Source organism: Corynebacterium kozikiae, assembly GCF_024580965.1.
Classification (GTDB): Bacteria; Actinomycetota; Actinomycetes; order Mycobacteriales; family Mycobacteriaceae; genus Corynebacterium; species Corynebacterium kozikiae.
The window spans coordinates 114,380-226,714 of the sequence record NZ_JANIKJ010000002.1 but is presented as its reverse complement, the minus strand read 5'-3'; the positions used below and the strand labels follow the sequence as shown (position 1 = coordinate 226,714).

Genomic DNA, 112,335 nt, shown 5'->3' with positions numbered 1-112,335 from the left:
CGAAGTGCTCTTGGAGGGCATGCGCTACCAAAAGCTCGGACTCATGATCGCCCGCGGCGACCTCGCAGTGGAGCTGGGTTTCCGCCGCATGGCAGAAGTGCCCCGGTTCATCTCCGCGGCGGCAGAAGCCGCACACGTGCCCACGATCCTGGCAACCCAGGTCCTGGAGACGATGGCGAAAACAGGCCAGCCCTCCCGCGCAGAAATTACCGACGCTACCTATGCGCTGCGTGCCGAATGCGTGATGCTCAACAAAGGGCCCTTCATCGGCGAGGCCATCAAGGTGCTCAGCTACCTCAACACCAAACTGGGGAACTCGCAACGCAAAAACCGGATCCTGCTGCGCAAGATCCGGAGCTGGGCACCCCCTCATGAACAAAATTAGTGGGATTGCTCTTTCGCCGTTTGGTAGAGCGAACGCCCCATCACAAAGGAGCCGATGGCAAGCACCACGAGCAGTGCGGTGATGGTGAGGAACACCCGCAGCAGGTTCCACCAGGTGAAGGTGCCTGCGCCGATGTCGTTGATCAGGCTGGCCACGAGGATCATCGGCAGCGCGATGCTCGTGGTCAGGCCCAACAGGTTGGCGCGGGTGAGTGCGTCTGGTGCGCGCACGATGCCAATGAGCGTGAGCACCATCAGTGCCGCCGCGAGCAACACCATGAGGCTAGCTACGATGCTGAAAACAGTGGACATTTAGCGCCTCCCCTTAGAGATGATTCGGGCCAAGCTCATGGTGGGCAGCACGCCGCCCACCAGGCCAGCGAGCAGGGCAACCTCGTAGTTAATCTGTGAGTCGTTGAGCATGCACCACACAACATAGAAGCCGATCATGGGGTAGAAGGTGAGGTCCGCTACCACGGCGCGGGTGAACTGGTCTTGCTCTTTGAGAATCATGACGATGGTGCCCAAAATGGTGGCGGCGATCAGCCCGAGCGCCACGTACAGCACGATTTCAAACATTTACCTCGCCTCCTTCTTTGGGTGTTGCTGCACATTTGTTGATGAGGGGGCGGGGGCTGGATCCTCCACGAACCACTGCTTCGGATGCGCCTTCCCGCGCACTGAGGGTGCGAGGGTTTCCTCCATCTTGGCGATGTCTTGGAACAGCCCCTCATGGTCTTTGCCGAACACCGCGTGGACTAACAGCATGCCGTCTTTGAGGCCCAGGGATAGGGTTGCTGGGGTGACGGTGATGGAGGCCGCGAGGGCGGTGACCAGGAAGTTTGTTTCCACCCGCAGTGGGTAGTGCAGGATGACGGGGTGGGAGTCTTTGGATCCGGTGAGCGTGGCTTTTGCTACAGCCCAACCAGCGAGCCCCACTTGGTAGGTGAGCCACACAAAGTAGCGCAGTACGTGAATGATCACCATGGTTTAGTGGCCTCCTTCTACGGCGCCGGCTGAGGGGTTGTGCAGAACTGCCTCCTGGTAGGAGTTGCCATCCACCAGGCCTTCTGCTGCGGTGCGAACGGTGTCCAGCAGGGGCCCGGCGAGGATGAACATTGCAAAGCTCATGAGGACCATTACTGCGCCGGGGGCGATGCGCCACCAGGGCACCCGCATGCTGCTCGGGATGCGTTGGGGGTTCATTCCCGGACCCCAGAATACTTCGCGCCACAGGCGCATCATTGCCAGGAAGGCGCCGAAGCTGGCGAGCACCACAACGGTGATCACGAGCCACGCCTGCCAGGTGCCGGCCTGGGCGATGCCCAGGACCACGAACACCTTGCCCCACATGCCGGAGAATGGCGGGAAGCCCACCACGGAGAATGCGCCTGCGGCGAAGATGGCGGCCACCCAGCGGTCACGCTTGGCGATCCCGGAGAGTTTGGAAAGGAGGTCAGTCCCGTAGGTTTCCTCGATCGCGCCGGTGGTGAGGATCAGTGCCCCCAGGGTGATCATGTGGTGCAGCATGTAGAGGATTCCCGCGGCCAGAGCTGCCACCTCGTTGCCGCTGCTAAAGGCCAGCATTACCAGGATGAATGGCATGCCTCCCACCATTTGGTAGGCCAGTACGCGGCGCATGGAGTTTTCCCCAAGTCCCGCGAACGCACCTACGATCATCGTGACCAAAGAAATGGTGATGATGAGCCAGGACCAGCGTGGGTCGAGGTCAAAGACCACCGCATAAATGCGGAAGATCATGTAAATGGCAACCTTGGTGTGCAGTCCGGAGAACAGGGCCATCACGCTTGCAGAGGTGGAGGGGTAGGTGCGTGGCAGCCAGGTGTGCACGGGGAACAGGCCGGCTTTCACTGCGAGCGCCACCAGCACGATGCCCAGAGCGATCTGCGTGGGGCGGCCACCCGTAACGCCAGCGCCCGTCAGTGCGCCGAGGTTCACCGCGCCGAAGGTTCCGTAGAGCACGGCTACGCCGATGAGGAGCAGTGTCGACGTCGCCAGGTTCACAAGCACAAACGTCCTGCCTGCGGAAAGACGCGCCCAGGTGCCGGTCATTGCGAGCAGGCCGTAGCTCGGCAGGAGCATGACCTCGATGAACACGAAGAAGTTGAAGAGGTCGCCGGTGAGGAGGGCACCCATCACGCCGGTCAGCAGCATGAGGGAGAGCGCGGAGTAGAAGCGTGCCCGCGTTTCCCCGGCCACAATGGCAAACCAGTTGGCGCAGAACGCCACGATGGAAGTGGCCACAATCATGACCGCGGAGAAGGCATCCGCCACAAAGGGGATTGCCACCGCTCCCTCATACAGGCCCACCGCATGGGCGATGGTGCCGTGGGTGGCAACGTGTTGGAACAGGAACACGCCAGCGATCGCGGTGCCAATGGGGGTGAGCAATGCCAGGGCGTCGCGCACACTGCGCCACGGCACCATCGCGGCGATGGCAACAACGGTCAGCGGGACGCCGACGAACAAGGGAAGCATCACGTCCATTACTTTGCCTCCTCTTGTTCAGAATCTTGGTGGTCGCGTTCCGCGGAAAGCTCCGCGTTGGTGGTGGAACGCCCCAGGGTTTGCAGCGGCGAGTCTTCGTCGGCCACCTCTTCCGCCACGGTGTCATCACTTCGGCCTAGACCAGACAGCGTGAGCATGTATGTGGTGGTAGCCATTGCGATCACGATTGCCGTGAGCACAAACGCCTGCGGGAGTGGGTCTGCGGCCGCGCTGAGGTCGGTGATGCTGGGGAATGGATCCCCGCGCCAGGCCGGCACACCGGCGGCCAAGATGATGAGGTTGGCGGCATGGCTGATGAGCGTCATGCCGATCACGATGCGCAGCATGCCGCGCTGCAGCACCAAATACACGCCGCTGCCTGCAAGTAGTGCGATTGTCAGTGCCAGAATCATGAGTTCTGTGCCTCCTCTGTTGCCGCGGCAGTGCCTTGGGCCGCTGGCGCCTTGGCTGCGTCGGCAGTATGCGGTGCGCGCAGCGGCAGGTCATCGGTGTCGGTGTCAGCGGGCGCGGATTCCTGCTTGACCGGCTTCGGGGAGGGCAGTGGGGAGTCCTCGCGGGTGAAGGTGAGGTCGGCGTAATCCATGCCGGGGCGCAGGTAGGAGCCCAGGGTATTGATCGCCATGCTCAGCATGCCCAGCACCGCGAGGTAGACGCCGATGTCGAAGATCATCGACGTTGTCCAGTGCGAACCCGCGAAGCTGCCGTGGATCGCGTAGAGGAAGGACCCCTTGAGCAAACCGATGAAGCCCGCGGCAACCGCGAAGAGGATACCCACACCGGTGAGGTAAATCGGGGTGGTGATGGTGAAAATGCGCTGGTCGCGGCCATGGGAAAGATAGCTCAGCATGAGAGCGCCGCCGGCGATCAGAGCGGCGATGAAGCCACCACCCGGCTGGTTGTGCCCCCTCATGAACACCAGGAAACTCAAAATGCCCAGGATTGGGATGAGGAAACGCAGCAGCTCCCGCATCGGGATGGCATTGAGCTGGGACTTTCCAAATGGCTTGGGGTGCGTGCCCTCCGCGAATGGGTAGCGCGGCATGGAGGTGACCACTGCGGCGATCACCACGGCCGCCATACCCAGCACCGAAAGCTCGCCCAGGGTATCGAAGGCGCGGAACTCCACCAGGATGGTGTTCACCACGTTGTCACCGCTAGTGATCCCCGGCGCCTCCTGCAGGTACCACAGTGCGAGGTCGGGGCGTTCCCGGCGGCCCAACACAAAGTAGACCAGCGCGAACGTGAGCACGCCGACGCCCGCAGCCAAGACCGCAGCAATCCGCTTGCGGTACGCGGCGGTGTGGTGGAAGAACTCCGGCTGCTGGCGAATCACCATCATCATGATCACCACAACCAGCGCCTCCACCATGAACTGCGTGAGCGCCACGTCCGGGGCACCCAGCATGAGCACCTGCAGCGTCACACCCACGCCCACCACGCCGATAAGCACCGTGGCACTCAGACGGCGGTTGGTGCGCACGAGGGCATGCAAAGCAATAGCGACGATGGCAAGAGGCAGCAGGTCCGCAATGCGGTCCGTGCCCGGCACCCGCGGCGCAAGCTCTGCGCCTGTGAGGCGCCCCTGGGCGATCACAGCCACCGCAAAGGTGATGAGCAGCGCAAACATGGCCGCCAGGTGGCGCGTTGGGCTCAGCGAATCCGCCAGCTTGCCAAAGCGCTTGCCCATACGGGTGAGCGCGGAGACCAGTGCGTGCAGGGCCGCGTTGCCGGAACCGGGGAACATGGTGGCGTCGGTAGTCCTTGCCCAAATCTGGGTGCGGATGAAGATACCCGCCACGCCGAAGGCCAGCACGATCGCGGAAATAATCAGCGGCGTATTAATACCGTGCCACAGGGCGAGGTGCAGGTGGGGGTCCTCGGTGATGGTTGCCACGGCATGGGAGATGGGGGAGTCGAGCGTGCCGAGGAAAAATACCAGAGGCAGGGAGAATAGCCCCGGCAGGGCCGCGGGCAACCATAGGGAGATGGGGGCTTCTTTGACGTCGGACATGTCGCGATCGCCATCGATGAAGCCGTCGAATACGATGCGCGCGGAATAGGTGAAGGTGCACAGTGCGCCGATTGTTGCCGCGATGAGCAGCACAACAACGCCGACGTTTCCGAGTGGCGCCTGCGTGAATGCCTCCAGCATGCCCTCCTTGGAAACAAAGCCCATCAGCGGCGGTACTGAAGCCATGGATGCCGCGGCAATCACCACGGAGCTGAAGGTGAACGGCAACTGCCGCCACGAGGAACCCAGGCGCGCGGAATCGCGCGTACCCGTTTGGTGATCCACCACGCCGATCAGCATGAACAGCGAAGACTTGAACAAAGCGTGGGCCAGAGTGTGCACCAGGGCCGCGGCCAAGGCGAAAGGTGTGCCCACGCCGATGGTTGCCACGATCCAACCCAGGTGGGAGACGGTGGAGTAGGCCGTGAGCTTCTTCAAGTCCGTCTTCTGGATAGCGAACACGCTGGCCATCACGGCGGTACTCATACCCACAACGATGAGCAGAATGTTCCACACGGCAACGCTGTGGAAAATGGTGCTAAACCGCAGCAGCAGGTAGATGCCCGCCTTCACCACGGCCGCCGCGTGCAGGAATGCAGACACCGGCGTGGCCGCGGCCATTGCCTCCGGCAACCAGAAGTGGAAGGGGAACTGTGCGGACTTGGTAAACGCACTCAGCGCTACCAGCACCGCCACCACCGCCGTCAGAGTGGGGCGCTGTTCCCATACGGGGGATGCGAGGATCTCACTGATTTGCAGTGAACCCGTCTGGCTCGCCGCCAGCATCAGCGCCACCAGCAGCGTGAGTCCGCCGATGAAGGTGAGGATCAGCGTGCGCTGCGAGCCTTGCTCTCCACCCTTGCCGCCGGAGCGAGCGATCAGCATGAAAGACGCCAGGCTCACCAACTCCCAGGCCACGAAGAGCGTAATTACGTCATTGGCCAGCACCAGCAACAGAATCGAGGCGGTGAAGGCCGTCATGAGCGTGTAAAAGCTCGTTGCCCCCTTGCGCTTGGGCAGGTATGCCGCAGAATAGATGAATACAATTGCGCCGATCACCAGTGCCAGCAACGCAAAGAACATGGCGAGCGGATCTGCGTTGAGGCTCAGCTCGGCGTGCGCGCCGGGGCCGAGGAAGTCACGCACCCACACTGTGCTGTATGTGGTGTAGGAGCTGTAGGAATCATCGGACAACGCGCTGGAGCCTGAGCTGGCTTGTTGCTGGAGGCGGAGCAAAAGCGCGGCTGCTGCCAGCAGGATGGCTGCTAACGGCCAACCCGCCTTCCTCCCAAGAAGCCGCACTGCTACCGGGGCGACGGCAACGGCGAGTGCCACCAGCGCCAGGACGGTTAGTAGTGTCACGGTTATTTCACACCCATCGTGATCGGGACAAATAGTTCTGAAATCGGGCTATCAAACTTTCACAACTTTACCAGTAGTCACATTTCTCCTGCATCGACGCGGTGTTTTTGCGGTGTGCCGCAACCCCCTTGAGCAGCCAAGGCGCTAGGTTGAAACGCATGAGCTCAACCCCACGTCGCGTCTTAGCCGCAATCCTTTTGGCCGCCCCACTGGCTGTGGGCACAGCGTTGCACCCCAGCATCGCGAGCACCTGGCATTCTGCGGAGGAGGTCACGGGCGCGCCGTCGGCAAGCATCGATCCCGCGATGTTCAATGAGATTCGCCAGGCTACGGGCGAAGCGGTGGGGCAGGCGGCCATGCTGAAATCCGGCATCGACCGCGTAGCTACCGGCACCGAAGGCATCACTGAGGAGGCGCAGAGGCTTATCGACGGGGCCAAGGCCGCACAGGAAGGGTCCGCAGCGCTGGCTGAGGGGATGAAGGAACTGCAGGCCGGGACCGGGCAGTTGGGCGACGGCGCAACCGAGATTGCTAACGGCATTGAGGCGGCGCTGAGCCAGCTCGACGGGATTGAGAAGGTGCGCGTGGACATCCTCGGGGCGATCACCGAGGTGGAAAACCAGCTCCGCACCAGCCCAGATCCACGCTCGGCGCAGATGCTCCAAGAGCTCGCAGGATTCCGCGGCCAAGTGGAGGGCTTTGCCATTGACCCCGCAACAACCGAGAACCTCCAACGGCTGCGCCAAGGTTCGCGCGACCTGGCCAACCAACTCGACGTGCCAGGCTACGGCTACCACGATGGCATCTACTCGGCCACCAAGGGAGCTGAGGAACTGGCCGCTGGCCTGCAAGAATTGGGCAGCGGTGTAGACCAGGCTGTGGGCGGGGTCACCCAGTTGGAGAACGGGGCTGCGCAGTTGGCCAAGATGGCCGAGCAAAACCAATCCAACATCACCGACGTAGCCAAACTCATCCCCGCCGCCGAGGTAGGCACCCCCGAGGCAGAGGAAGCAGGTGTGCTGAGCTCTCTGCCACCGATGTACGCCTTCCTCCTGGCGGCTGCGGCGCTGGCTGCGGCCTTGGGCTTGGGCCGCTCGCGGCACACCGCCGTGGTGGCCGTGGGAGCTGTGGCGCTGGTGGCGCTGGTGGGCGTGCTGACCGCAACGCTCGGCGTAGGTGTGAGCGCCACGGCTGCCATTGGCGCTGCGTTGGTGGCGCTGGGTGTTGTGGTGGCCTCCGCGGCGAGCGCTGCACTGCTGGTGCGCGTATTTGGGCAGGTCACGGGCTCAGTCTTGGCCATCGCCGGGGCGGCGCTGCAAGTGGGCGTTGTGGGTTGGGTGTGGAGCCGCGCAGTGGCCGGCACCGCGAGCACCGCCCAAGAAGTGGTGGCGCACCTCATGCCGCTGCAATATCCGACGGCCGCCCTCAGCGCACTCGGCAACGGTGTGAGCGGACAGGCGCTGTGGCTGGGTGTGGCGGTGACCGCAGCGCTGGCACTGATCAGTGCAGGGGCGTTGGGGGCCGCGCGGCGCGGGGAGTGATGTTTGGGGTGCCTGATGGTGGCGTCGGAATTGCTCTCGAGACCCGGCCGGCGCCCCATACCACCGTTCGAGCTTAGGGTTGGAGAAGTGATGGAAGCACAACTAGAAATCACAAGTTTTGGCCATGCTGCAGTGGGGCTGCGCCTCGGCGGAGTTGCTGTGATTGTGGATCCCGGCGAGTTTTCTCAGTTTCCTGCCCTTGATAGCTTTGACGCCGTCTTAGTTACCCATGACCACTTTGACCATGTGGATCTCGATGCTTTGGGCAAGGCGCAGCAGAAGAAACCTAAGCTTCGGGCGTTTTCTCCCGTGGCTTTAGAAGGGGTGAACGCTGAGCTCGTGGCAGATGGAGACGTACTTACTGTGGGGGATTTGCAGGTCAACGTGGTGGGTGCGGAGCAGGCGATTGCGAGTATTTACGATCCACCGATTCCCAACGTGGGATACCTTTTCGCGGGGAAGGCCCTGCACCCAGGCGATGCCTACCAAGAGCTCCAAGATGTGGACACCTTGTTCTTGCCCATGGATGGCCCATGGGTGAAACGCGCCGACCAAGAACGCCACCTCAGCCAGTTCCCGCCCAAGCGGATCGTTCCAATCCACGACGTACTCTTCACTACCACAGGCAGGGATTTTGCCCGCCACACCGCAGAGGAAATGGCCGCCCGCGTTGGCGCTGATTGCCTAGTGCTCCATGAGGGGCAGTGGGTTGGGTTGGATTGAGTGGGGGTTGTTGGCCTGGGTGGGCTGGGTGTGCTGGCTGGGCCGCTTCGCGTTGGTCGATAGCCCAAAGTCGATAGGACGCCGCGTTGGTCGATAGGACGGCGTCTACCTCGCAGAAGGCGACCGCGAATGGTTCGACGGCTCAGCACTCATCGCCGACTGGCCCTGGAGCCGCAACGTCTACATCGTCAGCAACCAGAAGCTCGCAGAAGCCGCGAAGAAGTAGTCCGCGTCTGTAGAAGAGGCTGCACGGTCAGGGACGCTCAACGAATCAGGTCAGCTCACGCTTCGATTGCTTCAGCTGGAAACACCACGACGGAGCCGTCACGGCCCCGCTCGATCTCGATTAGCACGTCAGCATGGCTCCCAACCGAGTCGAGACCGTTGCTGAGGCCCCTGAGTCTATACGCGGCAGTGAGCAACTTGTCGACGTCTGATGGCGCATAGTGCACCTTCTTCAGCAGACCGCTCGGACGCTTGAGCTCGAGCGAGGACAGACGTAGCAACACGCCATTGATGCTCGATTCGAGATCATTCAGTCGCTGCTCGTCGCTGCGCAGCTCGCTCAGGAACGACTTGAACGGGTTGCCTGTACCGTCGAGCTGCGCGTGCTCTACCGCCTGCAGCACCAGGACACGACGCTTCAGGGCGATGGCCAGCCTCGCGGTCTCCAGGTGCGCGCTGAAGGCACCGTTCTCATCCGTGATACCGGGGAATGCTTCCGTCAGAGCAGTCAGCTCCACCGGCCCTTCCGGGAGTTCAGTGAGTGCGTCCTGCCATTTCTTGAGCCTGGTACGCACAGCCGCAATCGCGGTGCTGATCTCGTGTGACGCGGAGTCCAGCCCGAGCGACTGCCCGATCTTGCCCTGGTCGAGCAGGACTGAGGTGGCCTTGTCGATCGCATCCCGGCAGCCGTCGAGCCGGTTGCGTTCCTGCTCCAGCTTGTCGTCGTGCAGTTGCTCGAGCAGATCGGTGATCCGCTCGATAGCTTTCTGACGTTGTTGGTCGGCGTAGGCGCTCGAACCGACGGCGACAGCCATCAGGACGAGCGGCGCTGCGACGGTCAACGCTCCAGCTCCCGCGAGGCCAACTCCCGCAGTCGCCGCAGCGCCGGTGGTCGCGCCCGCACCAGACACAGGGACAAATGTTGCCTTGGAGACAATCCCCGTCGAGTCGCGGAGCGCGCTGTAAACACCGCCCGAGACGGCCTTGGATGCCATCGGCTTCACGAGGCCCTTGCTCACCTGAGAGGCGACCTTCGCGGGCACCACCATTCGGTAGAGCACTTCTCCCGAAGTAGCCACGTCAACCTTGGCTGGGGCCGATCGTGCCGTCTGCGTGACGAGCTGCGAGAGCTGCTGGGCAAGCGGGCTGCTCGCATGCAGCGCGATTCCGCCAGCCGAATCACGGCGTCGCTCGATCGGGTGCATCTCCAGCGTCGCGATAGGTGCCTGCGCGAACGTCGCGAGCGCAGTGCGCAGGTCTGCGAGCCGCTCGGGAGTCATGTCGGCATCGCCAACGAGGTCAGGAACCGCCTCGGCCTCGGTGGCGAGTGTCCACACGGGCACGAGTGCGTTCTTGTCAGCCAAATCTCTCTCCTTCCGGCACGAGTCCCGCACCTCGGGCAGCGCGCATCTCTCTTGGTAGCAATTCTACTCGGCGGCACCGACACGCGATCCAATGAAGACGGCGGTACCCGCCGAGCGAGAGCGCATAACTCTCAAGCTCGGTCGGATGCCGCCACAAGCGCGCGGTGCTCAGTCAGTCGACCGAGGGCAGGGAGTCCATGAGCATATGCATGCGGCGAGGAAGCTCCAGAGCGGATATCACTCTCATGTTGACCGCGTCCGTCCAGCGTTCGCGGAAGACCACCGCCCATGCTGCGGCTGAGAAGTAGTCCTCATGCCGGGTCACGCTGATGCACCAGCTCAGGTCGCCATGTGCGAGCCGACGCCGTCTTGCCGTCCTTGTTGCCGAGGACGGCGTTGATGGCGTTGCGCTTCGTCTCTGCGTCGCGCTCGATCTCAGCTCGCACCTACTCAGCGCGCTTGAGCACGGCAGGGTCGGACTTGGACTGTTCAACCCAGTGCTCCAGCGCGATCCGAGTCTCCTCGGTCACGCTGCGCTCGTTGAGCAGGGCAAGGACTTCGAGCTGGGCTCGGGTGTCCTCGCTGGTGCGCACCGACAGCACCTTGTAGGCGGCGCTGCCGTATCCCGCAGGAGCGGGTGTCTGCTCGCTCATAGCGAGTACCTTCTTCATGCGTGCGGCCCGCGATCCAGGATGGATCACGATGGGAGGCCGCAAAACACGAACGAGGCGGAGGGCTGATTATGACGGAAGGAAATGCAGAGTCAATGGTCCGTTCGGGACGTTGTGAAAACTACGGCAGAGAATCGCAGATCGTTATCGTCAACGATCTGTGCCGCCTCACCTCGGCCGCACACACGCCGACGAAAACGAAGAGGGCCTCCCGCATTCCTGCGGAAGACCCTGCTTCGGTGCCGTACCGACTTACTCAGTCCAAAGGTTTGAATAAGCCTGTATTGGTCGGGATAACAGGATTTGAACCTGCGACCCCCTCGTCCCGAACGAGGTGCGCTACCAAGCTGCGCCATATCCCGCGGCAAGAGGTGAACGCTCAGCGCTCATCTGCTGCGTGTTTGAAGTTACTCCTGCAGGCACTGCACAACAAATCAGCACAACAAATCACCACAACAACCCCTCCAAACTCACTCCACTTCCACAATCCGCAGCAATGTGGCAGAAGGCCGGTTGAAAAGCCGGAAGGGCACAAAACGGGAGGACCCCAGGCCGTTGCTCACGTGCATCCACATCGGGCCAAAACGGTGCAGGCCGTTGGCGCGTTCGCGGTCGATACCGCAGTTCGTCACAATGGCGCGCCCGCCGGGCAGGCACAATTGGCCACCGTGGGTGTGCCCGGACAAAGAAAGCTGGTATCCGTCCTCGGCAAAGGCACTAAGCACCCGTGGCTCGGGGGAGTGCACCAGAGCAAGGCTTAGGTCAGCGTCGGGGTTGGGAGCGCCGGCGACCTCGGAGTAGTCATCCAGGTTGTGGTGGGGGTCGTCCACGCCAGTGGCAGCGATGCGCACCGGGCCCACCTGAAACTCGTGGCGCGCCTGATTGGCGTCGCGCCAACCGTGCTCCACAAACACCGCTCGCATCCCCTTCCACGGCAGTTCCACGGTGCTCGGAGTGCGCTTTTTGCCCATGAGGTACACAAAGGGGTTCACCATCTTTGGGGCAAAGTAATCATTGGTGCCAAACACAAACAGGCCCGGCTTGCGCAGCAATGGCTCGAGCGCACGGATCACGCCTGGCACGCCTTTGGGGTCGGAGAGGTTGTCGCCGGTGTTCACCACCAGGTCGGGGTTGAGCTGCGCAAGCCCGCGTACCCAGTCCTGCTTGCGAGTCTGGCCGGCCACCATATGGAGGTCAGATACGTGCAGGATGCGGAATTCCTTGTTCCCGCGCAGCGTGCCTTTTGCCAGCAGCGGTACGGTGAGCTCTTTCAGCTCAAACTGGGTGGTTTCGCGCCATGCCCGGGCGAGGATTCCTGCACCCAGAGCGGTGGCGGCGGCACTGGTGATGGCGAGAGTTTTGGGGAACGTAGACACCAACTCAGTGTAACGCCCCATGAGTAGGATGAAGCCCATGAGCCAATTGAAAGAAACCATCCGTGAAGATCTGAACACCTCCATGAAGGCGCGCGACAAAGTCCGCACCGGCACCCTACGCATGCTGCTCGCCGCCATCACCATGGAGGAAACTGCAGGTCAAAAGCATGAGGTTTCCGACGAAGACGTGTTGAAAGTCATCGCCAGGGAAATTAAGAAGCGCCGCGAGTCAGCCGAGGTCTACACTTCCGCCGGCCGTGAGGAACTGGCAGCCAACGAACTCGAAGAGGCAGCGGTCCTTGAGGCCTACCAGCCTGCGCAGCTTGACGACGCCGAACTGGCAGAGCTGGTCGCGGCCGCCGTTGCGGAGGTTGGGGCTTCCTCCATGCAGCAAATGGGCCAAGTGATGGGCGTGGCTACGAAGAAAGCCGCCGGCCGAGCAGACGGCAAGCGGCTTTCCGCAGCGGTTCGCACCGCGCTGAGTTCATAAGGGGAACTAGAAACCAAAGAGCTCCTGGAGCTGCTGGGTGAGATTATCCAGCTCATCCTGGGTGAACTCCGGTTCGTCTGGTTGCACCGTGAGGGTTGGGCGCGGGGAGGTGCCGTCGGAAAGGTACAGCGTGATGGTTGCGCCTTCCTGCAGCGGGGTGGGTACTGCCGCGCGCATCACGGTGCCGCGCGTGCTGCCGTCGCCGGTTTGGTATTGGGTGCTCACCCGATAGCCTGCGGCGGTGAGTTGGCGGCGGGCGTCCTCCTCAGTGCGGCCCTCGAGGTCCCGCGCAAGCTGGGCAGATGCGCCTTGGGCGAAGCTTTCGTTCATGCTTGGCAGCGTGCCGGAAGCCGCGCCCGCGGTGTTGCCTGCGGCCATGAACCAGGTGCGTGCCGGCTCGCCGCCACCGAACAGGGTGCCGGAGGAGCACTGCACCACGGGGCTGGTGCAAAGCGGGGAGATGGTGGTGCCGTCGTTGTAGATGTAGGTCGCGGCGGCGAAGTTGCTATTGAAGCCCAGGAATGCGGCAGATTGGTTGGACTCCGTGGTGCCCGTCTTGGCCGCGACTTGAGCCTGCCAACCTGCGGCGCTGGCGGCGTCGGCAGCGGTGCCTCGCGTGGCGTCCTGGCCCATGCCGTTTGCTAGGGCGCGGGCGATCTCGGCGTCAATTGCCTGCTCACAGGCGGGGGTTTCCAGGTAAACCTGGTTGCCATCGGCGTCCGTGACCTCGCGGATGGGGCTCGGCTCGCACCAGCGGCCCTCCGAGGCCAAGGTGGCGGCAACGTTGGAAAGCTCCAAGGCATTCACGGCGGTGGGGCCGAGCGTGTAGGAGCCGAGGTTGTGCTCCTTGACGTAGTCGGCCACGGAGGCCTGGCCGTCAAAGCTGCCGGCGTCGGTGTAACTGCGCAGGCCGAGGGCCACGGAGATGTCCACCACGCGTTCCACGCCCACTTCCTCCAGCAGCTTCACAAAGGAAGTGTTGGGGGATTGGGCAAGGTTGTCGCGCAGAGACATGCTTGAGGCGTAGCTGCCGGAGTTTTCCACGCAGTAGGAGCCTGCTGGGCAGTTGTCGGCGCCGCCCTCACCCATGCCGCGCGCCTCGTAGCGCCTGGGGACGTCGATCATCGTGTCCAAACCATAGCCGGCCTCAAGTGCTGCCGCCGCCGTGAAAATCTTGAACACCGAGCCTGCGCCGTTGCCCACCAGCGAGGACGGCTGCGGCAGCATGGTCTCACCATTTTCCAAGTCCAGGCCATAATTCCTGGAGCTTGCCATGGCGCGGATCGCGCGGGAGTCCTCGCCGGGTTCGATGATGTTCATCACCTCGGCCACACCCTGGGTCTGTGGGCTGACGTACGTTTGCAGCGCATTCACTGCCGCTTCCTGGACGGCCGGCTCCAAGGTGGTGCGGATTGTGTAGGCGCCGGAGGTGAGGGTGTCCTGGGAGATGCCCTTCTCATCGAGGTACTGCAGCACATAATCGCAGAAGAATCCGGCGGAGCCCGCAACAATGCAGCCGTTTGGCATGCCCTGGGGTTCCTCAAGCACGCCGAGCGGCTCAAGCTGCAGCGCCTCAAGATCGGCGGGCTGAATGCTGCCGACGTCCGCCATCGCCGCAAGCACCGTATTCCGCCGCTGTAGCGTGGCATCGGGGTTGGTGTACGGGTTGAGCGCGGAGGTGGATTGCACGATGCCCGCGAGCATGGCTGCCTGCGGCACGCTCAGCTCTGCGGCCGAGATACCGAAGTAGGTGCGTGCTGCCGCCTCAATGCCAAAGGCCCCGTTGCCGTAAGGGATGAGGTTGAGGTAGCGGGTAAGGATCTCATCCTTACTCAGCGTGGCGTCAATTTCCGAGGCCATGCGCATTTCCCGCAGCTTGCGTGGAATGGACGTTTCAATGGCCGCGGCCTGCTCGTCCTCGGTCTTGCTGGTGACAAACAGCAGATAGTTCTTCACATACTGCTGGTCAATGGTGGATGCGCCCTGGGCGATGCCGCCGGCAAAAATGTTGCTCGCCATCGCGCGGAGATTGCCTTGGATGTCCACACCGTTGTGCTCGTAGAAGCGGCGGTCCTCAATGGCAACGATCGCATCCTTCATGGGCTGGGCGATCTGATCGGAAGGCACCTCGAAGCGGCGCTGGGCGTAGATCCAGGCGATCGGTTCATCGTTGGCGTCCAGGATGGTGGTCACCCCCGGCGCTTGGCCTTGGGTGATGTCTTCCAGATTGGACTGCATCGTGGCATTGGTGCGGTCTACCACTACGGCGCCCACGGCGGCGATGGGGGTAAGCGCAATGGCGCTTGCCAAGCCAGCCGCAAGGGTTGCGCCCACGATGTTTCTCAATGCTTTCCAGGTTTGCACGCAGTCCACCCTAATGAATGCGCCAGCGTGCGGGAAGTCCCGCGGCTGGAAAAGGGTGCTTTTCTTGTGCCGTGGCGCGTGGAGTTGCGAAGGGTGGCGCTCAGCCACTCCCGCTGCGATCCCTATACAACCCCTATACAACCCCTATACAGCCCCCAGTGTGGGGGAGGGGGAAATTCCCCCTGTTTTGTGACCCATTCGACTTTCCTTAACAAGTGTGAATAGACTTACAAGGGTCAGTTTGGCTATCGGCAAGGAGTTTGGACATTATGACCGCATCCCTCATGACCAGCGCAAACCGCTACTCCTACGGTTCTTCAACTGCATCCTCAAGTGTATCTGCTGCAAACGCGGGAGCCACTGGCCTGATCGATCGCGAGGACTGGGTCATGCTCGCCGCTTGCCGCCACGGCGACCCTGACGCCCTTTTTGTTCGCGGTGCCGCGCAGCGTCGGGCCGCGGAAATTTGCAGCCAGTGCCCGGTCCTCATGAACTGCCGCGCAGACGCTCTGGATAACCGCGTGGAATTCGGCGTGTGGGGCGGGCTCACCGAGCGCCAGCGGCGCGCGATCCTGCGCAAGAACCCCCACGTGGAAAGCTGGGCGGATTACTTCGCCCAGGGTGGCGACCCCGTAATGTAGTTCCATTCAGTAGTTCCATTCAGTGGAGCTGCTCAATCCTCCCTCAACGTGGGTATGGTTGTTTCCATGAAGAAATGGGAATACGCCACTGTGCCACTGCTCACGCACGCAACCAAGCAAATTTTGGACACCTGGGGTGAAGACGGCTGGGAGCTCGTCTCTGTAGTTCCTGGGCCAAACCCAGAAAACGTGGTTGCCTACATGAAGCGCGAGGTTGCCTAACATGTCTGTGAGTGACCAGCTGAAAGCCGCCGGGATTACCCTTCCCGCCGTAGCTGCCCCCGTTGCCGCATACGTTCCGGCGGTGCAGGCCGGCAACCAGGTGTGGACTTCCGGCCAGCTTCCCTTCGTTGATGGTGCCCTGCCCAAGACCGGCAAGGTGGGCGCGGAAGTGACCGCCGCTGAGGCCGAGGAATACGCGCGGATCGCCGTGCTCAACGCCCTCGCAGCCGTGGATGCGCTGGTGGGTATTGATAATGTCACCCGCGTGCTCAAAGTGGTGGGTTTTGTTGCCTCCGCCGAGGGCTTCACTGGCCAGCCCGCCGTGATCAACGGCGCTTCCAACACCATCGCAGAGATCTTCGGGGAACAGGGCGCGCACGCCCGCAGCGCCGTGGGTGTAGCGGAGCTGCCGCTGGGCTCCCCGGTTGAGGTGGAAATTGTGGTTGAGGTTTCCTAGTCTCCCGCAGCCTCCCGCAGCCTCCCGCACACGCCCGTTCCGACGCTGCCAAGGTGGGGTCTTGGGGGCGTCGGTACGCGCCTTGCGGAAACTTCTAGTGCGGATTCAATGGAAAAGCTAAGCTAGTGTGCATGGAGCATCCTGCTTACAGTCAACTACGCCCTGTGACGCCCTCCGCAGCAGTGGTGCTGTGCCCCAATCCCGGCTACAGCTCCCTTGAGGGAACGAACTCGTGGGTTATCCGCGGCCCCGAGGATCCGAACAGCATTGTGATCGACCCCGGCCCCTACGACGAGGGCCATCTCAACGTCCTGAACTCCAAAGCGGAGCAAGTGGCGCTGGTGCTGCTGACCCACCGCCACCACGACCACGCCGACGGCGCCCAACGCTTCCACCAGCTCACCGGCGCGCCCGTGCGTGCGATGGATCCTTCGTACTGCTACGGCGGCGAGGCCCTGCAACCTGGGGAAATCATCACCGTCCCGGGTGTGACCCCGCAGATCGAGGTGGTGGCCACGCCAGGGCACACTGGCGACAGCGTATGCTTCTTCATTTGGTCAGGTGTGGCGGGCGAATCCACTCTTGAGGGCATCGCTACTGGTGACACCATCGCCGGGCGTCACACCACCATGATCTCCGAAACCGACGGTGACCTGGGCGCATACCTGGACACCTTGGAACTTCTGGAACGCCGTGGCAAAGGCGTGAAGCTGCTGCCAGGCCACGGTCCTGATGGTGACGACGTTGCGAGTTATGCGCAGTGGTACGCCGAACGCCGCCGCCAACGCCTCGAGCAGATCGTGGCCGCCCGGGAGAAGCTGGGCAAAGATGTGGGCATTAAGACCCTCATCGACGAGATTTACGACGACGTAGACCCAGTCCTGCGTGGGGCGGCGGAGCAGTCCACCCGGGTGGCGCTGCGCTACCTGGAGCAGCAGGAAAGCTAGCTCGTTCAGCAGGCTGGAGGAACACCAAACCCCCTTTTCGGGCCCCTCATGAACAAGGGCCCGAAAAGGGAGTTTTGTTTGTGGTTTAGCGGGCGCGCTTTGCCAGGTGCTCGGTGTCCACGATGAGCACGGACTTGCCTTCAAGGCGGATCCAGCCGCGGTGGGCAAAGGTGGCCAGGGCCTTGTTTACGGTCTCCCTGGATGCGCCCACGAGCTGGGCGATTTCTTCCTGGGTGAGGTCGTGGTTCACGCGCAGCGCGCCGCCCTCTTGGGAGCCAAAGCGGTTGGCGAGCTGCAGGAGGGTCTTTGCTACGCGGCCTGGGACGTCTGTGAAGATGAGGTCTGCCAGGGAGGCGTTGGTGCGGCGCAGGCGGCGGGCCAGCACGCGCAGCAGCTGCTCGGAGATCTCCGGGTGCTCCTCGATCCACTTGTGCAGCATCTCGGAGTTCATGGTTGCTGCGTGGACCTCGGTGACGCACACTGCGGAGGAGGTGCGTGGACCTGGGTCGAAGATAGACAGCTCGCCGAACATGTCCGAAGGGCCCATCACGGTGAGGAGGTTTTCACGGCCGTCGAGTGAGTGACGTGCCAGCTTCACCTTGCCGGAAGTGATGATGTAGAGGCGGTCTCCTGGCTCACCCTCTTCAAAGATCGTTGCGCCGCGGGGGAACCGAACCGTTTCCAGCTCTTGGATCAGGTTGTTCACCGCTACCGGATCGACACCCTGAAAGATGCCTGCGCGGGACAGGATTTCATGCACGCCATCCACTGAGATGTACTCCCTCTAGTAATCACAACGAAGGCATACTGCAGAACTGAAAAAACGCCTCGTTGAAGCTTTTTGAAGACTAAGTGTTACTGCCGTGCGCGGCGCCTCTCGAGGGGGTGCCGCGTCGTACTCCCCACACCTTACTATGTGAAACATCACTTTGGCACATTATTTGTGAAGTTTTCTAGAAAAACCGGACATATCCGGTATTTTTGATAATTTTTGCCAACGCGGCCGAAGGGTTCTAAATATGCTGCTTAAGCGTCATTTTTGGGGGTTGTTGGCAGTGGCTCGGAAATGCCCGTTTGGTTGGTTTCATCTGGGGTATGCAGGATTGCCCGCTCCAGGCGATCCATCCACAGCAGGAACAGGGCCAGGAATACGGGGGTGGCAATGACCAAAAACACACTCATGAGCATTGAGCTTAGCGCGGAGAGCGGCAATGAGAGGTGGAGAGGTGCTGAAAGGGTTGGAGGGGCCGAAAGGGTGGGAGGGTTGAGGTCACCCGCCCGGATCCCGCCCGGACCGCTCCCGCTGCCGGTCCCGCCCGGTCAAGCCCCGTTCAAGCCCGGTCAAGTCCGGTGCCCACGCAGACCCCAACGCAGACCGCCACGGAGTCTCGGGGGCACTGTCCAGCCTTTTCACAGGTGGAATAGCTAAGGTGGTGGGCATGCTTTCAAGGCAGGAAACTCCGCTGGCACGCAAGCGCCGGGCCCGAAAGATCAACCGCATCTTGGCTCAGGCGCACCCAGACGCGCATTGCGAACTTGATTTCCGCAACCCCCTTGAGTTGCTGGTAGCCACCGTATTGTCCGCCCAGTGCACGGACGTTCGCGTCAACCAGGTCACCCCGGCCTTGTTCGCCAGCTATCCAGACGCCGCAGCCTATGCCCAGGCGGCTACCAACCCCGCGGAGCTGGAGGAAATCATCCGGCCAACGGGGTTCTACCGCGCCAAAGCCAACCACCTCATTGGGATGGGGCAGATGTTGATTGCGGAGTACGGTGGCGAGGTACCCAAGGCCCTGGAAGACCTGGTGCGCCTGCCCGGTGTGGGCCGCAAAACGGCCCATGTGGTGCGCGGCAATGCCTTTGGCATTCCGGGGCTCACGGTGGATACCCACTTCGGGCGACTCATGCGCAGGCTCGGGCTCACGGACCTGGAAGACCCAGTGAAGGTGGAACACGCCATCGGTGAGCTCATTGAACGCAAAGAGTGGACTATGTTTTCCCACCGCGTAATTTTCCACGGGCGCCGGGTGTGTCACTCCCGCAAGCCGGCCTGTGGCGCGTGTGTGCTGGCGAGCCTGTGCCCGTCGGCAAGCATTGGTGCCCAGGGCAGCGAGGCCGCGGCGCTGGTGAAAGGTGAGAACCGGGAGTGGTTGCTGGAAATGGCAGGAGTAGATGATGTTGCGTAACACAGTGATTGCCTCCGTGGTGGGCTTCGTGGCGATTCTCGCGGTGCTGCTCACGCTTACCTTGCGCCCCGAGGCCGAGCAGCAGCCGGTGATGCAAGCGGAATCGGGGCAAAGCGCGGCGGAGGATGTGGAAGGCGCGCCGGTGCTCACGCAGCGCCCCGACTGCCCCGCGCCGCAAATGGAAGGCATCGAGCTGCCCTGCCTGGGTGGGGAGATTGTGGATGGCGAACAAACCCCGGCGGCGCAGGCCACGGTGGTGAACCTGTGGGCGTGGTGGTGCGAGCCGTGCCGCACCGAGCTGCCGCTGTTTGACCAGCTTGCGCTGGAGCACCCCGAGTACGCGATCGTGGGCGTGCACGCGGACAAGGCCGCCACCAACGGAGCCGCGCTGCTCGAGGAACTGGGCGTGGGAATGGCCAGCTACCAGGACGATTCCAACCTCTTTGCCGGCACGCTCGGCTTGCCCCAGGTGGTGCCGATCACCGTGGTCTTTGCCCCTGACGGCACCCTCAAGGGCTACCTGCCGAAGTCGTTCACTTCCTATCAGGAGCTTGAGGACGCCCTGGCCGAGATGGTGAACACATGACCGCCCGCCATGACTCCCCGGGCGCGAACATCGAACTCTTACCCCAGCGCGCCCCCGTATGGATGCACAAACTCCTCATGAGCACGCATTCCGGCGCCGTGGACCGCGCCGTGGGCTTCAACTTGCGCCGCCCTCATGAACCAATGAAAGACAGGCAGGCGGCGGTGCTGGTGCTGCTCTCCGGCACGGAAACCAGTGCGGAGCTGCCTAACGACGCCGCCGTCTTGCTCACGCACCGTTCACCCACCATGCGTTCACATTCGGGGCAGATCGCGTTTCCCGGCGGCCGTATGGATGCAACAGACGCAAATGTGGTGGACTGCGCCCTACGGGAGGCCTGGGAGGAAACTGGGCTAGACCGGATGACGGTCACCCCGGTTGCCCAACTAAGCGAGGTCCACATCCGCGCCACCGGCTACCCCGTGACTCCCGTGCTGGCGCACTGGCACAGCATTTCACCCACGGGTGTGGTCTCTCCCGAGGAGGCTGATGAGGTGATCAACGTGCCAATGGCCACCCTCATCGACCCCGCCAACCGCTTCATGGTCCGCCTCGGCCAGTGGTACGGCCCGGCCTTCCATGTGAACGGCTACGTGGTGTGGGGGTTCACAGGAGGAATCCTTGATGCGTTGATTGAGCAGGCGGGGTGGGAACAACCCTGGGATAAGCAGACGCATTACGATTTGGCGGAGTCGTTGGAGCGCTCACGCAACAACGAAAAGAAACTCTGAAGGGAAACCACCAACAGTGCAGCCCGGTGTTGTAGTAGACCTCATCATTGCCTTCATAGTGCTCGCAGCCATGTGGGCGGGATGGCGCCAAGGCGCCATCGCGTCGGTATTCTCTGCGATCGGCGTGGTGGCGGGACTGCTGAGCGGCGCGGTGCTGGCCCCCGTCGTGATGACCTTCACCGACTCCGTGGCGCTGCGCTTCCTGCTCGCACTCGGCACGGTGATTCTGCTGGTTGGCGTGGGCAACCTGGTGGGCGGGCTGCTCGGCTCGGCGCTGCGCGACGTGGTGGTGTGGCGCAAGTTGCGCTTTGTGGATGCCTCCCTGGGTTCGGTGTTTCAGGCCGCGACCGCCTTGGTGGTGGTGTGGCTCGTCTCAATCCCGCTGGCCACGGGCCTGAGCGGAGTGCCGGCGCAGGGAATTGCGCAGTCAAAGGTCCTGGGATTTGTGGACCGCAACACTCCGCAGGCGCTGGGCACGCTGCCTTCGAAAATTTCCGCCATGCTCTCCGAATCCGGGCTGCCGCCGCTGGTCTCCCCGTTTGAGGGATCCAGCCGATTTGAGGTGGAAGCCCCGGATATTCAGGTGGAGGACGTGGCGCTGGTGGAGCGGCTGCGGCCGTCGGTAGTGCATGTGATGGGCGAGTCCCAGGTGTGCTCGCGCCGCCTCATGGGCTCCGGCTTTGTGGTGGATGATACGCATGTGGTGACCAATGCCCACGTTGTGGCCGGCACGAACTCCGTTGCCCTGGACACCACGCTGGGCATCTTCCAGGCGCAGGTGGTGTACTACAACCCCGAGCTGGACATCGCCGTGCTGCAATCCGAGCCCACAGGCCTACCCGCCCTGCAGTGGGCGCAAGATCCGGCGGTGAGCGGCGAGGACGCCATCGTGATGGGCTTCCCCGAATCCGGGCCCTTTGAAGCCGCACCGGCGAGGATCGCGGACCGCCTCACCATTTCCGGACCGAACATCTACGCCTCGGGGCGCGTGGAACGCGAGGCCTACACCGTGCGAGGCACCATCCGCCAGGGCAACTCCGGCGGTCCAATGGTGAATGCCAACGGCGAAGTCATCGGCGTGGTGTTTGGCGCGGCAGTGGACAACACGGACATCGGCTACGCGCTGACGGCCCGTGAGGTGCTGGCCAACATCGGCAACGTTTCCACGCTCACCAGCCCGGTGGGGACCATGGAGTGCGTGAACAACTAGCGGCCCGCTAGCTCCGCTCGGCGCTGGTTACGGCGCCGAGGATCGCCTCTGCGAAGCGTTCGGGTGCTTCCAGGTGGGGGCGCTGCTTGGCGTCGGGAATGCTGAACGTGTGCAGGGTGGTGGCGCGCTTTCGGGCGATCTTTGCCTCCAGACGCGCCCTGGAAGTGTTCACTAGCACGTGCGCTGGCACGTCCACGCTGCGCTGAATCCACCCAATCGGCGGCAGATTCACCTGGTAACGCATGGTTTTGGCGATCCCTGGGAAGGTGGAGCCGATTGCCTGTGCTTTGGTCCGCAGGCGTACTTCCTCGTTGAATGCTTCGCTGCCCTGGTACTTCACGCCGGTGTTGAGGCGCAGCTCGCGGGCGATCTTGTTCGCTGGCCGCACCCAATACAGCTTGCGCAACCCCTGCGGCAGGCGCATCGGGGTGGTGAAGGAGAGCAACCCCACATAGCGCCAGGGTGCCCGCAGGATCGCGGCGCGCATATCCGCGGGGTGGATCGCTCCCGCGGTGATCAGCGAAGCGACGTGCCCAGGGTGGCTCGTTGCCAGGGCCCAGGCAATCGCGGCGCCGGAGCCAACACCAACGACGTGCGCACGATCATGGCCCAACGTGCGGATCGCGCCCGCGATGTCGCCGGTGGCGTTGTGCAGGTCGTAACCCGCTGGCGGCTTATCGGACATGCCGTAGCCGCGGCAGTCCAACGCCGCCACATGGAGCCCTGAGGTAGCAAGTTTGTCCATGAGGGGGCGGTAGTTGAACCAGCCGCCCAGGGCGTCATGGAGCAATACCACCAGCGGCCCCGTTTGCTCGCCCATCGTGGCGGCATGGAGCCGGATGCCGCGGGTGTGCAGCATTTGGTGGCGCCAGGGGCCGTCAAAGGCCACGACTTTCGGCGAAAGTGGTGCCAAGGTGCTCTCCTCATGGACAAAAGGGGACAAAAATGCAGTGCCCGGGGGTTCTCGGGCACTGCCTGATGTGCGGTGGGCTATTGACGCCAGGTGTTGGCGCTGTGCTAGCTATACATGCCGCGGTTGCCGGACTCCAGCTTCTGCTGCGCCTGGCCTGGGACCAGGTTCTTGAGTTCGTTGACGGACTGGATGGTCTTCTTCGGTGCGCCGATCTTCTTGACCTTCTTCAGACCGATGAGCGCGAGGATAGCAGCCAGGCCGATCATCACGAGGAACACGATCAGGTAGGCGGCCCAGGAGGCCAGCCAGATCTTGAGGACCTCGGCGATCATGAAGAAGAAGAAGAACGAGCTGTAGAGGGCAATGACGCCAGCTACACCGAAGAGGCCGCCGCCGATGGCACCCTTCTTGGCTTCCTGGGCGAGTTCTGCCTTGGCCAGCTCTACCTCTGCTCGGAAGAGGGAGGACATTTGGGAGGTGGCGTCGCTCACCAAGGAACCGATGGAGCCGTTGTTGCCTGCGTCCACGTCTCGAAGTGGGATGGCGTTCACCTTTGCCTGGAAGGTTTCAGCACCTTCGGTGTAAAGGCCGTTCTCGTTGCTCACGGCGTGGTCCTCCAAAAGTTGTTGTGATGGTAGCTGCTCCGCCGGGCCAGCATTTTGTGGCTGCGGGAGCTGCCGCCTTGAAAAGATTTTTTCGCAATCACAGTCAATCGTGCCACGAAACGCTAAACCGGTGTCAATTCGAGGCTAAAAAAGTTGCCAATTTGTGAAAAACTTCCCGCCGCACCCCCACGCTCATTCCCTCACCCAATGGTTTGGATGAAGATGGAACCCATGATTGCCAACCTTGCGCAGCACCCCACCGTAGCCGCCCCTCTGGCCGAGGCCACCGCCGCCATCAACGCCGTTCACCGCCGCCCGGTGAACCTCCGCAAGGTGAACATCACTTCCTCCACGGCGGCTCTGCGCGCGGCCACTCTTTCCGCGCAACTGGAAGGCCTGGGTGAACAGGAGTCGCTCAGCGCGTACAGTCTTTGCGGCCCCAATCTCATCGACGCCACCACGCGCACCCTCGTCCGCGCTCCCTTGCAGGTGATCGCGCGTATCGACGCCCTGGCAGGCGGTAGCGGGCAACCCGAGTCCGGGAAGGGCGCGGCCCGGCTGCAATCACTGGCCCGGCTCATCGTGGATGGTGCCCGCAACCAGGAAACCCCCGCGGGCGTGCTCGCTGCGGTTGTTCATGAGGAGATTTACACCTCGGGGGCTTTCGGGCCTCGCACCGGCACCATCGCCAGGGTGACCTCCCGCCTTGTTGCTGTTGCCTGCGGCTTTGACCCGCGAGGATTGTGTGTGCCGGAGGTGCGCTGGCGGCGTCGGCACGCGGAGTACCGCACGCCCGCGGCGCTGGAGGAGAAAGTAGCGCAGTTCCTGCTTGCCTATGTTGCCGGAGCGCAGGAGGCGGAGGGAATTGCCAGGGAAGTGCAGGGTGCTTAAGCGCGCTTGGTGAACCACACCGCGCCGAATGCCAGCGCAGCCACGAGGCCTGCGGAAATGCTGAGCTCGCGTTTTGTGGGGATAGGGAAGAGCGGCACAGGGTTTTTGAACGTCTGAATCTCCCAGCCGCGCTCAGTGGCGATTTTACGCAGGGCGCGATCCGGGTTCACCGCGACCGGCTTACCCACGGCCTCAAGCATTGGCAGGTCCGTGGCGGAATCGGTGTAGGCGAAGCATTGTTGCAGGTCATAGTGTTGGGTTTGGGCGAGCTCCGCAATCGCCTGCGCCTTGAGTGGCCCCTTGCAGAAGAAGGGCAGCTGGCCGGTGAACTTGCCATCTACCACCTCCAGTTCGGTGGCTACCACGCGATCCACCCCGAGCTCGGTGGCGATCGGCTCCACGAGCTGGCGGGCAGAGGCGGAAATGATTACGACGTCGTGGCCCTGGCGCTGGTGCTCGGTAATGAGGTCGCGGGCCTCGGCGTAAATCGCGGGGGTCAGGGCGGTGTGCATGGCCTCCGCAGCAATCTCGCGTACCTTGGCTTCCTCCCAACCCGCGACCATCTGCGCAAGCTGCTCCTTTGTGGCCTCCATCTGCTGCTCATTGTGGCCCGTGAGCATGTAACTGGCCTTGGTTACCGACATATGCAGCGCTTCCGCGGGTGTGATCAGCCCAAGGTGAAGGAACTGCTTGCCAAACGCAAGAGCCGACGACGTAGCGATTACCGTCTTGTCCAGATCAAAGAACGCGGCCACGCGGGTTTGCTGCGCGGCGGCAGTTGCTGGGGTATCCGTGGTTGGCGCGGCTTGCGTGGTTCGTTCCGTGTTGCGGGGCGTCACCTGCTCGAGTGTAGCGATTTTCGCTGCGTAAGTGGCAGTTTGGCAGGGAGTTTGAAGGTGCTGTGAGGAGGTGTTGCACGTCTTTGTTGGCTGTGTCATAATCGTCTGTGCAAGGCCCCGATATACAGTGTGGCCTGCCCCGGCTCGCCCCCCCTGTAGCCGGGTTGGCGGTTCGCGCACACCCCCCCGAGCGCGAACCGCCCTTTTATGTCTTGTGGGTTTCCTAGCACGAGGTGTGTTTGCGTGGCGTGTGGCGCAGCCTTCGAGCTTTGCAACTGGGAAAGTTTCCACAACCCAGCCGCTGTAACCCCACGTTTTCCACAGCCTTCAAGATGGCCCCTTTTCGCGCATGTGAAACCCCGGCACACTGCGGGCTATGGATACACCAGTTCTTGTTGCAATTACAGACCCGATTATTTACCCAGAGGCAATGCACGCCGTTGCCGCGACCGGTCGCGTGGCGGTGGATACCACTGACCCGCGGGAGATTACAGTGCAGGCTGCGCGCTGTGGCGTGGTGCTCTGCGATGCCACTACCGCGCCGCATGTTGCTACGTTGGCGCTGCGCCAGCGCAGGTTCTTGCTCCTCGGCACTTCAGAACCTTCGGGAGGGGAGATTTCAGCAGGGGAGCGCGGCGGCTGGAAGCTCGCCATGGATCTTCATGCTGAACAGGTATTTTCCATGCCTGCCGACGTTCCCAAGCTGTTGGAGGCGCTCGCTGAACAGCACACAGATTCTCATGCGCCGCCCGAAGAGAGTGGGCAGCGGCGCCGGTTGCGAGTGCGGGTGATCGCGGTACTTGGTGGCGTCGGTGGCGCTGGGACCAGCGTGTTTGCTGCGAGTGTTGCTCGTCACCTCGCCGGCGGAGGTGGGGGCTGCGTGCTCCTCGACGCTGCAACGGCCTCCGGGGGTCTTGACCTGCTGTTTGGCTTGGAGGACGCGCCGGGGCTTCGCTGGAATGACCTCAGCTCTTCCGGCGGGGTGCTACGCGGCAGGGAGGTGCTGGATTCGCTTATCGACGCCGGCCAGGGGCTTCGCCTCCTTTCCCAGGCGCGGTCCGCGGGGGAGGGGGTGACCGGGGAGAAGGTGCGTGCCGCCATTGATTCGCTGCGTGCGCAGGCGGGGATCAGTGACATCGTGGTGGACGCCGGTGTGCTGGGGCAGCAGCCGCAGGGCGTGTTGGACGCGGTGGATGCCGTTGTGCTGGTGGTTCCTGCCGAGGTGCGGGCGGTGGCGGCCGCCGCAGAGCATGTGCACCAGATCCATTCCCGCAGCCTACCCCTGGTGCCGGTGGTGCGGGTGCGCGGGTGGGCGTCGGTACGCGCGGAGGAGATGGAGCCCTTCCTCGGTGCGGTGCCTGTGGCGCAGTTCGGAAACGTGTTTGGGCTGGCCAAACGCCTGGAGACGGTGGGGCTGGGGCAGCGCCTGCCCAGGGAGCTTTCGCGGGCGGCCAAGCAGGTGGTGGAGGCGGAGGTGCTGCGATGAACCGGGAGCAGGTGTTGGCGCAGGTCCAGCAGCATTTGGCGAGCCATCCGGAGGTCACGGGGGCTGCGCAGATTGCGGAGGTGATTCGCCAAACCGCGGGAGTGGTGAGTGATAAAGATGTGTTTGACCTGTTGCGCCAGTTGCGCCATGAGACGGTGGGCCTGGGGCCGCTGGAACCGCTGTTGCAGCGCAGGGGAATCACGGACATCGTGGTCAACGGCCCAAACAGCGTGTGGATCGACTGCGGCAACGGCATGGAGGCCGCGGGTGTGCGCTTCAGCGACGACGAAGAGGTGCGCAGACTCGCCACCCGCCTCATATTGGCGTGCGGTGGCAGGCTCGACAGCGCTCAAAGCTTTGCCGACGCCCGCCTCCAGCACACAGCCACCACAGCCATTCGTGTCCACGCGATGCTCAGCCCACCCTCGGACACCGGCACCCTTCTCTCCCTGCGCGTGCTGCGCCAGGCCCACATCAGCCTCGGAGAACTCGCCGAAAAAGGTACGTTCACCAGGGACATTGCCGACGCGCTGCGTGCCCTCGTCCACGCCAAACGCTCCTTTTTGGTGGTCGGCGGCACCGGTTCTGGGAAAACCACGCTGCTCAACGCCCTGCTCGGGGAAGTCCACCCCGGCGAGCGGATCATCACGATCGAAGACACCGCCGAGCTTCTGCCCAAGCACCCCCACCACGTTGCGCTGCTCACAAGGGCGGCTAACACCGAAGGACGCGGCCAGATCACCATGCAGGAGCTGCTGAAACAGGCTCTGCGCATGCGCCCGGACCGAATCATTCTGGGTGAAATCCGCGGCGCCGAGGTGGTGGACCTCCTCGCCGCGCTCAACACTGGCCATGAGGGCTGCGCCGGAACCATCCACGCCAACGCCGCGGAGGAGGTCCCCGCCCGCCTTGAGGCATTGGCTGCTCTCGGTGGGGTGCCAGCCGTGGCGCTCGGGGCGCAAATCGCGGCTGCCGCGCCGATGGTGCTCTCTATGCAGAAAACGGCCTCGGGCAGGGTGTTGCAGCAGATCAGCGTGGTGGAACACAACCCGGTTCGGGTGCGCACCCTGTGGCAGCGCAGCAAAGGCTGGATGGAGGAGGCGCCATGGTAAGCAACCCTTCGGCGGTGCTCGCCTGCCTCGTGTGCCTTGTCCTCGCCCTGGCTCTGCCTTCACCACGGTTGCTGCGGCGCGTGCAACACCCTGGCAGCGGCAGCGGCAGCGGCAATGCCCATTCCAAGCGCCTGCCAACAACGCGCCTGCTGTGGGCCGTAAGCACGCTGGGGCTTGTGGGGATGTGGGCGTTGGGGGCGTCGGTCATCCTCATTGCCTTGGTGATGATCGCTGCAACGCTGTGGCGCATTGCCTCGGGAATCGCGGTGAAGCGGCGCTCCAAACAGCGAAAACGCTATCTTTCGCAAGTGCTGGGGCTCGTGGTGGGCGAGCTGCGCGCCGGCATCCCCATGGATCACGCACTCGAACACGCGCTGGAGGAACTCAGCCCCGTTCAGGCGCGCGCCGCACCTATTCCGCAGCAACTGCACGCCACCGTCCGCGCGATGCGGCTCGGGGCGCAAGGGGAAAAGCACCTTCTGGCCGTTGCCCATGAGGAGCTGGTGTTTATGGCGCAGTGCTGGAATGTAGCAGCGCGCCACGGCGTTGCGTTGGCGCCGCTGATCCACCAGGTGCAACTGCGCCTCGACGCCGAGCTCAGCCACCATTCAGAGACCAACGCCAACCTTCAGGGGCCGCAGGCCACCGCTGTGCTGCTGAGCCTATTGCCGCTGCTTGGGATCGGTTTGGGGGCATCGATGGGCGCCAATTCGGTGGCCCTGTTTAGTACCACGGCGGTCGGGGCGGTGCTTCTGCTCGTGGGAACTGGCCTGCTCTGCGCGGGAGCGCTGTGGGCGCACCGGATTTTGCAGGGGGTGGCGGCATGATACTCGTGATCGCCGCGATGCTGGTTGCCTGCGCGTTGTGGCTCACCCCGCCGCGGCGGCTGCGCCATGCCCACGCCCCAGCGGGACCTCCGCCCGAGCAGGCAAGCGCCCTGGAAACCGCCAATGACCTGGACCTGCTCACCGCGTGCCTGCAGGCTGGGCTGAGTCCAGCCGCGGCGGTGCACACCGTAGCCAATTGCAGCCACAACCCCAGATGGGCACAGGTAGCAACGCTGATGCACATGGGTGCGCCCGCCCACCGCGCCTGGCAGCCCCTTGAAGCCGACGCCCACTGCCGCGAACTTGTGGCACTCGCACGCGCCTCCGGCCGCACCGGTGCTGGCATGCAGGAAGGCTGCGCCCGGCTGGCAGAAGATCTCCGCCGCCAAGCAAGCCACCTGGCAACTGCAAAAGCCCAGCGCGCCGGGGTCCTCATGGCCCTGCCGCTCAGCCTGTGCTTCCTGCCCGCCTTCTTCCTGCTGGGGCTGATCCCAGTAATTGTTGACCTCGGCATGGAACTTCTAGGGGGTCTCAACCTGTCTAAGTAACTAGGGGCAAAACCGCCCTTGGACACACACCAAATACAAAAGGAGAACACCATGAACACCTTTAACACCACGAACTACCAGCAACAACGACCCGCGCTGCTTGCCGATGAACGCGGCATGACCAGCGTGGAGTACGCCCTCGGGGCGCTCGCCGCCACCGCACTCGCCGGGGCGCTGTACTTTGTTGCCCAATCCCAGGCCGTGCGCGACGCCATCGAGCAAGTAGTCACCGGCGCACTCAGCAACGTCCCAGGCTAAGCACATGCGCAACGACGCCGGCATGGTCACCCTCGAATCCGCCCTCGCTGCGGCGGCGCTGCTGCTGTTTACCTCCGCGCTGATCGGGGTCCTCTCCACCTTCGGGTCCCTCATCCTGGCGGTGGACCTCGCTGGCGCCGCCGCCAGATCCCACGCCATCGGGGTGGCATACACCCCACCACGGGGCAGCGTGGACATAGAGGAAAGCAGCACCCACGTCACCGCCACCGCCCACGTTCCCGCACCATTTGGGGAGATGCGCGCCCAGGCGGTCTACCCCAAGGAAACCTCATGACCCCTCATGAGCACACCGACGATGCCCGCGGCAACATGACCATCTTCGCCGCGGGCATCGCCTGTGCCCTCACCGCAATCCTGCTAGCCGCAGTAGGTGCCGCCAGCCTGGTACTCCAACAGCACAAGGCGCAGGTTGCGGCAGACATGGCCGCGATCGCCGGCGCCACCTCCCTCATGAACACCACCGACGCCGACGCCGACGCCTGCGCCACAGCCAGCACCACCGCCCACGCCAACAACGCCGAGCTCACGAGCTGCACCATCTATGCCCTCGACGTCCAAGTCAGCGTCCGCGTTGGCCTGCGCACCGCCCAGGCCAACGCCGGCCCTCATGAGCAAGGGTCGTAGCCGCCGAGCATGGTGCACAGCGCACCCAGCAGTTTGATCGCACCTGCCTTGTCAAGCGGGTTGTTTCCGTTGCCGCATTTTGGCGACTGCACGCAGCTCGGGCACCCCGCCTCGCACGCACAAGAGCGCACGGCTTCAAAGGTGGCTTGGATCCATTCGTCGAATCGTTCATAGCCACAGTCGGCAAAGCCGGCGCCACCTGGGGTGCCGTCGTACACGAACACCGTCGGTAAGCCTGTGTCAGCATGCAGCGCAGTGGACACCCCGCCGATGTCCCAGCGATCGCATGTGGCGATCAGCGGCAACATACCGATCGCCGCGTGTTCCGCCGCATGCAGCGCCCCAGGGACATCCGTGATCCCCAACTCCTGAAGTACCAACGGGTCCACCGTGTAGGCCACCGCCCTGGTCACCAACGCCTGAGCCGGCAGATCCAGCGGCACCATCCCGATGGTCTCCCCGGCGATCGACTTCATCACATAACCCGTCACCTGCGTAGTCACCTCCACCTCCAGATTGGAAACCCACAGGCCAGGGGAGGGATTCACCACCTTCTGCTCATCGTGCGGCACATCCACAATCCGGATGTCCGTGGTGGAACGCGAATACGTGTTGTACTCAGGGGCCTCCGGGTGCACCAACGCAACCCCCTCATGGAGATCCAGCTCATCCACCACGAACTGCTCACCCATATGCAGGTACACCGCGCCGGGGTGGAGCTGGCTGAGCGCCAAGGATTCATCAGTCGTGCCAAGCAGGCGCCCGTCGGTGGCGTCCACAATGGCCACTGAGTTTCCCGTGCCGCGCAACTGCACCTGAGTGTGCGGCGGGGCGACGCCCGGGGGTTGGACGGCGAACCAGCCGCCGGGGCGCCTGCGCAACCTCCCCTCATGAGCAAGCTCATGAGGGAGGGTGGGGCCTGCGAGGGCGTAGATCTCGGCGTCGGAAAGCGGCGCCTCCACCGCCGCGCACAGCACGTGGCCGCGCACGATGTGTGGGTTGTGGGGGTTGAAGACGGTGCGCTCGAGGGGTTTGTCGAGGAGCGCTTCGGGGTGGTGGATGAGGTAGGTGTCCATGGGTTCGTCGCGGGCCACGAGGGTGACCAGGCTTCCTTGGCCGCGCCGACCTGCGCGCCCAGCCTGCTGCCAGAAGCTGGCCACGGTCCCGGGGAAGCCGGCGGTGACCACCGCATCCAGGCCGCCGACGTCGATGCCCAATTCCAGCGCGTTTGTTGAGGCCACGCCCAACAAATCGCCGTTGTCCAGGGCCTGTTCGAGTGCCCGGCGGTGCTCCGCGAGGTATCCCGCGCGGTAGGCTGCCACCCGGGCCGCGTCGGCAGGCCTTCCCATGCTGGAGAGCTCTTCTGCACAGCGCAGCGCCGTGATTTCCGCTTGCCTGCGAGAACGGACGAACGCGAGGGTGCGTGCGCCTTCGGCGATGAGGGTGGCCATGATGCTGGCGGTTTCGGTGCTGGCGGCGCGGCGGACGGGGGCGCCGCCTTCGTCGCTGATGCCTTCGATGAAGCCGGGTTCCCAGAGCATGATGGTGCGGGGGCCGCGGGGTGCGGTGTCGCGCTCGACTGCTTCCACGGGCGCGCCGATGAGGGTGGAGGCGTGGGCGGCGGGGTCGTTGCTGGTGGCGGAGGCGAGGATCACGGTGGGGTGGGCGCCGTAGCGGGCGCAAAGGCGGAGGAGGCGGCGCAGCACTAGGGAGACGCCGGCGCCGAACACTCCGCGGTAGGAGTGGGCTTCGTCGATGATGATGAAGTGCAGATTGCGCAGCATGCGGCCCCATTTTGCGTGGTTCGGCAAGATGGCTTGGTGCAGCATGTCGGGGTTGGTGACCACCAGCCGGGAGCGTTCGCGGATGGTGGGGCGGGCGTCGGTGGGGGTGTCGCCGTCGTAGGGGCTGGGGTGTACCTCATGGAGCCCCTCAATTTCACTGCACATTTGCAGCAGGGTGCCCAGTTGGTCATTGCCCAGCGCCTTCGTGGGCGTGAGGTACAGCGCCGTGGCCCGCGGCTCCTGCGCCAGCCGCGAAAGCACCGCGAGCTGGTACGCCAGGGACTTACCCGAAGAGGTCGCCGTAGCCAGCACCACATGCCGTCCCTCCCACGCTAACGACGCAGCCAGCGCCTGGTGCTCGTACAGCGCCGCGATGCCCCTCGCTGTAAGCCAGTGCTGGAGGCCGGGGTGTGTCCATGAGGGGAAAGGGGCGTACTCGGCGCGCTTCGCCGGCTGCGTAACCAGGTGGGTGCAGGTGGAGGTGTGCTGCGATTCCTGCACCGCGCGGGCCAATTCCTCCCCCGTATGAGGGCGCGCGGGGTGGGTCACATTTTCCTCCCAAAACTATTGTGAAAACTTGCGTGAACTGCGCCTACATTGCCAGGTGCGGTGAGGTGCTGAAAAAGATTTTGGCCGAAAATCGGAAGAATTTTGATTCTACGCTTCTGGTTTGCTGGGATTCGTGACACACTGGCTAATGGTCGCCAAGGAGCAACCAAGGAAATCCCGAGTGTGATCGCGCTACGAGCGCGGTGGAAGCAGGGGTTCCGGTAGTTGCTTCTTATTTTTTGCTTCAGGTGGCTGCGCTATTCACACAGTGCTGATGTACAAGGTGATTGGCGTGGTGATATGCAGGTCAGAAAGTTTGGCTCCCACGCAAGGACGCTTTGCAACTCCGCGGGCGTCACAATCCAAAATAAGGAAGTTTTCAAAATGGCACAGGGCACTGTGAAATGGTTCAACGCTGAAAAGGGCTTCGGCTTCATCGCTCCTGAGGACGGCTCCGCTGACGTCTTCGTCCACTACTCCGAGATCGAGGGCAACGGCTTCCGCACCCTGGAAGAGGACCAGAAGGTGGAGTTTGAGATCGGTGAGGGCGCAAAGGGCCCACAGGCGCAGTCTGTTCGCGCACTGTAAACAAAATCTGTAAGCAAATACAGTAACTTTTCCCCTCATGAGGGAACGCTTCAGCGTGATCGTTGAGGCGGCACACAAGAGCGCAGCCAAGCGTAATGCTTCCTAGCATTTTGCTTAGGGTGCGTTTTTGCATATTGCGAGCTGCTAGGTTAGAACGAGTAGCGTTAAGCACCGGTTAAGGAATTGAGGTTTTCACCTTTCATGGCTGAAACGAGCGGCATCAAGCACTTGGTCATCGTGGAGTCGGCGACCAAGGCCAAAAAAATCGCGCCGTACCTTGGCAAGGATTACATTGTTGAGGCTTCGGTGGGGCACATCCGTGACCTCCCCCGCGGCGCTGCCGACGTGCCAGCGAAGTACAAAAAGGAGCCCTGGGCACGCCTCGGCGTGAACACGGAGGACAACTTCACCCCGCTCTACGTAGTGAGTGCCGATAAGAAGAAGAAGGTTGCCGACCTCAAATCCAAACTCAAGGAAGTTGACGAACTTCTTCTTGCCACAGACCCCGACCGCGAGGGCGAGGCCATTGCCTGGCACCTGCTTGAGGTGCTCAAGCCCAAGGTGCCGGTGCGCCGCATGGTGTTCAACGAGATCACCAAACCCGCCATCCTGGCCGCCGCGGAAAACACCCGCGACCTGGACGAAAATCTGGTGGACGCGCAGGAAACCCGCCGTATCGTGGACCGCCTCTACGGCTACGAGGTCTCCCCGGTGCTGTGGAAGAAGGTCATGCCGCGCCTTTCCGCAGGACGCGTGCAATCCGTTGCCACCCGCGTGATCGTGGAACGCGAGCGTGAGCGCATGGCGTTCATCTCCGCGAGCTACTGGGACCTGGAGGCCACCTTCCACGCGGAGCAAGCCCAAGACGGCAACCCCTCCATCTTCACCGGGCGCCTGAGCTCGGTGGATGGCAAGCGGGTGGCCACAGGCCGCGACTTCAGTGACCGCGGCCAGCTCACCGGAGACGCCGTTGTGCTGGACGAACAGCGCGCCCACAAGCTCGCGGAAAACCTCAGCGGTGCCCCAATGGCGGTGGCGAGCGTAGAGGAAAAGCCCTACACCCGCCGTCCATACGCCCCATTCATGACCTCCACCCTGCAGCAGGAGGCTGGACGCAAGCTCCACTACACCTCCGAGCGCACCATGCGCATTGCGCAGCGACTGTACGAAAACGGCCACATCACCTACATGCGTACAGATTCCACCACCCTCTCTGAGCAGGGCCTCAAAGCAGCCCGCGAGCAGGCGGTGGCGCTGTACGGCAAGGAATATGTGGCTGACGCCCCACGCCGCTACGACCGCAAAGTGAAAAACTCCCAGGAAGCCCATGAGGCGATCCGTCCGGCGGGCGAGCGCTTTGCCACCCCCGGCGAGCTCGCCGGCCAACTGGACGCAGAGGAATTCAAACTCTACGAGCTGATCTGGCAGCGCACCGTAGCCTCCCAAATGGCCGACGCCCGCGGCACCAGCATGAAGGTGCTCATTGGGGGCAACGCTACCGACGGCACCGCCGTGGAATTCTCCGTCACCGGCCGCACCATCACCTTCCAGGGCTTCCTGCGTGCCTACGTGGAGTCCGTGGAGTCCACAGCAGAAAATGCCGACGGCCGCGCCGTTGCCGACAACGCCGAGAAGCGCCTGCCGCAGCTTGCCCAAGGAGACGCCCTCGCCGTCGATAAGCTTGTTGCCGAAGGCCACAGCACCAACCCCCCTGCCCGTTACACGGAAGCCTCCCTGGTTAAGAAGATGGAGGACCTGGGGATCGGCCGCCCGTCCACCTACGCCTCGATCATTAAGACCATCCAGGACCGCGGCTACGTGTACTCCCGCGGCAACGCGCTTGTGCCGAGCTGGGTGGCATTCGCCGTGGTTGGCCTCATGGAACAGAGCTTCGCCTCCCTGGTGGACTACGACTTCACCTCATCAATGGAAGATGAGCTCGACGAGATCGCCGCAGGTCACGAGCAGGGTTCCGCGTGGCTCAAGGGTTTCTACTTCGGCGATGCGAACGCTTCCGACGCCACCGCGGAGTCCATCGCCCGCCAAGGTGGCCTGAAGGCGTTGGTGGGGGACAACCTCGAGCAGATCGACGCCCGCAGCGTGAACAGCCTGCCCCTGTTCGACGACGCCGAAGGCCGCCCCATCTTCGTGCGCGTGGGCCGCTATGGGCCATACATCGAACGCCAGGTGGGCACCAAGGACGGCGAGCCGGAATACCAGCGCGCTAACCTCGCGGACTCCATCACCCCTGATGAGCTCAACCTCGAACTCGCCGAGAAACTCTTTGCCACCCCGCAATCCGGCCGTGAGCTAGGCATCAACCCCTCCAATGGGCGCGTGGTGGTGGCCAAGGAAGGCCGCTTTGGCCCCTACGTCACCGAACTCCTCGGCGAAGACGAGCGCGAGCGCGCCGCCGCAAAGGCCGAGGAAACCGTGGCCGCCGAACGCGCCGAGGAAGACGCCCAACGCGCCGCCGAAGGCAAACGCGCCAAGAACTGGGAAACCAAAACCGCCGCTGCCGCCAAAGAAAAGCGCATCAACCAAATCATCGAGGAAACCCTCAAGCCCGGAACCGCCTCCCTGTTTTCCACCATGGAGACCGCCACCATCACGCTTGACGACGCCCTCAAGCTCCTCTCCCTCCCGCGCGAAGTGGGGGTGGACCCGGCCGACGGCGAGCTCATCACCGCACAAAACGGCCGCTACGGCCCTTACCTCAAGAAGGGCAGCGACTCCCGCTCCCTGAGCAGCGAAGACCAAATCTTCACCGTGACCCTCGACGAGGCCCGCCGCATCTACGCCGAACCAAAGCGCCGCGGCCGCGCCGCCACGAGCCAATCGGTGATTAAGGAACTCGGCGACAACGACGTCTCCGGCAAACCCATGAGCGTCCGCGACGGCCGCTTTGGCCCCTACGTCACCGACGGCACCACCAATGCCTCACTCCGCCGAGGCGACGACCCAACCGCACTCACCGACGCCCGCGCCAACGAACTCCTCTCCGAGCGACGCGCCAAAGAAGCCGCCGACGGCGGCACGAAAACCAGCAAGAAGGCAAGCAAAAAGACCGCGAAGAAAGCCGGCAAAAAAGTCGCGAAGCGGCCGGCGCAGACAACCAAGCGGGTAGTCAAGGCTGGGGCCCGGAAAAAATAACCCCTCATGGACAAGTCCATGAGGGGGATTGGCGGCGGTTAGGCCTTCAGCGTTTTCACCCAGCGGTACAACCCCGCGATGATGGCAACGTAGGCCACCACGCCGAGGACCTCCGCGAAGCGTCCGAACTCAAACAGTGCGAGTGGGGATTCCTGCCCGCTTGCAGCGATGATGCCTGCGTTGAGCACGCCAAACAGGGATTCGCCCACGATCAGGCCGGTGGCCAGCAGGATGCCCATGCGCTTCGAGGTTTCCGGCTTGGCCTGCTTCTCTGCCCAGCGGTCGTAGAACATGCCCAGGAACGCGCCGAGCGGAATCATCAGCGTCAGTGAAACGGGCAGGTACATGCCCATGCCCACGGCCAGCGGCGGCAGGGCGAAGCGGGTGGTGCGGCGCAGCACCTCATCAACCACAATCACGCCCACGCCGATCAGCGCGCCGAGCCCAATCAAGGACCAATCCAACGAGTTGCCAAAAATACCATTCGCTACCGACGAAAGCAGCGCCGCCTGCGGTGCTGCGAGGGCGGATTCTCCCGCGCCTTCCATACCCACGAAGCCGAAGCCGGTGAGCATGAGTTGCAGCACAGGTGGGATGATGATGGAGCCGAAGAGCACACCGATCACCAGTGCAACCTGCTGCTTCCATGGGGTGGCGCCAACCAACTGGCCGGTCTTGAGGTCCTGCAGGTTGTCATTGGAAATGGTGGCGATACCGAACACTACTGCTGAGGTGAACAGCGTGTAGGCCACCAGCGCCGGTGCGTTGGTCTGGGACTCATTGCCGGTGACGGCCTTGATGAGCAGCGCGGAGGTGAGCACTACGATGATGCCCACGCCGGAGATCGGGGAGTTGGATGCGCCGATCAAACCGGCCATGTAGCCACACACCGACGCCACGATCAGGCCGATGAGCAACACGAACACGATGCTCAAGATGATCAAGGTGGCGGTGTGGTGGGAGATTTCGGAGACGTGCACGAACAGGTAGAGCAGCGCGCCCACAGGAAGCATGGAGGCCAAGATGGTGCCCACCACCACGTTGAAGGGGATGTCGCGTTCCGTGATTGGCACTTCTTGGCCCTCATGGCGCAAGCGCGAGGAGCTCAGGGAATCCTTGATGCCCTTCACGATCGGGCCGATGATCTTCACCAGCGTCCAGATCGCGGCCACCGCCATGGTGCCAGCGCCCACAAAGCGCACTTCCTGGGAGAAGGTGGTGGACACAACCTCGGCAAGCTCGGCGGTGCCTATGGCGTCCGCGCTAAAGGTGGGCAGGAGGACGAAGAAGGAGATGATCACGCCCACGATCATGGAAATACCGACGCTCACGCCTACCAGGTGCCCCACACCGATCAATGCAAGCGAGAGGCTGGAGCCCAACATCGTGCCACCTGCACCGAAACGGAACACGGTAGCCAGTTCACCGGCGGTTGCCTTCAGGGCCGTGAGCAGGCCCAGGCCTGCAGAAGCCAGACCACCGGCCAGGATCACGTGCAGGCCTTTGCGGTTTTCCTCTGGGTTGGCGTCGGCGGATTCGGTGTCGCCGATTTTGAGGACCTCGGCGGCCGCAACGCCCTCGGGGTAAGGCAGGTCAGAGCCGGTGACTAGTGCGCGGCGCAGCGGGATGGAGTACATCACGCCCAAGATGCCGCCGATGGCCACCACCGCGGCGGTGGTCCAATATGGGAAGCCAGTCCACCAGCCCACCATCACCAGGCCTGGCAGCACAAAGATGATGGCGGAAAGCGTGCCTGCTGCCGAGGCAATGGTCTGCACAATATTGTTTTCCTGGATCGAGTGCCCAGCGAACTTGCGCAGGATCGCCATGGAGATCACCGCGGCGGGGATCGACGTCGCAAAGGTCAACCCCACCTTCAAGCCCAAATAGACGTTCGCCGCGGTAAACACGAGGGTGATGAGACCACCGATGATCACGGCGCGCAGCGTCAGTTCGCGCACACCCGACGAGGTGGAATGCGTGGTCAAATTAGCCACCGAAGTTCCTTTCACTTACAAGTAATGCCTTGGTTTGCATTCTTTACAAGCGTAGGGCTTGGGTGGGGCTGGCTCCGAACTCAGGCGGCCCATTGTGAGATTTCTCCCCTCATGAATGTGTTCATGAGGGGAGGGGCTAGCTGCGGTCGGCGAGGGTCGGCCGGATCGGCCGGGCAAGCTGCGTCATTAGGTTGCGCCCCCGCAGTTCCACGGACTTCATGAGGGTCCAGCGGGCTTGCTCGGCCTCGTTGGCCTTGGCCAGGGTGCTCGCGTTGGTGAGTACGCGCCCTGGGGTGTCTTTGGCGAGTTCGGTGAGGCGGGCGGCGGTGTTGACGGCGTCGCCGATGACGGTGTACTCAAAGCGGTCGTGGCCACCGATGTGGCCGGCCACCACGTGGCCCGCGGCCACGCCAATGCCCGCCTGCAGGCGCAGCCCCTTGAGTTCTTGCCGCAGCTCTCGCGCGGCGGTGAGGGCGTGCCCGGTGGCGTCGGAAAGCGTGATGGGGGCGCCGAAGACGGCGAGAGCGGCGTCGCCCTGAAATTTGTTGATGATGCCCTTGTTTTTGTGGACTACCTTGACCACTTTTTCAAAGAAGCGGTTGAGCTCGTCCACCACTTCCTCGGGGTCGTGGGTGACGGCGAAGGTGGTGGAGCCGATGACGTCCACGAAGATCACGGCGACCTCGCGGTCCTCGCCGCCAAGTTCGGGGCGTTCCTCGAGCGCGCGACGGGCCACTTCGGTGCCAACGTAGCGGCCAAAGATGTCGCGGACCCGCTGACGTTCGTGCAGACCACGCATCATTTCGTTGAAGCCTGCTTGGAGGACTCCGATCTCGGAGCCGTCGTAAATGTCCACCTGGACGTCGGTTTCGCCGCGGCGCACCGAGTTGATGGCGCGCTGCAGCTCCTGGATGGGATCGACCACGCTCATCACGGACAAAGTGGTTCCCAAAAAGCCCGTGACCAGTGCGGCGAGGCTCAGTGCCACCACCGCCGGCATGATGTCCTCCACCTGCTCGGTGAAGTAACCCGCGCGCTGGCCCACGAACATCAGTACAATCCCGGCGATGGGCATGGCGGAGGTGGCCAGCCAGGTCAGGCGTAGCCGCCACTTCACCGGGGGCTCCAGGGTGGCGTCTTCAAACCGACGCGCGAGGGCCTCCGCAGCTACCGGACGCACCAGGCGCTCTGCTTCAAGGTAGGTGAGCAGCACTACCACGGCGCCGCCGAGCAGCACCGTCACCGCGATCACCACGGCCAGCTTGCCCGAAGTCTGCGCAGCTACCGACGCCAAAATGAACAACCCCCCCAACCACACCAAGGCGCACAGCGCTGCCTGATAAATGGGGATACGCATTACCAAATTGCGTACCATATTGCGGTCATGGCGCTCGGGGTGGCGTTGCCAGTCCAACACCGGGCGGAACAGCAGGAAGGTCACCACCGCGCCGAAGAGCACCGCCGCCACCACATAGGCCATGCCAATGGCCGGGAGGTGGTTTGCGGATGCCGTAAACGTGGCAAACTCGGGGTTTGGTACCAAGTAGCGCAAAAACAGCATGATGCCCACGGCACCGAGCACATTGGACCCCAGCACGGTGGTGGCATACAAAGGCCAGGCCGTGCCCAGAATCCATGTGACTGCGCGCCAGAACTTGGTCATGTCCACCAATTTAACCACTGATAGGCTCGGTGAGGTGGACACAAGCGATATCTTTTCCCAACTTGGGGTGAGCCGGCATGTCACCGGGGTACTGCGGGCGGCCGCGCAGGCTGCGCGGGGGCAAGGGCAGGCAAGCGCGATGACGCACGCGTGGCTGTTCACAGGCCCTCCTGGCTCGGGGAGGTCTGTGGCTGCGGTGGGATTGGCGGCGTCGTTAGTGTGTGAGCATGAAACCGTGGTCGGCTGCGGGACCTGTACCGGATGCAAGGCTGTGCTTGCCGGGACGCACGGTGACGTGCTGCACATCGTTCCGCGCGAGCTCTCCATCAGCGTGGGCACGATGCGCGAAGCCGTGATCGAGCCCGCTGCGAAGCGCCCCACCGTGGCCAAATGGCGCGTGGTGATCCTGGACAACGCCGACCGCCTCACCGAAGGCGCAGCAAACGCACTGCTCAAAACAGTGGAGGAGCCGCCCGCGCACACCGTCATCATGATGTGCGCCCCCTCCACCGACCCCCAAGACGTCATGCCCACGCTGCTCAGCCGCAGCCGTCACGTGTACGTTCCGCAGCCCAGCGAGCAAGAGGTCGCGGACATTCTGAGTAGGGAGGGGATCTCGCCCGACGACGCCCGCCTGGCCGCCGCAGCCACCGGACGTCACATCGGCCGCGCGAGGCACCTCGCCACAGACCGCGAGGCCCAAACCCGACGCGCAAACATCCTGCGCCTCGCCGAACTCGTCTTCCAAGGCGACCAAGCTTTCCAAGCCGTCACCGCAATCGTGAAAGCCTCCACCAAAAGCGCCGAGGAGGCACTCGCCAAAGAAAACGAAACCGAAATGGAAAAACTCCGCAACGCACTCGGCATGGGAGCCAAAGGCAAAGGCGCCCAAAAGGCCCTCCGCGGCGCCAGCGGGCAAATCCGCGAACTGGAGGAGAAACAGAAGAAGCGGCGCACCAGGGCGATACGGGATACGTTGGACCTGGCGCTCGTGGATCTCGCCGGCCTCTACCGCGACTCCCTCATGGACAAATCTGCTACCCGAGTGCCCGCGGTGCATCCGGATTTTGCCGGTCTGGCTGCGGAATTGAGTGCCAGGGTGGATATTGCGGGCCTGGTGGCATGTTTGGATGCGATCACCTTGGCGCGTGAGCACCTGCAGCAAAACGTGCGCCCGGAGACTGCCCTCGACGCAATGGTGGGGCGGCTGCGCATCGCCTGCGGGGCAGGCGTTTAGGAAGTTTGGCAACCTGTGCGCTAAGCTGCTTTCCGGATCAAATGTGCGTTTTGGTCCGAGGCCGCCTTAGCTCAGTCGGTAGAGCGCTTCACTCGTAATGAAAAGGTCGCGGGTTCGATTCCCGCAGGCGGCTCCAACTTCGGGTCTCGGGTCTCGGGTATTGGGACACCGGAATATCGGGACACCGGGATATCGCTGTGGGGGGCGTTGGTCGATAGCTCAAGGTCGATACCACTCAAAGCCTCCCCTCCTTTCGACCAACGCGCCGCCCTCTCGACCTTAAGGTATCGACCAACGCCCACAATCTCGACGAGGCGTTGGCCCAGCCCTACTTCTTCTTGTTCTGCTTGTAGTAGATCGCGGCGAACATGTACGCCACGAGCCCGAGGGTGATCCAGGTGACGTAGCGGTCGATCACCATGAGGGTGGACTGCACCTGCGTGCCAAAGGTAATGCCCAGGTAGGCGTAGAAGCTCTTGAGGGCAACGGCGAACACGAACGCAAAACCCATCACGGCCCAGCCCCGCGCCCGTGCGATGCCGCCAACAACGGCGATGATCGTCGGCGCGATGGGGGAGAAGGGAACGTATGCCAGCGCCATGGAAATGCCGATGTGGTTGTGGATAAAGCGCTCCAACTTACGGAACCAAAGCGGCGGGCGGCCACCGAAGCTTGAGTCAAGGAACTCCCGCCCCCATCGCTTGCCGATCAGGAAGAACAGCGGCAAAAACTTGATGCTACTTGCGGCAGCTAGCAGCACGACGCCGCCAAGGTAGGGCCATCGCCCAGGATTACTCGCGGCGTGCGAGAGCACGGACAAGCTGGAACCGGTAAGCACGGTGTAGACCATGGTGTGGTTCAGCAGGAGCGTGGCCCGGAAGGGGATGATGGCAAACCCGTAGATGCCCACCGCGATCAGGCCCGCGTATAGGGCCCAGTCCAGCCGGGTGGCGTTTTTGAGAAAACTCGGCATCTCTGAGGAAGAATTCATTGCTCCAACGTAGCCTAATCTTTCTCTTTCCTTCTATTTGTCCATGAGGGGGGAAATCGGGGAGTAGCATGTCCTGCATGTCTACTGGGTCACAGTTTCAGAAAGCGTGGTTGGGTATCGCGCTGGCGGTGTTCACAGTCGCTTGGGGAGGAAACCACTACACGCCCCTGCTGGTGCTGTATCGCGAGCAGGGTTTCTTTGGCCCAGTGTTTATTGATCTCATGCTGGTGTCTTACGCGGCGGGCGTGGCGCTGGGGTTGCTGGCGGCGGGGCCTGCGTCGGATCGCTATGGGCGCAAGGTTGTCATGCTTCCGACGCCCGCATTTGCCGCCCTCGCCTCCCTCATGATTGCCGCGGGGGAGCATAACGCGTGGCTGATGGGGTTCGGTCGGGCGGCGGCTGGCGTGTCCGTGGGTATTGCCATGACGGCTGGTGGGGCGTGGATTAAGGAGCTTTCCGCAAAGCAGTATGACCCCTCCGCCAACGCCCGATCCGGCGCCAAACGAGCCGCAATGGCCCTGACCGCGGGCTTCGCCTTGGGCCCTGCTGTGGCGGGCACGCTTGCGCAGTGGGCACCGTGGCCGGGGCAGCTCGCCTTTTACCTGCACATCGTGCTGTCCCTGGCGGCTACGCCCCTGATGTTGCGCCTGCCGGAGACTCGGCACTCCGAGCGGCTGGATACCCCCGGTGGGTTCTGGAAAGACATGGCAATCCCCTCATGGAAACACGGGCGCTTCCGCTTCGTGGTGATGCCCATGGCGCCGTGGGTGTTCGGCGCGGGTTTCACGGCGTACGCGATTTTGACCAAGCAGATCTCCGCTCATGTGGAGTACCCGGTTGCGCTGTCGGCACTGGTGGCGCTGGTGACCCTCGGCTCCGGGTTCGTGGTCCAGCAGTTCGGCCCGCGGATCGCCGGCGAGTCCCCCTCCCGCGGCCCCGTGGTGGCCATGAGCGCCGCGGTGATCGGCATGGCGCTGGCCACGTACACCACCATGGCGCCCTCGGTGCCGCTGGTGCTGATCTCCTCGGTGTTCCTGGGGCTGGCCTACGGCCTGTGCGCCTACATCGGCCTCGCGGAAACGCAGGCCATCGCCACCGACGACGACATGGCCGGCCTCTCCGGTATCTTCTACTGCCTCACCTACCTGGGCATGCTCTTCCCAGCGCTGCTCACCATGCTCAGCCAGGTGTTCAGCTACCCAATGATGCTTGGCTTTGGCGTTGCGGTGGCAGCGGTGACGCTGTTGTTGATGCCGACGCTCACAAGGCGCTTCCCCGCGAGCTAAGCAAGAGCGCGCAGGAGGTAGTCTCCATACCCGGATTTGCGCAAAGGTTCAGCGAGGGTACGGAGGGCGTCGGCACTGATGAAGCCCTGCTGCCACGCCGCCACCTCCGGCGAGCCGATCACTTGCCCCGTGCGCTTTTGCAGGACTTCCACGTAGAGGGCGGCTTCGCTCATGGAGTCGATGGTGCCGGTGTCCAGCCACACGCTGCCACGCTCGAGCCTGTGGACGCGCAGCTCGCCGGCGCGGAGGTAGGCCTCGTTGACGGCGGTGATTTCCAGTTCGCCGCGCGCCGAGGGGCGGATTTGCGAGGCGATCTCCACGGCGCGATTGTCGTAGAAATATAGCCCCACCACGGCGTAGTTGGACTTGGGCTGCGCCGGTTTTTCTTCGATGCTCGTGGCCACGCCGTGTTCGTCGAAGGCCACCACACCGTAGCGCGCCGGGTCGCCCACCTCATAGGCAAACACCGTTGCTCCATGAGGGGAGATGCCTTCCTGCAGGGCGGGACCTAGGCCGTGGAAGATGTTGTCGCCCAGCACCAGCGCCACGCTATCTGTGCCGATGAACTCCCGGCCAATAACAAGCGCCTGGGCGAGCCCCTCGGGCCTAGGCTGCACCGCATACTCCAGCCGGATGCCCAGCCTGGAGCCGTCGCCAAGCAATCGTGCAAACGCGGGTTGGTCTTCGGGGGTGGTGATCACCAGGATCTCCCTGATGCCCGCCTGGATGAGGGTGGTCAGGGGGTAGTAGATCATGGGTTTGTCGTAGATCGGCATGAGCTGTTTGGAAATGCCCAACGTGATGGGGTGCAGCCGTGTGCCGGAGCCGCCGGCCAGGATGATGCCTTTCACTTAGATGCCTCCCTGGTGTTCTGTTAAGTAATCCTCCAAGTATTCCGCCAACTGCACGCGCCAATCCCTCGGGAAAAAGCCCGTGGCCTGCAATTTATCTAAGGCGAGTGCGGAGTGAGTGGGGCGCGGCGCTGCGGCGCCGAATTCGGCGGTGGTGCAGCGTTGCGCGGGCAGGATTTCTTTGGCCACCTCGAACCAGCTCACCACATCGCCGCTGGCAGTGGCGTTGTAGGTGCCGTAGGGTGCACCGGTGTTCATGAGGTGGGCTGCGGCGGCGGCGAGCTCCGTGGCAAAACTGAGGCGCCCAAACTGATCATCCACCACCTTGGGCACCACGCCGCGCTCACGGAGCGCAACCATGGTGCGCACAAAGTTCGGGCCGTCGCCGACCACCCAACTGGTGCGCAGGATGTAGTGCTGATCGGTGGCCATCACGGCGGCGTCGCCGGCGGCTTTGGCTGCGCCGTAGGTGTTGATGGGGGAGAATGGTTCATCCTCCGTGTGCCACGGCCGCTGCCCGTCGAACACGTAGTCGCTGGAAAAGTGCACGACGGGAATGTGGTGGCGCTGCGCTAACCGGGCTACATTCGCCGCGCCCGTGGCGTTGACTGCCCAAGCCTTGGCACGCCCTTCCTGTTCCGCTGCATCCACCGACGTGAATGCCGCAGCGTTGATCACCGCCCGGTACCCCCGCCAATTCAGCGCCTCCAAGGCCGCGAGGTCCGTGATGTCCAAGGAGGAATCCCGCAGGTCAGCACCCGGGAATTGCGCGGCGAGGGCGCGGCCAACCTGCCCGTTCGCACCAACGACGAGCACAGGGCGCGCAGGCACCGGCGTCGCCAGGGCCAGCGGCGGGTGGTGCTTATCTTTCTCCGAAAGCTCGGCCTGCTCGAGTGGGATCGGCCATTCAATGCCCACCGAAGCCAAGTTCACAAAAGAGTACTGTGCGTTTGCGCTCCAGTGATCGTTGACCAGGTAGGTATAGGCCGTGTTCTCCCGCAGCGCCTGGAAGCCATTAGCCACGCCCCTTGGCACGAACACCGCCTGGGCGGGTGTGATCCGCGCAGTAGCCACGTTGCCGTACGTTGGCGAGCCCTCCCTGAGATCACACCACGCGCCGAACACCTCCCCGGTGGCCACCGACACATACTTATCCCACGGCTCCGCGTGCAACCCGCGAGTAGTGCCCACCTGCGCGTTGAAGGAAATGTTGTTCTGCACCGGAAACAGCCTCGGCCCGCGGCCGGCGTGCCAATTTTCTTTGAACCAGCCACGATTGTCTCCGTGGACAGTGAGCTCGATGATCTCCAGGCCCTCAATGCTGCCGAACATCAATCACTGCCCCCTCATGGAATACTCGCGTTCCACCCGTTCCTTGGCAGGCTCCCACCAAGCGCGGTGCTGCTCATACCAGGCGATCGTGTGCGCCAAACCCGCGCGCATCCCTGTGGTGGTGTCCGTGTACTTTGGTGCCCAGCCGAGCTCAGTGCGCAGCTTGGTGGAATCCATGGCGTAGCGCATGTCGTGGCCTGGGCGGTCCGCAACGTGCTCAAAGTCGTCGGCGTCCCTCCCCATGAGCTCATTGATGAGGCGGACCACCTGGAGGTTGTTCACATGGTCGTTGTCCGCCCCCACGATGTACGTCTGCCCAAGGGAGCCACGTTCCAGGATGAGCAGCACGGCATCATTGTGGTCATCCACATGGATCCAATCGCGCACCTGCTCGCCCGTGCCATACAACTTGGGGTGGCCACCGGCCAAGATGTTGGTGATCTGCCGAGGAATGAACTTCTCAATGTGTTGATACGGGCCGTAATTGTTCGAGCAGTTCGAGATCGTGGCCTCAATCCCAAAGCTGCGGATCCACGCCCGCACCAAATGATCCGAGCCAGCCTTCGTTGCCGAATACGGCGAGGAAGGATTGTAAGCAGTCTGTTCCGTGAATCGGGCGGGATCATCCAACGCCAAATCCCCAAACACCTCATCAGTGCTGATGTGGTGCAGCCGCACACCATGTGCGCGCACCGCCTCCAGCAGGGTGTAGGTGCCCACCAGGTTGGTGTGTACGAATGCGCCGGGGCCGGCTAGGGAGTTGTCGTTGTGGGATTCGGCGGCAAAATGCACCACCACGTCCATCCCCCTCATGAGTTTGTTCATGAGGGGGGAGTTGCAGATGTCGCCTTCCACCAAGCGCACATCCAACCCCTCCAAGTTGGCGCGGTTGCCGGCGTAGGTGAGCTTGTCGATGATGGTGACGTCGTAGTCGCTGCGGGTGGCCAGGGTGCGCCGCACAAAGTTGGAGCCGATGAACCCCGCGCCGCCGGTGACAAGCATCTTCATAGGTGGGTAGTTTACTCGCCTGGGAATGGGGGGAGTTTGGTTTGGTGGAGCCAGGATTGCCAGAGGGTGTCGAGGGCTTGGGGGTCGGCGCCTGCTTGGAGGGCGGCGTTGCGCAGGTCCATGGGTTCCACCACGGAGTGTTTGCCGGAGGCTACGTAGGAGCGGAGCATGGTGAAGAAGGCGTCGTCGCCGAGCAGGGTACGCAGGGCGTGGACCACCATAGCGCCGCGTTTGTAGACGCGGTCATCGAACATGTCCTTCGGCCCGGGGTTGGCCAGCAGCAGGTCTTGTGGTTTGGCGGCGAGGCCCAGGTAGTGCTCCTTGGCGGATTCGGCCGCGGGTTTGCCGGCGGAGTGCTCGAACCAGAGCCATTCGGCATAGCAGGCGAAGCCCTCGTTGAGCCAGATGTCGTCCCATTGGGCAAGTCCTAGGGAGTTGCCGAACCACTGGTGGGAGAGTTCGTGGGCGATGAGGCGCTCCCAAGCGTGATCGCCGCGCGCGTGGTTGGCGCCGAAGATGGAAAGCCCAGCCGCCTCGAGGGGGATCTCCAGCTCATCCTCGGTGACCACCACGGTGTAGATGCCAAAGGGGTAGGGGCCGAAGAGTTCGGTGTAGCAGTCCAGCATGGCCACCTGCTGCGCAAAATCCTCCATGAAGTCGGCCTTGAGCGCGCGTGGGACGTATGCCACCACGGGCGTGCGTGCGTCGGAAAGCTCAACCTTCTCGTATTGTCCCACCTGCACCGTTGCCAGGTAGCTGGCCATGGGTTGCGGCATTTCGTAAACCCAACGGGTGCTGGCGCCGCTGCGCTGTGCGCTGCGCAGGTGGCCGTTGGCGACCACGGTGTACGTGCTGGCGGTGGTGACGGCGATGCGGTAGGTGGCTTTTTCGTCGGGGGTGTCGTCGCAGGGGTACCAGGAGCGGGCGCCGTTGGGTTGGCTGGCCACCAGCGAGCCGTTGCTCAGTTCCTCCCAGCCGAGCATTCCCCATGAGGAGCGCACGGGCCGCGGATTGCCCTGGTAGGTGATGGTGAGCTCGAATTCGGCGTCGGCGGGGATGGGGGTGGTGAATGTGACGCTGAGTTTGAGGTTGCGGTGGCTAAAGCGCTTGACCTCCACCTGCGTGGCCGGGCTGAACATGCGCACCGACACCTGCTTCACCTGCAGCGCCCCACTCAAATCCAACGTGAGCCGCTCGAGTTCCAGGTAGGAATCCATGCGCAGGGTGGCCGTGGCGCGCAGGCGATTGGGACCCACGGCGTAATCCAGCTCCAGGTCATAGTGGCGCACGTGGAAGCCCAGGTTGAAGTCCACGCCCGTGTAGGAATCGCGCACACCCGGCACGGGGGTGGAGCGCAGGCGTTGGGAGGTCCGTTTGGAAGTCATCGATTGCTCATCCTAGTCCCCTCATGAACAAAGTTTCGCGTTCCGACGCGCCAAGGCCCAAGCCACGCAACGCAGGCTCGCTGAGCTGCTGAAATGCGGAGAAGGCAAGCGAAAAGCACCTCCCCCTTATGGGAAGGTGCTCGAAGCTGTGGCGCTTAGGAGTTCAGGGCGCGGTTGAAGGTTGCCCAGCTTCCGCGGAGGTCATCCTGCCAGTAGCCCCAGGAGTGGGTGCCGGATGGGCGGAAGTTCCAGTCTGCTGGGATACCCAGGGAATCCAGCTTTGCACGCAGGTTGTGGGTGCAGAAGTTGGTGGCTGCCTCAATTGCACCACCCTGGACCTGGACGTTTGCCACGGTGATGGAGCCAACCAGTGGGTTGGCGTGAGCCAGGCGTGGGTTCGCCAGGTTATCGTACACACCTGGGGTGCCGGAGGCGTTGGAGACGTACAGTGCGGTGCCACGCAGCTTGTCAGCGTTGATCAGGGCGTCGTTGTAAAGGGCGGTTGGGGAGCCGATTGGGCCCCACATCTGATCTGGGTGTGCGCCGCCGCGCTGCAGGGTAATGCGCACGAACTCGCGTTCCATTGGGGAGTTGGTGGCTGCGCAGCCGGAGAAGGAAGCGGCGGCGTCGTAGAACCCTGGGTAGTGTTCAGGCAGCAGCAGGGAAGTGGTGGCAGACATGGACATGCCGGCAATCGCACGCTTGTTGCTTGCCTGCAGGGTTGCCTCCAGTGGGCCCGGAAGCTCCTTGACCAGGAAGGTTTCCCACATTTGCTTGCCGCCCAGGTTGGCGTTTTCCTGCACCCAGTCCGTGTAGTAGGAGAACTTGCCGGCCATTGGGATCACCACGTTGACGTCCTTGTCAGCGTAGAACTCAAAAATGTCCGTCTGTGCCAGCCAGTTTGCGGCGCCCTCGCCGCCGTCGCCACCGTTGAGCATGTAGATGGTTGGGCGGCCAGGGTTGGAGGCCTTCAGCACTGCCAGTGGTACGTCCCGGTTCATGGAAGGGGAGTACGCCCACATCTCCACTGCGCGAGGGTTGTTGGCGATCTTGTCACGCCAATGCAGCTCGGTGCCCGGCTTTGCGCCTTGGGTCACGGTAGCTACCGGCACGCCGCCGTTGACGGCCGCAGGGGTGAGGGTAGCGGCCTCCGCGGAGGGAGCAAACAGAGTGCTGGCTGCGATGGCGAGGGCAGCCAACGGGGCAGCAGTGCGGCGAAGGAGCTTCATACCAAACGTTCTTTCTTGTGTGGATGGGACACACCGAGAGGGTGCATAAGCATTGAGACAGTTACGGGTGAAAACTTATCAGGTTTTCCCGACTGTGGATACCCATAGCCGCACACCGTGCTACCCTCATGAACAAAATTGCCTTGCAAACGGTAGTTTCCCCTAAAGAAAGGCCCTTGTTCAATGTTTACCTTTATCTCCGATCTTTTTGGCCAGCTTTCTCACACCGGTTCCTCCGGGCTGTCCAACCTGCTGCTCGCTTTGGGTCTGATCTAAGCCCGGATTTCCCGAGCAACCTGCGCAACCTGAGCTCCCCGAGCTCCCTTGCGTGCCTGCTGCCCCTTGGGGGCGTCGGTACGCATTTTTTGTGGCTACACCCGTTTGGGCGACAGATCGGGCAGATGCACGTATCCTTGTCCACTATGAGTGAACATTATGACGTTGTAGTTCTTGGCGCGGGCCCAGGCGGCTATGTGTCTGCCATCCGTGCAGCCCAATTGGGTAAGAAGGTGGCTGTTGTTGAAAAGCAGTACTGGGGCGGCGTGTGCCTGAATGTGGGCTGCATTCCTTCCAAGGCGCTGTTGAAGAACGCTGAGGTTGCGCACATTTTCAACCATGAGGCCAAGACCTTCGGCATTTCCGGCGAGGTCAGCTTTGACTTCACTGCGGCGCACCAGCGCTCCCGCAAGGTCTCGGAGGGCATCGTGAAGGGTGTCCACTACCTCATGAAGAAGAACAAGATTACTGAGGTAGATGGCCTAGGTGCGTTCAAGGACGCCAACACCATCGAGATCACCGAGGGTAAAGACGCAGGCAAGACCCTCACCTTTGACAACTGCATCATCGCCACCGGCTCCGTGGTGCGCTCCCTGCCCGGCGTGGAAATCGGCGGCAACATCTTGAGTTTTGAGGAGCAGATCCTCAAGTCCGAGGCACCAAAGTCTATGGTCATCGTGGGTGCTGGCGCTATTGGCATGGAGTTCGCGTATGTGCTGGCCAACTACGGCGTGGACGTCACGATCGTGGAGTTCATGGACCGCGTGCTGCCAAATGAAGATGCCGACGTCTCCAAGGAGATCGCTAAGCAATACAAGAAGCTGGGCGTGAAGCTGCTGACCGGCACCAAGACCACCGCTATCCGTGACCTCGGCGGCGAGGCCGGTGTGGAGGTGGACGTGGAGTCCAAGGATGGCTCCAAGTCTGAGACGCTCAAGGCAGACCGCGTGATGGTCTCCATCGGCTTTGCCCCACGCACCGAGGGCTACGGCCTGGAGAACACCGGCGTGGAGCTTACCGACCGCGGCGCCATTGCCATTGATGACGAGATGCGCACCAACGTCCCCCACATCTTCGCCATCGGCGACGTCACCGCGAAGCTGCAGCTCGCCCACGTCGCAGAGGCCCAGGGCGTGGTTGCCGCTGAGGTCATCGCCGGCGCCGAAACCCAACTGCTTGGCGACTACATGATGATGCCACGCGCCACCTTCTGCAACCCCCAGGTTGCCTCCTTCGGCTACACCGAGGCCCAGGCCAAGGAGAAGTTCGAGGGGCGCGAAATCAAGGTGGCCACCTTCCCATTCTCCGCAAACGGCAAGGCAGCCGGCCTCGCCGAGACCGCGGGCTTCGTGAAGATCGTCGCCGACGCCGAATACGGCGAGCTCATCGGCGCGCACATGGTCGGCGCCAACGTCTCCGAGCTCCTCCCCGAGCTCACCCTGGCCCAGCGCTTCGACCTCACCGCCGAAGAAATCGGCCGCAACGTCCACACCCACCCAACGCTTTCCGAGGCCATGAAGGAAGCCGCGGAGGGGATTATGGGGCACATGATTAACCTCTAAGCGGCCAGCAACAGGCCTCAGGCGCCACCCCTCATGAACAATGTGAAGTTTGTGAATGAACTTCACGGGGTTGGCGCCTTTTGCGTCCCCACCATTCGGGGTGGGTCGACCCCTGGTAGCAGTACCATGAGGGCATGCACGTTGATGCGAAATGCCCCATCCGCTTCGGCGAGCCCTGCACCCTCTGCGTTCCCGGTGCCCACGGCCCGCAGGACTGCCAGCTCGTGGCCTTGGTCAAGGCGGATCCGGAGCTCGCGGAGTTGCGCAGCGAGATGATCCGCGCCAAGCGCGAACATGTCTGAGTAACAAGAGCGTGCCGACGCAAGGCGCCGGGGCACAAGGCTTCTAGTATGGCGCGACGTTGGAAGAGTGCGGGTCCACCGAGATGGACTGGTTGATCGCGGGGAATGCCCGCTGCGCGCAGTTTTGCCTGGTGCACACGCGGCAGCCGACGCCGATGGGGGTGGCGCTGGCAAAGTCGCCGAGGTCAAAGCCCTTTGCGTACACGGTGCGTTCGGCGTGGCGTGCCTCGCAGCCCAGGCCGATGGCGAAGAGCTTTCCCGTTTCCCCGAACCTGCCCTGGTGGTGCCGCACGGTGCGGGCTACCCAGAGGTAGTTGCGGCCGTCGGGCATCTGCGCGAGTTGGCGCATGATGGTGCCGGGATTGGTGAAGGTGTCGTAAACATTCCACAGTGGGCAGGTGCCGCCGGCGTGGGTGAAGTGGAACCCGGTTGCGGATTGGCGCTTGGAGATGTTGCCCGCTCGATCCACGCGCACGAAGGTGAAGGGGATGCCGCGGAGGTTCGGGCGCTGCAGCGTGGAAAGTCGGTGGCAGATGGTCTCGTAGCCCAGGCCGAACATTTGCCCCAAGTATTCGATGTCGTAGCCGCAGCGTTCGGCTTCTTGGTGGAACATGCCATAGGGCAGCATGGTGGCTGCCGCGAAGTAGCTGGCCACGCCGCGCAGCGCCAGATTCCTCGCCTCCGGCGTGGAAAACTGCTCGGTGTCCACTACTTCTTCCATGAGGGGGCCGGCTTCGAGGTAGCCGAGCTCCGCGGCCAGGCGGAACGCCCTTTGGCCCGCGATCAGCCTGGAGGAGAGGTAGATGACTCCGGCCTCTTGGTCGAAGGTATGGAGGGTGCCGCCGAGTTCCTCACCGGCCTCCACTTGCACGCCGTGGCGGCTGCGCAGCCGCTGGGTGAGGGCCGTCTCAGTGGCGCGGATGTTGAATTGGGTGACGCCGAGCTCTTCGGCGATGGCCTCGGCGCGCTGGTCCAGGGAGTCTAGGTAGTTTTGCCTGGCGTAGAAGAAGTCGCGGACCTCATCGTGTGGCATGGACAGCGCTGATGTCTCGTTGCCTGCGGCGATGCGCACGTCGGTAGCTACGGTGAGCTTGTCGCGGACGTTTCGGTATCGCCTGTGCATGTCCACCATGGCGCGGGCGATGTCGGGGTGCGATTCCACGAGGGCGTGGAGGTCCTGGAGTTCGATGGGGGTGGGGCAGAGCTCGCGGTCGAGGGCGACGTCTTGGATTTCGGCGAAAAGGCGCGAATTGTCGTCGCGGGAGAAGAAGGTGGCGTCCACGCCGAAGGCCTCGGTGATGCGGTTGAGTACGGACAGTGTGAGCGGCCGGACGTCGTGCTCAATTTGGTTCACGTAGCTTGCGGACAGCCCGAGGGTTTGTGCGAGGGTGGCTTGGCTGAGGTCGCGTTCGCGGCGCAGTTGCTTGAGCCTGGAGCCAACGTATGTCTTTCCCATGAGGAAACTGTAAAGGATTTGCGAACAAAGCTTGCAAAGATCTTTACACCCCCTCATGGGCAACTTCGGCCCGGCGCTGTCCATGAGGGGAGAGGTGGGGTGTAGCCTGCACAAAAACGAATTCCCCGCAAAGCCGTATCCGCCGTTTGATTGATACCGAATGGGTGGGGCAGGATTTACGCAACAAACATGTTGCGCCATTGACTGGTGGGGTTGTTGTGGTTTCAAAAGTGCCGGTAAACGCCCCCTCATGGACACCTAGTTAGGTCAGCCTTAACTAACTGGCAGGTCACGGGGCATTTTTAATACTGTGAGGTAGCTCACCTGGGTGCAAAGTAAGTGGTCTAGCAGCTATAGCGAGCCGTACAGTAATGACGACACTGGAGGTGCCATGACTGTAAATAATCTCGACCGTGAGGCCGTATCTCACGGCAAAATCACTGAAAAGCCGCTCCGCGAGCGGCCATCCTTCCCAACCTGGGCCCTGAAGCTCACGATGGCCATCACTGGCCTGATCTTCGCTGGCTTCGTGGTGTTCCACATGGTGGGTAACTTGAAGATCTTCCTGCCTCATTACGAGGATGGAACTCACCCAATTGACCACTACGCACACTGGCTGCAGCAGGACGTGCTGTACCCACTCGTGCCCCATGGTTGGTTTGTGTGGATCTTCCGAGCTGTGCTGCTTGCAGCCATCATCTTGCACGTGTACGGCGCATTCGCTTTGACCAAGCGTTCGCAGCAGTCCCGCGGTAAGTTCCGCCGTACCGACCTCGTGGGTGGTTTCAATTCCTTCACCACCAAGACCATGCTGGTGACCGGCATTGTGCTGCTTGCCTTCATCATCTTCCACATCCTGGACCTGACCGTTGGCGTGGCTCCTGCTGCTTCCGACGTCTTCGTCCACGGCGAGGTCTACGCAAACATGGTGGCAAGCTTCAGCCGCTGGCCGGTGACCATCTTCTACGTGATCGCCATGCTGGTGCTCTTCCTGCACCTTTCCCACGGTATCTGGCTCGCTACCAGCGACCTCGGTATCACGGGCAAGCGCTGGCGCGCAGTGCTGCTGTTCCTGTCTTACCTGGTCCCAGCAGTGGTGCTCATCGGCAACATCTCGATCCCGTTGGCTATTGCGACCGGCTTGGTCGGCTAGGACGAAAAGGTAAACAAATATGAGCATTCACGCTGAAACCACCCCTCGCCCTGAGTTCAACCACCCTGTGTCCATCGTTCCTGGCGTTCGCCCAGGTACCGTTCTGGACGCCAACGAGCCAAAGGGTGTTCCTACCAAGGACATGTGGCAGTACCAGAAGGACCACATGGAGTTGGTCTCTCCACTGAACCGTCGCAAGTTCCGCGTGCTCGTCGTGGGCACCGGTCTCTCCGGCGGTGCAGCCGCTGCTGCCCTCGGCGAGCTCGGCTACGACGTCAAGGCGTTCACCTACCACGACGCGCCACGCCGCGCGCACTCCATCGCAGCTCAGGGCGGTGTCAACTCCGCACGAGGCAAGAAGGTAGATAACGACGGCGCCTACCGCCACGTCAAGGACACGGTCAAGGGCGGCGACTACCGCGGCCGCGAGTCCGACTGCTGGCGTTTGGCCATCGAGTCTGTTCGCGTGATCGACCACATGAACGCCATCGGCGCACCATTCGCCCGTGAATACGGCGGCACCCTGGCTACTCGTTCCTTCGGTGGCGTGCAGGTGTCCCGCACCTACTACACTCGCGGTCAGACCGGCCAGCAGCTTCAGCTTTCCACTGCGTCCGCGCTGCAGCGCCAGATTCACCTGGGTTCCGTGGAGATCTTCACCCACAACGAGATGGTGGACCTCATCATCACGGAGAAGGACGGCCAGAAGCGCTGCGAAGGCCTGATCATGCGTAACCTGATCACCGGCGAGCTCACCGCTCACACCGGCCACGCAGTGATCCTGGCTACCGGTGGCTACGGCAACGTGTACCACATGTCCACCCTGGCAAAGAACTCCAACGCATCCGCAATCATGCGTGCGTACGAGCAGGGCGCATACCTGGCTTCGCCTTCCTTCATCCAGTTCCACCCAACCGGCCTGCCGGTGAACTCGGAGTGGCAGTCCAAGACCATCCTCATGTCGGAGTCGCTGCGTAACGACGGCCGCATCTGGTCCCCAGTGAAGCCAAACGACGACCGCGACCCGAACACCATCCCCGAGGAAGAGCGCGACTACTTCCTTGAGCGGCGCTACCCAGCGTTCGGTAACCTGGTGCCCCGCGACGTCGCTTCGCGCGCCATCTCCCAGCAGATCAACGCTGGCCTGGGCGTCGGACCGCTGCACAACGCTGCATACCTGGACTTCCGCGACGCAATCCAGCGCCTTGGCGAGTCCACCATCCGCGAGCGTTACTCCAACCTCTTCCAGATGTACGAAGAGGCAATTGGTGAGGACCCATACAAGGCTCCAATGCGCATCGCACCAACCTGCCACTTCACCATGGGTGGCCTGTGGACCGACTTCAACGAGATGACCTCCATCCCAGGCCTGTTCTGTGCCGGCGAGGCATCCTGGACCTACCACGGCGCAAACCGTCTGGGCGCAAACTCCCTGCTCTCCGCATCCGTGGACGGCTGGTTCACCCTGCCATTCACCATCCCGAACTTCCTCGCAGGCTACTTGGGTACCGAGCGCCTGTCCGAGGATGCTCCGGAGGCACAGGCAGCGCTGCAGCGCGCACAGGCACGCATCGACCGCCTCATGAACATCAACGGCTCCAACCCACACGGCCCTGAGTACTACCACCGCCAGCTCGGTGAAATCCTCTACCGCTACTGTGGCGTGGCCCGCGACATCGAGGGTCTGAAGAAGGGCATTGAAGAAATTCGTGCCCTGCGCGCAGACTTCTGGGCAAACATGCGTATCACCGGCAACCAGGACGAAATGAACCAGGTGCTCGAGTACGCCGCACGCGTTGCTGACTACCTGGATCTCGGCGAGCTCATGTGCGTGGATGCACTTGACCGCGACGAGTCCTGCGGTGCTCACTTCCGTGACGACCACCTCTCCCCTGAGGGCGAGGCAGAGCGTGACGACGAAAACTGGTGCTTCGTATCCGCCTGGGAGCCAGGTGCAAGCGAAGGCGAGTTCATCCGCCATGCTGAGCCACTGGTCTTCGAATCGATCCCGCTGATGACAAGGAATTACAAGTAATGAAACTCACTCTTGAAATCTGGCGTCAGGCCGGTCCCTACAGCGAAGGTCACTTTGAGACGGTCGTAGTAGAAGACGCCGTTCCGCAGATGTCCATCCTGGAGCTGCTGGACCACGTAAACACCAACTTGGTGGAGGAGAACAAGGAACCATTCGCGTTCGCCTCCGACTGCCGCGAGGGCATCTGTGGCACCTGTGGCCTCATGGTCAACGGCCGCCCACACGGTCCCGAGCAGAACAAGCCTTCCTGCCAGCAGCGTCTGCTGACGGTCAAGGATGGCGACACCCTCCGCATCGAGCCATTCCGTAGCGCTGCATACCCAGTGATCAAGGACATGGTTGTGGACCGCTCCGCCCTGGACCGCGTCCTCGAGCAGGGTGGCTATGTTTCCATCAACGCAGGCACCGCCCCAGATGCAGACACCCTGCACCTGAACCACCAGGTGGCCGAGTTCGCCCTCGACCACGCAGCCTGCATCGGCTGCGGCGCCTGCGTGGCAGCCTGCCCGAACGGTGCTGCGCACCTGTTCACCGGCGCAAAGCTGGTGCACCTCTCCCTGATGCCTCTGGGCAAGGAGGAGCGCGGCCGCCGTGCACGCAAGATGGTTGACGAGCTCGAAACCAACTTTGGCCACTGCTCCCTCTACGGTGAGTGTGCCGATGTCTGCCCAGCAGGCATCCCACTGACCGCGGTCGCAGCGATCAACAAGGAACGCGCTCGCTCCTTCTTCAGCGCAAAGGAACACTAAACACCCCCATTTACTGCGCGGCTCCCGCGCAGTAAAGTGGGACCCATTATCGGCCCCCTCAAGAAAGGCACCCAGGAAGCATGTCCGCAACTGTTGCTCAAAACAACGCTGAGTACCCAGTCTACGAAGGGCGTATGCACTACATCGACGGCTACGACCCAGTAAGCCTCTACGCACCACACTCTTCCCTGCAGCGCACTAGCACCTGGTTGGGCATGGGCTTCCTGCTTGCCTCCCTGGCTGGCCTGAACTGGCTTGTGTTCGGCGCCGCATCCGGCACCGTCGGTAGCCAGGAGAACGCGAGCACCTACATGATCATCGGCGCGGTACTCGCCGTGGTGTTCATCGGCTTGGGTGCGTTCCTTATCCATCGCGGACGTCGCTTCTACCGTGCATACCGTGCAGAGACCGGCCGCGTGAATTAACCCTCACCGGCACCTCCAAGCAGCCGAGAACTCCCTCATGGGTTTCTCGGCTGCTGCCTTTTTGCCCTACCGTAGAGGGCATGCAAACCTCACCAAATGCCGTGCCTGGCCCGTCGCCGGAGGTGGAGGCCGAACGACGCCGCACCCTGCGAGCCCACAAAGCCTTTGCCACCAGTCTGCTGTTTGTTGCGGCCGCGATTTTCCTGGGTTGCCAGTGGTACGCCTCTGTCACCAACCCAACCCCCTCATGGGTAGGGTTCATGAGGGCGGCGGCGGAGGCGGGGATGGTCGGTGGAATCGCCGACTGGTTCGCCGTTACCGCACTCTTCCGCCACCCGTTGGGGCTCCCCATCCCACACACGGCAATCGTGCGCCGTAAGAAGGACCAGGTGGGTCAGGCGTTGAGCGGATTCGTGTCTGAAAACTTCCTCAACGCCACGCTGATCACGCAGAAGGTTCGCCAGGCGCAGTTGCCGGAAAAGATCGCAGATTGGCTGTCAAAGCCCGAAAACGCCGCCACAGTGAGCGCCCAGGTGGGCAAACTCACTGTCAATGTTGTGGAGGCCCTCGACCCCAAAGACGCCGAATCCGTGATCCGCGCGGGGGTCATCGACAGACTCGCCCAACCCGAATGGGGCCCGCCGCTCGGAAAGCTCCTTCAGCAGCTTATTGATGAGGGGCACGCGGAGCCGATTGTGCAGGAACTTGTCCACTGGCTCCACGGCAAGGCGCTGGGCAGTGAATCGAAGATCATCGAGCTCCTCGACGAACGCGCCCCCTCATGGGCACCGAAGTTCGTCAACGAGCTGGTGGGTGACAAGGTCTACCGCGAACTGATCCAATGGACCGCCGCCGTCGACGCCGACCCCAACCACGACGCCCGCCAAGCCATCCGTCGCTTCCTGGACAAGTTCGCCGCCGACCTGCAGCAAGACCCCACCATGATTGCGCGCGTCGAGGAGCTCAAGCAAGACATCATGGCCTCCCGCCCGCTCCAGGACGCAGCCGCCATGCTCTGGGCCAAAGCCTCAACCTCCCTCATGGACTCCGCGGCGGACCCCGATTCGCTCATGAGGGGGAAGGTGGCGCAGTTCGCGCAAAGTTGGGGCCTGCGCTTGCAAACCGACGAAACCCTCCGGGCGCAGCTCGACCAGCGGATCACCGGCGCTGCGGCGTTTCTCGCGAACAATTACGCTGATGAGGTGACGTCGATTATCGGAGAGACGATCGAGCGCTGGGATGCTGATGAGGCGAGTGACAAGATTGAACTCATGGTCGGTAAGGACCTGCAGTACATTCGGCTAAACGGCACCATCGTCGGCGCGCTCGCCGGCCTCGTGATCTACACTGTGAGCTTTGTGCTCTTCGGTGGCCACTAAACTCACCCCATGGAGGTTTCATGAACACCCTGCAAGCATTGCTGCCTTGGCTCGCCCAGATACCGTTTCTGCTGATCGCCCTTGCGGGCGTCGTTGGGGCAGCTCAGGTCCTTTTCACCCGCGACGACGCCTTCACCGCCGCCGACCGCCTCTCCAAATGGGCGTGGGCCGGCATCTTGATCGGCTCCGCATTCGCCGCCGCCATGAACCTCATGTTCCTGAGCTGGGTGGGCATCGTGATGATCGGCCTGTACTGGTTCGACGTGCGGCCGCAAATCCGCAACATCCTCAACGGCAACTATGGCTGGTAGCCGCAAAATCTCCCTCATGGGCCCCGACGTCACCGCCAAAGATGTTCATGAGGGGGGAACACTTGGGCTTGGGCTTGTAGTGCCGCCGCACTTGGTCCAGCACGCCACGAACCCCTCCTCATGGGCAGGGTATCCATACGGGCAGCAGCATACCCTCATCAAGGCCGCTGAAGCGCGCCTGGCTGTCCAGTGCGGCGCGGAGCTCGTGGCGGTGGTGCCCACGCGTGAGGCGGTGCGCGCTGAGCACAGCACGCAGCTCCTTTCGGAGGTCGTGGCGATCCGTGAGGCGGTGCCGCATCCGGCGCGGCTCGCAGTGGCCCTCGACGCAACCGTTTTCACCCCTCATGAGCTCGCGCGGGCGGCTGCCTGGCTTCGCCCCAGCGGCGTCGATGCGCTTGTGAGCCCTGTCCATGAGGGGGTGCGCGAGTTGGAGGCCGCCGGCCTGCCCGTGATCCTGCTTGTGGAAAACGCTGATGCGGATAAATTTCCAGCTCATGAGGTATGGATCACGGATTTCTGCGGATAGCTCAGGGGCCGGAAATCCGCCTGTGGAATTCGCCTTTGCCGGCGGTTTGGGCGCGCGAATATCTTTCGCCTCATGAACATTCTCAAGCTTTATGCACTGTCCGGAATTGATCTCCTCCTCGAAATCCTCGACGCCCTCCGCACCCGCACCCCCGACCAACTCGCGGCGGAAGTGGGGGTCGCGCGCAAAGACATCACACAACTGCGCTGGGTGGCACGCTTTTATGACACCGACGACGTGCGCAGCGCCGCACGCGGCCACTATCTAGGTACGCTCACCGCCTGCGCGGTCGCCGTCCGCAACCTCAAGAGCCCCACGAAGAGCAGGGAGCAAGTGCTCCTGGAGTGCTTGGAAGCCGCGCGGGGGCTGACGGTCGAGCAGGCGAGGGCGAAAGCGAATGACATCGTCGGTGTCCACAACGAGGAAATCCCCCAACCACCGCCGCGCCGCCAGCGCGTGCACACTCAACAGGCCGCCGACCCACTCGGCCAGCGCAGGCTCATTGGCACCTTCAACGACGACTCCCTCACCCGTATGGAAAAGGCCCTCACTCCCCGTATGGAAGAGCTCATGAGGGAGGGGTGCACGCGGTCTGAAGCGTTGGCCACCGCGATGGAGGAAGCTGTCACCGGCACCCTGACTCCCGCCTACCAGCCTGCGCTGTTTCTGCCCCTGCGCGCGTCGGAAGGCTATTTCAAGGACGGCAAGATCTACACGACTGACGGCGCGGGCATCCCGCTTTCTGAGCTCGACGGAGCGGAGATCGGCGACACCGGCTGGGTGATTGTCGCTGCTCAGGACCCCGACACCGGCGAAATCGGCGCCGAAGCCCTCCCCATCCAACGCTTCGCCGACACCGCGCAGCGCCTCGTGCTCGCCACCGAAACCATGATCTGCACCCACCCCGACTGCGACCAACCCGCCTGGCGCTGCCAATTCCACCACATCGTCGCCTTCAGCCACGGCGGCGCCACCGAAACCCCCAACATGCTGCTGCTATGCAAGGTGCACAACGGGCGTAACGACGACACCCCAGGCCGCACAAAGAACGGTCGCATGGTGCGCGACGACGCCGGCACGCCCCTGCATCACGCCACCCCCAGCGCCCCCGGCCGCCGCCAAAACCACCGCGTCACCTGGAAAGGATGGCGCCGAGAAATGGAACAATTCCTCGGCGACCCCACCCTGTAAGGCTACAGAGCCGACAAATCCACCTGCGACCCCACCAACACCAACTCCATCCCCTCATCAGTAACCGACGCCTGCCGCACCTCCAGGCCCGCCCCAAGCTGCTGCGCCTGCCCGCGCAGCCCTTGAGTGAGCCCATCGGCGACCACGCCAGGCAAATCGAAGCCCATGAGGGAAACATTCGTAGCCTCAAACCCCAACCCCTCATCAACAACTACCGGGCGCAAATCAAGGGTGCCGGCGCCACCGGAAAACTCAACCCTCAACACGCCCTCATGAGCAACGGGCTGGAGGTCGGTGACCTGGATTATCGCCTGCAGCACCGACTGCAGATACCCCTCATCAGCTTGTTCATGAGGGGTAAGAGATTGCTGGATGGTTGCCAGTAGATACTGCCTGTCCAGCACCGGCCGCATTTCCATGTGGGAGGCTATGGCGGCCTCGGGATTGGAGATGTCGAGGTCGGTGATGCTGATGTGGACCTCGGGGTTACCGCTAATTTGCGGTGGATTGCTCTCCTGGATCGCGATAGTGGAGGGGCTGCTAATCTCCACGTGCGGCACGTTTTTGGTGATGAGCGAGCTCATGAGGGGAGTGGCGCCGAAGCTGATGCTGGCCTCTTCCCCCATGGACGATTTGATTTGGTTGCTTACCGTCGTGCGCAGTGCAAACTCGCCGGCCGCTAGGAGCAGAAGGAGGACGGCGAGGATCGCGAGAACGACTTTGGTGGTCTTGGATTTCACGCCCCCAGTGTATGGGAACTCTCATGAGGGACAAGTTCAGGGCTTCACGACGTCCCACGGCACCGTCAGCACGCAGTCGCGCAGGGGGCGTCGCTGTGGGACGAGGGGGACGCCTTCGTTGATGAGGGTGGTGTGGGCTTGGCGCCAGCGCACCCTGGGGCCGTAGGGTGCGAGGGCGGCGGTGCGGCGCCAGGCGTCGTCGGCGTGCTGGAGGAGCTCGTGGATGCGGTTACCTGGGGTGTTGCGGTGGATGAGGGCTTTGGGGAGGCGTTCGGCGACGTCGCTGGGTTGGGTGACGTCGAAGGGGTCCCAGGCGAGGGTCAAACTCAGCGGCCCCTCATGGGAAATGGTGATCCATGAGCAGCGGCGGCCGAGTTCATCGCAGGTGCCTTCCACCAGCAGGCCGGTGGGGTGCATGTGGGAGGTGATGGTGGCCCATGCGTCTTCGACCTGGTTGACGTCGTACTGGCGCAGCACGTTAAAGGCTCGCACCAGGTGTGGGCGGTGGCCGGCAAGCTCGAAGCCTCCGAGCTGGAACTCCACGCCTTCATGAGGGGGGAGGACGCGGTCAGGGTGGATCTCTAGGCCGATGACGCGCACGTCAGGGCGCATCCCGCGCAGCCAGCGCGCCCACTCAACGGTGGTGGTGTGGCTGGCCCCGTAGCCGAGGTCGATGGCCAGAGGATGAGTAGCCCCCCTCATGAGTTTGTTCATGAGGGGGGAGTGGGCGATCCAGCGGTCGGCCCGCCGCAGCCGATTGTGCCCCGTCGTCCCCCTGGTGATGACGCCTATCGGCCGTCGTTGGCCACCGCTGAAGTCGGTGCGGAGGTTGTGGGCGTGGTCGGCCATGGGGTTAGAGGTTGTCGCTGATCCAGGCGGTGGTGAGGTTGGCTTCGTTTTGGAAGAGCTCTGCGAGTGCTTCGCCAACTTTGGGTTCGATGGCTGGGCCCATGAATGGGATGTTGACGGTGATTTCGTTGGCGTAGGTGAGTGTGGTGGTGGTGCCGTCGGATTGCGGAGTGATGGTGCCGGAGAAGTCGACGGGGGTGCCCTTGACGTCGGCGGTGTAGGTGATCTGCGAGCCGACGGTGACAACGCGCTTGACCTTAAGCGCCTGGCTGATCATGCCGCGGACAGCTTCGGGGAGGATGTCGAGTGGCAGGACTTCGTAGAGGACGGCGGTGGTGGTGCCGTCGGTGTTGGTGAGTTCGTGGAGTTCGCCTGGCTCGGGGCTGAGGTTGGCTGCGATGTAGCTCCAGTAGTCTGCGGAGGCGAAGGCCTGTTGAACTTTTTCCAATGGGTGGCCGATGGTTGCGGTGTTTTCGCTTCGCGTAGTCATGCATTCAGACTACCGTTTATGGGGTGACTTACGAAGATCTGGCAGATGTTTTGGCGCAAGTAGAGGGCATTTCCGGTGCTGAGCTGGTGGATGTGCGCTTTGCGGAGCTCACCACGTTGCACCTCGGCGGGGCGCCGCTTGCGGCGGTGCGTGTTCATGAGGGGGAGGCGCTGGCGGGGGTGCTGAGGCTCCTCGACGCCGCCAAGGCCGAGGTTCTCATAGTCGGCGGCGGCTCGAACTTGGTCATTGCCGACGGCCAGGTGCCGGTCGTTGCAGTGCTGCTGGCGTTCGATGGGGTTGAGGCGAACCCGGCCACGGGTGTGCTGGTGGCTGAGGCGGGCGCGGTGTGGGACGAGGTCGTGGAGTTGAGCGTGGAGCTGGGCCTCGGCGGCATCGAGTGCCTCTCGGGCATCCCGGGCTCAGTCGGCGCGACGCCGGTCCAAAACGTGGGCGCCTATGGGGTGGAGATCGCCGATGTGCTCACGCGCGTCAAGCTGTACGACCGCCGCACTGGTGACGTCGGCTGGCATCCCGCCAGCTCCCTGGACCTTTCCTACCGCCATTCCAACCTCAAATTCACCAACCGAGCCGTGGTGCTGGCCGTGGAGCTGCAATTGCGCACCGACGGCCTCTCCGCCCCGCTGCGCTACGGGGAGCTTCCCGACGAACGCAGGCCCGTAGCCGAAGTGCGCGAATCCGTGCTCGCGCTGCGAAGGGGCAAGGGCATGGTGTACGACCCCGAGGATCACGACACCTGGTCCGCTGGGTCCTTCTTCACCAACCCAATCCTCCCTCATGGACAAGTCCATGAGGGGGGACCGGAATTTCCTGCTGATGAGGGGATGGTCAAGCTCTCGGCGGCCTGGCTCATCGAGCATTCCGGCTTCCCCAAGGGCTACCCCGGCGAGGGGGCGCCCGCGCGTTTGTCAACGAAGCACACGTTGGCGCTGACGAACAGAGGCGCGGCCACGACCGCGGACCTTGTGGCGTTGGCCGCTGAGGTCCGCGATGGCGTGTACCGCGCCTATGGGGTGGAGTTGGTGCCCGAGCCCGTATGGGTGGGCGTGGAGCTGCCGCCTATTTCGACGCGCGATTGATGATCTCGGCCTGGACCTCGCGGCGGCGGATTTTGCCGGTGAGGTCGCGGTTGAGTTCGTCGAAGTGGTAGAAGGTGCGCGGCACCTTGTAGCGGGTGAGGTTCTCGCGGCAGTATTGCTTGAGGCCCTCGGGGTCCAGCGCGGCGCCTTGGCGCAGGGTGATGGCGGCCACTACGTTTTCGGAGCCGTCGGGGCGAGGCAGGCCTACCACGGCGGAGTCGCTGACGTCTGGGTGTCCGTTGAGCACCTCTTCCACTTCCGCGGGGTAGACGTTGAAGCCGCCGGTGATGATCACTTCCTTAATACGGGCGACCAGGCGGATGAAGCCGTCGGATTCCATCACACCGACGTCACCCGTGCGGTACCATCCCTCATGGAAACTCGCGGCGGTGGCCTCAGGCTGGTTGAGATAGCCCTGGAAGACCTGGGGTCCTCGCACGAGCACCTCCCCCTCGGTGCCGTCGGGCTGCGTCTCGGAGGGGTTGTCTGGGTTGGCGATGCGGATCTCGGTGTCGGGGAATGGGATGCCGACGTAGCCTGGGCGGCGGTCAGAGGACATCGGATTACCGGTGATGATTGGGCCGGTTTCGGTGAGGCCGTAGCCTTCAACCAACAGGCCGCCGGTGAGCTCCTCCCACTGCTCAACCGTGGAGGTAGGCAGCGTGGATGCCCCGGAGAAGGAGTTGCGCACGCCGTTGATGTTGATGCCTTCGGCCTTGGCGGCGTCGACAATCTTTTGATAGAGCGTGGGCACACCCGGAACCCAGGTGGGGGTGCGCTTCTTCATGACCTTCATAATCAGCGGGATCTGCGGCGCGGGGAGCAACTCCACGCAGGCGCCCACGTAGATCGCCAGGTTCATCACGATGGTCACGCCGTACGCGTGGAACAGTGGCAGCGCGCCGAGCATGCGCTCGTCTTGGTTGCCCAGGCCCTTCACCCACGCCTTGCCTTGCAGCAGGTTGGCAAAGAGGTTGCCGTGGCTGAGCTGCGCGCCCTTCGGGGAGCCCGTGGTACCGGAGGTGTAGAGGATCAGCGCGATGCTGTCCTTGGTGACCTCCGGGTTGGATTCCAAGTCCTCTCCCTGCCCACCGAGCGCCGCTTCCATGAGGACGTTGAAGGGGATGGAGCGCGGTGCGGTGCCGTGGAGCTGGTCGCGCTTCTTCTTGATCGCCGGGATCGGCAGGCGCAGGGCGAGCTGCTGAACCTTTGGCATGGCCTCGATCATGTTCACCGAGACGATCGTCTCCAGAGGGGTGGTGTGGCGCAGCTTCTCCAGGGTGGCAACGGCCTTATCCCACACAATTGCTACGCGCGCCTTGTGGTCGTTGAACGGCGCCTCCAGCTCGTGGGCGGTGTAGAGCGGGTTGTGCTCCACGACGATCGCGCCGAGCTTCAACACCGCCCAGTAGGCAACGATGTGCTGCGGGCAGTTGGGCAGAGCAATGACGACGCAGTCACCGGGGCGCACACCCAAGGCCCGAAGTCCGGCTGCGGCGCCGCGCACCTGCTTATCCAATTCGTTGTAGGACATTTGGCGGCCAAAGAATGCGGTTGCGGGCTTGTCGCCGTTGAGGGCGAGGTTGTTGTCGTAGCAATCCAGCAAGGTGGTGTCGCCGTATTCCAAGGAATGCGGCGTCCAATCCCCGTAGTGCTCCAGCCAGGCTTTGGTCTCAAATGCTTGGGACATATTTGAGTGGTTCCTCTCATGAATATCGTTCGGTGCGCGAGCACGATCGAAATTAGAGCTTACCCTCATGTTTTCTCATACGGGGGGTTGTTTAGGATGGAAACCATGCGCATCGCAATGATTTCCATGCACACCTCGCCCCTTGAACAGCCCGGTTCGGGTGACGCCGGCGGCATGAACGTCTACGTCCTAAATGTTGCAAAGCAACTGGCAAAGCAGGGCATGGAGGTGGACGTGTTCACCCGCGCCACCCGCCAAAGCCAGGGTGAGGTGGTGCAGGTGGCACCAGGGTTGCGGGTGATCAACATCGTCGCCGGCCCGTATGAAGGATTAGCCAAGGAGGAGCTGCCCACGCAGCTCGCCGCCTTCTCCGGCGGAGTGGTGCAGCACGTCCGACGCGAACAGGTGGAGTATGACCTCATCCACTCCCACTACTGGCTTTCGGGTCAAGTGGGTTGGCTGCTGCGCGATATCTGGAGCATCCCGCTCGTGCACACCGCGCACACCCTGGCTGCGGTGAAAAACTGGTCCGGCTCCAGCGAGTCCGAGGCCCGCCGCATCTGCGAGCAGCAGCTGGTGGACAACGCCAACGCCCTGGTGGTCAACACCACCGAAGAACACAGCGACCTTGTGTACCACTACGATGCCAACCCGGAGAAAATCCAAGTCATGACCCCTGGTACCGACGTGGAGGTGTTCACCCCAGGCACTGAGCGCAACACCGAACGTGCGCGCCGGGAGTTGGGCATCCCGCTGCACGCCAAGGTGGTGGCGTTTGTGGGTCGGCTCCAGGAGTTCAAAGGCCCGCATGTGCTCATACAGGCGGTGGGGGAGCTCATGAGGGAGCAGCCGCAGCGCAATCTGCGCGTGCTCATCTGCGGCGGCGCGTCTGGCGCGGCGGCGAACCTCGCGCACTACCAACACCTGGCGCACAGCGAAGGGGTGAGCCACATCGTCCGTTTTCTGGAGCCGCGGCCCCCGGAGGAGCTGGTGAGTGTGTACCGCGCTGCGGACGTCGTCGCTGTGCCCAGCTACAATGAGTCTTTCGGCCTTGTTGCCATGGAGGCGCAGGCCTCGGGGACCCCGGTGGTGGCTGCGCGCGTCGGCGGGCTTCCCATTGCCGTGGTGGAGGGTGAGACGGGCGTGCTGGTTACGGGGCATGAGCCCGCGGACTGGGCGGAGGCACTCGGGCAGCTGCTCGACGACGACGCCACCCGCATCCGCATGGGCGTAGATGCTGTGCGGCACGCCAATAACTATTCTTGGGCGGCTTCGGCGGCGGTGTTGGCGGGGATTTATTCAGATGTCCTCTCCTCATGGGAAGCTGAGGGCGGTGAGCAGGAGCGTCAGGCGCACGGGTAGGGCTGGTTGGGGGAAATGTCACTCCGAGCTGCCGCGGGTGCGAAAAGATGGCAAACTTGTGGGCATGACTCAAGGAAAACTGATTCTTCTCCGCCATGGCCAGAGCGAATGGAACGCTTCCAACCAGTTCACCGGTTGGGTGGACGTCAATCTCACCGCACAGGGTGAGGCAGAGGCAAAGCGTGGCGGCGAGCTGCTGAAGGAAACCGGCGTGCTTCCTGAGGTGGTGTACACCTCCCTGCTGCGCCGTGCTATCCGCACCGCAAACATTGCGCTGAATGCCGCTGACCGCCACTGGATCCCAGTGGTGCGCGATTGGCGCCTCAACGAGCGCCACTACGGCGCGCTTCAGGGCCTGAACAAGGCCGAGACGTTGGAGAAGTTCGGCGAGGAGCAGTTCATGGCGTGGCGTCGTTCCTACGACACCCCACCGCCAGTGCTGGAGGATGACAACGAGTTCTCCCAGGCCGGCGACGTCCGCTACGCAAACCTGGACTCTGTACCACAGACCGAGTGCCTCAAGGACGTAGTGGAGCGCTTCGTTCCTTACTTCGAGGAAGAGATCCTGCCACGCGCAAAGCGCGGCGAGACCGTGCTGATCGCGGCCCATGGCAACTCCCTGCGCGCGCTGGTCAAGCACCTGGACAACATCTCTGATGCGGACATCGCAGAGCTCAACATCCCAACCGGTATTCCACTGGTGTATGAGCTCGACGCCGAAGGCACCGTACTCAACCCAGGTGGCACCTACCTCGACCCAGAGGCCGCAGCAGCTGGTGCCGCAGCGGTAGCCGCCCAGGGTAAGTAAGTCCTGGCTTGCTGATATCCGATAGCCGATAGCTGGTAGCCGATAACAGTGGCAGTTTTCGCCGCATTCTTGTTGGGCGTGGTCCTCATGGGCCTCGCCCTACCTACGTTTCAGTGGTTCCGGAGCAGACTGCGCAGGTACCGCGCGGCGGCAACGCTCACTGAAAACCAAGTCACCACCGTCTCCCAGATGCTGCACCTGACGGTGCAGGGTTCGCCAACAGGGGTGACGGTAGTGGATCGCACAGGGACCGTGCTTCTCTCCAACGCCCGAGCCCACGAGATGGGCGTGGTGCATGAACGCACCATCAACGAGCAGGTGTGGGAGGCAGCGAGACAGTCCTTCCAGGACGAGGAAACCCACGTCTTGGAAATGTCTACCGCACATCGCCGGGTGGGCCAGCGGATTACGAGCGTACGCGCCGTCGTGAAGCCCCTGACCCTCGTTGATGACCGCTTCGTGGTGGTGTACTCCACGGATGAGTCGGAGTCGCGCCGTATGGAGTCTGCGCGGCGAGACTTCGTTGCCAACGTCTCTCATGAGCTCAAAACGCCAGTTGGGGGCATGGCGTTGCTCGCGGAGGCAATCGTGGAGGCCTCCGATGATCGTGAGCAGGTGGAATACTTTGGCAACCGGATCAACAAGGAAGCCCACCGCCTCGCGGACATGATCAACGAGCTCATCTCCCTGTCCAAGCTGCAGGGCGCCGAGGCGCTGCCGGACATGGAGGAGGTCAAGCTCGATGAGGTGGTGGATGAGGCCATCAACCGCAACAAGCTCGCCGCGGACAACGCCGGCATCGAGCTGCTGAGGGGGCGCCGGGGTGGCGGGGTGAGTGTGCTGGGGGACCGCTCGTTGCTCATCACCGCGGTGAGCAATCTCATCAGCAATGCCATCAACTATTCGCCCACCTCAATGCCGGTTTCTGTGTCCACCAAGGTGGTCAATGATGAGCTTGTGCTCATACGGGTGATTGATCGCGGCATTGGCATCGCCCCGGAGCACCAGGACCGCGTGTTTGAGCGCTTCTTCCGTGTGGATAAGGCCCGCTCGCGTTCTACCGGCGGCACGGGTCTGGGCCTTGCCATTGTGAAGCACGTTGCGGCGAATCACGGGGGAGATATCAAGCTTTGGTCTCGCCTCGGCACTGGTTCTACATTTACTATCGAGTTGCCCATCTACAATCGTTCCAACACCACCACTGAGCCTGAGCGCCCCACGCTTGAGCCTGACCTCACCCTGCGCGCGGTGGGCGCGCGCCGAAAGGACAAGTAGCAATGACCACCATTCTGCTCGTCGAGGATGAAGAGTCCCTCGCTGATCCCCTTGCCTTCCTGCTCAAAAAAGAGGGCTTTGAGGTGATCGTCGCCGGCGACGGCCCCACCGCCCTCATCGAATTCGAGCGCAATGAGGTAGACATCGTGCTGCTCGATCTCATGCTTCCGGGGATGTCAGGTACCGACGTCTGCAAGCGGCTGCGTGCCGTGTCCCATGTCCCGGTCATTATGGTGACCGCCCGTGACTCGGAGATTGACAAGGTTGTAGGCCTAGAGCTGGGGGCCGACGACTACGTCACCAAGCCATACTCCTCCCGGGAGCTTATCGCCCGTGTGCGTGCTGTCCTGCGCCGTGGAGGCGAGGTACCTGTCCATGAGGAAGAACAGGAGCAGATCCTGGCCGGTGGCCGTGTCCGGATGGACGTAGAGCGCCACACCGTTTCCGTGGACGGCGCGGAGGTGGCCATGCCGCTTAAGGAGTTCGACCTCCTCGAATACCTCATGCGAAACTCTGGGCGGGTGCTCACCCGCGGCCAGATCATTGACCGCATCTGGGGCGCCGACTATGTTGGCGACACCAAGACCCTCGACGTCCACGTCAAGCGACTGCGCTCCAAAATTGAGGTGGACCCCAAGCACCCGATCAACCTCATTACGGTGCGTGGGCTGGGGTACAAGTTCGAAGCCTAGCCCCTCATGAGCACGGGTCAGCGGGGTGAGCCACGAAACCTGAAACGCCCCTGCTCTGCCGTGCCAACAGATGGGCCTTGAGGGCGTCGAAACCCGCATTGCCCATGAGGGCGATGAGTTCGGCTTGCATCGTTTGCCACAGCGGTTTGTCCGAGGTGTGGCAGCCGGGTGCGCTGCTGCAGTACCAGTCGAAGTCCTCGCCGCCCGAGCCCCAGCCACGACGGTCGTATTCCGTGATGGTGGTGCGGAGGATTTCGTGGTCGTCGGGCCGGGTTTCGTATGCTTCGATGCGGCGGAGGGGGAGCTGCCAGCAGACTTCGGGTTTCACCACCGTCAAATCTTCCCCCTCATGGACAGCCCATTGGTGGATGGCGCAGCCGGGGCCAGTTTCCCAGCCTTCACGGTTGGCGAACACGCAGGCGTTGTTCATGAGGGAGGTGCGGAGGGCGGGTTCGGGCTCGCCTTCGTCGTTGTCCAGGGTGTCCCATTCCAACCAGGGCTCTAGGTCTGCAGCGGTATTGGCGTGGGTGGCTCGTGCGAGGACGGCGTCGCGGTGTTGCCAGAAGCGGGCGGGCATGCGGGTGACGGCGTCGTGGAGTTGGGCGCGGTCCTCCTCATCGGTGAGGAAGGCGCCGTGGACGCAGCAGCCTACGTCGGGGGCTTCGGCGCTGATGCCCTTGCAGGCGCTCGTGCCAAATTGGCAGGCGTAGTGTGATTCCAGCCAGGTGAGATCGATTGCAAAGAGGTGATCTGGGTCTGCTGGGTCGGTGAATTCGTACCATTCGCGAGGAAAATCCGGCGGTGTTTCATCTCCGCTCAAAATGGACATTCCCGCAGGTGAAGCCTGTGGAAATCCTAAGGAAACCTTTGCGGGGGTAGCTTTTTTGCTGGGCTGATTCACACTTTCCTAGGCTATACCGTCTAACCTTAAACCGTGAGATTAGGTGTGTTGGACGTGGGAAGTAACACGGTCCATATGGTTGCGGTCGATGCCAAGCAGGGCGGTAGGCCTACTGCGATGAGCGATTGGAAGACCCCGCTGCGCTTGGTGGAGTACCTTGACGCGGACGGTGCGATCGACGCCAAGGGCGTGCAGAAGCTCGTCGATTCTGTTGCGGAAGCCTCTCAGCTTGCCACGCAGTTGGGCTGCGCGGAGCTGATGCCCTTCGCTACGTCGGCGGTGCGTTCCGCCACGAATTCTGACGCTGTGCTGGACACCGTGGAACAGGAAACCGGCGTGCGCCTGGAGATCCTCTCCGGCCCCGACGAGGCCCGTCTGACCTTCCTCGCGGTTCGCCGCTGGTACGGCTGGTCTGCCGGTCGCATCATCAACCTGGACATCGGCGGCGGTTCCCTGGAGCTCTCCACTGGTGCTGAGGAGCTGCCGGATGCCGCGTTTTCCCTGGATCTGGGCGCGGCGCGGCTCACGCACAACTGGTTCGATACGGACCCGCCGGAGCGCAAGAAAATCAACTTGCTGCGCGACTACATTGATGCGGAGCTTGTCGACGCGGCCAAGGGGATCCGGGCTCACGGCGAAGCGCGCGTTGCGGCGGGCACGTCCAAGACCTTCCGGACGCTTGCACGCCTCACCGGCGCGGCCCCCTCATCAGAAGGCCCATACGTGACTCGCACGCTCACTGCGCCAGGTTTGCGGCAGCTTATCGCGTTTATTTCCCGCATGACGGCTGCAGACAGGGCAGAATTGGAGGGAGTGAGCTCGAGCCGGTCTCATCAGATCGTGGCGGGTGCGTTGGTCGCGGAGGCGGCTATGCGTGCGCTGCGGATTGAAAGGCTTGAGATTTGCCCTTGGGCGTTGCGCGAGGGCGTGATTTTGCGCCGAATGGAGCAAGGGTTAGATACTGTATTGGACAATCAAGGAGGTACCGAGGCATGACCGAGAAGCAACTGACGGTTGCCGAGCTGCTGGCTCGGTCCGGCAAGGCGGCCGGCGAGGGGGAGTCGACCCGCCGACGCCGGCGCCGTAGCCTCGAAGAAGGCGGCATTTCCGTAGCGGAGCTCACGGGCAACATTCCCAAGGTGGACGCAAAGCCGGCGGAATCGAAGCACTCCAGCCATCCCATCGATGAGGAGCACGCCGAACCCAAGCCCACACCAAATCCGAAGCCGGCGTTCAACGCAGCCAAAGTAGCACCAGCGGAGCCGGAAAAGGCGCCTTCGAAGGTTGCTGACGACGAAACCATCGTGCTTTCTGTCGTGGATGAAAAAGATCCCGTTCGGTTGACCACCGGCTCCTTCAAGGCGGTGTCAACTCCAGCGCCAACCCAAACCCCAGCTCCCATCCCCACTCCGACTCCAGCTCCGGTACCAGCCGCCACCGCCGTGCACGAGCCCGCTCCTGCTGAGCAGGAAGGCGACGCCGCAGCGGACCTTGATGCTCATGAGGGGGCTGCCGACGTCGGAACCGCTGCCCCAGAAAAACCCGCCCTCGGTGTGGTTCTGCTGATGGCCGCGGTGGGTACGATCCTCGGTGCCGCCGTGTTCAAGGTCTTCGAGTGGCTGTGGGGCAATCTGAACACGCCAGTGGTTGTGGTGCTCGCGCTATTCGTAGTGGCTGCCTATGTAGGTGTGGTACATGTGATGCGCACGGAGAATGACAAGTTCAACAAGGTGCTCGCCGCCGTGGCTGGCCTGTTGATGACCTTCGGGCCCGCATTGGTGGTCTGATCGCACTTCTTGCCGACGGCGCCGTTTGCTTTTCGCTACGGTGGATTCCATGACATCTGCAACTTCTTTGTCCATTGCAATCCTCGGCGGCGGGAAGATCGGCGAGGCGCTGATCGCGGGCCTGGTGGCTGGCGGCGTGAATCCTAAGGACATTCACGTGACCAACCGCACCGAGGCCACTGGGCAGGCACTCGAAGAGCGCTACGGCGTGGTGCCCATGACGGACAACAACGGCGCTGCCAGCGACGCCGACGTGGTCTTCCTCTGCGTCAAGCCCAAGCAGATCGTGGGCCTGTTGGAGGAGGTTGCGCAGACCATCGACAACAACGCCAACACCGTGGTGGTGTCCATGGCCGCGGGCGTGACGAACGCCGCCATGGAGGAGGTGCTCGCCGCGGGCTCGCCGGTGGTGCGCGTGATGCCAAATACGCCGATGCTCGTGGGGGCGGGCATGTCTGCCGTGGCGCCTGGGCGCTTTGCCCGCGAGGAGGACGTGGAACTTGTCACCGAGCTGCTGGAGAAAGTCGGCGAGGTTACGGTGATCGAGGAATCCGAGATGGACGCCGTGGTGGCGCTCTCCGGCTCAGCTCCGGCGTACTACTTCCTGTTCACCGAGGCCCTCATCGACGCTGGGGTGTCGTTGGGATTGCCTCGCGACGTCGCCAAGCGTTTCGCGGTCTCCAGCGCCGCCGGCGCGGGCAAGATGCTCGCGGAGCTGGGGGAGGAGCCAGCGACACTGCGGGCCAACGTCTCCTCGCCCGCGGGAACCACCATCGCGGCGCTGCGCGAATTGGAGGAGTCGGGGCTTCGCGGGGCGGTGTACCGGGCTGCGGAGGCGTGTGCGCGGAGGAATAAAGAATTGGGGTAACCCCCTCATGAACACCAAAGGTGCTGGTGAGGGTGCCGTTGCAGGTGTGAAAAGCGTGACAATTGGCCATTTGTGAAAAATTTGGCACCCCGTGAGTCGCAATAGTCACACCTTTCACGCTAGGCTGTAGCGAGCACGTGCGTGATTGTTCTGCGGGAGGGGAAGCCTGCAGCGCGCCACTTGCTGAAGGGTGAAAGAAATATGGCAAATAAAGAAAATGGATCGTTCCTGACGGTCGCTGAGGTCGCAGAACTTATGCGCGTGTCCAAGATGACCGTGTACCGCCTGGTTCACTCCGGTGAACTGCCAGCAGTGCGCGTTGGACGGAGCTTCCGTGTTCACGAGAAAGCGGTGAACGACTACTTGGATTCCTCCTACTACGAGGTTGGTTAGTTTCCAAGGATCCATGCCACACGCAAAAGCTCCCCTCATGAGCTCATGAGGGGAGCTTTTGCTAATCCTATTTGCTGGTCGGTATGATTGATCCCATTCGTGTCGCCGCCTCTCCCATTTTGCGCACCGCGCATCACTGGCATCACTGAACGTGCACTTCGGGTTGCAGGTGAGAGGAGTTTTCGGCTGGCAGGGAAGTACGTACACCAACGAAGAAGCGAGGGAAACCTAGAATGGGTTCTGTCATCAAGAAGCGCCGCAAGCGCATGTCCAAGAAGAAGCACCGCAAGTTGCTGCGCCGCACTCGTGTGCAGCGTCGTAAGTTGGGCAAGTAACACATCGCGCCGCCAAGAAGGGTTCTCCCTTCTGGGCGGCGTTTGTGTTTCCGCTAGTTTTTGAGTGCCCGCCAGCCGCCGAAGCTCAGGGCGGCGGTGGCCAGTGCTGGCATACCGAAGGTGCGCACGGCCTTGCGGATGGAGCGATAGTCGTACACCCGCCAGCCGCGCGCCTTGGCCTCCTTGGCAAGCTGTCGGTCAGGGTTCACTGCAATGGCGGTGCCCACCATGGAAAGCATCGGAATGTCATTGATGGAGTCCGAATAGGCGGTGCAGCGCTGCAGATCCAGGCGCTCCAGGGTGGCCAGGGCTGCTACGGCGTGGCGCTTGCCGGGGCCGTGGAGAATGTCGCCCACCAGTCTGCCTGTGAACACACCGTCTTCCACCTCGGCTACGGTGCCCAGGGCACCCGTAAATCCCAGGTGCTTCGCCATCACTTGGGCGAGCTGCACGGGCGTTGCAGAAACCAGCCAAACCTGATGCCCTGCCTGGATGTGTTCGTCGGCAAGTAATTTTGTGCCCGGCCAGAGACGCTCAGACATTTTGGACTGCATGATTTCCTCGCACAGTTCATTGATCTCGGACACTTTGCGGCCCTTGATGAACTCGAGGGCCTGCTGGCGGCCTTCGGCGACGTCGGCGGCGTTTTCCGCGCCCGTGACCCGGAATTTGATCTGCTTCCACATCACCGGCAGCATCTCCGAGAATTTGAAGTAGCGCTTCTTGGCCAGGCCGATGGCGAAGACGATCAGCGAGGAGCCCTGGATGAGGGTGTTGTCAATGTCAAAGAACGCCGCGGCGCCCACGTCCTGGATGATTTCCGGGTCCGGGGTGTTCACGTGGAGCGTGCCCGCGGCCTCTATGGAGCCGGTCACGGAGTCAAGTCCCGAGGTGTACTGCGCGAGGTCCAAGCCAAAAAGTTCCGCGGCGGCGACGGCAGCGGCGGCCTCACCAGCCTCACGCTGCGTTGCATCATCGACGGGCGGCAGCGCGTATTCCTCAAGGAAGCGGCGCAAGTTGCCGCGGGTGGCCGACCAACCGGCGAGGAAGTCCTGGGGGGTGTGGTGCCAAGAGGGGGAGTGTTCGCTCACGTGCTTCAAGCTACCTTTGCAAAGTTGAGTGTCAGGTGCAGGGGTGGTCAAGTGCTGCCAACAAGTTTGCCACCATCCGCGCCGCCGCGCTCGCTTCCCCTCATGAACACTTTTCAAGTTGAACTACACCTTCAAACTTGCTCATGAGGGGAGGTAGGATTGCGTGGGTGAAACTCGTAGAACTCATGACCCGCCCCTCCTGCGGCTCCTGCGCCCGTGTTGCGGAGCAGATCGCCCCTGTGATTGCTCGTTCAGGTGCGGTGCTGCAGGTGGTGGATGTGGAGAACTCGGCGGATTTGGAGGCGGAGTTTGGGGACCGCGTACCGGTGGTGGTGATTGACGGGGAGGAGTTTGCGTGCTGGGAAGTGGACAATGAGGAGTTAGCCAAGGCTTTGTTGTCCTGAAGGGGGGTACGCGGTAGCGTGTGTTCGTTACGAGGTATAGCATCATTTCAACCAAAAGGTTGATAGTGGAAGGGTGTTGGATCAGGTGAGTGTTCTGGTGGTGGGGATGTCCCACCGGTCGGCGCCGGTGACCCTCCTCGAGCAACTGAGCATGGACGATGCCGTTCGCACCAGCGCCACTTCCGCTTTGGTGAAGCAACCGAGCTTGAGTGAAGCGATGATCATTTCCACCTGCAACCGCCTTGAGGTGTATGCAGTTGCCTCCAGTTTCCATACGGGGGTCAATGAGGTTGTGGATGTACTCCATGACATTTCGGGGGTGGATATTGAAACGCTTCGGGGCTACCTCTATGTCCGTTATGCGGATGCTGCGGCGGAGCATATGATGACGGTGTCCGCTGGTTTGGACTCCATGGTGGTCGGCGAGCAGCAAATCATTGGCCAGGTGCGCACCGCGTATCAGGAGGCCACCGACGTCGGCACGGTTGGCCCGGCGCTGCATGGGTTGGTGCAGGCGTCCTTGCACGCGGGAAAGCGTGTGCATCACGAGACGGATATTGATGATGCGGGGGCGTCGATGGTGTCTTTTGCCTTTGATGAGGCGCTGCCGCTCATGGGACTGCCTCCTCATGAGCAGGCGCCGCTGGCTGGAAAGAAAGCACTGGTCCTGGGTGCAGGTGCGATGGCGTCTTTGGCGGCCACCCACTTGGGCCGGCTGGGGGTGGAGACCTTGGTGCTGGCTAACCGGACGCGTTCGCGCGCGGAACGCTTGGCGGAGCACGCCCGTGAGGCGGGGGTGGCTGCCGAGGTGGTGGATTTTGAGTCCCGCAATGAGGCGCTGCGTGAGGTGGACATCGCGGTGAGTGCCACCGGTGCGAATACCTATACGATTGAGGCGTCGGACCTTACTCCGGGGCACCCGATGATGCTGATTGACCTGTCCATGCCCAGGGATATTTCGGATGACGTGATGATGGTGGATCAGGTGCAGCTCGTCAACATTGAGAAGCTGCATGCGATCAAGAAGCAGGACCCTTCCTTGTCTGACGCGGAGGCGCACCGGATCGTTGCCGAGGAGTTGGACGCGTATTCTTCCGCGCAGCGCATCAAGGACGTGGCTCCCGCGGTCACGGCGTTGCGCCAGCATGCGGCGGGGCTGGTGGATCAGGAGTTGCAGCGTCTGCGCAGCCGAACCCCAAGCATGGATGATGAGGACTTCGAGGAGGTCACTCGCACCCTGCGCCGGGTTGTGGATAAGTTGCTCCACCAGCCGACGGTGCGGGTCAAGGAGCTCGCGGCGAACTCGGGCACGGTGAGTTATGACACCGCCTTGCAGGAACTGTTTGGGCTTGCGGTTTCCATTCCGGCCTCAGCGAATCCATCGCCGGCACCAGAACAATAGGAGGAGAACACATCGTGCGCACGTTTGCGTTGGGGACTCGTGGGTCCCTGCTTGCCACCACCCAATCCGGGCATGTGATTGCTGACCTGGCGGCGCACGGAGTGAGCGCGGAAATTCACATCGTGACCACGCCCGGAGACGTCAACATGGCTCCCGTGGAACGCATCGGCGTCGGTGTGTTCACGCAGGCGCTGCGCGATGCCCTGGAACGCGGCGAGTGCGACATCGCGGTGCATTCCATGAAGGACTTGCCAACGGCGCCGGACCCCAGGTTCGTACAGGTGGTGCCGCAGCGTGCCGACGCCCGCGATTGCCTGATTGCCCGCGACGGCCTTACCTTGGCCGATTTGCCGCAAGGGGCGAAGGTGGGAACGGGCGCGCCACGGCGCATCTCTCAGATCAAGGCGCTGCGCCCCGACGTGGAGTGCGTCCCAATCCGCGGCAACATTGATACCCGCATTGCCAAAGTCACCTCCGGGGAACTCGATGCCGTCGTCCTCGCCTACGCCGGCCTGTGCCGCGTCGGCCGAGAAGCCGAGGCCACTGAAGTATTCGACCCCAAGAACTTCCTGCCCGCACCCGCCCAGGGCGCGCTCGCTGTGGAGTGTCGCGTCGATGATGCGGAGGCCAGTGCCGCCCTGGAAACGCTTATCGACGCCGCCACCGCCCGCAGCGCCACCGCTGAGCGCGCGGTCTTGCGCGCCCTGGAAGCCGGCTGCACTGCACCGGTTGCTGCCCATGCCATTGTTGAGGGCGATGAGCTGGAGCTATCCGCCGCGGTGATCGCGCTGGATGGCACCCGCAAGCTCGTGCATTCCCAGCGCGGCCCAGCCACAGAGGCGGAGGCGATCGGCCAAGAGGTCGCCGAGGCACTGCTGGCGCTAGGCGCGGCAGACATCCTGAATTGATCGCCATGAGCCAAGCGCTACATGGGTGGCGCGTGGTGCTGCCACGCGCGCAGGGCCAGGCGGGGGAGATGGCCGCTATGCTCGAGCGGCTGGGGGCAGTTCCGGAGCTGGTACCGACGATCACCTTCACCCCCGCAGCCGAATCCCCCCTCATGGACGCGCTCATGAGCAGGCCGGATTGGGTGGTGTTTACCTCCGCCACCGCGGTGCAATTCACCCTCCCCGTATTGCGCGCCTTCACCGGGGGAGATGTAGCACATTTGTCCATGAGGGTGGCTGCGGTGGGGCCGGCGACGGCCGCGGCCCTTCAAGCCCACGGCATCCCCGTGGACCTCATGCCTGCCCCGGAGTGCCAGGACGCCTCGGGGGTGGTGGCTGCCTTCCCTCATGGGAACGGGAAGGGGTTGGTGGTTCTGCCGCGTGCGGACATTGCCACGCAGGAGTTGCCCACCGGCCTTAAGGCGAAGGGGTGGGAGGTGGTGGACGTGCCGGCGTACCATACGGTGCCCGCGCCGCCGCCGAGCGCGCAGTTTGTTGCCGCCTGGCAATCCGGCAAGGTGCAGGCGGTGTGTTTTACCTCTGGGTCCACCGCGCGTAACTTGGTGGCAATGGCGGGCAAGCCGCACCCGAGCGTGGTGGTTGCGTGCATCGGCCCGAAGTGTGCGCGGGTAGCCCAGGATCTTGGGTTGCGCGTGGATGTGGTACCGGAGGTGGCGCAGGGCGCTACGCTGGTTGAGGCGCTCGCGAGTTACGCCCGCACGCACGCGAAGCACAGCACGCCAGAAGTGATCGAGAAACGAGAGAACACATGACTGATCGACCTGTCTCAAGCGAGCTTTTGCGCAGGCCAAGGAGACTTCGTGGCACCCCGGCGATGCGTTCCTTGGTGGCGGAAACACACCTTCACCCGAGCGATTTCATCTTGCCGATGTTCGTGGCGGAGGGCATTGACGAGCCGCGCCCGATTTCCTCTATGCCGTCGGTGGTGCAGCACACTCTGGATTCCCTGGTGGAGGCTGTCCATGAGGCGGTGAGCGTGGGTATCCGCTGCGTGGACCTGTTCGGCGTGCCCCTCGAGGAGCACAAAGACGCCGTGGGGAGTGGGGCGTGGGACCGCCGGGGCATCCTCAACGAGGCCATCGCGAAGTTGCGCCGCGAATTCGGCAACGACGTCCTCATCATGGCGGACACCTGCCTTGACGAATTCACCGACCACGGCCACTGCGGCGTCCTTTCCACTGACCGTCACGGCGCAGTCATCGTGGACAACGACGCCACTCTCACCGCCTACGCACGCATGGCCATCGCCCAGGCCGAAGCCGGCGCCCACATCATCAGCCCCTCCGGGATGATGGACGGGCAGGTCCGCGTGATCCGGCAGGCGCTGGATGAGCAGGGCTTTTCCGACGTCGCCATCATGGCATACTCCGCAAAATACGCCTCTGCCTTCTATGGTCCATTCCGTGAGGCCGTGGGAAGCTCATTACAGGGTGATCGCCGCACGTATCAGCAGGACCCCGCCAACTTCCGGGAGAGCCTACTGGAAGTGGAGCTCGATGTTGCTGAGGGCGCGGACTTTGTGATGGTCAAGCCCGCAATGCCGTACCTGGACGTTCTTCGCGAGGTAGCCCAGCGATCCCCGGTACCAGTTGCCGCGTACCAAGTCTCCGGCGAGTACGCCATGCTCCACGCTGCGGCCCAAAACGGCTGGCTGGACTTGGAGGCTGTGATGATGGAATCGCTGACCAGCATCAAGCGGGCGGGCGCGCAGCAAATCCTCACGTACTTTGCAGTGGACGCAGCGAAGGTGATCACCTCCTCATGAGCGCGCGGGAAACTATAGCCCCAGCGGCGGTGGCAGCGTCGGTACTCGCGTGGATCGCAGCGCTCGGGCTGGAGCTGGTGCACCAGGGGCTGAGCGTGGCGATGAGCCTGATCAACCGCGGTCCTGCGCAGGCCTCCATGTCCAAGCTGCTCGCGGAACAAGGGCAGACGCCGGACCCCGCGCTGCTTTCAGCGGCATACACCTTCTCTGTGGTGGCGATGGGCGGGCTTGCACTGGTGATCCTGGCCGTGGTGGCTTGGATTGTGGGGCTGTACCGCGGCGGAAAGAAACATTCCGCGACGGCGCGACGGGTGCTCACCTATTTTGGCATGTACTTTGGCATCCGCGCGGTGTTGCTGCTGGTGGCCTCCCCGACGAACACTGACATTCCCACTGTGCTGTACGCCATCGACGGCTGCGTGCAGATCGCCGTGGCCACCGCGGCGCTTCTTGGGGTGAGCTTCGGATTGAAGAAGGAGTCTTTGAAGCACACGGGGGAGATCGCCAAGTAGCAGGTGTTGGGGCTACGATTGCAAACCATGCGCCCCATCGAACACCCCGCCCCCGCTGCGCTGCGCGGAGCCCGAGTCTGCGCAGTGGTGGCATCCTTTACCTTGGTGCTCTCCGGGCTGGTGCTGCTCGCACACGCGCGGCGCTTTGACGCTGGAGCAGCGGTGGCGATGCTCAACATCATCGGTGGGGTGATGGTGGCCGCCCTTTCCACAAAGCTCGCACACTCCGGCCGGAAATTCCTCGTGCCCGCGGCGGTGCTCATGGTGGGTAACCTCAGCGCGGTGCTCCTCGGTGTGGAATCGTGGTGGCTGGTGGGCAACGCCCTGCTGCTCGCGGTCATAGCTCTACTGCTGAACAGTGGCGCAGTGGCGCGCTATCAACAACTCATCCATCTGCAGGAGACCCCATGAATCACGGTGCCCAGGACTCGCGCGTTGGCGGCGAGGCACAGCCACACCAGGACGCCGCGCAAGCCACCGCCAACACCAGCACAGCCACGAATACTGCCGTCGGTGCTGACGCTGCCGTTGAAACCGCCATCGAACAGGCGAAAACCGCTGCCGCGCGCGCCGGGGTAGACACGGGGACCTTCCTTGCTCAAACCGCAGGCGGGGCAAAGCACGGTGCCACCTCATGGAGTTTCCGGCTCGGTGAACTGCAGTCCGCGGCGAGCATCGGGGAGATCGAGGCGGCGCTGGAGGAAATCGAGGGCGTGCGCGCCAAGATTGTGTATGAAACCCACATGGCGTGGGTGACAGCGCCGGGCAAAGTGGATCCGCGGGATCTCATCGCGGTGTTCGACGCCGCCGGCGTCCCAGCGCAGCTATCAGAGTCCTCACTGCAACGACGCATGGCGTGGGCCGATGTGGAAGAGGGCCGGCACACCAGAGCGTTGCGTCGGCACCGACGCCGCAACGCGGCCAAAGCCCTGGCGGAGCAGGTGCAGCGCCACGCCCCTGCGGCAGTGAGTGAGGCGGAGGTCTCCAACGTACTGTTCACCGCCCGGGCCCTGGTTACCAAGCGTCGCCTCTGGGTGAGCGCGGTGTTCACCCTGCCAGTGCTGCTCATCAGCTTCTACCAGCAATTGCAGTTCGACTATTGGCAGTGGGTCCTCATGGTGCTCAGCATGCCCGTGGTGTTTTACGGTGCATGGCCTTTCCACCGCGCCTGTATTGCGGGGTGGCGCCGCGGCATGTCTGCGCTGGATGCCCCGAGTTCTCTTGCCATCATGTCGGCCTGGCTGTGGACGGTGGTGATGATGCTGTTCACGGCGATCGGCGAGCCAACGTACCGCGCCAACCCCTTATGGACAACCATTGACCCCACCCGCTTCGCCGGCGGCGTGCTCTTCTTTGACGTCGCCTGCGGCATGACCCTCATTCTCCTGGCGGGCAGGCTGTTCGTGCGCAAGTCCAGGGTGAGCTTGGTGGAGCAGTTCCGCCGCTTCCGCCCCGACCCCGCCACGGAAGTAGAGGTGGTGCGCAAAAACCGCAAGACCGGCGAAATCACCCACACCCACACCAAGCTACAGAAACTGAACGTGGGTGACGACGTCCTAGTGCCCGCAGGCAGCATCGTGCCGGTGGATGGCCGCGTGATCGGTGGCGCCTCTACCCTCAAAGCCGGGCTGATCGGCATCCCCAAATACGAGGCCAAGGTAGGTAGCACCGTGCTCGCGGGCAGCCTGAACCAAACCGCACAACTCAAAGTGCGCGTGGAAAACACCGGCCACCGAACCTGGGTAGCGGCCGTCCTGCACTGGGTCATCAGTTCCCAACACTTCCAAACACAAGCGGAGGGCATTGCCACCCGTGCCGCATCCAACCTGGTACCGATCTCACTCACTGTGGCCGGGGTGAACTTCGCCCTCTGGGCGCTGGTGACGAATAACCTCAACCAGGCTTTCGCCACCACGCTGGCGGTCCTCGGGGCGGTGGCTCCGCTGTCCATCGCAGTCTCCGCAACCATCGCTGTGCGCCAGGGCATCGAGGGAGCAGCGCGCGCCGGGGTGCTCATCCGCGACGGCGCCGCGCTCAAGGCGCTGTCTCGCGCTGACACCGTGATCTTCAACAGGGTCGGGGCGCTTTCCGACGGCGAAATGCACGTGGAAAGCATCACTGCAGCGCGCGGAGAGAATCCAGACATGGTGATCCGTGTGGCGGCAGCCCTGGCAATGGAGTCGGATCACCCGGTGAGCAGGGCCCTGGTGCGTGCCGCGCGTGAATCGCGCGACGCCGTCCATGACCCCAACATCCCCACCTGGTTGGAGGCCAGCCACCTGGAAATTGATGATGAGGGTGACTTCCACGCCACCATCACCATTGACGAACGCCCCACCGAGGCCATCCTTTGGCGGCCCAAGAACCTCTCGGACCTCACAGGCCGCCTTGCGGCCGCGGCCGTCGCGGGCGGTTCCCCGCTGGTGGTCCGGTGGAAGGGGGTGGACCGCGGCGTCGTGACGCTCCATGATGATCCCAAGCCGGACGCTCTCGAGGCCGTGGATGCCCTTGAGGGGCTGGGCGTGGAGACCATGATGCTCTCCAGGGACACTTACCCCGTGGCCCGACGCTACGGTGATTCCGTGGGTGTGTCCCACGTGCTGGCCGGTGTACAGCCGGCGAGCAAGGCCCAAACCGTGCGCGGTGTGCGGGCACACGGCGCCCAGGTGGCCATGGTGGGTGACACCTCCGTGAACGCCTGCTTCCAGGTGGCCAACGTGGGTATCCTCTCCGGTGCGCTCAAGCAGGTGAAGAACCCCAGCGAAATGGAGCAGCTCGCCGCGGACGTGGTGATTCTCGGCTCCGAAGTGACCCCCATACCGAAGCTGGTGCGCTTCGCCCGCCGCCTGCAGCGCCTTGTGAAAATTAACCTGCTCACCGCCTGGGTGTACCACATCGTGGTGCTGGTGCTGGCCGTCGCGGGAGTGCTGCATCCGATGCTCGCCACAGTCTGTATGCTCGGCATCACCCTTGCTATCGAGTTCCGTTCCCAGCGTGCGCGTGCACTTCTGGCATGATGAAACACATGACAGCACCTCTCCTTCAGGCCGCAGCCGGCGCAACCCCGACGCGCCGCCCCGTATGGTTCATGCGTCAAGCAGGGCGTTCCCTCCCCGAATACCGTAAGGTCCGCGAGGGCATCCCCATGCTGGATAGTTGTTTCATGCCGGAGCTGCTTGCCGAGATCACGCTGCAACCGGTGCGCAGGCACGACGTAGACGCCGCGATCCTGTTCTCTGACATCGTGGTGCCCCTCAAGGCTGCCGGCGTGGACCTGGACATCGTCGCGGGCCGTGGCCCGGTGGTGGCCCACCCAATCCGCACTGCGCAGGACGTGGCCAACCTGCCCATTCTGGAGCACGAGGTAGAAGAAGTAGCCCAGGGCATCCGGATCATCAACGAAGAACTCACCGACGCCCAAACCCTCATCGGCTTCGCCGGTGCGCCTTTCACCCTGGCCTCCTACCTGGTGGAGGGCGGCCCGAGCCGCAACCATGAGACCACCAAGGCGATGATGCACGCCGAGCCCGCCCTCTGGCACTCCCTCATGGAAAGGCTCACACCAACGATCATCGCCTTCCTGCGCACGCAGATCGAGGCGGGCGTGGAGGCCATGCAGTTGTTCGATTCCTGGGCGGGCTTCCTCACGGAGCGCGACTACCGCGAACACGTGCTGCCCTACAGCCAGCAGATCTTCGCTGAGGTGGGCAACATGGGATCGGCGCCGGTTCCGCGGATCCACTTTGGTGTTGCCACCGGCGAGCTGCTGCCCGCGATGGCCGAGGCCGGCCCAGACGTTGTGGGCGTGGATTGGCGCACGCCGTTGGATACGGCTGCACGTCGGATAGCCCAAGCTACCGGCCCCAAAGTCCTGCAGGGCAATCTTGACCCCGCGCTGCTGTTCGCCGGCGAGAAGGTGCTTGCCCAGGAGATCGCGCGGATCTGCGAAGAGGCGGACCGCGCCATCGAGCAAGGTCATGCCCTGGGGCACATCTTCAACCTGGGCCACGGGGTGATCCCCAGCACGGACCCAGATGCGATAACCCGCGCGGTGGAGCTCATTCACCAGCACTAACTCACTACTTCAGATAAGGGAAGCAGCAATGCGCATTGCGATCATCGGCGCAGGCCTAGCTGGCCTCACCGCAGCGTACGAAATCCACAAGCTCAACCCCCAAGCGCAGGTGAGCGTCTTCGAGGCGGCGGACCGGATCGGCGGCAAGCTGCACACGGTGGCCTTCAATGCAGGCCCCACGGACATGGGGGCGGAGGCCTACCTGGCATTTCGCCAAGACGCCACGGAGTTCTTCAAAGAACTTGGCCTTGGTGAGGCCCTGCGCAGCCCTTCTGGCCTGCCGTCGCTGCTCTACGCGGGCGGTAGGACACACGAAATGCCCGAGCGCTCCCTCATGGGCATCCCCGCAAGCAGCGAAGGCTTGGAGGAGCTTCTCGACGACGCCACGTGCGCACGCATCGACGCCGAAGGGGCGGCGCCGGGGATCGAGTGGGATGCAGATAGTGATTGCAGTTTGGGGGCGCTCGTGCGCGAGCGCTACGGCGACCAGGTGGTAGACCGCGTGGTCTCGGCTTTGCAGGGCGGGGTGTATTCGGCATCGTCGGACGATCTGGGGATTCGTGCCACGGTGCCGCAGCTCGCGGCAGCCTTCGACGCGCTCGCCGCCGATGGGAAGCCCGTGACCTTAAGCGGTGCGGTTGCTGGGCTGCTTGCCGATAGGGAAGCGCGCAACAAAGCCCGCGGCTACAAGCCTGCAGTGTTCGCGGCTTTTGAGGGCGGCTACGCCGAGGCCTATGAGGCGCTGGCAGAACAGTCCGGAGCGGAGATCCACATCGATGCTTTCATTTCCTCCGTGAGCAAGAAGGGCGAGCAATTTCTGCTCAAAGGCGCGGGCGATTCCCAGCCCTTCGACCGCGTGCTCTTTGCCACCCCCGCCCCCACCACCGCGATGCTTTTGCGCGACCTTTCCCCCGAGCTCTCTGAGACGCTGCGCAGCATCAAGCTCGCGAGCTCCGTCGTGGTGGGCATGAGGTTTGCCAGCGCCACCGGCTTGCCAGACAACTCCGGGATCCTCGTGGCCCTGGATGAGCCCGACGTCCACGCCAAGGCATTCACCTTCTCCTCCAAGAAGTGGCCACACCTGGACCGCGACGGCGGCGCACTGGTGCGCGCCTCCTTCGGGCGCTTCGGCGACGATGCCATCACCCGCGCCGAAGAGGACACCCTGGTGGACTACGCCCTCGACGACCTCCAACGCATCACCGGCTTCGATGGCCGCGCAGCCGGCCTCGAGGAAATCTACGTCCAGCGCTGGTTTGGCGGCCTGCCGGTGTACGGGCCGGAGCACCTGGCAACCGTGCGGCGCGCCAAGGAGCTGGTGGCCCAGGTGCCTGGCGTCGGCGTCGCGGGTGCTTGGGTGGACGGTGTGGGCGTGCCGGCCGTGATCGCGCAGGCACGCCAAGCCGCAGCCTCCCTCATGAGCTAGTCCATGAGGGGATACCCCCAACTTTCGTTTGAGGTGAAATGCCCTACAATGGCAGGCATGCCTGCTTCACCTGTAGATCGTTCAGCCCAACTGTTTCGCCGCGCCGCAGAGCTCACCCCAGGTGGAGTGAACTCTCCGGTGCGCGCTTTCGGCTCCGTGGGTGGCCAGACTCGCTTCATCCGTGAGGCCAAAGGTTCGCGCCTGGTGGATGTGGACGGCAACGAGTACGTGGACCTGGTGTGCTCCTGGGGTCCGATGATCCACGGCAACGCCCACCCAGAGGTGGTGCGCGCTGTGCAGGAGGCCGCGGTTTCCGGCTTGAGCTTTGGCGCTCCCACTGAGGCTGAGGTACAGCTCGCGGAGATGATCGTGGAGCGTACCTCAGTTGAGCAGGTGCGTATGGTGAACTCGGGTACGGAGGCCACCATGTCCGCTGTGCGCCTGGCACGCGGGTTCACGGGCCGCACCAAGATCCTGAAGTTTGACGGCTGCTACCACGGCCACGTGGACGCCCTGCTCGCCGCCGCGGGCTCGGGGCTCGCCACCTTCGCGCTGCCGGATTCCCCTGGTGTGACCGGCGCGCAGGCGGGCGATACCATCGTGGTTCCCTACAATGATCTCAGCGCCGTCCGTGAGGCTTTTGCCCAGCACCCTGGCGAGATCGCCTGCATCATTACGGAGGCAGCCGCCGGCAACATGGGCACCGTCGCTCCTCATGAGGGATTCAATGCGGCCCTCAAGGAGATCGCCCATGCCAACGGCGCCCTGCTGATCCTTGATGAGGTGATGACTGGCTTCCGGACGTCGGAACGCGGATGGTTCGGCGTGGACGGCGTGGCGGGCGACCTCACCACCTTCGGCAAAGTCGTCTCCGGCGGCCTGCCCGCTGCGGCTTTTGGCGGGCGCAAAGACATCATGAGCCATCTTGCACCGCAGGGCCCCGTGTACCAGGCGGGCACGCTGTCCGGCAATCCCGTTGCGATGGCCGCGGGCATGGCCAGCCTCAAGCTTGCCGACGCCGCCGCGTATGAGCAGCTCGGCAAGAATGTAGAGCGCCTCACCGCCCTCATCAGCGAGGCGTTGACCCGCGAGGGCGTGGCGCACCACATCCAGCGCGCAGCCACCATGTTCTCCGTGCGCTTTGCCGAGGGCGAAGGCCACAATTTCCAGGACATGAAGGCCGCGGACACCTTCCGTTTTGCCCCCTTCTTCCACGCCTTGCTGGAACATGGCGTGTACGCACCACCGAGCGCCTTTGAAACCTGGTTCGCCTCCACCGCGCTCGGGGATGACGACTTTGAGCGAATCGAAGCGGCCCTGGCACCAGCGGCACAAGCAGCAGCGGCGGCAGCCAAATGAGCAAAGAAACCACGATCGTCCACCTGATCCGCCACGGCGAGGTGTACAACCCCGAGCGGATCCTCTACGGCCGTATCCCCGGCTTCCACCTCAGTGACCGGGGCCGCAAGCAGGCCAAACGTGCCGCCGAGGCCTTCGTGGGCCACGACGTCACCCTCCTCATGGGCTCCCCGCTGCAGCGCGTGCAGGAAACCGCGCAGCCCTTCGCGGAAATCACGGGCCTCACCTTGGAAACTGACGAGCGCCTCATCGAGGCCGGTAACCGTTTTGAGGGCCTACACGTCAAGGGTGTGCGCTCCCAATTGTGGAACCCCATCCGCTGGCCCCTCATGAGCAATCCCACGCTACCCAGTTGGGGTGAGCACTACGTGGACATCGCCGAACGCATGATGGAAGTGATTGGTGAGGCGCGGGAACGCGCCCAGGGTCACGAGGCCATCCTGGTGAGCCACCAACTGCCTATCGTGTGCGTCCAGCGCCATGTGCTGGGCAAATCCCTTGCACACAATCCTGCAGCCCGGCGCTGCAACCTCGCAAGCTGCACCTCCCTCGTCTACCGCGGCGACGAGCTCATCGATTACATCTATACGGAACCCGCACAGGAGCTGTACTAAATGAAACGAGCAGTGCTTGCAACCTTTGCCGCGGCCAGCATAGTGTTGGCCGGCTGCCAGGGCGCGGCTGGCGACGACGCCGTAGCCGTAGGAGGCACCTTTCAATTCCACTCCCCAGGTGGGCAAACGGACATCTTCTACGCAGAAGAGGAGCGCGCTCCTATCCAAAACCTGCAAGGGGAGTGGCTCCAGGAGTTGGATCAGCAAAAAACATTGGACCTGGCTGAATACGAGGGCCAAGTGGTGGTCCTCAACGCCTGGGGCCAGTGGTGCGGCCCCTGCCGCAGCGAAAGTGACGACCTCCAGGAGGTCCACGAGCACCTCCAGAGCACGAACCAAGGCACCGTCTTGGGCATTAATGTGCGTGATTACAACCCGGACATTTCCATGGACTTCCTCACGGACAACGGCATCACCTACCCCTCCCTTTATGACCCGCCGTTCAAGACTGCGGCGCTGCTTGGCGGCGTGCCTGCGTCGGTAGTGCCTACCACCATTGTCCTGGACAAGCAGCATCGCCCTGCCGCGGTGTTCCTGAGAGAGATCACTGCTGCTGACGTGATCGCAGTGACAGACACCCTGGCGTAAGGCGCGGCGATGGATATTGGTGCGCAGTTTGCGGAGCTAGCGGCTTCCGGGCCGCTGCTGTTGGGGTTGCTTGCAGCGGCCATTGCGGGCCTGGTGAGCTTTGCCAGTCCGTGCGTGGTGCCGCTCGTACCCGGCTACATGAGTTACCTCGCCTCCGTGGTGGGAGCGGAGATGGAGGGCGAGCATGTGGCGCGTTCCGGGCGCTGGCGTGTGGCCGGCGCGGCGCTGCTGTTCATCCTCGGCTTCACCGTGGTGTTTGTGCTGGCCACCGTCACTGTGTTCGGTGCCATCAGCGCACTCACCTTAAACGCCGAGTTGCTCATGAGGGGAGGTGGGGTAATTACCATCCTCATGGGCCTCGTGTTCATGGGGGAGGTACCGCTGCTGCAAACCAAACGCGGCTTTGCCCCGAGGCGTTGGACTTCCCTGGTGGGCGCCCCGTTACTCGGTGGGGTGTTTGCGCTGGGGTGGACGCCGTGTTTGGGGCCCACGCTGGCGGCGATCATCTCGGTGTCTGCGGGTACGGAGGGGATGACCGCGGCGCGCGGCGTGCTGCTGATCGTGGGCTACTGCCTGGGTCTTGGCCTGCCGTTTTTGCTGGTGGCTCTGGGTTCGGCGAAGGCGATGCAGGGCGTGGGGTTCCTGCGGAGGCATTCACGCACCATTCAGATCATCGGTGGCGTGATGCTCATCTTGGTGGGCGTGGCGCTGGTGTCTGGCCAGTGGGCCGTGTTCATTAACTGGGTGCGCCAATGGACCGTCGCCTACGGCGCAACGCTGGTGTAGCTGAACTGCTGAAGCGCGCAATTATTAAAGGAGAATGGTGAACATTTTTGGCATGGCCGTCACGGCGCTGAAGAAGGCCTGGCATTGGCTGACCAGCATGCGCACCGCACTGATGCTGCTGTTCGTGTTGGCGGTGGCGGCGATCCCAGGCGCGTTGCTGCCGCAGCGCTCCCTCAACGAATCCAAGGTAATCGAGTACATCCAGGCTAACGGCAAGGTCGCGGAGATCTACGACAAGCTCCAGCTCTTCGACGTCTTTTCCTCCACCTGGTTCACCGCCATCTTCACGCTGCTGTTCTTCTCCCTCATCGGCTGCATCATCCCTCGCTCTTGGGACCACTACAAAGCGATGAAGACCCCGCCGGTGCGCGCGCCGAAGGTGCTGGCACGCATGCCGCACCACGGCAAGGGGAGCGTGGAGAAGCCCATTGACGCCGTTGCCGAGGACATTCGTGGGGTACTGAAGGGCTGGCACCTCGCCGAATATTCCCCTCATGAAGACCGCGCTGGGGCCCGCTCCTTCGCTGCGGAAAAAGGCTACCTGCGTGAGTTCTTCAACCTCACGTTCCACTTGGGGCTTGTGGGAATTTTGGTGGCGGTGGCCGTCGGAAAGCTCTGGTCCTACGAGGGGCAGGTCATCATCATTGCCAGCGACGACCCCAATCAAAACTCAGAGTTCTGCAACACCGCAACCGCAAACTTTGACTCCTTCCGGGCGGGAGCGCTTTTCGACGGCACCGGTCTGCATCCTTTCTGCTTTGTTGCCCATAGCTTTGTGGCGGACTACCTGCCAACCGGCCAGGCGGAGATGTTTACCTCGGAGATTTCCTATGCCACGGGAGAGGAGATGTTCACCGACCCCGAAACCTGGCAGGACTACACACTGAAGGTGAACCATCCGTTGCGCCTCGCCGGCGACCGTATCTACCTCCAGGGTCACGGATACGCGCCCACGTTCACGGTGACTTGGCCCAATGGCGAGCAACGCACCCAAACTATCCAGTGGCAGCCCACGGACCCCACCTTCTTCTTGAGTTCCGGCGTGATGCGCTTCGACCCACCCGCCGGCCTGTACCCAGACCTGTTTGAGCGCAGGCAACAGCAGATCGCCATCCAGGGCCTGTTCGCTCCCACCGCTCAGTGGGAGGGAGACTCCGGTTCCCTTCTCACCTCAAGCTTCCCTGCCATGACGGACCCCGCGGTGGCTATCGACATTTACCGCGGCGACAATGGCCTGGACACCGGTCGCGGCCAATCCATCTTCGAGCTGGACCCCTCCCTGATCCAGGCGGGCCAACTGCAGCGCGTGGACAGGGTAAACCTCACGGTGGGGGAGCAGGTCACGCTCGACGACGGCACCCGCATCACCTTCGACGGCGCCCAAGAGTTTGCCAATTACCAAATCAGCCACGACCCCTCCCAGAACTGGGTCCTGCTGTTCGCCCTGGTGACAATTGCCTCCCTCTCAGGCTCGCTGTTTGTGAAGCGCCGCCGCATCTGGGTGCGCCTGCGCCCGGTGACCGACTCCGTCACCCTCGTGGAGACCGCGGGCCTGGCCCGCACCGACCGCGCCGGGTGGGGCGAAGAGTACGAACGTGTTCATAGGGGGATCCTGGGTTTGCCCGAACCGGACGAAGAAGACTAATATCCACCCATAGTTTGAGAATCTTCCCCCAACTTTTGGGGGAATAACTGTGCGATCAACTTTCAGGCCATAAGGACCTCCCCATGAACGTGAATACCACACTGGCATCCGCCTCCGACTCGGCATTCGCCGGCGCCTTTTTTGTGTACCTGATCGCACTGGTGCTCTCCATCTTCCACACCTCCAAGGTGCGCCAGATCGTGGACGCCAAGCGTGAGGATGCCCCAACGGACGTGTTGGAGCAGAAGGCCAACAAGCTCGCGGGCATGACCCAAACGATGGTGTGGCTGGGCGTGATATTCCACATCGCGGCTGCGGTGCTGCGCGGAGTGTCCGCCAACCGATTCCCCATGGGCAACCTCTATGAGTACGTGCTGTCCATCACCGCGTTGGCCATGGCGATTGCCTCCATTTACCTGCAGCGTAAAGACCTGCGTGTGATGTGGCCCTGGGTCCTCACCCCCGTGCTCGCCTTGATGTTTTACGGTGCGGTGAAGCTGTACTCTACCTCTGCGCCCGTGGTGCCGGCGCTGCAGTCCATCTGGCTGCCGATCCACGTCACCACCGTTGCCCTGGGAGCTTCCATTGGCCTAGTTTCCGGCGCGGCTAGCTTGCTGTACTTGCTGCGGATGGCACAGAAGCCGGGGGAGGAGCGCGGCCTACTAGGTCAGATCGCAAAGCCCCTGCCGAGCGCCAAGACCCTCGACGCCATCGCCTACCGCACCGCCATCGTCACCGTGCCAGTGCTCGGCCTAGGCATCGTTCTGGGCGCAATCTGGGCAGAGGCCGCCTGGGGTCGCTTCTGGGGCTGGGATCCTAAGGAGACGGTCTCCTTCATCACCTGGATCTTGTACTCGCTGTACTTGCACGCCCGCGCGACTTCCGGCTGGCGCAACGCCAAAATGGCTTGGATTAACGTCGCGGCGTTTGCCACCATGATTTTCAACCTGTTCTTCATCAACATGGTGGTCTCCGGCCTGCACTCCTACGCTGGCCTCAACTAACCTTCTTCCCGCCCTTCTTCCCTGCGCCGCTGCTCTTCTTGGCGGCGTCGTTTTTCTTCTTCCGCCCTGCGCTGCTTGAATCTATCGCGCTCGAGGCGCCAGAGGAACTCTTCATCGTCGTCCGGGCCTTTAATGGCGGGAGGCTCGGGGGCGGCGTTGCGCTTCCACGAGCTCGGCCCAAAAGCCTTCCACACGAGCACAACGGCGGCGATGAGCAGAAGCAGAAGAATGAGGCGTCCCATGAGGGTCCTTTGCGCGCTAGAAAACGGATAGGGCTTTCCATGCTACCTGCGGGTAGGCTTTCGGCTATGGATACACCGGATTCAGATTCTCACTTGGGGGCGCAGGCGCGTAAAGCCGCCGCCCTGTACGGTTTGGCCCGCTTAGGGCTGTTCCTTGCGCTGACCGTGGTGATTCAGGGCATCGCGATGGCCACCGGTGCCCCCGTGCCGCTGCTCATCTCCGCGACGCTCGCGCTGATCGTTGCAATGCCGCTGTCCATGTTTGTGTTCAAAGGCCTCCGCGAGCGCGCGGCCAGCGCCGTTGCCCTGTGGGACCAACAGCGCAAGGCCCGCAAGCAGTGGGTCAAGGAGGAGCTAGCCAAGCGCTAGTGCAGCCGTGGTCAGGAGCGCCCACACCACCATCGCGCGGCCCGTCGCCCCGAGCACGCCGATCAGCTCACGCCCCACCGCGCCCGCACGCACAGGCCGCGCCGCCACCAGCAGCAGAGGCGCTGCGGCGAGGCCCACAAGGCTCCAGGGGGTAGCCAGGGCAAGAAGTACCGACGCCACCACCGGGACCATCATCAGCACGGCGTAGAGCGTGCGCGTATGCGGGTCGCCCAGGCGGACGGCCAGCGTGATTTTGCCCGCCTCGGTGTCGGTGGGGATGTCGCGCAAATTGTTGATGAGGTTCACTCCGGCGCTCATCGAGCCGATCGCTACCGCGCACAGCAACCCCACCCAACTGACCACGCCGGCCTGCGTAAACTGCGTGCCGAGCACCGCCACGAGCCCGAAGAACACGAACACCGCAACCTCGCCGAACCCCCGATACCCGTATGGATTCTCGCCGCCGGTGTAGAACCACGCCGCCACGATGCACCCGGCGCCCACCAGAATGAGCCACCACGAGCTCATGAGGGAGAGGGCGATGCCCGTGGCGCCGGCCACCCCAAAGGCTACGAACGCCGCGCGCTTCACATGCGCCGGCCTGGCGAGCCCCGAGCCCGTGAGGCGCAGGGGGCCGGTGCGGTCTTCGTCGGTGCCGCGGATGCCGTCGGAGTAGTCGTTGGCGTAATTGACGCCCACGATCAGCGCCCACGCCACCACTGCGGCGAGTAGCGCCCGAGGCGCACTGAACCCCCCCTCATGAGCAGCGGCGCCGGAACCCACGATGACCGGCGCAAACGCATTCGCCCATGTGTGGGGCCGCGCCCCCTCAAGCCATTGAGCTGCGGTAGGGCCTTTGGATTGTTCAGCGTGCATGCGCACTATTGTCCCGCACAACGTGCGCCAGCCCAAAACCTCTAAAACAGCCCCGCCACCTTTTTGCGGTCCACTTTTCCAGGCCCCGCCAGCGGCAGCGCATCCACCTTGAGGATCTGTTTGGGGAGCTGCCAGCGCGGGTATTCGTCAAGCGCCTCAATGATGTCCGCCGGCGTGGCCGTTCCCTCATAGGCCAGGCACACCGCCTGCCCGAACCGCGCGTCCGGCACGCCCACCACGCACACCCCGCGCACCCCGGGCACCGCCTGTACGGTGCGCTCTACCACCTCGGGGTGCAGCTTGAGGCCACCCGTCACGATCACCGTATCCAGGCGGCCGGTGACCTCCAGGGTGCCGTCGGAAATTGCCCCCGTATCGCTGGTGGCAAACCAGCCGGGTTCGGAGAAAGCCTCGTGGTCGGGGAGGTTGCGATACCCCTTGGCCACCATCGGGCCGCCCAGGAAAATGCGCTCGCCCGCGACCCGCACCTTCACGCCGGGCAGCGGCACGCCGTCGTACACGCAGCCGCCCGCCGTCTCCGAGGAGCCATAGGTAGTAACCACGCGTATGCCCAGCTCAGCGGCCGCTAGCCGGTCCGCCGCGCGCAGGGGAGCGCCGCCGACGAGCACAGCGTCAAAGACCCTCAGCGCCTCGATGCCCTCCAGCGTGTCCATCGCCTTCAGGAGCTGCAGCGGGGCGAGGGAGGTGTAGAGGCGGCCCGTGTGTGGCTCGGCGGCCAGCTCCTGCGCGGCGAGGCTAAATGCGGGGATGTGGAAGCCGGCGGAGACATCCATGGCGGCGGGGGTGAAGCCACTGATCAGCGAGCGCACCAAAACCTGCAGGCCAGCGATGTGATCCGCGGGCATCGCAAGCAACCACTGGCCCTCGCCGCCCAAACGCTGGTGGGTTGCATCCGCCGAGGCCACCAAGTTGCGTGCCGTGAGCATCGCGCCCTTTGGCGTGCCCGTGGAGCCGGAGGTGGGGACCACGAGTGCCACGTCCTCATCAATCGGCGAGCCGGCGCGTTGGGTGCGGCGCAGCAGATCCGCGCGGGCGGGGTCATGCGCCGGGACGGGCAGCAGGCTCCGCTTCCCGGCGATGGCCTCTTCGAGCGCATCGAGCACCGCTGCCAGGTTGCTCGAGCTCACGCGCAAGGGTTCCAAAATCACAGGGTGATGCTACCAGCGTTTCGCGCCCCAACCAGGACACCTTTGGCCAAACGCGCACCGAAATCCCCAAAGGTGTCCCCCGGAGGGAACCGGGAGGCCGCGCGGGCAGTCCAAGTAGGTATGGAAATTCGTGTGTACACCACCTGGCAACTGCGCCGGATGGGCCGCGGCAAGTCGGCGGTGGCTCGGGCGCTGCGCCAGGGCAAAATCTTCCGAGTCTTCCGCGGCGTCTACTCGCTGACAGCCGTAACGCCGCTGGTCATGGCCCATGCGCTCGCCCTTCACCGCCCCGGCCTCATCTTCGAGGGCACCACCGCCCTCCAAATACACCGAGGCCACAGGCTCACCTTTCCCCTGCGGGCGCGGGTGGCGTCGGGAAGCGTGCGCCGCAACGGTTCCTTCGAGCTGCGCCGCAGCCGGCTTCGGCACCATGAAATTGTGGCTGGGCTGCCGGTGGTCAGCATTGCCGACGCCGCCCAGGCCGCACTCAGGCAAGGCGAGCGGCGGGATTACAGGCTGCGGAAATTCGTGGAGAACGCATACAAGGGCGAGGCCGGGGCGCGGGCGGTGCGCGATGACCTGCGGCGGATGGGGTGCGCGGTGAAGCGCGACCTGCGGGAGGCGATGGGCCGCGATTGGGTGATCGGCGCGGACAGCGGGCTCGAGCGAGATTTTATCCGTGACCTGCGCAATGTGGGGCTGGACGTGCAGCCGCAGTTCCGCGTGGGCAGCTACCGCTGGGACGTGGGCTGCAGGAAGGCGCGGCTGGTGGTGGATGTGGATAGCGCCTTGTACCACCTCGAAAAAGACCGCGCCTTCTACGCCGACCGTTGGAAGACCAACGCGGCCCTGGCCGCCGGCTGGACTGCACTGCGAGTCACCGACTCCTGCGTGGCCAGCCACCGTAAGGAGATTTTGGCCTTCTTCGGCGCACTTGCCGACTACCGCAAAGCCCACCCCCGCAAGCGCCTCAACGCCGACATCCTCCCACCCGTCTGGACCTGGCACGTCGAAATCCTGGCCCGCGAAGGCCTCTGACCTGCTCTTTCTTGGGGCGCCGCTGTTTGAGTTTGTTGCGGGCGCCCCCTCTGGCGTGCCCGCTGGGGGCTGAGGTGCGCTTTTGTTCGGTACCCGAGGGCGTTTTGTCGCTTGCCTGCCATGTTTGGGGCCGGGTCCTCTCTGGTTTGCGCCCTCGCTGGTGCGTGCCCGCGCCCTTAGCGGGACACCTTTTGGTTTTTCTGCACGGTTTTGGCGGAAGGTGTCCTGCTTGGGGCGTTTTGCTTTGGCTAGGGGTGCGTTTGGGGTTTCCGATCCTGGCCTCGGTCTCTACCATCTGGCCTCGTGGTCCACACCGGCATGCACCTCCGCCCGCGCCCTTAGCGGGACACTTTTTGGTTTTTCTGCACCCCTTCTGCCAAAGGTGTCCTGCCAAGGGCGTACAACCCACCGACTAGGCTGTATCACCATGGCGGATTTGCAGCGGATTGATGGTCTGGCCTCGGAGCTGGTCGCCCTCCAACGGCAGGCCAGCAGCTTTATTGAGGAGCTCGAGCAGGTGACGCCGGCGGCGGCCTCGTTCGAGCAAACGTTTGCGGTGCCCATGAGGGATGCGATGTTTGTCGTGGTCCCGCGCAGCCAGGTAAAGCTGCCCCTCGCGCTACAGATCACCCAAGCGTTCGGCTTCGCCCCCGCAGATGTGCTCGTCCAAGCAAAAGCCCAGCTCATGGCACTGGAATCAAGCCTCGGCTACCTCAAATTCCTCCGCGATCAAACCATCGCCGCCACCCCCGCCCCGCGCGGCTTCCTCCGCTCACTCTTCAGCGGCCCGCCTCCGTGGCCGGAACTCGACTCCTACGCCCGCGAAACCCAAGCCCTCGCACAGTCCGCGGAGACCTCGGGTCTCAAATCAATGCTGCAGCTCTGGTCCCAGGTCACAAGCCATTCCGACGCCACCACCTCCCACTCAAACCAGCCCCTGCACCCGGACCTCCAGGCAGCCTTCACCTTCGCCGCCAGCCCCACCACCACAACCGCCACAACCACCACAACCGCCACCCCCACAACCTGGTCGCACCTGCCCGCAAGCTCCCCGCTCGGTAGTCTCGGCGCGTTCGAGGACCCCGCCGCCGCGCTGGTGCGGCAACTGTTCGGTGAACTTCGGGACCTGCGGGCGTGGGAACTCGTCGATAAGCTGCCGCTTGAGGCGCTGCGCGAGGCCACAACCGGAACGCTTCGGATGGGCGCGGAGGTGGAGTCGGCGGGGTTTCGGACGGTCGGGGATGTGCTGCGGGCGTCGGAGTATTCGCTGACGCAGGTGCCTGGGATCGGCCAGCAGACGGCGCAGCGGATGCGGGCGGCGGCGCAGACGCTGTTCAATGAGGAGCACAACGCGCGCGATTTCCGCATTTCGCCGCGCGGCCTGCCGCCGGAGCGCACCATCGTGGCCCTGCTGCGTGATTACGAGGCCCGCGCCGCCGAGCGTGCGTCGAGTGGGCAGGATTGGGCTGCGCTTGCCGACGCCCTCAGCCGTGCCACGTGGCCGAGCGATCCTGGGGGCTTCCTGTTGGGCAGCGCGGACTTGGCGCAGGAGCGCCGCTTTCATGCGGCGGTTCAGGAAGCGCGCGCGCAATTGGGGAGGGCGCTGCCGCCGGTAGGGGATGTGCAGGCGGCGTGGGAGGATTATCTTTCGCGCCCGGCGGCGTACCAGGGTTTGGTGTCCTCGCTGTTGCGCCTGGACGCGCCCGAGGCCGGGTTGGAGTTTCTGGACCAGCAGGCACTCCAGGCCATCAGGGAGCTGGATCTGAATATGTCCCTCATGAAGGACGTGTTCTTGCGCGGCTACCAGTTGTTCGGGGCAAAGTTCTCTGTGGTGCAGCGAAGGGTCTTGCTGGGCGATGAAATGGGCCTGGGCAAGACGCTGCAGGCTATCGCGGCGGCTGCCCACGTGAGTGCGGGGTTGCAGGCGCGCGCGGAGGTGGCGCGGGTGTTGGTGGTGGTGCCGGCGTCGTTGTTGCTGAATTGGAAGCGTGAGCTCGCGAAGTTCTCCCTCATGAGCACGTTTGTGGCGCACGGGTCGGTGCGGGAAGCTGCGGTGCATGCGTGGCGGCGCGAGGGCGGTGTGCTGGTGACCACCTTTGACACCTTGAAAACGCTGGACGTGGGCCAGCCGCAGATGGTGATTGTGGATGAGGCGCACATGGTGAAAAACCCCGCTGCGCAGCGTACTGTGGCCGTGCGCGGGGTGCTCGCCGGCGCGGAATACGCCCTGATGATGACCGGCACCCCGCTGGAAAACCGTAGGGAGGAGTTCGCCACGTTGGTGAGCTTCCTGGATGAGCAGGTGGGCAAGGAGGCGGTCCGCCAGGTGGCCCCGAGTGAGTTCCGCAAGGCGATTTCGCCGGTGTACCTGCGCCGCAATCAGGTGGACGTTTTGGACGAGCTCCCGCAGAAAGTGGAAAACGAGGAGTGGGTGGAGCTCAACGCCGCAGATCAGCAGCGCTATTTTGAGGCCATTCGGCAGGGCGCGTGGATGGCGGCGCGGAGGGCTGCGATCGTGGCTGACGGCAGCCAAAACTCCGCGCCCACTTCGGCCAAACTGGAGCGCATACGGGAGCTGGTGGATGAAGCTCATGAGGATGGCAAGAATGTGCTGATCTTCAGCTATTTCCGCGATGTGCTGGATCTGCTGGCCAGGGAGTTTCAGGCGGTGTCGGTGGGTACGATCGATGGCTCGGTGCCGCCCGCGCGCCGCCAGGAGTACGTGGATGCGCTGGGCAAAGCGGGCCATGTGCTGCTCGCGCAGATCACCGCGGGCGGCGTGGGCCTGAACATCCAGCAGGCGAGCGTGGTGATTTTCACGGAGGTGCAGGTGAAGCCCAGCCTGGAGGATCAGGCGGTGGCGCGCGCGCATCGCATGGGGCAGATGGAGGTGGTGCAGGTGCATCGGATCATTGGCGACGACACCGTGGATGAGCGCCTCCTCGAAGTCACAGCCGAAAAGCGCGCGGTGTTCGACGAATTCGCGCGCCTTGCAAACTCGGCTCAAGTCTCCGATGCCAAAGATGTGAGCGAAATCAAAATCGCTCAGGAAATTATCAAGGCAGAGCGCGAGCGCCTGCGCATTTCCGACGCCACCGTGGTCACTATCGAAGAAGGTTAGAATGTCTGCCAGCTCGGCTTGTGCTCCAGCGCGTAGCGGTAGTACTCCAAGTTCTTGAGTTTGGCGGCGGCGGCTTCATCGACGATCACGGAGACGTGGTTGTGCATCTGCAGTGCCGACGCCGGGCAGTAGGCAGACACGGGTCCTTCCACCATCGCGGCGATGGCCTCTGCCTTGCCTTCGCCGAAGGCGAACATCACCAGGTGGCGGGCCTCCACGATGGTGCCAATTCCCTGGGTAAGCACATGGTGGGGGACCTGGGATTCGTCGCCGCCGAAGAAGCGTGAGTTGTCGCGCACGGTCGCCGGGTGGAGGGTCTTGATCCTGGTCCGGCTGCTCAGTGAGGAGCCGGGCTCGTTGAATGCGATGTGCCCGTCCGTGCCGATCCCTAGCACCTGCACATCAACGCCGCCGGCTGCGGCGATGGCGGCGTCGTAATCCGCGGCTGCCTGCTTGGGGTCTGTGGCGGTGCCGTCGGGGCTGTGGACGCGGGCGTCATCGATGTCGATGTGGCTGGTGAACTCGCGCCTGATCGTTTGGTAGTAGGTCTGCTCGTGTTCTTTGGGCAGGCCAACGTATTCGTCGAGGAGGAAAGCGGTGCAGTTGGCAAAGCTTAAGCCCTCCTCGCGGTGGCGTCGGATGAGCTCCTGGTAGGTGCCGATCGGGGTGGAGCCAGTGGCCAGTCCCAGGGTCTTGCCGGCCCTGACGTACCGTTCCAGGATGTCAGCGCCGATCCGTGCGGCCTCGTCTTGGCTGGTAATGATGATTTCCATGGTGCTTCCTTCCTAAACTTGTAGCTCGCCGCCGTAGTACACCCGCGTGTCTGTCCATGAGGTGGAAATGATGTCAGCCCGCATGCCCACCTGCAGGTCACCGCGGTCTGTGAGTCCCAGCAGGCGGTGGCCGGTGGTGGCGGCGGTGATGACGGCTTGGGGGTCCAGGCCCGCGGTGATGTGGCGGCGCACTTGGTCGAACACATGAGAGGTGCCGCCGGCGATTGCGCCCAGGGTGCCGTCGTTGGTGCTGAGGCGCGCTACGCCGTCCTGCACGGTCACTGCCAGGCGGCCAAGGATGTAGTGGCCATCGGCTTGGCCAGCCGCGCCCATGGCGTCCGAGACAAAGCTTGTGCGGCCTGCACCGATGGTGCTGAGCACGAATTCCACGGTGTGGTCATCCAGGTGGACGCCGTCGGCCACCAGCTCCACCACGGCCAGGTCCTCGCCGGCTGCGCGCAGGAGTGCTGCCGCCGCGCCGGGGTTGCGGTGGTGGATAGGCGGCATCGCGTTGAACAGGTGGGTGGCGGTGACCTGCACGCCGAGCTCAGCGGCGGTGCGCACGGCAGTGATGGTGGTGGGGAAATCGGCATCCGTGTGCCCAAAGCTGGCGATGATCCCATGTTCCGCGCACAGCTCAAGCAGCTCGCCAAGGTGTGCCGTTTCCGGCGCCAGGGTGACGCTGCGCAGGGTGCCCTGGGCCGCGTCGATCATGCGAGAGAACAGGGCGGGGTCGCCGGGGATGATCGCGGCTGGGTCTTGGGCGCCGCAGCGCAGCGTGTTCACGAAGGGCCCTTCCGCGTGGATCCCCACCATCGCCCCCTCATGAACAAGTTGGGCGAGCAGTTCCAGTTGCGGCAGGAGGAGTTCTTCGGGGAGGGAGACTGTCGACGCCAACAGGGTGGAAGTCCCGTGCGCTCGGTGGTGGAGTGCGGCGCTGCGGCAAGCGGGGAGGGGGTCGCTCGGGAAGGAGGCCCCGGCACCGCCGTGATTGTGCAGGTCAGCAACGCCTGGCAGGAGGTAGCGCGGCTGTTCGGGTGTATCTGACGCCGATACCTCTTCGATGCTGGTGATTATCCCGTGCTCCCATTCCACGCGCCGGTTGGGAAACACACCGCGTGGGGTGATGAGGGTGCCCGTCTCATGCATGATCCACCCCTACTTGCTGGCTGCTTGGCTCACGCTGTTGGCAAATTGGGCGGTCACAAACGCGACGTCCGTGATGGCGGTGCCCACGATGATCGCGTCCGCCCCGGCCTCGATGCCGAGCGCAGCTTGCTGCGGGGTGTGGAAGCGGCCTTCGCCGATGAGGAATACGTCCTTGCCCAGAAGTTGCCGAATCTCCCGAATGAGCTCTAGGTCGGGGCCCTCGGTTTTGGCGCGGTGTTCGGTGTAGCCGGCCAGGGTGGTGGAGATGACGTCGGCGCCGGCCTGATGTGCGGCAACGGCCTCTTCGGCGGTGGCGATATCCGCCATGGCCAGCGCGTTGTGCTCGTGGACCGCGCGGACTTGCGCGGCAAAATCGGAGCCGTCTTGGCGCGGGCGGGCGGTGGCGTCAATCGCCACAACTGCGGCACCGGCCTGGGCAACGGCTACCGCGGAAGCAACGGAGGGGGTGATGTACACGCCGGTGTCGCCCTCTTTGGTGAGTCCAATCACGGGTACCTGCACCGCCTCTACCACGGCTTTGATGTCCTCCAGGCCGCCGTAGCCGCCGCAGCGGATCGCGGTGGAGCCCCCGGCCTCAGCGGCGCGGGCCAAAAAGGCGATGGTGCGGGTATCGCGCAGGACGTGGCCGGTGGGTGCCTGCGCAGACACGATGAGCGTGCCGCGCACCTGTTGAATAAACGTTTGCAGATCCATGATGTTTCCTTTGAGTTCTTAAGGGAGAAGTAGGCTGGCTGCGCCGATGATGGGGGCTTGGGGGCCAAGCGTGGCGACGCGCACAGGCACCTGGTCCATGGGTGGGATCGCGCCTGCGCGGACCCCGCGGGCAAAGGGTTCAGTGACAAACTCGCCGATGCCAGTCACGCCGCCGCCGAGCACGATGGCGTCTACGTCGATGGCGGAGGCGAAGCCGCCGATGGCCTCGCCGGCGCAGAAGAACAGTTCCGCCACAAACTCCCCCTCATGAGCACCACCGGGTGCGGCGATGCGGTCCATGATTTCGTGGAGGTCGTGCGCTTGCGGCCACCTGCCCGTGGCGTTGTATTGGCGCGCTACACCGGTGCCGGAGGCGAAGTCTTCGATCAGCGCGGCTTGACCATTCGGCAACCTGCCGTAGAGTCTGCGCAGTTCACCGGCGGTGTGGTGCGGTGAGCTCATGAGGGAGTGGTTGCGGACGATCGCGCCGCCCACCCCGGTGCCCAAACTGCAGAACAGAATGTTGGCGAATTCCCGCCCGGCGCCGAATCGTGCCTCGCCGAGCCCGAGCACGCGGACGTCGTTGTGCACTGCCACCGGCAGCCCGAATGCGCGCTCGACTTCCTGTTTGATCTGGGTGCCCGCCCAGCCCGCCATGGTGGGGCCAGAAGAGACAACCTGCCCTGTGCTGGGGTCGATCACCCCCGGGGCACCGATGCCGATGCCCGCCTTGGGGGCGTCGGAAAGCTCGAGCGCCTGCGCGATCGCCTCCAGCACCCCGGTGATCGCGTTGCTGCGAGGGGTAGGGATGCGCAGCTCGGCGGTGACGTGGGGCTGACCTGCGGCGTCGAGGGAGACGGTGCCTGCGGCGATTTTTGTGCCGCCGACGTCCACACCAATGATTGTGCTCATGATTGCTCCCCGGAAGCCTCGGTGGGTGAGTGGGCGATCTTGGCGGCGATCGCCCTGCGCAGCGGCTCGTAGTGGGTGTGTACGAGTTGCTTGTACTCTTCGGCGTCGCCGCGCTGGAGAGCTTGGACCATGTGCTCGTGGGCCTCCACAGTGGTGCGCATGTCCTCTGGGGGGCTCACCCCGAGCAAAGGATTGGTGACGTTATGGATTTCCCACATGGCCAGGGAGAGCTCCCGAATCAGCGGGTTGGGGAGGTCCTTTAGCAGGGCTTTGTGAAAGTTGTGGTCTTCTTCGGTGAATGGCTGACCGGTCTCATACTTTTGCCGCATCTGCTCCACCAGCGCCTCCAGGTGGGAGACATCCTGGTTGTGGAACTGGGCCGCGAGCGCGTCTGCCACAGCCATGTCAAGGATCACGCGGGTGTCCACCACATGCGAGAGGTTGACCAGCGCGAGCTCCTCGTTCAGCGTGAGCCGCAAAATCAGGCCGTTGACCAGGGGTGCCAGGGACATCTTGCCCACGAAGGTACCCGTGCCGTGGCGGACCTCCAGCACGTCTAGGGAGACGAGGGTGCGGATCGCCTCGCGCACCGAGGAGCGAGAGACCCCCAACTGTTCGCAGATTGCAGACTCGGAGGGGAGGGGGTCGCCGGTGGTGAGGCCTTGGGTGCGGATGTACTGCTCGATGGCCTTCGTGGTGCTCGCGGCGCTGCTGGGTGCTTTTGCTGTGGGTGCTTTTGCTGTGGGCGGCGTGGGCTGGAGCAGGGGATCATCTGGTCTGCTCATGGTGGCTTCTTTCGTTCGGGGCAGTGAGTGATGTTGAGGTTATCGGCTTTGGGGTAGTGCGGCAGTGCGGCAGTGCCGCAGTGTGGCTGCGGTCTTTGCGGGTCGCTAGGGCCCGTTGAGCGATATTTTCGTCCCCCACACTTTTGGGGGACACTCGCTTTTGGTGCCCTGACCTGCGCGAATCTGCTGATGTGAAAAATCCTATCACAAAACCCTAGTAGTTGTCTGACGTCTGATGTATCGTGCAAAGTGACCATAAAGTGACCATGTAACAGAGCTGTAGCAGAGCTGACGTGAGCGATTTGGTTGCACCTCCAGTGCCCGCACAGGACGGAAACTGCACGGAAACTGCGAGTGCGAAAACTGCATACAGGAACTTTGGACCTTGTGGTGATCGGTGCGTGCGAGCAAGCGGGCATCGGAGCGCAAAAGTTTTGGGTCGCAAGGTGTCAAAAGGTTCCGCATCAAATTTGAGTTACCTTTTTTGATTTTTTCATCTGGGAAAGGACTACCCTCATGAGTTCCACAAACGAGCGGATGTTCACGCGCCGCGACTTCTTCAAGTTCTCCGGTGCCTTCGGTGCCGCTGCAGGTTTGGCCGTGGCGGTTTCCGCTTGTGCGCCAGCAGATACGAACTCCAGCGCTGGCCAGGCCTCCACCGGTGCGGATGCGTCGGCACTGAACGAGGACGGCACCATCACCGCCGCCATCTCCTACGAGCTCGGCACCAACGGCTACGACCCAATGGTCACCAGCGCCGCGCTCACCGTCGCCGCCAACTGGCACACCCTTGAGGGCCTCACTGAGATCGACGCCGCCACCGGCGAAACCTACGCAGCCCTCGCATCCTCCATGCCAACCGCCAACGGCACCACCGCCGAAGTGCAGCTCCGCGAAGGTGCCAAGTTCCACGACGGCACCGACGTCACCGCAGAAGACGTTGTCTTCTCCTTCCAGCGCGTCCTCGATCCGGCAAACAACTCTCTCTACGCCAGCTTCATCCCATTCATTACCGACGTCACCGCCAAGGACGATCGAACCGTAGAGTTCACCCTGGCCCACGAGGTGGGTGTGTTCGCGGATCGTCTCGCCGTAGTGAAGATCGTGCCAAAGGCTGCTGTTGAAGCAGACCCAGATGCCTTCTCCGCCAACCCAGTGGGCACCGGCCCATACCGCATGACGGAAAATGGTGCGAACAAGACCATCCGCTTTGAGCGCTTTGATGACTACACCGGCCCTCGCCCTGCTCGCGCAGCCAAGATGGAGTGGCAGATCATCCCAGATCCTTCCACCCGCACCAACGCACTGCAGTCCAAGACCGTGCAGGCCATCGACTCCGTGCCGTACCTCTCCATTGACCAACTCAAGGCAACCGACACCGTCGAGTCGGTCCAGGGCTTCGGTCTTCTGTTCGCCATGTTTAACAATGAGGCCGGCAACCCATTTGCTGACGTGCGCAACCGCCAGGCATTCCTCTACGCGATTGACATGGGCAAGGTCATCCAGACCGGCCTTTCCGACCAGGCAACGCCTGCAACTTCCTTCCTCCATGAGGAGCACCCGAACTACAAGCGGGCCGCAAACGTGTACTCCTTCGACCAGGCCCGCGCACGCGAGCTGTTTGCTGAGACCGGCCTGACCAAGATGCGCCTTCTGTGCACCGACCACGACTGGGTTCGCAAGTGCACCCCGCTCATCCAGGAGTCCCTGGTGGCTGCCGGCATTGAGGTGGAGTTTACGGAGAAGAAGTCCGCGGACGTCTACAACACCATCGACGGTGTGCCAGGTGCATACGACGTTGTGATCGCCCCAGGTGACCCAAGCGTGTTTGGCACCGACCCAGACCTGCTCATGCGCTGGTGGTACGCAGCAGACACCTGGACGGACACCCGTATGCACTGGAAGGGCACTGCAGAGTACGAGCAACTCCAGACCATCCTCGCAGAGGGTCTTGAGGCAACTGACTCCGCAACCCAAGAGCAGAAGTGGGGCGAGGCCTTTGACCTCATCTCCGAGGCCGTGCCTCTCTACCCGCTGTTCCACCGCAAGACCCCAACCGCTTGGGACGGCACCACCTTGGTGGACTTCAAGCCAATCTCCGTGACCGGCTTGACCTTCGTCGGTGTTGGTTCCACCAAGTAACAACACCGTTGCACGTAACGCTGCTGTAGAACCCAGCTAAGGAGACCGCCGCCAACACTCATTGCCCATAAGAGCGCAAGTGTTGGCGGCGTTGCAATTCGCGCCTGTCCATGAGGGCTGGGTGTATGGATCACATGCTTTGAACTCGTAAAGGACCTCCCCATGTCAAACCTCATCCGGCTGATTGGGCGCCGCCTCGTGGCGTTGCCGATCATGATCCTCGGTGTGACATTCCTTGTGTTCTTCATTATGTCCTTCAGTCCGGCGGACCCCGCCCGCTTGGCCTTGGGTGAGTCCGCTTCACTCAAGGCCCTTGAGGATTACCGTGAAGCACATGGTTTGAATGACCCATTGCTGGTGCAGTACGGCCGCTTCCTGGTCAATATGTTCCAGGGAGATTTGGGAACCACCTCGGGTAATACCCCGGTGACGGACATTATCGCCCGCGCGTTCCCAATCACCTTGCAGCTCACCTTCCTTGGGTTGATCATCGCCACCGTGTTCTCCCTGGTGTTCGGCGTGATTGCGGCGCTGTACCGGGACCGCTGGCCAGACCAGGTGATCCGCGTGTTCTCCATCGCGGCGCTGGCAACCCCGAGTTTCTGGTTGGCCATCCTGCTGATTCAGTGGCTGGGCACTATTCCGGGCGGTTGGGGAGTGTTCCCTGCGTTGGTGACCGCGTGGACGAAGTTCACGGAAAACCCGGCGGTGTACTTGAACAACATGTTCTTGCCGGCTCTAGCGTTGGCGGTGCCCGTGGCGGGTTCGCTGACCCGTGTGGTGCGCACCGCCATGGTGGAGGAGCTGGACAAAGACTATGTGCGCACCGCCATCGGTTCCGGCATTCCTTACCGCGAGGTGGTGTCTCGTAACGTGCTGCGCAACGCGCTGATCACCCCAATTACGGTGCTCGGTTTGCGCGTCGGTTACCTCATGGGTGGTGCGGTGATCATTGAGATCATCTTCAACATCCAGGCTATGGGTCAGCTCATCCTGGACGGTGTGACGCGAAACGACGTCTACCTGGTTCAAGGCGTGACGCTCACCGTGGCCATTGCCTTCATCATTATCAACATCGTTGTTGACATGCTGTACGTGCTTGTCAACCCACGCATCAGGAGCATCTAATGCGCCGAAACCTGACTGAAAAACTCGAATCCAAAGCAGGCAACCGCTTTGCGGGAATCAAGAGTTTGCCGCTGATTTCCAAGATCGCATTGGTGTTCCTGCTGCTGATTGCTTGCCTGGCTGTGTTCGCTCCGCTGGTGACCTCCCACAGCCCACTGGCCTCCGGCGTTCCGGTGCAGCCACCGAGCGCGGAGCACTGGTTTGGCACCGATGCCATCGGGCGTGACATCTTTGCTCGCGTGGCCTACGGCGCCCGTGCCTCACTCATCATTGGTTTGTGCGCAACACTTTCCGCGCTCGCCGTTGCTGCGGTGCTCGGCTCGATCGCCGCAACCTCCAACAAAGCGGTGTCTGAGGTGCTCATGCGCATCCTGGACATCATCATGAGCTTCCCCGGCATTGCCCTGGCAGCGGTGTTTGTTGCGGTCTTTGGCACGTCGTTACCCGTGATCGTCTTTGCCATCGGCTTCCTGTACGTTCCGCAGCTCTCCCGCGTGGTGCGCGCGAATATTATCAGCGAGTTCGGTGAAGATTATGTGTCTGCCGCCAAGGTGATGGGCGCGCGTGTCCCGCACATCCTCATCAAGCATGTTGCACGCAATACAATCGCCCCGATCGCCGTATTCGCCACGGTGCTGGTTGCAGACGCCATCGTTTTTGAGGCCTCCCTGTCCTTCATCAACGCCGGCGTGAAGCCACCGGAGCCATCCTGGGGCAACATCCTTGCCGACGGCAAGCAGGTGCTACTCTCCGGCGCGTGGTGGCCAACCTTCTTCCCAGGCCTGATGATCCTGCTCACGGTGCTCAGCCTGAACATTCTCTCCGAAGGCCTTACCGATGCCCTCGCCTCGCCGCGCATCAAGCGCACGGCAAAGGTTGCGGACGACGACCCCACGATCGATTCCCGCAATACCCTGGGGTCGCTCAGCGAGGAGGAGGCGCAGGAATCGCTCAACACCTCGCTGCATGCGCTGCAGGTAGCTGAGCAAAATGAGGATCGCCGCCTTAACTACCCGAAGCCGGAAGAGCCCCTCATCGAGGTGCGCAACCTCTGCATTGCCTTCCCAGAGGCTCACGGTGACGTCAACATTGTGGACAACGTGAACTTCACCGTCTCCCCAGGTCAGACCATGGGCCTGGTGGGCGAGTCCGGCTGTGGTAAATCCCTTGTGTCCCTGGCCATCATGGGCCTGCTACCCAAGACTGCCCGCATCACCGGCGAGATCCTCTACGACGGCAAAAACCTCCTGGACCTCAAGCCGGAGGAGCGCAATGCCCTGCGCGGTCATGAGATGGCCATGATCTACCAGGACGCACTGAGCTCACTCAATCCGTCCATGCTGATCAGCGCCCAGATGCACCAGCTCATCAGGCGTGGCGGGAAGCGCAGCGCGGAGGAATTGCTGGAGCTGGTGGGCCTGGACCCCGTGCGCACCCTGAAGTCCTACCCTCATGAGCTCTCCGGCGGCCAACGCCAGCGCGTTCTTATCGCAATGGCGCTGACCCGCAACCCACGCCTGCTCATTGCCGACGAACCCACCACCGCCCTGGACGTCACCGTGCAGCGCCAGGTTGTGGACCTGCTCAACGAGCTGCGTGAAAGCCTCGGCTTCTCCATGATCTTTGTGAGCCACGACCTCGCTCTGGTGGCAAAGTTGGCCCACAAGATCACCGTGATGTACGCCGGCCAGGTGGTGGAGCAAGCCAACACCAGGGAGCTGCTGGAGCACCCAACCCACGAGTACACCAGAGGCTTGCTCGGCGCCGTGCTCAGTATCGAATCCGGCGCCAAGCGCCTCTACCAGGTGCCCGGGACGGTTCCCAGCCCGAGGGAGTTCGTGGCGGGAGACCGCTTTGCTCCACGATCCTCCAACCCAACGCTGGGGATAACTCAAAAACCACTGCTACGCCAAGTGGGCGCAACCGGCACACACCACGTTGCAATCACTGACGAGCTGCTGGAGCTGCGCCGTGAAGAACTCATCGGCGCGGGCACCCCAGAATCCTTGCTTCAACCCGCCGCACTGCTCAAGGACGGTGACTAGTCATGACCACAGCACATACAGCGCAGAAGGCCAAATCCCCAATCGTGGAAACACGAAACATGAACGTGATCCACAAGACCCGCACGGGCAAGCTGTTTCGCCCAGACACTGTGCACGCCAACAAGGACGTGAACTTCCACGTCCACCGCGGCGAGGTTGTGGGCATCGTGGGTGAGTCGGGCTGTGGCAAGTCCACGCTGGCCAGGGTTCTTGTTGGCCTGCAAAAGCCAACAAGCGGCGAGGTGTACTTCAACGGACAGCTCATGAGGGGAGGGGCGCGGCAGCGTAAGGAGCTCGGCCGCACCGTCTCCGTGGTCTTCCAAGACCCGGCAACCGCGCTGAACCCCCGCATGACGGTGAAGGAACAGCTCCTCGACCCGCTGCACGTCCACCACGTTGGTGATGAGAAGTCCCGGATGAAGCGCGTCCAGGTGCTGCTGAGCCTGGTGGGCTTGCCGCAGTCGGCGCTCGACGTCCTGCCGCGGCAGATCTCGGGCGGCCAGCGCCAGCGCGTGGCAATCGCCCGCGCCCTCGCGCTCGAGCCGGACCTCATCATTGCCGACGAACCCACCTCAGCCTTGGACGTTTCAGTCCGTGCCCAGGTGCTCAACCTGCTCACGGACCTCCGCTCGGAGCTGGGCCTGGGTTTGGTGTTCATTTCCCATGACATCAACACGGTGCGCTACGTCTCTGACCGCATGTGCGTGATGCTCAAGGGGGAAATCATTGAGGAACAACCCACTGAACAGCTTTTTAGCAACCCTCAGCAGGAGTACACGCGCACGTTGCTCGCTGCTACCCCAACCCTGATTTAAACCGCTTTTCCGCCTGGGAACCTTGTTTCCTGCGGCGCCCTGGCTGCGTCGGAGGTCTTCTTGGCAATCTTCCCAGCGCAGGAAGCACTACCTCTAAGGAGTGAGATGTCTGCAATTGTTCATGGCGTGGTGCCTCCGGTGGTCACCCCGCTGCACGCTGACCGAACGGTCGATTTTCAGGGGCTTTCCGCGGTGGTGGATCACCTGCTCGCGGGTGGGGTGCACGGCCTGTTCGTGCTGGGTTCCTCCGGCGAGGTGGCGTTCCTGAGTGACAAAGAGCGTGAGGCCGTGATCACTGCGGTGGTGGAGCAGGTGCAGGGGCGTGTGCCGGTGTACGCCGGAGTGATTGACATGCAAACCAACCGCGTGATCCAGCATATTCGCGCCGCCGAGCGCGCCGGGGTGGATGCAGTGGTTGCAACCGCGCCGTTCTACGCGATCACTGGCCCCGTTGAGGTGGAGGAGCATTTCCGGCAGTTGCATGCGGCGACGTCGCTGCCGATCATCGCCTATGACATCCCCGTGTGCGTCCACACCAAGCTCTTCCCGCAGATGCTGGTGCGCCTCGGCGTGGATGGCGTGCTCGCCGGCGTGAAAGATTCCTCCGGCGACGACGTCTCCTTCCGCCGCCTGGCCGCCCAAAACAAGGCCGCCGGGCACCCATTGACGCTGCTCACCGGCCATGAGGTGGTTGTGGACGGCGCATACATGGCGGGTGCCGACGGCTGCGTCCCCGGCCTGGGCAACGTAGACCCAGCCGGCTACGTCCGGATGTGGGACGCCTACCAAGCCGGCGACTGGGAGACGGTCCGCAAGGAGCAAGACCGCCTGGCCGCGCTGTTTGAGATCGTGTTCCAACCTGTGGGCAAGATCGGCCCGGCCGCGGGCGTGGGCGCGTTCAAAACGGCCCTGGAGCTCATGGGGGTCATCGAGAGCAATCTCATGTCCCAGCCGTTGCCGCCAATTTCCGACGCCCCCAGCCGCCAAGCAATCTCCGAGATACTCCGGGGAGCCGGGGTGCTCTAGCGGTGCTGTCCTATTTGCGCGCGGGCAGGCCAGTTCCGGAATCGGAACTGGAGCCTGGGCCTGGGCTTCCGCTTCGGGGGCGGCTGATCGCACTACACGGGGTGACGGACTCCGCCGCTTCCCCGTGCGGGATCGCCGAGCACTTCGGAGACCAGTGGGATGTGTTGCTGGTAGACCACCTGGGTCACGGCCTTTCGCCACGGTTGAGCCCGGCCCAGCTTGAGGACCCAATCCAAGCGATGGTGGAGGCCGTGGAGCAGCTCCTCGAAGCGCTGAACCTGCCAGCCGCACCCACCTTGCTGTGGGGTCATTCCATGGGCGGGGCAGTGGCAGCCCACCTCGCGGTGCGCCATCCCGAGTGGTTCACCGCCCTGGTCCTGGAGGACCCGGCATTGCTCACCGATAGCCAGTACCAGCAGTATCGGCAGGCGGGCACTCGGGAGCTCACCGAGTTCCAACGCGCCGACCTCCCCGCAGCCATCAGTCGGCTCACCTCGGCCTACCCACACTGGTCCTCTGCGGAGGTGGCAGGATGGGCCCAGGGCAAAGCACAGGTTGATTTGGAGTTTTTGGCAACGGGTATCGTCGGCGAGCTTGACCCAAGTCTCAGGCTTCTGGATCAGCTCCAGGTTCCCACGCTACTTCTCACCGGCGACGCCCCCGACGTCCTCATCGGCCCCAACCGCCTCGCAGACGCACCGGCCCATGTGCAGACCGTCCTCATCCCGCAGGCCTCACACACCGTGCGGCGCGACCAGCCGGGGGCGGTCTATGCAGCAGTAGAAGCCTTCATCCCCTCATGGACAAATCTGCTACCTTCGCCGTTGGCGTCGGGGAGTTCAGAAGCTGAACTCCGCCGTTAGTACTGCCTCGGCGGGTGCCCGGAGGCGATGGACACGCGATTAAAGGCGTTCATGGTCACCACCACCCACTCAAGGGCAGCTACCTGCTCCTCGGCAAAGACTTTGCAGGCTTGCAGTGCGGCGTCGCCGTTGCGTTGGCCCTCGGGTAGCAGGGTGAGTTGCTCGGCGAGCGCGAGGGCGGCACGTTCCTGCTCGGTGTAGAGCTCTTCGGCTTCACGCCAAGCCACCAGCAGATCCAGCTTCACCTCGGCCACCCCGGCCTTGCGGGCGCGAGGGGTGTGGATGGAAAGGCAATACGCGCAGCGGTTAAGTTGGCTCACACGAACGCACACAAGCTCCACTAACGCGTTCGAAAGGTCCACATCGGGGTAGAGGTCGCGCAGCTTCGCGCCCGCCCCGACCAGTTGCTTATACACATCGGGGAAATACTTATCCAAGAACGGGGTCTTGGGTTCATTGGCTGGTGTAGTCATGGTGTCTCCAGTTCTCGGCGCAGGGCTCACAAACACAGGGCTCACAAACACAGGGCTCACAAACACAGGTTGAGCAGGCGCGAAAGGCGCAGCGTCAAAAGCGAGTTCTAGTAGTAGTAGGGGAAGTCATCCCAGTTCGGCTCACGCTTTTCCAAGAACGCCTGCTTGCCTTCGGCGGCCTCGTCGGTCATGTATGCCAGGCGGGTGGCTTCACCGGCGAAGACTTGTTGGCCCATGAGGCCGTCGTCGGTGAGGTTGAAGGCGAACTTCAGCATGCGCTGCGCGGTAGGGGACTTGGTGTTGATTTCGCGGGCAACTTGGATGGCTTCGTTTTCCAGTTCGGCGTGGTCGGCAACAATGTTTACTGCGCCCATGCGCTGCATCGTTTCGGCGTCGTAGGTGCGGCCCAGGAAGAAGATCTCGCGGGCGAACTTTTGGCCAACCATCTTGGCAAGGTATGCGGAGCCGTAGCCGGCGTCGAAGGAGCCCACGTCGGCGTCGGTTTGCTTGAAGCGAGCCTCCTGGCGGGAGGCGATGGTGAGGTCGCAGACCACATGCAGGGAGTGCCCGCCGCCGGCCGCCCAGCCGTTCACCACGGCGATCACCACTTTGGGCATCGTGCGGATGAGGCGTTGTACCTCCAGGATGTGCAGACGTCCGCCTTCGGCCTTGGTGCGTGCCTCGTCCACGGTGTCGGCGGTTTCACCGTCGGCGTAGCGATACCCGGACTTGCCGCGGATGCGCTGGTCGCCGCCGGAGCAGAATGCCCACCCGCCGTCTTTTTCCGCGGGGCCGTTGCCAGTGAGCAGCACGGTGCCCACGTTGGGGCTGCGGCGGGCGTGGTCGAGCGCCTGGTAGAGCTCGTCCACGGTGTGGGGGCGAAACGCGTTGCGCACCTCCGGGCGGTCAAAAGCAATGCGCACCGTGCCGTTGCTGCGGCCCTCGCCGCGCAGGCGGTGGTAGGTGATGTCGCTGAAGTGCTCAAACCCCGGAACCTGCTCCCATAGTTGCGAGTTGAAGGGGTTGTCGGTGGAGTATTCGCGGCCGCGTTCGCCTTTGATCACAGTCATGCACCCCATCATAAGAGGTACCCACATAAGATGTACCCATGCCCGCACACCCCAATCACGAACACCCGGTTCTTCCCAAGCCCCCCGTATCCGAGCTCCTCGAACGCGCCCATGTGGTGCGCTTGCCCATGCGCGTG

Annotated in this window: 111 protein-coding genes, 2 tRNA genes and 1 pseudogene (2 of these 114 only partly in view); 71 read left to right on the top strand and 43 right to left on the bottom strand. The window is 63.2% G+C overall.

The window, feature by feature from the left end:
- Positions 1-385, top strand: a pseudogene (locus NQ018_RS03080) (pyruvate kinase); its annotated part reaches 383 nt to the left of the window's first position; the annotation flags it as partial.
- On the opposite strand, the gene NQ018_RS03075 reads toward NQ018_RS03080, so the two are convergent.
- The 6 genes from NQ018_RS03075 to NQ018_RS03050 are packed head-to-tail and all read right to left on the bottom strand — an operon-like array spanning position 382 to position 6,286.
- Positions 382-696: a Na+/H+ antiporter subunit G gene (locus NQ018_RS03075; protein WP_257038844.1), complete on the bottom strand. Its 315-nt coding sequence runs from the start codon at positions 694-696 to the stop codon at positions 382-384. The pseudogene NQ018_RS03080 and the gene NQ018_RS03075 sit on opposite strands and share 4 nt — an antisense overlap.
- Positions 697-963, bottom strand: a complete 267-nt coding sequence (locus NQ018_RS03070) for a cation:proton antiporter (protein WP_257038843.1) — start codon at positions 961-963, stop codon at positions 697-699. It lies immediately after the preceding gene.
- Complete coding sequence (locus NQ018_RS03065; RefSeq protein ID WP_257058291.1) at positions 964-1,371, bottom strand: Na+/H+ antiporter subunit E; 408 nt, start codon at positions 1,369-1,371, stop codon at positions 964-966.
- Positions 1,372-1,374: 3 nt separating this feature from the next.
- Entirely contained in the window at positions 1,375-2,892 is a 1,518-nt protein-coding gene (locus NQ018_RS03060) for a monovalent cation/H+ antiporter subunit D family protein (protein WP_257058289.1), read from the bottom strand.
- A complete protein-coding gene (locus tag NQ018_RS03055; RefSeq protein ID WP_257038840.1) occupies positions 2,892-3,305 on the bottom strand; it encodes a cation:proton antiporter subunit C in 414 nt (137 codons plus the stop codon). The genes NQ018_RS03060 and NQ018_RS03055 overlap by 1 nt, the downstream gene beginning before the upstream one ends.
- Positions 3,302-6,286: a DUF4040 family protein gene (locus NQ018_RS03050; protein ID WP_257058287.1), complete on the bottom strand. Its 2,985-nt coding sequence runs from the start codon at positions 6,284-6,286 to the stop codon at positions 3,302-3,304. Before NQ018_RS03050 ends, NQ018_RS03055 begins: the two co-directional genes overlap by 4 nt.
- A 158-nt stretch (positions 6,287-6,444) precedes the next feature.
- Here NQ018_RS03050 and NQ018_RS03045 point away from each other — a divergent pair, with 158 nt between their 5' ends.
- Positions 6,445-7,827 (top strand): hypothetical protein, encoded by a 1,383-nt coding sequence (locus tag NQ018_RS03045; RefSeq protein ID WP_257058285.1) that lies wholly within the window; start codon positions 6,445-6,447, stop codon positions 7,825-7,827.
- 90 nt (positions 7,828-7,917) lie between these two features.
- Complete coding sequence (locus NQ018_RS03040; protein WP_257058283.1) at positions 7,918-8,550, top strand: MBL fold metallo-hydrolase; 633 nt, start codon at positions 7,918-7,920, stop codon at positions 8,548-8,550.
- A gap of 281 nt (positions 8,551-8,831) precedes the next feature.
- Here the strand turns inward: NQ018_RS03040 and NQ018_RS03035 are convergent, their stop codons facing one another.
- The 5 genes from NQ018_RS03035 to NQ018_RS03015 all read right to left on the bottom strand — a co-directional run bounded on the left by NQ018_RS03035 (position 8,832) and on the right by NQ018_RS03015 (position 12,225).
- Entirely contained in the window at positions 8,832-10,139 is a 1,308-nt protein-coding gene (locus NQ018_RS03035) for a hypothetical protein (RefSeq protein WP_257058280.1), read from the bottom strand.
- 311 nt (positions 10,140-10,450) lie between these two features.
- The gene (locus NQ018_RS03030; protein WP_257058277.1) at positions 10,451-10,585 is read right to left on the bottom strand and encodes a hypothetical protein; all 135 of its coding nucleotides are present in this window, start codon (positions 10,583-10,585) and stop codon (positions 10,451-10,453) included.
- A complete protein-coding gene (locus NQ018_RS03025) occupies positions 10,586-10,792 on the bottom strand; it encodes a hypothetical protein (protein WP_257058275.1) in 207 nt (68 codons plus the stop codon).
- A gap of 303 nt (positions 10,793-11,095) precedes the next feature.
- Positions 11,096-11,172: transfer RNA gene (locus NQ018_RS03020), tRNA-Pro, on the bottom strand.
- 108 nt (positions 11,173-11,280) lie between these two features.
- Positions 11,281-12,225 (bottom strand): metallophosphoesterase, encoded by a 945-nt coding sequence (locus NQ018_RS03015; RefSeq protein ID WP_257058274.1) that lies wholly within the window; start codon positions 12,223-12,225, stop codon positions 11,281-11,283.
- Between NQ018_RS03015 and NQ018_RS03010 the strand changes: the two genes are divergently transcribed.
- Entirely contained in the window at positions 12,224-12,676 is a 453-nt protein-coding gene (locus tag NQ018_RS03010) for a GatB/YqeY domain-containing protein (RefSeq protein ID WP_257058273.1), read from the top strand. The genes NQ018_RS03015 and NQ018_RS03010 overlap by 2 nt on opposite strands.
- Before the next feature lie 6 nt (positions 12,677-12,682).
- Here the strand turns inward: NQ018_RS03010 and NQ018_RS03005 are convergent, their stop codons facing one another.
- Positions 12,683-15,040: a transglycosylase domain-containing protein gene (locus NQ018_RS03005; RefSeq protein ID WP_257058272.1), complete on the bottom strand. Its 2,358-nt coding sequence runs from the start codon at positions 15,038-15,040 to the stop codon at positions 12,683-12,685.
- 389 nt (positions 15,041-15,429) lie between these two features.
- Here NQ018_RS03005 and NQ018_RS03000 point away from each other — a divergent pair, with 389 nt between their 5' ends.
- The 4 genes from NQ018_RS03000 (at position 15,430) to NQ018_RS02985 (ending at position 17,307) form a co-directional block, all read left to right on the top strand.
- Positions 15,430-15,681 (top strand): WhiB family transcriptional regulator, encoded by a 252-nt coding sequence (locus tag NQ018_RS03000; RefSeq protein ID WP_257039270.1) that lies wholly within the window; start codon positions 15,430-15,432, stop codon positions 15,679-15,681.
- A gap of 66 nt (positions 15,682-15,747) precedes the next feature.
- On the top strand, positions 15,748-15,903 hold the full coding sequence (gene sp36, locus NQ018_RS02995; protein ID WP_257039264.1) for a Sp36 family protein: 156 nt from the start codon (positions 15,748-15,750) through the stop codon (positions 15,901-15,903).
- Position 15,904: 1 nt separating this feature from the next.
- Positions 15,905-16,360 carry a RidA family protein gene (locus NQ018_RS02990; RefSeq protein WP_257039265.1) on the top strand — a complete coding sequence of 152 codons (456 nt, stop codon included), beginning with the start codon at positions 15,905-15,907 and terminating at the stop codon, positions 16,358-16,360.
- Between the two features lie 131 nt (positions 16,361-16,491).
- Positions 16,492-17,307: an MBL fold metallo-hydrolase gene (locus NQ018_RS02985; protein WP_257039267.1), complete on the top strand. Its 816-nt coding sequence runs from the start codon at positions 16,492-16,494 to the stop codon at positions 17,305-17,307.
- 85 nt (positions 17,308-17,392) lie between these two features.
- On the opposite strand, the gene glxR is transcribed toward NQ018_RS02985, so the two are convergent.
- Positions 17,393-18,076 carry a CRP-like cAMP-activated global transcriptional regulator GlxR gene (gene glxR, locus NQ018_RS02980; protein ID WP_257039268.1) on the bottom strand — a complete coding sequence of 228 codons (684 nt, stop codon included), beginning with the start codon at positions 18,074-18,076 and terminating at the stop codon, positions 17,393-17,395.
- 257 nt (positions 18,077-18,333) lie between these two features.
- Positions 18,334-18,489 carry a hypothetical protein gene (locus tag NQ018_RS02975; protein ID WP_257058271.1) on the bottom strand — a complete coding sequence of 52 codons (156 nt, stop codon included), beginning with the start codon at positions 18,487-18,489 and terminating at the stop codon, positions 18,334-18,336.
- 257 nt (positions 18,490-18,746) lie between these two features.
- Here NQ018_RS02975 and nth point away from each other — a divergent pair, with 257 nt between their 5' ends.
- From nth to NQ018_RS02955, 4 genes are read left to right on the top strand one after another with little or no spacing between them, the layout of a single operon-like run.
- Positions 18,747-19,493 (top strand): endonuclease III, encoded by a 747-nt coding sequence (gene nth / locus NQ018_RS02970; RefSeq protein ID WP_257058269.1) that lies wholly within the window; start codon positions 18,747-18,749, stop codon positions 19,491-19,493.
- The gene (locus tag NQ018_RS02965; protein WP_257058336.1) at positions 19,486-20,079 is read left to right on the top strand and encodes a TlpA family protein disulfide reductase; all 594 of its coding nucleotides are present in this window, start codon (positions 19,486-19,488) and stop codon (positions 20,077-20,079) included. The genes nth and NQ018_RS02965 overlap by 8 nt, the downstream gene beginning before the upstream one ends.
- The gene (locus NQ018_RS02960; protein ID WP_257058267.1) at positions 20,076-20,810 is read left to right on the top strand and encodes an NUDIX hydrolase; all 735 of its coding nucleotides are present in this window, start codon (positions 20,076-20,078) and stop codon (positions 20,808-20,810) included. The genes NQ018_RS02965 and NQ018_RS02960 overlap by 4 nt, the downstream gene beginning before the upstream one ends.
- 16 nt (positions 20,811-20,826) lie before the next feature.
- Entirely contained in the window at positions 20,827-22,020 is a 1,194-nt protein-coding gene (locus NQ018_RS02955) for a MarP family serine protease (protein ID WP_257058266.1), read from the top strand.
- Positions 22,021-22,027: 7 nt separating this feature from the next.
- Here the strand turns inward: NQ018_RS02955 and NQ018_RS02950 are convergent, their stop codons facing one another.
- Positions 22,028-22,933 (bottom strand): alpha/beta fold hydrolase, encoded by a 906-nt coding sequence (locus tag NQ018_RS02950; RefSeq protein ID WP_257058264.1) that lies wholly within the window; start codon positions 22,931-22,933, stop codon positions 22,028-22,030.
- 104 nt (positions 22,934-23,037) lie between these two features.
- Complete coding sequence (locus tag NQ018_RS02945; RefSeq protein WP_257037367.1) at positions 23,038-23,538, bottom strand: phage holin family protein; 501 nt, start codon at positions 23,536-23,538, stop codon at positions 23,038-23,040.
- Positions 23,539-23,760: 222 nt separating this feature from the next.
- On the opposite strand from NQ018_RS02945, the gene NQ018_RS02940 reads away from it, so the two are divergent.
- Positions 23,761-24,429: a hypothetical protein gene (locus NQ018_RS02940; protein ID WP_257058262.1), complete on the top strand. Its 669-nt coding sequence runs from the start codon at positions 23,761-23,763 to the stop codon at positions 24,427-24,429.
- On the opposite strand, the gene NQ018_RS02935 is transcribed toward NQ018_RS02940, so the two are convergent.
- Complete coding sequence (locus NQ018_RS02935) at positions 24,426-25,184, bottom strand: HAD family hydrolase (RefSeq protein ID WP_257058334.1); 759 nt, start codon at positions 25,182-25,184, stop codon at positions 24,426-24,428. The genes NQ018_RS02940 and NQ018_RS02935 overlap by 4 nt on opposite strands.
- Positions 25,185-25,644: 460 nt before the next feature.
- On the opposite strand from NQ018_RS02935, the gene ssd reads away from it, so the two are divergent.
- Genes ssd through NQ018_RS02900 form a run of 7 tightly spaced genes read left to right on the top strand, consistent with a single transcriptional unit; the run spans position 25,645 to position 30,144 of the window.
- On the top strand, positions 25,645-26,754 hold the full coding sequence (ssd, locus tag NQ018_RS02930) for a septum site-determining protein Ssd (RefSeq protein ID WP_257058260.1): 1,110 nt from the start codon (positions 25,645-25,647) through the stop codon (positions 26,752-26,754).
- Positions 26,751-27,866, top strand: a complete 1,116-nt coding sequence (locus tag NQ018_RS02925; RefSeq protein WP_257058257.1) for a TadA family conjugal transfer-associated ATPase — start codon at positions 26,751-26,753, stop codon at positions 27,864-27,866. Before ssd ends, NQ018_RS02925 begins: the two co-directional genes overlap by 4 nt.
- Complete coding sequence (locus NQ018_RS02920; protein ID WP_257058255.1) at positions 27,860-28,693, top strand: type II secretion system F family protein; 834 nt, start codon at positions 27,860-27,862, stop codon at positions 28,691-28,693. Before NQ018_RS02925 ends, NQ018_RS02920 begins: the two co-directional genes overlap by 7 nt.
- Positions 28,690-29,241 carry a type II secretion system F family protein gene (locus tag NQ018_RS02915; RefSeq protein WP_257058253.1) on the top strand — a complete coding sequence of 184 codons (552 nt, stop codon included), beginning with the start codon at positions 28,690-28,692 and terminating at the stop codon, positions 29,239-29,241. Before NQ018_RS02920 ends, NQ018_RS02915 begins: the two co-directional genes overlap by 4 nt.
- Before the next feature lie 51 nt (positions 29,242-29,292).
- Positions 29,293-29,499 carry a DUF4244 domain-containing protein gene (locus NQ018_RS02910; protein ID WP_257058250.1) on the top strand — a complete coding sequence of 69 codons (207 nt, stop codon included), beginning with the start codon at positions 29,293-29,295 and terminating at the stop codon, positions 29,497-29,499.
- 4 nt (positions 29,500-29,503) lie between these two features.
- A complete protein-coding gene (locus NQ018_RS02905) occupies positions 29,504-29,794 on the top strand; it encodes a hypothetical protein (protein ID WP_257058248.1) in 291 nt (96 codons plus the stop codon).
- Entirely contained in the window at positions 29,791-30,144 is a 354-nt protein-coding gene (locus NQ018_RS02900) for an Rv3654c family TadE-like protein (RefSeq protein ID WP_257037380.1), read from the top strand. The genes NQ018_RS02905 and NQ018_RS02900 overlap by 4 nt, the downstream gene beginning before the upstream one ends.
- Here NQ018_RS02900 and sftH read toward each other — a convergent pair.
- Positions 30,126-32,477 (bottom strand): DEAD/DEAH box helicase, encoded by a 2,352-nt coding sequence (gene sftH / locus NQ018_RS02895; RefSeq protein WP_257058246.1) that lies wholly within the window; start codon positions 32,475-32,477, stop codon positions 30,126-30,128. The two genes, NQ018_RS02900 and sftH, sit on opposite strands and share 19 nt — an antisense overlap.
- Before the next feature lie 384 nt (positions 32,478-32,861).
- Here sftH and NQ018_RS02890 point away from each other — a divergent pair, with 384 nt between their 5' ends.
- Together NQ018_RS02890 and topA are read left to right on the top strand one after the other, a co-directional pair.
- Positions 32,862-33,065: a cold-shock protein gene (locus NQ018_RS02890; protein WP_257037382.1), complete on the top strand. Its 204-nt coding sequence runs from the start codon at positions 32,862-32,864 to the stop codon at positions 33,063-33,065.
- A 201-nt stretch (positions 33,066-33,266) separates the two neighbouring features.
- Positions 33,267-36,218, top strand: coding sequence for a type I DNA topoisomerase (gene topA, locus NQ018_RS02885; RefSeq protein WP_257058244.1), 2,952 nt, complete (start codon positions 33,267-33,269; stop codon positions 36,216-36,218).
- Between the two features lie 38 nt (positions 36,219-36,256).
- On the opposite strand, the gene NQ018_RS02880 is transcribed toward topA, so the two are convergent.
- Positions 36,257-38,215 (bottom strand): OPT family oligopeptide transporter, encoded by a 1,959-nt coding sequence (locus NQ018_RS02880; RefSeq protein WP_257058242.1) that lies wholly within the window; start codon positions 38,213-38,215, stop codon positions 36,257-36,259.
- Between the two features lie 136 nt (positions 38,216-38,351).
- Positions 38,352-39,878: an adenylate/guanylate cyclase domain-containing protein gene (locus NQ018_RS02875; protein WP_257058240.1), complete on the bottom strand. Its 1,527-nt coding sequence runs from the start codon at positions 39,876-39,878 to the stop codon at positions 38,352-38,354.
- A gap of 34 nt (positions 39,879-39,912) precedes the next feature.
- Here NQ018_RS02875 and NQ018_RS02870 point away from each other — a divergent pair, with 34 nt between their 5' ends.
- Together NQ018_RS02870 and NQ018_RS02865 are read left to right on the top strand one after the other, a co-directional pair.
- Positions 39,913-41,115 (top strand): DNA polymerase III subunit delta', encoded by a 1,203-nt coding sequence (locus NQ018_RS02870; RefSeq protein ID WP_257058238.1) that lies wholly within the window; start codon positions 39,913-39,915, stop codon positions 41,113-41,115.
- A 60-nt stretch (positions 41,116-41,175) separates the two neighbouring features.
- Positions 41,176-41,251: transfer RNA gene (locus NQ018_RS02865), tRNA-Thr, on the top strand.
- 192 nt (positions 41,252-41,443) lie between these two features.
- Here NQ018_RS02865 and NQ018_RS02860 read toward each other — a convergent pair.
- Positions 41,444-42,106, bottom strand: a complete 663-nt coding sequence (locus tag NQ018_RS02860; RefSeq protein WP_257058236.1) for an SNARE-associated domain-containing protein — start codon at positions 42,104-42,106, stop codon at positions 41,444-41,446.
- Positions 42,107-42,183: 77 nt separating this feature from the next.
- On the opposite strand from NQ018_RS02860, the gene NQ018_RS02855 reads away from it, so the two are divergent.
- The gene (locus tag NQ018_RS02855; RefSeq protein ID WP_257058234.1) at positions 42,184-43,392 is read left to right on the top strand and encodes an MFS transporter; all 1,209 of its coding nucleotides are present in this window, start codon (positions 42,184-42,186) and stop codon (positions 43,390-43,392) included.
- Here the strand turns inward: NQ018_RS02855 and rfbA are convergent.
- The 5 genes from rfbA to NQ018_RS02830 all read right to left on the bottom strand — a co-directional run bounded on the left by rfbA (position 43,389) and on the right by NQ018_RS02830 (position 49,197).
- Positions 43,389-44,243, bottom strand: a complete 855-nt coding sequence (gene rfbA, locus NQ018_RS02850) for a glucose-1-phosphate thymidylyltransferase RfbA (protein ID WP_257058232.1) — start codon at positions 44,241-44,243, stop codon at positions 43,389-43,391. The two genes, NQ018_RS02855 and rfbA, sit on opposite strands and share 4 nt — an antisense overlap.
- Complete coding sequence (locus tag NQ018_RS02845) at positions 44,244-45,575, bottom strand: sugar nucleotide-binding protein (RefSeq protein WP_257058230.1); 1,332 nt, start codon at positions 45,573-45,575, stop codon at positions 44,244-44,246. It abuts the gene before it with no gap.
- Positions 45,576-45,578: 3 nt separating this feature from the next.
- Positions 45,579-46,577, bottom strand: coding sequence for a dTDP-glucose 4,6-dehydratase (gene rfbB / locus NQ018_RS02840; RefSeq protein ID WP_257058332.1), 999 nt, complete (start codon positions 46,575-46,577; stop codon positions 45,579-45,581).
- 17 nt (positions 46,578-46,594) lie between these two features.
- Positions 46,595-47,968, bottom strand: coding sequence for a M1 family metallopeptidase (locus tag NQ018_RS02835; protein ID WP_257058229.1), 1,374 nt, complete (start codon positions 47,966-47,968; stop codon positions 46,595-46,597).
- A gap of 155 nt (positions 47,969-48,123) precedes the next feature.
- The gene (locus tag NQ018_RS02830) at positions 48,124-49,197 is read right to left on the bottom strand and encodes an alpha/beta hydrolase (RefSeq protein WP_257058227.1); all 1,074 of its coding nucleotides are present in this window, start codon (positions 49,195-49,197) and stop codon (positions 48,124-48,126) included.
- A 422-nt stretch (positions 49,198-49,619) separates the two neighbouring features.
- Between NQ018_RS02830 and lpdA the strand changes: the two genes are divergently transcribed.
- The gene (gene lpdA / locus NQ018_RS02825; RefSeq protein ID WP_257037396.1) at positions 49,620-51,035 is read left to right on the top strand and encodes a dihydrolipoyl dehydrogenase; all 1,416 of its coding nucleotides are present in this window, start codon (positions 49,620-49,622) and stop codon (positions 51,033-51,035) included.
- Positions 51,036-51,169: 134 nt separating this feature from the next.
- The gene (locus NQ018_RS02820) at positions 51,170-51,337 is read left to right on the top strand and encodes a DUF6767 domain-containing protein (RefSeq protein ID WP_257058225.1); all 168 of its coding nucleotides are present in this window, start codon (positions 51,170-51,172) and stop codon (positions 51,335-51,337) included.
- A gap of 43 nt (positions 51,338-51,380) precedes the next feature.
- Here NQ018_RS02820 and ramB read toward each other — a convergent pair whose 3' ends face one another.
- Positions 51,381-52,793 carry an acetate metabolism transcriptional regulator RamB gene (gene ramB / locus NQ018_RS02815; protein ID WP_257058224.1) on the bottom strand — a complete coding sequence of 471 codons (1,413 nt, stop codon included), beginning with the start codon at positions 52,791-52,793 and terminating at the stop codon, positions 51,381-51,383.
- A 391-nt stretch (positions 52,794-53,184) separates the two neighbouring features.
- Between ramB and NQ018_RS02810 the strand changes: the two genes are divergently transcribed.
- The 8 genes from NQ018_RS02810 (at position 53,185) to NQ018_RS02775 (ending at position 60,562) form a co-directional block, all read left to right on the top strand.
- The gene (locus NQ018_RS02810; RefSeq protein WP_257037399.1) at positions 53,185-53,946 is read left to right on the top strand and encodes a succinate dehydrogenase cytochrome b subunit; all 762 of its coding nucleotides are present in this window, start codon (positions 53,185-53,187) and stop codon (positions 53,944-53,946) included.
- Positions 53,947-53,965: 19 nt separating this feature from the next.
- A complete protein-coding gene (locus NQ018_RS02805) occupies positions 53,966-55,981 on the top strand; it encodes a fumarate reductase/succinate dehydrogenase flavoprotein subunit (RefSeq protein WP_257058222.1) in 2,016 nt (671 codons plus the stop codon).
- Positions 55,981-56,730, top strand: coding sequence for a succinate dehydrogenase/fumarate reductase iron-sulfur subunit (locus NQ018_RS02800; RefSeq protein WP_257037401.1), 750 nt, complete (start codon positions 55,981-55,983; stop codon positions 56,728-56,730). The genes NQ018_RS02805 and NQ018_RS02800 overlap by 1 nt, the downstream gene beginning before the upstream one ends.
- Positions 56,731-56,810: 80 nt before the next feature.
- Entirely contained in the window at positions 56,811-57,155 is a 345-nt protein-coding gene (locus tag NQ018_RS02795; protein ID WP_257037402.1) for a hypothetical protein, read from the top strand.
- An 80-nt stretch (positions 57,156-57,235) separates the two neighbouring features.
- Complete coding sequence (locus NQ018_RS02790; RefSeq protein ID WP_257058220.1) at positions 57,236-58,534, top strand: DUF445 domain-containing protein; 1,299 nt, start codon at positions 57,236-57,238, stop codon at positions 58,532-58,534.
- Positions 58,535-58,554: 20 nt separating this feature from the next.
- On the top strand, positions 58,555-58,845 hold the full coding sequence (locus NQ018_RS02785) for a DUF2516 family protein (protein WP_257037404.1): 291 nt from the start codon (positions 58,555-58,557) through the stop codon (positions 58,843-58,845).
- Positions 58,835-59,371, top strand: coding sequence for a beta/alpha barrel domain-containing protein (locus NQ018_RS02780; protein WP_257058218.1), 537 nt, complete (start codon positions 58,835-58,837; stop codon positions 59,369-59,371). The genes NQ018_RS02785 and NQ018_RS02780 overlap by 11 nt, the downstream gene beginning before the upstream one ends.
- Before the next feature lie 72 nt (positions 59,372-59,443).
- Positions 59,444-60,562 (top strand): HNH endonuclease signature motif containing protein, encoded by a 1,119-nt coding sequence (locus NQ018_RS02775; RefSeq protein WP_257037406.1) that lies wholly within the window; start codon positions 59,444-59,446, stop codon positions 60,560-60,562.
- 2 nt (positions 60,563-60,564) lie between these two features.
- On the opposite strand, the gene NQ018_RS02770 is transcribed toward NQ018_RS02775, so the two are convergent.
- The 3 genes from NQ018_RS02770 to NQ018_RS02760 are packed head-to-tail and all read right to left on the bottom strand — an operon-like array spanning position 60,565 to position 62,641.
- On the bottom strand, positions 60,565-61,302 hold the full coding sequence (locus tag NQ018_RS02770) for an LmeA family phospholipid-binding protein (RefSeq protein ID WP_257058216.1): 738 nt from the start codon (positions 61,300-61,302) through the stop codon (positions 60,565-60,567).
- Positions 61,303-61,338: 36 nt separating this feature from the next.
- Positions 61,339-62,151 carry a class I SAM-dependent methyltransferase gene (locus NQ018_RS02765; RefSeq protein ID WP_257058205.1) on the bottom strand — a complete coding sequence of 271 codons (813 nt, stop codon included), beginning with the start codon at positions 62,149-62,151 and terminating at the stop codon, positions 61,339-61,341.
- 4 nt (positions 62,152-62,155) lie between these two features.
- Positions 62,156-62,641: a DUF2505 domain-containing protein gene (locus NQ018_RS02760; protein ID WP_257058203.1), complete on the bottom strand. Its 486-nt coding sequence runs from the start codon at positions 62,639-62,641 to the stop codon at positions 62,156-62,158.
- 23 nt (positions 62,642-62,664) lie between these two features.
- On the opposite strand from NQ018_RS02760, the gene NQ018_RS02755 reads away from it, so the two are divergent.
- Positions 62,665-63,738 carry a UDP-N-acetylmuramate dehydrogenase gene (locus NQ018_RS02755; protein WP_373566884.1) on the top strand — a complete coding sequence of 358 codons (1,074 nt, stop codon included), beginning with the start codon at positions 62,665-62,667 and terminating at the stop codon, positions 63,736-63,738.
- Here the strand turns inward: NQ018_RS02755 and NQ018_RS02750 are convergent.
- A complete protein-coding gene (locus NQ018_RS02750) occupies positions 63,719-65,428 on the bottom strand; it encodes a long-chain-fatty-acid--CoA ligase (RefSeq protein ID WP_257058201.1) in 1,710 nt (569 codons plus the stop codon). The genes NQ018_RS02755 and NQ018_RS02750 overlap by 20 nt on opposite strands.
- A 105-nt stretch (positions 65,429-65,533) precedes the next feature.
- On the opposite strand from NQ018_RS02750, the gene mshA reads away from it, so the two are divergent.
- From mshA to NQ018_RS02730, 4 genes are all read left to right on the top strand, one after another.
- On the top strand, positions 65,534-66,790 hold the full coding sequence (mshA, locus tag NQ018_RS02745) for a D-inositol-3-phosphate glycosyltransferase (protein WP_257058198.1): 1,257 nt from the start codon (positions 65,534-65,536) through the stop codon (positions 66,788-66,790).
- Between the two features lie 64 nt (positions 66,791-66,854).
- Positions 66,855-67,598, top strand: a complete 744-nt coding sequence (locus NQ018_RS02740; RefSeq protein WP_257037412.1) for a phosphoglyceromutase — start codon at positions 66,855-66,857, stop codon at positions 67,596-67,598.
- A 48-nt stretch (positions 67,599-67,646) separates the two neighbouring features.
- A complete protein-coding gene (locus tag NQ018_RS02735; protein ID WP_257037413.1) occupies positions 67,647-68,873 on the top strand; it encodes a sensor histidine kinase in 1,227 nt (408 codons plus the stop codon).
- Positions 68,874-68,875: 2 nt separating this feature from the next.
- Complete coding sequence (locus NQ018_RS02730; RefSeq protein ID WP_257058196.1) at positions 68,876-69,565, top strand: response regulator transcription factor; 690 nt, start codon at positions 68,876-68,878, stop codon at positions 69,563-69,565.
- A gap of 4 nt (positions 69,566-69,569) precedes the next feature.
- Here NQ018_RS02730 and NQ018_RS02725 read toward each other — a convergent pair whose 3' ends face one another.
- Complete coding sequence (locus NQ018_RS02725) at positions 69,570-70,466, bottom strand: DUF3109 family protein (protein WP_373566883.1); 897 nt, start codon at positions 70,464-70,466, stop codon at positions 69,570-69,572.
- Between the two features lie 33 nt (positions 70,467-70,499).
- Here NQ018_RS02725 and NQ018_RS02720 point away from each other — a divergent pair, with 33 nt between their 5' ends.
- The 5 genes from NQ018_RS02720 to NQ018_RS02700 all read left to right on the top strand — a co-directional run bounded on the left by NQ018_RS02720 (position 70,500) and on the right by NQ018_RS02700 (position 73,849).
- Positions 70,500-71,462, top strand: coding sequence for a Ppx/GppA family phosphatase (locus NQ018_RS02720; protein WP_257037417.1), 963 nt, complete (start codon positions 70,500-70,502; stop codon positions 71,460-71,462).
- Complete coding sequence (locus NQ018_RS02715; protein ID WP_257058192.1) at positions 71,459-72,253, top strand: Rv0497 family membrane protein; 795 nt, start codon at positions 71,459-71,461, stop codon at positions 72,251-72,253. Before NQ018_RS02720 ends, NQ018_RS02715 begins: the two co-directional genes overlap by 4 nt.
- A 49-nt stretch (positions 72,254-72,302) precedes the next feature.
- The gene (gene proC, locus NQ018_RS02710) at positions 72,303-73,121 is read left to right on the top strand and encodes a pyrroline-5-carboxylate reductase (RefSeq protein WP_257058190.1); all 819 of its coding nucleotides are present in this window, start codon (positions 72,303-72,305) and stop codon (positions 73,119-73,121) included.
- Between the two features lie 201 nt (positions 73,122-73,322).
- Positions 73,323-73,514 carry a helix-turn-helix domain-containing protein gene (locus NQ018_RS02705; RefSeq protein WP_257037420.1) on the top strand — a complete coding sequence of 64 codons (192 nt, stop codon included), beginning with the start codon at positions 73,323-73,325 and terminating at the stop codon, positions 73,512-73,514.
- Between the two features lie 233 nt (positions 73,515-73,747).
- On the top strand, positions 73,748-73,849 hold the full coding sequence (locus tag NQ018_RS02700; RefSeq protein WP_003402602.1) for a 30S ribosomal protein bS22: 102 nt from the start codon (positions 73,748-73,750) through the stop codon (positions 73,847-73,849).
- Between the two features lie 53 nt (positions 73,850-73,902).
- Here the strand turns inward: NQ018_RS02700 and NQ018_RS02695 are convergent, their stop codons facing one another.
- Positions 73,903-74,940 carry an HAD-IB family hydrolase gene (locus NQ018_RS02695; RefSeq protein WP_257058188.1) on the bottom strand — a complete coding sequence of 346 codons (1,038 nt, stop codon included), beginning with the start codon at positions 74,938-74,940 and terminating at the stop codon, positions 73,903-73,905.
- A 143-nt stretch (positions 74,941-75,083) separates the two neighbouring features.
- Between NQ018_RS02695 and NQ018_RS02690 the strand changes: the two genes are divergently transcribed.
- The 16 genes from NQ018_RS02690 (at position 75,084) to ccsB (ending at position 91,488) form a co-directional block, all read left to right on the top strand.
- The gene (locus tag NQ018_RS02690) at positions 75,084-75,344 is read left to right on the top strand and encodes a glutaredoxin family protein (RefSeq protein WP_257058186.1); all 261 of its coding nucleotides are present in this window, start codon (positions 75,084-75,086) and stop codon (positions 75,342-75,344) included.
- A gap of 85 nt (positions 75,345-75,429) precedes the next feature.
- Complete coding sequence (locus tag NQ018_RS02685; RefSeq protein WP_257058183.1) at positions 75,430-76,746, top strand: glutamyl-tRNA reductase; 1,317 nt, start codon at positions 75,430-75,432, stop codon at positions 76,744-76,746.
- A gap of 14 nt (positions 76,747-76,760) precedes the next feature.
- The gene (gene hemC / locus NQ018_RS02680; protein ID WP_257058181.1) at positions 76,761-77,654 is read left to right on the top strand and encodes a hydroxymethylbilane synthase; all 894 of its coding nucleotides are present in this window, start codon (positions 76,761-76,763) and stop codon (positions 77,652-77,654) included.
- A gap of 5 nt (positions 77,655-77,659) precedes the next feature.
- A complete protein-coding gene (locus NQ018_RS02675) occupies positions 77,660-78,466 on the top strand; it encodes a uroporphyrinogen-III synthase (RefSeq protein ID WP_257058178.1) in 807 nt (268 codons plus the stop codon).
- Positions 78,463-79,479 (top strand): porphobilinogen synthase, encoded by a 1,017-nt coding sequence (hemB, locus tag NQ018_RS02670; RefSeq protein WP_257058176.1) that lies wholly within the window; start codon positions 78,463-78,465, stop codon positions 79,477-79,479. The genes NQ018_RS02675 and hemB overlap by 4 nt, the downstream gene beginning before the upstream one ends.
- The gene (locus NQ018_RS02665) at positions 79,476-79,991 is read left to right on the top strand and encodes a hypothetical protein (RefSeq protein ID WP_257037428.1); all 516 of its coding nucleotides are present in this window, start codon (positions 79,476-79,478) and stop codon (positions 79,989-79,991) included. Before hemB ends, NQ018_RS02665 begins: the two co-directional genes overlap by 4 nt.
- Positions 79,992-80,018: 27 nt before the next feature.
- The gene (locus NQ018_RS02660) at positions 80,019-80,402 is read left to right on the top strand and encodes a hypothetical protein (RefSeq protein ID WP_257058174.1); all 384 of its coding nucleotides are present in this window, start codon (positions 80,019-80,021) and stop codon (positions 80,400-80,402) included.
- A gap of 272 nt (positions 80,403-80,674) precedes the next feature.
- Positions 80,675-83,008: a heavy metal translocating P-type ATPase gene (locus NQ018_RS02655; RefSeq protein ID WP_373566885.1), complete on the top strand. Its 2,334-nt coding sequence runs from the start codon at positions 80,675-80,677 to the stop codon at positions 83,006-83,008.
- 8 nt (positions 83,009-83,016) lie between these two features.
- A complete protein-coding gene (gene hemE, locus NQ018_RS02650) occupies positions 83,017-84,066 on the top strand; it encodes a uroporphyrinogen decarboxylase (RefSeq protein WP_257058167.1) in 1,050 nt (349 codons plus the stop codon).
- A gap of 28 nt (positions 84,067-84,094) precedes the next feature.
- On the top strand, positions 84,095-85,492 hold the full coding sequence (locus tag NQ018_RS02645; protein ID WP_257058164.1) for a protoporphyrinogen oxidase: 1,398 nt from the start codon (positions 84,095-84,097) through the stop codon (positions 85,490-85,492).
- 57 nt (positions 85,493-85,549) lie between these two features.
- Entirely contained in the window at positions 85,550-86,851 is a 1,302-nt protein-coding gene (hemL, locus tag NQ018_RS02640) for a glutamate-1-semialdehyde 2,1-aminomutase (protein WP_257058162.1), read from the top strand.
- The gene (locus NQ018_RS02635; RefSeq protein ID WP_257058160.1) at positions 86,848-87,465 is read left to right on the top strand and encodes a histidine phosphatase family protein; all 618 of its coding nucleotides are present in this window, start codon (positions 86,848-86,850) and stop codon (positions 87,463-87,465) included. Before hemL ends, NQ018_RS02635 begins: the two co-directional genes overlap by 4 nt.
- Complete coding sequence (locus NQ018_RS02630) at positions 87,466-88,053, top strand: TlpA family protein disulfide reductase (RefSeq protein ID WP_257052995.1); 588 nt, start codon at positions 87,466-87,468, stop codon at positions 88,051-88,053.
- Between the two features lie 9 nt (positions 88,054-88,062).
- Entirely contained in the window at positions 88,063-88,839 is a 777-nt protein-coding gene (locus NQ018_RS02625; protein ID WP_257058158.1) for a cytochrome c biogenesis CcdA family protein, read from the top strand.
- A 34-nt stretch (positions 88,840-88,873) separates the two neighbouring features.
- Positions 88,874-90,484 carry a cytochrome c biogenesis protein ResB gene (locus NQ018_RS02620; RefSeq protein WP_257058157.1) on the top strand — a complete coding sequence of 537 codons (1,611 nt, stop codon included), beginning with the start codon at positions 88,874-88,876 and terminating at the stop codon, positions 90,482-90,484.
- An 83-nt stretch (positions 90,485-90,567) separates the two neighbouring features.
- Positions 90,568-91,488 carry a c-type cytochrome biogenesis protein CcsB gene (gene ccsB / locus NQ018_RS02615; RefSeq protein ID WP_257037439.1) on the top strand — a complete coding sequence of 307 codons (921 nt, stop codon included), beginning with the start codon at positions 90,568-90,570 and terminating at the stop codon, positions 91,486-91,488.
- On the opposite strand, the gene NQ018_RS02610 is transcribed toward ccsB, so the two are convergent.
- Positions 91,485-91,730 carry a hypothetical protein gene (locus NQ018_RS02610; protein WP_257052987.1) on the bottom strand — a complete coding sequence of 82 codons (246 nt, stop codon included), beginning with the start codon at positions 91,728-91,730 and terminating at the stop codon, positions 91,485-91,487. The two genes, ccsB and NQ018_RS02610, sit on opposite strands and share 4 nt — an antisense overlap.
- Before the next feature lie 66 nt (positions 91,731-91,796).
- On the opposite strand from NQ018_RS02610, the gene NQ018_RS02605 reads away from it, so the two are divergent.
- Positions 91,797-92,099, top strand: coding sequence for a DUF4229 domain-containing protein (locus NQ018_RS02605; RefSeq protein WP_257037441.1), 303 nt, complete (start codon positions 91,797-91,799; stop codon positions 92,097-92,099).
- On the opposite strand, the gene NQ018_RS02600 is transcribed toward NQ018_RS02605, so the two are convergent.
- On the bottom strand, positions 92,085-92,975 hold the full coding sequence (locus tag NQ018_RS02600; protein ID WP_257058156.1) for a 1,4-dihydroxy-2-naphthoate polyprenyltransferase: 891 nt from the start codon (positions 92,973-92,975) through the stop codon (positions 92,085-92,087). The genes NQ018_RS02605 and NQ018_RS02600 overlap by 15 nt on opposite strands.
- A gap of 41 nt (positions 92,976-93,016) precedes the next feature.
- Entirely contained in the window at positions 93,017-94,144 is a 1,128-nt protein-coding gene (gene menE, locus NQ018_RS02595; RefSeq protein ID WP_257058154.1) for an o-succinylbenzoate--CoA ligase, read from the bottom strand.
- Between the two features lie 120 nt (positions 94,145-94,264).
- On the opposite strand from menE, the gene NQ018_RS02590 reads away from it, so the two are divergent.
- The gene (locus tag NQ018_RS02590) at positions 94,265-95,182 is read left to right on the top strand and encodes a DUF559 domain-containing protein (RefSeq protein WP_257058151.1); all 918 of its coding nucleotides are present in this window, start codon (positions 94,265-94,267) and stop codon (positions 95,180-95,182) included.
- A 427-nt stretch (positions 95,183-95,609) separates the two neighbouring features.
- Positions 95,610-98,303: a DEAD/DEAH box helicase gene (locus NQ018_RS11485; protein WP_306428875.1), complete on the top strand. Its 2,694-nt coding sequence runs from the start codon at positions 95,610-95,612 to the stop codon at positions 98,301-98,303.
- On the opposite strand, the gene nagB is transcribed toward NQ018_RS11485, so the two are convergent.
- From nagB to NQ018_RS02555, 5 genes are read right to left on the bottom strand one after another with little or no spacing between them, the layout of a single operon-like run.
- A complete protein-coding gene (nagB, locus tag NQ018_RS02575; RefSeq protein ID WP_257037445.1) occupies positions 98,300-99,076 on the bottom strand; it encodes a glucosamine-6-phosphate deaminase in 777 nt (258 codons plus the stop codon). The genes NQ018_RS11485 and nagB overlap by 4 nt on opposite strands.
- Positions 99,077-99,088: 12 nt before the next feature.
- A complete protein-coding gene (locus NQ018_RS02570) occupies positions 99,089-100,225 on the bottom strand; it encodes an amidohydrolase family protein (protein WP_257058148.1) in 1,137 nt (378 codons plus the stop codon).
- A 9-nt stretch (positions 100,226-100,234) separates the two neighbouring features.
- The gene (locus NQ018_RS02565; RefSeq protein WP_257037446.1) at positions 100,235-100,939 is read right to left on the bottom strand and encodes an N-acetylmannosamine-6-phosphate 2-epimerase; all 705 of its coding nucleotides are present in this window, start codon (positions 100,937-100,939) and stop codon (positions 100,235-100,237) included.
- A gap of 18 nt (positions 100,940-100,957) precedes the next feature.
- Complete coding sequence (locus NQ018_RS02560) at positions 100,958-101,851, bottom strand: ROK family protein (RefSeq protein ID WP_257037448.1); 894 nt, start codon at positions 101,849-101,851, stop codon at positions 100,958-100,960.
- Positions 101,848-102,636, bottom strand: coding sequence for a FadR/GntR family transcriptional regulator (locus NQ018_RS02555; protein WP_257058143.1), 789 nt, complete (start codon positions 102,634-102,636; stop codon positions 101,848-101,850). The genes NQ018_RS02560 and NQ018_RS02555 overlap by 4 nt, the downstream gene beginning before the upstream one ends.
- Before the next feature lie 516 nt (positions 102,637-103,152).
- Here NQ018_RS02555 and NQ018_RS02550 point away from each other — a divergent pair.
- The 6 genes from NQ018_RS02550 to NQ018_RS02525 all read left to right on the top strand — a co-directional run bounded on the left by NQ018_RS02550 (position 103,153) and on the right by NQ018_RS02525 (position 110,655).
- On the top strand, positions 103,153-104,778 hold the full coding sequence (locus NQ018_RS02550; RefSeq protein WP_257058141.1) for an ABC transporter substrate-binding protein: 1,626 nt from the start codon (positions 103,153-103,155) through the stop codon (positions 104,776-104,778).
- 162 nt (positions 104,779-104,940) lie between these two features.
- Positions 104,941-105,906 (top strand): ABC transporter permease, encoded by a 966-nt coding sequence (locus NQ018_RS02545; RefSeq protein WP_257037451.1) that lies wholly within the window; start codon positions 104,941-104,943, stop codon positions 105,904-105,906.
- Positions 105,906-107,951 carry a dipeptide/oligopeptide/nickel ABC transporter permease/ATP-binding protein gene (locus NQ018_RS02540; RefSeq protein WP_257058138.1) on the top strand — a complete coding sequence of 682 codons (2,046 nt, stop codon included), beginning with the start codon at positions 105,906-105,908 and terminating at the stop codon, positions 107,949-107,951. Before NQ018_RS02545 ends, NQ018_RS02540 begins: the two co-directional genes overlap by 1 nt.
- Positions 107,952-107,953: 2 nt before the next feature.
- Complete coding sequence (locus NQ018_RS02535; RefSeq protein WP_257052976.1) at positions 107,954-108,766, top strand: ABC transporter ATP-binding protein; 813 nt, start codon at positions 107,954-107,956, stop codon at positions 108,764-108,766.
- 105 nt (positions 108,767-108,871) lie between these two features.
- Positions 108,872-109,792, top strand: coding sequence for a dihydrodipicolinate synthase family protein (locus NQ018_RS02530; protein ID WP_257058135.1), 921 nt, complete (start codon positions 108,872-108,874; stop codon positions 109,790-109,792).
- Between the two features lie 2 nt (positions 109,793-109,794).
- Positions 109,795-110,655, top strand: coding sequence for an alpha/beta fold hydrolase (locus NQ018_RS02525; protein WP_257058130.1), 861 nt, complete (start codon positions 109,795-109,797; stop codon positions 110,653-110,655).
- On the opposite strand, the gene NQ018_RS02520 is transcribed toward NQ018_RS02525, so the two are convergent.
- A complete protein-coding gene (locus NQ018_RS02520; protein WP_257058127.1) occupies positions 110,652-111,128 on the bottom strand; it encodes a carboxymuconolactone decarboxylase family protein in 477 nt (158 codons plus the stop codon). The genes NQ018_RS02525 and NQ018_RS02520 overlap by 4 nt on opposite strands.
- A gap of 107 nt (positions 111,129-111,235) precedes the next feature.
- Positions 111,236-112,198, bottom strand: coding sequence for a 1,4-dihydroxy-2-naphthoyl-CoA synthase (locus tag NQ018_RS02515; RefSeq protein ID WP_257058124.1), 963 nt, complete (start codon positions 112,196-112,198; stop codon positions 111,236-111,238).
- A gap of 38 nt (positions 112,199-112,236) precedes the next feature.
- Between NQ018_RS02515 and NQ018_RS02510 the strand changes: the two genes are divergently transcribed.
- On the top strand, positions 112,237-112,335 hold the 5' end (the start) of the coding sequence (locus NQ018_RS02510) for an o-succinylbenzoate synthase (RefSeq protein ID WP_257058122.1). The gene runs 948 nt beyond the window's last position; only the first 99 of its 1,047 coding nucleotides appear in the window; it begins with the start codon at positions 112,237-112,239; the stop codon falls past the right edge of the window.

Excerpts from the sequence above, each read along its gene's own strand:
- NQ018_RS03075 (WP_257038844.1), bottom strand. The coding sequence starts at position 696 with ATGTCCACTGTTTTCAGCATCGTAGCTAGCCTCATGGTGTTGCTCGCG.
- NQ018_RS03070 (WP_257038843.1), bottom strand. The coding sequence starts at position 963 with ATGTTTGAAATCGTGCTGTACGTGGCGCTCGGGCTGATCGCCGCCACC.
- NQ018_RS03065 (WP_257058291.1), bottom strand. The coding sequence starts at position 1,371 with ATGGTGATCATTCACGTACTGCGCTACTTTGTGTGGCTCACCTACCAA.
- NQ018_RS03060 (WP_257058289.1), bottom strand. The coding sequence starts at position 2,892 with ATGGACGTGATGCTTCCCTTGTTCGTCGGCGTCCCGCTGACCGTTGTT.
- NQ018_RS03055 (WP_257038840.1), bottom strand. The coding sequence starts at position 3,305 with ATGATTCTGGCACTGACAATCGCACTACTTGCAGGCAGCGGCGTGTAT.
- NQ018_RS03045 (WP_257058285.1), top strand. The coding sequence starts at position 6,445 with ATGAGCTCAACCCCACGTCGCGTCTTAGCCGCAATCCTTTTGGCCGCC.
- NQ018_RS03040 (WP_257058283.1), top strand. The coding sequence starts at position 7,918 with ATGGAAGCACAACTAGAAATCACAAGTTTTGGCCATGCTGCAGTGGGG.
- NQ018_RS03025 (WP_257058275.1), bottom strand. The coding sequence starts at position 10,792 with ATGAGCGAGCAGACACCCGCTCCTGCGGGATACGGCAGCGCCGCCTAC.
- NQ018_RS03010 (WP_257058273.1), top strand. The coding sequence starts at position 12,224 with ATGAGCCAATTGAAAGAAACCATCCGTGAAGATCTGAACACCTCCATG.
- NQ018_RS03015 (WP_257058274.1), bottom strand. The coding sequence starts at position 12,225 with ATGGGCTTCATCCTACTCATGGGGCGTTACACTGAGTTGGTGTCTACG.
- NQ018_RS03000 (WP_257039270.1), top strand. The coding sequence starts at position 15,430 with ATGCTCGCCGCTTGCCGCCACGGCGACCCTGACGCCCTTTTTGTTCGC.
- sp36 (WP_257039264.1), top strand. The coding sequence starts at position 15,748 with ATGAAGAAATGGGAATACGCCACTGTGCCACTGCTCACGCACGCAACC.
- NQ018_RS02990 (WP_257039265.1), top strand. The coding sequence starts at position 15,905 with ATGTCTGTGAGTGACCAGCTGAAAGCCGCCGGGATTACCCTTCCCGCC.
- NQ018_RS02985 (WP_257039267.1), top strand. The coding sequence starts at position 16,492 with ATGGAGCATCCTGCTTACAGTCAACTACGCCCTGTGACGCCCTCCGCA.
- NQ018_RS02975 (WP_257058271.1), bottom strand. The coding sequence starts at position 18,489 with ATGAGTGTGTTTTTGGTCATTGCCACCCCCGTATTCCTGGCCCTGTTC.
- nth (WP_257058269.1), top strand. The coding sequence starts at position 18,747 with ATGCTTTCAAGGCAGGAAACTCCGCTGGCACGCAAGCGCCGGGCCCGA.
- NQ018_RS02960 (WP_257058267.1), top strand. The coding sequence starts at position 20,076 with ATGACCGCCCGCCATGACTCCCCGGGCGCGAACATCGAACTCTTACCC.
- NQ018_RS02940 (WP_257058262.1), top strand. The coding sequence starts at position 23,761 with ATGGAACCCATGATTGCCAACCTTGCGCAGCACCCCACCGTAGCCGCC.
- ssd (WP_257058260.1), top strand. The coding sequence starts at position 25,645 with ATGGATACACCAGTTCTTGTTGCAATTACAGACCCGATTATTTACCCA.
- NQ018_RS02925 (WP_257058257.1), top strand. The coding sequence starts at position 26,751 with ATGAACCGGGAGCAGGTGTTGGCGCAGGTCCAGCAGCATTTGGCGAGC.
- NQ018_RS02920 (WP_257058255.1), top strand. The coding sequence starts at position 27,860 with ATGGTAAGCAACCCTTCGGCGGTGCTCGCCTGCCTCGTGTGCCTTGTC.
- NQ018_RS02915 (WP_257058253.1), top strand. The coding sequence starts at position 28,690 with ATGATACTCGTGATCGCCGCGATGCTGGTTGCCTGCGCGTTGTGGCTC.
- NQ018_RS02910 (WP_257058250.1), top strand. The coding sequence starts at position 29,293 with ATGAACACCTTTAACACCACGAACTACCAGCAACAACGACCCGCGCTG.
- NQ018_RS02905 (WP_257058248.1), top strand. The coding sequence starts at position 29,504 with ATGCGCAACGACGCCGGCATGGTCACCCTCGAATCCGCCCTCGCTGCG.
- NQ018_RS02900 (WP_257037380.1), top strand. The coding sequence starts at position 29,791 with ATGACCCCTCATGAGCACACCGACGATGCCCGCGGCAACATGACCATC.
- NQ018_RS02890 (WP_257037382.1), top strand. The coding sequence starts at position 32,862 with ATGGCACAGGGCACTGTGAAATGGTTCAACGCTGAAAAGGGCTTCGGC.
- topA (WP_257058244.1), top strand. The coding sequence starts at position 33,267 with ATGGCTGAAACGAGCGGCATCAAGCACTTGGTCATCGTGGAGTCGGCG.
- NQ018_RS02875 (WP_257058240.1), bottom strand. The coding sequence starts at position 39,878 with ATGACCAAGTTCTGGCGCGCAGTCACATGGATTCTGGGCACGGCCTGG.
- NQ018_RS02860 (WP_257058236.1), bottom strand. The coding sequence starts at position 42,106 with ATGAATTCTTCCTCAGAGATGCCGAGTTTTCTCAAAAACGCCACCCGG.
- NQ018_RS02855 (WP_257058234.1), top strand. The coding sequence starts at position 42,184 with ATGTCTACTGGGTCACAGTTTCAGAAAGCGTGGTTGGGTATCGCGCTG.
- NQ018_RS02845 (WP_257058230.1), bottom strand. The coding sequence starts at position 45,575 with ATGTTCGGCAGCATTGAGGGCCTGGAGATCATCGAGCTCACTGTCCAC.
- rfbB (WP_257058332.1), bottom strand. The coding sequence starts at position 46,577 with ATGCTTGTCACCGGCGGCGCGGGGTTCATCGGCTCCAACTTTGTGCGG.
- NQ018_RS02835 (WP_257058229.1), bottom strand. The coding sequence starts at position 47,968 with ATGACTTCCAAACGGACCTCCCAACGCCTGCGCTCCACCCCCGTGCCG.
- NQ018_RS02830 (WP_257058227.1), bottom strand. The coding sequence starts at position 49,197 with ATGAAGCTCCTTCGCCGCACTGCTGCCCCGTTGGCTGCCCTCGCCATC.
- lpdA (WP_257037396.1), top strand. The coding sequence starts at position 49,620 with ATGAGTGAACATTATGACGTTGTAGTTCTTGGCGCGGGCCCAGGCGGC.
- NQ018_RS02820 (WP_257058225.1), top strand. The coding sequence starts at position 51,170 with ATGCACGTTGATGCGAAATGCCCCATCCGCTTCGGCGAGCCCTGCACC.
- ramB (WP_257058224.1), bottom strand. The coding sequence starts at position 52,793 with ATGGGAAAGACATACGTTGGCTCCAGGCTCAAGCAACTGCGCCGCGAA.
- NQ018_RS02810 (WP_257037399.1), top strand. The coding sequence starts at position 53,185 with ATGACTGTAAATAATCTCGACCGTGAGGCCGTATCTCACGGCAAAATC.
- NQ018_RS02805 (WP_257058222.1), top strand. The coding sequence starts at position 53,966 with ATGAGCATTCACGCTGAAACCACCCCTCGCCCTGAGTTCAACCACCCT.
- NQ018_RS02800 (WP_257037401.1), top strand. The coding sequence starts at position 55,981 with ATGAAACTCACTCTTGAAATCTGGCGTCAGGCCGGTCCCTACAGCGAA.
- NQ018_RS02795 (WP_257037402.1), top strand. The coding sequence starts at position 56,811 with ATGTCCGCAACTGTTGCTCAAAACAACGCTGAGTACCCAGTCTACGAA.
- NQ018_RS02790 (WP_257058220.1), top strand. The coding sequence starts at position 57,236 with ATGCAAACCTCACCAAATGCCGTGCCTGGCCCGTCGCCGGAGGTGGAG.
- NQ018_RS02785 (WP_257037404.1), top strand. The coding sequence starts at position 58,555 with ATGAACACCCTGCAAGCATTGCTGCCTTGGCTCGCCCAGATACCGTTT.
- NQ018_RS02780 (WP_257058218.1), top strand. The coding sequence starts at position 58,835 with ATGGCTGGTAGCCGCAAAATCTCCCTCATGGGCCCCGACGTCACCGCC.
- NQ018_RS02775 (WP_257037406.1), top strand. The coding sequence starts at position 59,444 with ATGAACATTCTCAAGCTTTATGCACTGTCCGGAATTGATCTCCTCCTC.
- NQ018_RS02765 (WP_257058205.1), bottom strand. The coding sequence starts at position 62,151 with ATGGCCGACCACGCCCACAACCTCCGCACCGACTTCAGCGGTGGCCAA.
- NQ018_RS02760 (WP_257058203.1), bottom strand. The coding sequence starts at position 62,641 with ATGACTACGCGAAGCGAAAACACCGCAACCATCGGCCACCCATTGGAA.
- NQ018_RS02750 (WP_257058201.1), bottom strand. The coding sequence starts at position 65,428 with ATGTCCCAAGCATTTGAGACCAAAGCCTGGCTGGAGCACTACGGGGAT.
- mshA (WP_257058198.1), top strand. The coding sequence starts at position 65,534 with ATGCGCATCGCAATGATTTCCATGCACACCTCGCCCCTTGAACAGCCC.
- NQ018_RS02740 (WP_257037412.1), top strand. The coding sequence starts at position 66,855 with ATGACTCAAGGAAAACTGATTCTTCTCCGCCATGGCCAGAGCGAATGG.
- NQ018_RS02730 (WP_257058196.1), top strand. The coding sequence starts at position 68,876 with ATGACCACCATTCTGCTCGTCGAGGATGAAGAGTCCCTCGCTGATCCC.
- NQ018_RS02715 (WP_257058192.1), top strand. The coding sequence starts at position 71,459 with ATGACCGAGAAGCAACTGACGGTTGCCGAGCTGCTGGCTCGGTCCGGC.
- proC (WP_257058190.1), top strand. The coding sequence starts at position 72,303 with ATGACATCTGCAACTTCTTTGTCCATTGCAATCCTCGGCGGCGGGAAG.
- NQ018_RS02705 (WP_257037420.1), top strand. The coding sequence starts at position 73,323 with ATGGCAAATAAAGAAAATGGATCGTTCCTGACGGTCGCTGAGGTCGCA.
- NQ018_RS02700 (WP_003402602.1), top strand. The coding sequence starts at position 73,748 with ATGGGTTCTGTCATCAAGAAGCGCCGCAAGCGCATGTCCAAGAAGAAG.
- NQ018_RS02690 (WP_257058186.1), top strand. The coding sequence starts at position 75,084 with ATGAGGGGAGGTAGGATTGCGTGGGTGAAACTCGTAGAACTCATGACC.
- NQ018_RS02675 (WP_257058178.1), top strand. The coding sequence starts at position 77,660 with ATGAGCCAAGCGCTACATGGGTGGCGCGTGGTGCTGCCACGCGCGCAG.
- hemB (WP_257058176.1), top strand. The coding sequence starts at position 78,463 with ATGACTGATCGACCTGTCTCAAGCGAGCTTTTGCGCAGGCCAAGGAGA.
- NQ018_RS02665 (WP_257037428.1), top strand. The coding sequence starts at position 79,476 with ATGAGCGCGCGGGAAACTATAGCCCCAGCGGCGGTGGCAGCGTCGGTA.
- NQ018_RS02660 (WP_257058174.1), top strand. The coding sequence starts at position 80,019 with ATGCGCCCCATCGAACACCCCGCCCCCGCTGCGCTGCGCGGAGCCCGA.
- hemE (WP_257058167.1), top strand. The coding sequence starts at position 83,017 with ATGACAGCACCTCTCCTTCAGGCCGCAGCCGGCGCAACCCCGACGCGC.
- NQ018_RS02645 (WP_257058164.1), top strand. The coding sequence starts at position 84,095 with ATGCGCATTGCGATCATCGGCGCAGGCCTAGCTGGCCTCACCGCAGCG.
- hemL (WP_257058162.1), top strand. The coding sequence starts at position 85,550 with ATGCCTGCTTCACCTGTAGATCGTTCAGCCCAACTGTTTCGCCGCGCC.
- NQ018_RS02635 (WP_257058160.1), top strand. The coding sequence starts at position 86,848 with ATGAGCAAAGAAACCACGATCGTCCACCTGATCCGCCACGGCGAGGTG.
- NQ018_RS02630 (WP_257052995.1), top strand. The coding sequence starts at position 87,466 with ATGAAACGAGCAGTGCTTGCAACCTTTGCCGCGGCCAGCATAGTGTTG.
- NQ018_RS02625 (WP_257058158.1), top strand. The coding sequence starts at position 88,063 with ATGGATATTGGTGCGCAGTTTGCGGAGCTAGCGGCTTCCGGGCCGCTG.
- NQ018_RS02620 (WP_257058157.1), top strand. The coding sequence starts at position 88,874 with ATGGTGAACATTTTTGGCATGGCCGTCACGGCGCTGAAGAAGGCCTGG.
- ccsB (WP_257037439.1), top strand. The coding sequence starts at position 90,568 with ATGAACGTGAATACCACACTGGCATCCGCCTCCGACTCGGCATTCGCC.
- NQ018_RS02610 (WP_257052987.1), bottom strand. The coding sequence starts at position 91,730 with ATGGGACGCCTCATTCTTCTGCTTCTGCTCATCGCCGCCGTTGTGCTC.
- NQ018_RS02605 (WP_257037441.1), top strand. The coding sequence starts at position 91,797 with ATGGATACACCGGATTCAGATTCTCACTTGGGGGCGCAGGCGCGTAAA.
- NQ018_RS02600 (WP_257058156.1), bottom strand. The coding sequence starts at position 92,975 with ATGCACGCTGAACAATCCAAAGGCCCTACCGCAGCTCAATGGCTTGAG.
- NQ018_RS02590 (WP_257058151.1), top strand. The coding sequence starts at position 94,265 with ATGGAAATTCGTGTGTACACCACCTGGCAACTGCGCCGGATGGGCCGC.
- NQ018_RS11485 (WP_306428875.1), top strand. The coding sequence starts at position 95,610 with ATGGCGGATTTGCAGCGGATTGATGGTCTGGCCTCGGAGCTGGTCGCC.
- nagB (WP_257037445.1), bottom strand. The coding sequence starts at position 99,076 with ATGGAAATCATCATTACCAGCCAAGACGAGGCCGCACGGATCGGCGCT.
- NQ018_RS02570 (WP_257058148.1), bottom strand. The coding sequence starts at position 100,225 with ATGCATGAGACGGGCACCCTCATCACCCCACGCGGTGTGTTTCCCAAC.
- NQ018_RS02565 (WP_257037446.1), bottom strand. The coding sequence starts at position 100,939 with ATGGATCTGCAAACGTTTATTCAACAGGTGCGCGGCACGCTCATCGTG.
- NQ018_RS02560 (WP_257037448.1), bottom strand. The coding sequence starts at position 101,851 with ATGAGCACAATCATTGGTGTGGACGTCGGCGGCACAAAAATCGCCGCA.
- NQ018_RS02555 (WP_257058143.1), bottom strand. The coding sequence starts at position 102,636 with ATGAGCAGACCAGATGATCCCCTGCTCCAGCCCACGCCGCCCACAGCA.
- NQ018_RS02550 (WP_257058141.1), top strand. The coding sequence starts at position 103,153 with ATGAGTTCCACAAACGAGCGGATGTTCACGCGCCGCGACTTCTTCAAG.
- NQ018_RS02545 (WP_257037451.1), top strand. The coding sequence starts at position 104,941 with ATGTCAAACCTCATCCGGCTGATTGGGCGCCGCCTCGTGGCGTTGCCG.
- NQ018_RS02540 (WP_257058138.1), top strand. The coding sequence starts at position 105,906 with ATGCGCCGAAACCTGACTGAAAAACTCGAATCCAAAGCAGGCAACCGC.
- NQ018_RS02535 (WP_257052976.1), top strand. The coding sequence starts at position 107,954 with ATGACCACAGCACATACAGCGCAGAAGGCCAAATCCCCAATCGTGGAA.
- NQ018_RS02530 (WP_257058135.1), top strand. The coding sequence starts at position 108,872 with ATGTCTGCAATTGTTCATGGCGTGGTGCCTCCGGTGGTCACCCCGCTG.
- NQ018_RS02520 (WP_257058127.1), bottom strand. The coding sequence starts at position 111,128 with ATGACTACACCAGCCAATGAACCCAAGACCCCGTTCTTGGATAAGTAT.
- NQ018_RS02515 (WP_257058124.1), bottom strand. The coding sequence starts at position 112,198 with ATGACTGTGATCAAAGGCGAACGCGGCCGCGAATACTCCACCGACAAC.